At 68.6% G+C, this 114783-nt stretch carries 106 protein-coding genes, 2 pseudogenes and 3 riboswitches (1 of these 111 only partly in view); of the genes and pseudogenes, 78 read left to right on the top strand and 30 right to left on the bottom strand.

Annotated elements, in window-relative coordinates:
- Positions 1-1172 carry the 5' portion of a hypothetical protein gene (locus tag EV644_RS05660; RefSeq protein ID WP_132188222.1) on the bottom strand. The gene continues 640 nt to the left of window position 1, outside the view, so the window shows 1172 of its 1812 coding nt (coding positions 1-1172); it begins with the start codon at positions 1170-1172; the stop codon falls past the left edge of the window.
- Between the two features lie 112 nt (positions 1173-1284).
- Here EV644_RS05660 and pgfA point away from each other — a divergent pair, with 112 nt between their 5' ends.
- A complete protein-coding gene (gene pgfA, locus EV644_RS05655) occupies positions 1285-2394 on the top strand; it encodes a cell envelope lipid trafficking protein PgfA (protein WP_132188223.1) in 1110 nt (369 codons plus the stop codon).
- Positions 2395-2434: 40 nt separating this feature from the next.
- Here pgfA and EV644_RS05650 read toward each other — a convergent pair whose 3' ends face one another.
- The 3 genes from EV644_RS05650 to EV644_RS05640 are packed head-to-tail and all read right to left on the bottom strand — an operon-like array spanning position 2435 to position 4356.
- Positions 2435-3226 carry a class I SAM-dependent methyltransferase gene (locus EV644_RS05650; protein WP_241998035.1) on the bottom strand — a complete coding sequence of 264 codons (792 nt, stop codon included), beginning with the start codon at positions 3224-3226 and terminating at the stop codon, positions 2435-2437.
- A 9-nt stretch (positions 3227-3235) separates the two neighbouring features.
- On the bottom strand, positions 3236-3790 hold the full coding sequence (locus EV644_RS05645) for an SRPBCC domain-containing protein (RefSeq protein ID WP_132188224.1): 555 nt from the start codon (positions 3788-3790) through the stop codon (positions 3236-3238).
- Positions 3790-4356: a TetR/AcrR family transcriptional regulator gene (locus EV644_RS05640; RefSeq protein ID WP_132188225.1), complete on the bottom strand. Its 567-nt coding sequence runs from the start codon at positions 4354-4356 to the stop codon at positions 3790-3792. The genes EV644_RS05645 and EV644_RS05640 overlap by 1 nt, the downstream gene beginning before the upstream one ends.
- 112 nt (positions 4357-4468) lie before the next feature.
- On the opposite strand from EV644_RS05640, the gene EV644_RS05635 reads away from it, so the two are divergent.
- A complete protein-coding gene (locus tag EV644_RS05635; RefSeq protein WP_132188226.1) occupies positions 4469-5377 on the top strand; it encodes a phosphotransferase family protein in 909 nt (302 codons plus the stop codon).
- A 250-nt stretch (positions 5378-5627) separates the two neighbouring features.
- Positions 5628-7106 carry a 30S ribosomal protein S1 gene (rpsA, locus tag EV644_RS05630; RefSeq protein ID WP_132188227.1) on the top strand — a complete coding sequence of 493 codons (1479 nt, stop codon included), beginning with the start codon at positions 5628-5630 and terminating at the stop codon, positions 7104-7106.
- 168 nt (positions 7107-7274) lie between these two features.
- Here the strand turns inward: rpsA and EV644_RS05625 are convergent, their stop codons facing one another.
- On the bottom strand, positions 7275-8219 hold the full coding sequence (locus tag EV644_RS05625) for a phosphotransferase (protein WP_241998036.1): 945 nt from the start codon (positions 8217-8219) through the stop codon (positions 7275-7277).
- A 43-nt stretch (positions 8220-8262) separates the two neighbouring features.
- On the opposite strand from EV644_RS05625, the gene coaE reads away from it, so the two are divergent.
- From coaE to EV644_RS05580, 9 genes are all read left to right on the top strand, one after another.
- The gene (gene coaE / locus EV644_RS05620; RefSeq protein WP_370451423.1) at positions 8263-8982 is read left to right on the top strand and encodes a dephospho-CoA kinase; all 720 of its coding nucleotides are present in this window, start codon (positions 8263-8265) and stop codon (positions 8980-8982) included.
- A gap of 174 nt (positions 8983-9156) precedes the next feature.
- Positions 9157-10332: a PrsW family glutamic-type intramembrane protease gene (locus EV644_RS05615; RefSeq protein ID WP_241998037.1), complete on the top strand. Its 1176-nt coding sequence runs from the start codon at positions 9157-9159 to the stop codon at positions 10330-10332.
- Positions 10329-11381, top strand: a complete 1053-nt coding sequence (locus EV644_RS05610; protein WP_132188230.1) for a hypothetical protein — start codon at positions 10329-10331, stop codon at positions 11379-11381. Before EV644_RS05615 ends, EV644_RS05610 begins: the two co-directional genes overlap by 4 nt.
- Positions 11378-12385: a hypothetical protein gene (locus tag EV644_RS05605; protein ID WP_132188231.1), complete on the top strand. Its 1008-nt coding sequence runs from the start codon at positions 11378-11380 to the stop codon at positions 12383-12385. The genes EV644_RS05610 and EV644_RS05605 overlap by 4 nt, the downstream gene beginning before the upstream one ends.
- A gap of 49 nt (positions 12386-12434) precedes the next feature.
- On the top strand, positions 12435-13202 hold the full coding sequence (locus tag EV644_RS05600) for a hypothetical protein (RefSeq protein ID WP_132188232.1): 768 nt from the start codon (positions 12435-12437) through the stop codon (positions 13200-13202).
- Positions 13203-13272: 70 nt separating this feature from the next.
- Positions 13273-15378, top strand: a complete 2106-nt coding sequence (gene uvrB, locus EV644_RS05595; protein WP_132188233.1) for an excinuclease ABC subunit UvrB — start codon at positions 13273-13275, stop codon at positions 15376-15378.
- A 131-nt stretch (positions 15379-15509) separates the two neighbouring features.
- Entirely contained in the window at positions 15510-15890 is a 381-nt protein-coding gene (locus tag EV644_RS05590) for a VOC family protein (RefSeq protein WP_132188234.1), read from the top strand.
- 3 nt (positions 15891-15893) lie between these two features.
- Positions 15894-16250, top strand: a complete 357-nt coding sequence (locus EV644_RS05585) for an MmcQ/YjbR family DNA-binding protein (RefSeq protein ID WP_199239665.1) — start codon at positions 15894-15896, stop codon at positions 16248-16250.
- A gap of 254 nt (positions 16251-16504) precedes the next feature.
- Entirely contained in the window at positions 16505-17659 is a 1155-nt protein-coding gene (locus EV644_RS05580; protein WP_132188235.1) for a TerC family protein, read from the top strand.
- Positions 17660-17780: 121 nt separating this feature from the next.
- Here the strand turns inward: EV644_RS05580 and EV644_RS05575 are convergent, their stop codons facing one another.
- The 3 genes from EV644_RS05575 to EV644_RS05565 are packed head-to-tail and all read right to left on the bottom strand — an operon-like array spanning position 17781 to position 20520.
- Complete coding sequence (locus EV644_RS05575) at positions 17781-18647, bottom strand: C40 family peptidase (protein WP_132188236.1); 867 nt, start codon at positions 18645-18647, stop codon at positions 17781-17783.
- A complete protein-coding gene (locus EV644_RS05570) occupies positions 18644-19711 on the bottom strand; it encodes a mandelate racemase/muconate lactonizing enzyme family protein (protein WP_132188237.1) in 1068 nt (355 codons plus the stop codon). Before EV644_RS05570 ends, EV644_RS05575 begins: the two co-directional genes overlap by 4 nt.
- Positions 19708-20520, bottom strand: a complete 813-nt coding sequence (locus EV644_RS05565) for a serine hydrolase (RefSeq protein WP_132188238.1) — start codon at positions 20518-20520, stop codon at positions 19708-19710. Before EV644_RS05565 ends, EV644_RS05570 begins: the two co-directional genes overlap by 4 nt.
- Before the next feature lie 100 nt (positions 20521-20620).
- Between EV644_RS05565 and EV644_RS05560 the strand changes: the two genes are divergently transcribed.
- The 4 genes from EV644_RS05560 to EV644_RS05545 all read left to right on the top strand — a co-directional run bounded on the left by EV644_RS05560 (position 20621) and on the right by EV644_RS05545 (position 24362).
- Positions 20621-21592: a cobalamin biosynthesis protein gene (locus EV644_RS05560; protein ID WP_241998038.1), complete on the top strand. Its 972-nt coding sequence runs from the start codon at positions 20621-20623 to the stop codon at positions 21590-21592.
- On the top strand, positions 21583-22263 hold the full coding sequence (locus EV644_RS05555) for a histidine phosphatase family protein (protein ID WP_132188240.1): 681 nt from the start codon (positions 21583-21585) through the stop codon (positions 22261-22263). The genes EV644_RS05560 and EV644_RS05555 overlap by 10 nt, the downstream gene beginning before the upstream one ends.
- On the top strand, positions 22254-23228 hold the full coding sequence (locus EV644_RS05550) for a DUF3500 domain-containing protein (RefSeq protein ID WP_132188241.1): 975 nt from the start codon (positions 22254-22256) through the stop codon (positions 23226-23228). The genes EV644_RS05555 and EV644_RS05550 overlap by 10 nt, the downstream gene beginning before the upstream one ends.
- A 708-nt stretch (positions 23229-23936) precedes the next feature.
- Positions 23937-24362 (top strand): DUF6326 family protein, encoded by a 426-nt coding sequence (locus EV644_RS05545; RefSeq protein ID WP_132188242.1) that lies wholly within the window; start codon positions 23937-23939, stop codon positions 24360-24362.
- Between the two features lie 38 nt (positions 24363-24400).
- On the opposite strand, the gene EV644_RS05540 is transcribed toward EV644_RS05545, so the two are convergent.
- Positions 24401-25684, bottom strand: a complete 1284-nt coding sequence (locus tag EV644_RS05540) for a vanadium-dependent haloperoxidase (RefSeq protein ID WP_132188243.1) — start codon at positions 25682-25684, stop codon at positions 24401-24403.
- Positions 25685-25882: 198 nt separating this feature from the next.
- Positions 25883-25994, top strand: a riboswitch (cobalamin riboswitch).
- 37 nt (positions 25995-26031) lie between these two features.
- Between EV644_RS05540 and cobN the strand changes: the two genes are divergently transcribed.
- Positions 26032-29748, top strand: coding sequence for a cobaltochelatase subunit CobN (gene cobN, locus EV644_RS05535; RefSeq protein WP_241998039.1), 3717 nt, complete (start codon positions 26032-26034; stop codon positions 29746-29748).
- Positions 29749-29792: 44 nt separating this feature from the next.
- Positions 29793-30563, top strand: coding sequence for a 5'/3'-nucleotidase SurE (gene surE, locus EV644_RS05530; RefSeq protein WP_132188244.1), 771 nt, complete (start codon positions 29793-29795; stop codon positions 30561-30563).
- Positions 30564-30586: 23 nt separating this feature from the next.
- Here surE and EV644_RS47465 read toward each other — a convergent pair whose 3' ends face one another.
- Complete coding sequence (locus tag EV644_RS47465; RefSeq protein ID WP_132188245.1) at positions 30587-33535, bottom strand: helix-turn-helix transcriptional regulator; 2949 nt, start codon at positions 33533-33535, stop codon at positions 30587-30589.
- Between the two features lie 248 nt (positions 33536-33783).
- A riboswitch (cobalamin riboswitch) is annotated at positions 33784-33911 on the top strand.
- Positions 33912-33980: 69 nt separating this feature from the next.
- Between EV644_RS47465 and EV644_RS05520 the strand changes: the two genes are divergently transcribed.
- From EV644_RS05520 to EV644_RS05480, 9 genes are all read left to right on the top strand, one after another.
- Positions 33981-36023, top strand: coding sequence for a putative cobaltochelatase (locus tag EV644_RS05520; protein ID WP_132188246.1), 2043 nt, complete (start codon positions 33981-33983; stop codon positions 36021-36023).
- Positions 36023-36637: a cob(I)yrinic acid a,c-diamide adenosyltransferase gene (cobO, locus tag EV644_RS05515; RefSeq protein ID WP_132188247.1), complete on the top strand. Its 615-nt coding sequence runs from the start codon at positions 36023-36025 to the stop codon at positions 36635-36637. Before EV644_RS05520 ends, cobO begins: the two co-directional genes overlap by 1 nt.
- Positions 36634-38055, top strand: a complete 1422-nt coding sequence (locus EV644_RS05510) for a cobyrinic acid a,c-diamide synthase CobB (RefSeq protein WP_241998041.1) — start codon at positions 36634-36636, stop codon at positions 38053-38055. The genes cobO and EV644_RS05510 overlap by 4 nt, the downstream gene beginning before the upstream one ends.
- Positions 38052-39494 carry a 5,6-dimethylbenzimidazole synthase gene (gene bluB / locus EV644_RS05505; protein ID WP_132188248.1) on the top strand — a complete coding sequence of 481 codons (1443 nt, stop codon included), beginning with the start codon at positions 38052-38054 and terminating at the stop codon, positions 39492-39494. Before EV644_RS05510 ends, bluB begins: the two co-directional genes overlap by 4 nt.
- Positions 39491-40105 carry an LURP-one-related family protein gene (locus EV644_RS05500; RefSeq protein WP_241998042.1) on the top strand — a complete coding sequence of 205 codons (615 nt, stop codon included), beginning with the start codon at positions 39491-39493 and terminating at the stop codon, positions 40103-40105. Before bluB ends, EV644_RS05500 begins: the two co-directional genes overlap by 4 nt.
- 194 nt (positions 40106-40299) lie before the next feature.
- Positions 40300-41406 (top strand): LolA family protein, encoded by a 1107-nt coding sequence (locus tag EV644_RS05495; RefSeq protein WP_132188249.1) that lies wholly within the window; start codon positions 40300-40302, stop codon positions 41404-41406.
- A gap of 31 nt (positions 41407-41437) precedes the next feature.
- On the top strand, positions 41438-42451 hold the full coding sequence (locus EV644_RS05490; protein ID WP_241998043.1) for an ABC transporter ATP-binding protein: 1014 nt from the start codon (positions 41438-41440) through the stop codon (positions 42449-42451).
- Entirely contained in the window at positions 42438-43310 is an 873-nt protein-coding gene (locus EV644_RS05485) for an ABC transporter permease (protein WP_199239663.1), read from the top strand. Before EV644_RS05490 ends, EV644_RS05485 begins: the two co-directional genes overlap by 14 nt.
- Positions 43311-43319: 9 nt before the next feature.
- On the top strand, positions 43320-44180 hold the full coding sequence (locus EV644_RS05480; RefSeq protein WP_132188250.1) for a putative RNA methyltransferase: 861 nt from the start codon (positions 43320-43322) through the stop codon (positions 44178-44180).
- Between the two features lie 81 nt (positions 44181-44261).
- Here the strand turns inward: EV644_RS05480 and EV644_RS05475 are convergent, their stop codons facing one another.
- Positions 44262-44930: an FMN-dependent NADH-azoreductase gene (locus EV644_RS05475; protein ID WP_132188251.1), complete on the bottom strand. Its 669-nt coding sequence runs from the start codon at positions 44928-44930 to the stop codon at positions 44262-44264.
- A gap of 126 nt (positions 44931-45056) precedes the next feature.
- On the opposite strand from EV644_RS05475, the gene EV644_RS05470 reads away from it, so the two are divergent.
- The gene (locus EV644_RS05470) at positions 45057-45584 is read left to right on the top strand and encodes a MarR family winged helix-turn-helix transcriptional regulator (protein WP_241998046.1); all 528 of its coding nucleotides are present in this window, start codon (positions 45057-45059) and stop codon (positions 45582-45584) included.
- A 68-nt stretch (positions 45585-45652) separates the two neighbouring features.
- Here the strand turns inward: EV644_RS05470 and EV644_RS05465 are convergent, their stop codons facing one another.
- Both EV644_RS05465 and EV644_RS05460 read right to left on the bottom strand, forming a co-directional pair.
- Positions 45653-46312, bottom strand: a complete 660-nt coding sequence (locus EV644_RS05465) for a response regulator transcription factor (RefSeq protein WP_132188253.1) — start codon at positions 46310-46312, stop codon at positions 45653-45655.
- On the bottom strand, positions 46309-47562 hold the full coding sequence (locus EV644_RS05460) for a sensor histidine kinase (protein WP_132188254.1): 1254 nt from the start codon (positions 47560-47562) through the stop codon (positions 46309-46311). Before EV644_RS05460 ends, EV644_RS05465 begins: the two co-directional genes overlap by 4 nt.
- A gap of 438 nt (positions 47563-48000) precedes the next feature.
- On the opposite strand from EV644_RS05460, the gene EV644_RS05455 reads away from it, so the two are divergent.
- From EV644_RS05455 to EV644_RS05395, 13 genes are all read left to right on the top strand, one after another.
- Complete coding sequence (locus EV644_RS05455; protein WP_132188255.1) at positions 48001-49023, top strand: ABC transporter substrate-binding protein; 1023 nt, start codon at positions 48001-48003, stop codon at positions 49021-49023.
- 2 nt (positions 49024-49025) lie between these two features.
- Positions 49026-49826 carry an ABC transporter ATP-binding protein gene (locus EV644_RS05450; RefSeq protein WP_132188256.1) on the top strand — a complete coding sequence of 267 codons (801 nt, stop codon included), beginning with the start codon at positions 49026-49028 and terminating at the stop codon, positions 49824-49826.
- On the top strand, positions 49823-50605 hold the full coding sequence (locus tag EV644_RS05445) for an ABC transporter permease (protein WP_132188257.1): 783 nt from the start codon (positions 49823-49825) through the stop codon (positions 50603-50605). Before EV644_RS05450 ends, EV644_RS05445 begins: the two co-directional genes overlap by 4 nt.
- Positions 50602-51690, top strand: coding sequence for an Ldh family oxidoreductase (locus EV644_RS05440; protein ID WP_132188258.1), 1089 nt, complete (start codon positions 50602-50604; stop codon positions 51688-51690). Before EV644_RS05445 ends, EV644_RS05440 begins: the two co-directional genes overlap by 4 nt.
- On the top strand, positions 51690-52085 hold the full coding sequence (locus tag EV644_RS05435; RefSeq protein WP_132188259.1) for a RidA family protein: 396 nt from the start codon (positions 51690-51692) through the stop codon (positions 52083-52085). The genes EV644_RS05440 and EV644_RS05435 overlap by 1 nt, the downstream gene beginning before the upstream one ends.
- A 20-nt stretch (positions 52086-52105) precedes the next feature.
- A complete protein-coding gene (locus EV644_RS05430; protein ID WP_241998048.1) occupies positions 52106-52510 on the top strand; it encodes a fumarylacetoacetate hydrolase family protein in 405 nt (134 codons plus the stop codon).
- Entirely contained in the window at positions 52507-53205 is a 699-nt protein-coding gene (locus tag EV644_RS05425) for a GntR family transcriptional regulator (protein WP_132188260.1), read from the top strand. Before EV644_RS05430 ends, EV644_RS05425 begins: the two co-directional genes overlap by 4 nt.
- On the top strand, positions 53202-53936 hold the full coding sequence (locus tag EV644_RS05420) for an SDR family NAD(P)-dependent oxidoreductase (RefSeq protein ID WP_132188261.1): 735 nt from the start codon (positions 53202-53204) through the stop codon (positions 53934-53936). Before EV644_RS05425 ends, EV644_RS05420 begins: the two co-directional genes overlap by 4 nt.
- The gene (locus tag EV644_RS05415; protein WP_132188262.1) at positions 53937-55523 is read left to right on the top strand and encodes an FAD-dependent monooxygenase; all 1587 of its coding nucleotides are present in this window, start codon (positions 53937-53939) and stop codon (positions 55521-55523) included.
- On the top strand, positions 55523-55915 hold the full coding sequence (locus EV644_RS05410; protein WP_132188263.1) for a cupin domain-containing protein: 393 nt from the start codon (positions 55523-55525) through the stop codon (positions 55913-55915). The genes EV644_RS05415 and EV644_RS05410 overlap by 1 nt, the downstream gene beginning before the upstream one ends.
- A gap of 1 nt (position 55916) precedes the next feature.
- The gene (locus tag EV644_RS05405; protein ID WP_132188264.1) at positions 55917-56831 is read left to right on the top strand and encodes an amidohydrolase family protein; all 915 of its coding nucleotides are present in this window, start codon (positions 55917-55919) and stop codon (positions 56829-56831) included.
- Positions 56832-56910: 79 nt separating this feature from the next.
- Positions 56911-57879: a quinone oxidoreductase family protein gene (locus tag EV644_RS05400; RefSeq protein WP_132188265.1), complete on the top strand. Its 969-nt coding sequence runs from the start codon at positions 56911-56913 to the stop codon at positions 57877-57879.
- 165 nt (positions 57880-58044) lie between these two features.
- Positions 58045-58737: a GntR family transcriptional regulator gene (locus EV644_RS05395; protein ID WP_132188266.1), complete on the top strand. Its 693-nt coding sequence runs from the start codon at positions 58045-58047 to the stop codon at positions 58735-58737.
- A gap of 71 nt (positions 58738-58808) precedes the next feature.
- Here the strand turns inward: EV644_RS05395 and EV644_RS05390 are convergent, their stop codons facing one another.
- The 3 genes from EV644_RS05390 to EV644_RS05380 all read right to left on the bottom strand — a co-directional run bounded on the left by EV644_RS05390 (position 58809) and on the right by EV644_RS05380 (position 61528).
- Entirely contained in the window at positions 58809-59174 is a 366-nt protein-coding gene (locus tag EV644_RS05390; protein ID WP_132188267.1) for a hypothetical protein, read from the bottom strand.
- 71 nt (positions 59175-59245) lie between these two features.
- Positions 59246-60625: a S8 family serine peptidase gene (locus EV644_RS05385; RefSeq protein ID WP_132188268.1), complete on the bottom strand. Its 1380-nt coding sequence runs from the start codon at positions 60623-60625 to the stop codon at positions 59246-59248.
- Positions 60626-60898: 273 nt separating this feature from the next.
- A complete protein-coding gene (locus EV644_RS05380) occupies positions 60899-61528 on the bottom strand; it encodes a hypothetical protein (RefSeq protein WP_132188269.1) in 630 nt (209 codons plus the stop codon).
- 880 nt (positions 61529-62408) lie between these two features.
- Here EV644_RS05380 and EV644_RS44395 point away from each other — a divergent pair.
- On the top strand, positions 62409-62852 hold the full coding sequence (locus EV644_RS44395) for an AfsR/SARP family transcriptional regulator (RefSeq protein WP_158292746.1): 444 nt from the start codon (positions 62409-62411) through the stop codon (positions 62850-62852).
- Positions 62853-62857: 5 nt separating this feature from the next.
- Here EV644_RS44395 and EV644_RS05370 read toward each other — a convergent pair whose 3' ends face one another.
- From EV644_RS05370 to EV644_RS05360, 3 genes are all read right to left on the bottom strand, one after another.
- Entirely contained in the window at positions 62858-64858 is a 2001-nt protein-coding gene (locus EV644_RS05370; protein WP_132188271.1) for a fibronectin type III domain-containing protein, read from the bottom strand.
- A 130-nt stretch (positions 64859-64988) separates the two neighbouring features.
- On the bottom strand, positions 64989-65453 hold the full coding sequence (locus EV644_RS05365; protein ID WP_132188272.1) for a PPOX class F420-dependent oxidoreductase: 465 nt from the start codon (positions 65451-65453) through the stop codon (positions 64989-64991).
- Between the two features lie 89 nt (positions 65454-65542).
- Entirely contained in the window at positions 65543-66130 is a 588-nt protein-coding gene (locus EV644_RS05360; protein ID WP_132188273.1) for a TetR/AcrR family transcriptional regulator, read from the bottom strand.
- A gap of 138 nt (positions 66131-66268) precedes the next feature.
- On the opposite strand from EV644_RS05360, the gene EV644_RS05355 reads away from it, so the two are divergent.
- The 10 genes and pseudogenes from EV644_RS05355 to EV644_RS05310 all read left to right on the top strand — a co-directional run bounded on the left by EV644_RS05355 (position 66269) and on the right by EV644_RS05310 (position 78073).
- Positions 66269-67288 carry an aldo/keto reductase gene (locus EV644_RS05355; RefSeq protein WP_132188274.1) on the top strand — a complete coding sequence of 340 codons (1020 nt, stop codon included), beginning with the start codon at positions 66269-66271 and terminating at the stop codon, positions 67286-67288.
- A 63-nt stretch (positions 67289-67351) separates the two neighbouring features.
- Positions 67352-68194: an LLM class flavin-dependent oxidoreductase gene (locus EV644_RS05350; RefSeq protein WP_241998050.1), complete on the top strand. Its 843-nt coding sequence runs from the start codon at positions 67352-67354 to the stop codon at positions 68192-68194.
- A gap of 202 nt (positions 68195-68396) precedes the next feature.
- A complete protein-coding gene (gene imuA', locus EV644_RS05345; RefSeq protein WP_241998053.1) occupies positions 68397-69323 on the top strand; it encodes a DnaE2-dependent mutagenesis accessory factor ImuA' in 927 nt (308 codons plus the stop codon).
- On the top strand, positions 69323-70915 hold the full coding sequence (locus EV644_RS05340) for a DNA polymerase Y family protein (RefSeq protein WP_199239662.1): 1593 nt from the start codon (positions 69323-69325) through the stop codon (positions 70913-70915). Before imuA' ends, EV644_RS05340 begins: the two co-directional genes overlap by 1 nt.
- A gap of 64 nt (positions 70916-70979) precedes the next feature.
- A pseudogene (locus EV644_RS05335) lies at positions 70980-73248 on the top strand (error-prone DNA polymerase); the annotation flags it as partial.
- A 645-nt stretch (positions 73249-73893) separates the two neighbouring features.
- Entirely contained in the window at positions 73894-74937 is a 1044-nt protein-coding gene (locus EV644_RS05330) for an NADP-dependent oxidoreductase (protein WP_132188276.1), read from the top strand.
- Positions 74934-75788, top strand: a complete 855-nt coding sequence (locus tag EV644_RS05325) for an alpha/beta fold hydrolase (RefSeq protein ID WP_132188277.1) — start codon at positions 74934-74936, stop codon at positions 75786-75788. Before EV644_RS05330 ends, EV644_RS05325 begins: the two co-directional genes overlap by 4 nt.
- A gap of 37 nt (positions 75789-75825) precedes the next feature.
- Entirely contained in the window at positions 75826-76629 is an 804-nt protein-coding gene (locus EV644_RS05320; RefSeq protein ID WP_132188278.1) for a strictosidine synthase, read from the top strand.
- A gap of 50 nt (positions 76630-76679) precedes the next feature.
- A complete protein-coding gene (locus tag EV644_RS05315) occupies positions 76680-77414 on the top strand; it encodes an SDR family oxidoreductase (protein WP_132188279.1) in 735 nt (244 codons plus the stop codon).
- A gap of 56 nt (positions 77415-77470) precedes the next feature.
- Positions 77471-78073: a TetR/AcrR family transcriptional regulator gene (locus EV644_RS05310; protein WP_132188280.1), complete on the top strand. Its 603-nt coding sequence runs from the start codon at positions 77471-77473 to the stop codon at positions 78071-78073.
- Between the two features lie 12 nt (positions 78074-78085).
- On the opposite strand, the gene EV644_RS05305 is transcribed toward EV644_RS05310, so the two are convergent.
- Positions 78086-78439: a phosphotransferase gene (locus EV644_RS05305; RefSeq protein WP_132188281.1), complete on the bottom strand. Its 354-nt coding sequence runs from the start codon at positions 78437-78439 to the stop codon at positions 78086-78088.
- A 135-nt stretch (positions 78440-78574) separates the two neighbouring features.
- Here EV644_RS05305 and EV644_RS05300 point away from each other — a divergent pair, with 135 nt between their 5' ends.
- Both EV644_RS05300 and EV644_RS05295 read left to right on the top strand, forming a co-directional pair.
- Positions 78575-78940 (top strand): VOC family protein, encoded by a 366-nt coding sequence (locus EV644_RS05300; protein WP_241998056.1) that lies wholly within the window; start codon positions 78575-78577, stop codon positions 78938-78940.
- Positions 78941-79013: 73 nt separating this feature from the next.
- Positions 79014-79802, top strand: coding sequence for a class I SAM-dependent methyltransferase (locus EV644_RS05295; RefSeq protein WP_132188283.1), 789 nt, complete (start codon positions 79014-79016; stop codon positions 79800-79802).
- 15 nt (positions 79803-79817) lie between these two features.
- Here the strand turns inward: EV644_RS05295 and EV644_RS05290 are convergent, their stop codons facing one another.
- Together EV644_RS05290 and EV644_RS05285 are read right to left on the bottom strand one after the other, a co-directional pair.
- Entirely contained in the window at positions 79818-81134 is a 1317-nt protein-coding gene (locus EV644_RS05290; protein WP_199239661.1) for an RNA polymerase sigma factor, read from the bottom strand.
- Entirely contained in the window at positions 81134-81502 is a 369-nt protein-coding gene (locus EV644_RS05285; protein ID WP_132188284.1) for a YciI family protein, read from the bottom strand. Before EV644_RS05285 ends, EV644_RS05290 begins: the two co-directional genes overlap by 1 nt.
- Positions 81503-81873: 371 nt before the next feature.
- Here EV644_RS05285 and clsA point away from each other — a divergent pair, with 371 nt between their 5' ends.
- From clsA to EV644_RS05225, 12 genes are all read left to right on the top strand, one after another.
- Positions 81874-82470: a cardiolipin synthase ClsA gene (clsA, locus tag EV644_RS05280; protein WP_132188285.1), complete on the top strand. Its 597-nt coding sequence runs from the start codon at positions 81874-81876 to the stop codon at positions 82468-82470.
- 3 nt (positions 82471-82473) lie between these two features.
- Positions 82474-83310: a DUF881 domain-containing protein gene (locus tag EV644_RS05275; protein WP_241998059.1), complete on the top strand. Its 837-nt coding sequence runs from the start codon at positions 82474-82476 to the stop codon at positions 83308-83310.
- Positions 83307-83639 (top strand): small basic family protein, encoded by a 333-nt coding sequence (locus tag EV644_RS05270; protein WP_132188286.1) that lies wholly within the window; start codon positions 83307-83309, stop codon positions 83637-83639. The genes EV644_RS05275 and EV644_RS05270 overlap by 4 nt, the downstream gene beginning before the upstream one ends.
- Position 83640: 1 nt before the next feature.
- Complete coding sequence (locus EV644_RS46050; protein WP_241998061.1) at positions 83641-84981, top strand: DUF881 domain-containing protein; 1341 nt, start codon at positions 83641-83643, stop codon at positions 84979-84981.
- A gap of 33 nt (positions 84982-85014) precedes the next feature.
- A complete protein-coding gene (gene gcvH, locus EV644_RS05260) occupies positions 85015-85395 on the top strand; it encodes a glycine cleavage system protein GcvH (protein ID WP_132188287.1) in 381 nt (126 codons plus the stop codon).
- Positions 85396-85536: 141 nt separating this feature from the next.
- A complete protein-coding gene (locus EV644_RS05255; protein ID WP_132188288.1) occupies positions 85537-86058 on the top strand; it encodes a zinc-ribbon and FHA domain-containing protein in 522 nt (173 codons plus the stop codon).
- Positions 86045-86791 (top strand): transcriptional regulator FtsR, encoded by a 747-nt coding sequence (gene ftsR, locus EV644_RS05250; RefSeq protein WP_370451420.1) that lies wholly within the window; start codon positions 86045-86047, stop codon positions 86789-86791. The genes EV644_RS05255 and ftsR overlap by 14 nt, the downstream gene beginning before the upstream one ends.
- A 171-nt stretch (positions 86792-86962) precedes the next feature.
- Positions 86963-87457, top strand: coding sequence for a bifunctional nuclease family protein (locus tag EV644_RS05245; RefSeq protein ID WP_132188289.1), 495 nt, complete (start codon positions 86963-86965; stop codon positions 87455-87457).
- Positions 87458-87928: 471 nt separating this feature from the next.
- Complete coding sequence (locus tag EV644_RS05240) at positions 87929-88546, top strand: MerR family transcriptional regulator (protein ID WP_132188290.1); 618 nt, start codon at positions 87929-87931, stop codon at positions 88544-88546.
- Positions 88547-88804: 258 nt separating this feature from the next.
- Positions 88805-89488, top strand: coding sequence for a dihydrodipicolinate synthase family protein (locus EV644_RS05235; protein WP_241998063.1), 684 nt, complete (start codon positions 88805-88807; stop codon positions 89486-89488).
- A gap of 15 nt (positions 89489-89503) precedes the next feature.
- Positions 89504-89617: riboswitch (glycine riboswitch) on the top strand.
- A gap of 70 nt (positions 89618-89687) precedes the next feature.
- Positions 89688-92540: an aminomethyl-transferring glycine dehydrogenase gene (gene gcvP, locus EV644_RS05230; protein WP_132188291.1), complete on the top strand. Its 2853-nt coding sequence runs from the start codon at positions 89688-89690 to the stop codon at positions 92538-92540.
- Between the two features lie 168 nt (positions 92541-92708).
- Positions 92709-94001, top strand: coding sequence for a serine hydrolase domain-containing protein (locus EV644_RS05225; protein ID WP_132188292.1), 1293 nt, complete (start codon positions 92709-92711; stop codon positions 93999-94001).
- Here EV644_RS05225 and EV644_RS05220 read toward each other — a convergent pair.
- Positions 93998-94786 (bottom strand): hypothetical protein, encoded by a 789-nt coding sequence (locus EV644_RS05220; protein WP_132188293.1) that lies wholly within the window; start codon positions 94784-94786, stop codon positions 93998-94000. The two genes, EV644_RS05225 and EV644_RS05220, sit on opposite strands and share 4 nt — an antisense overlap.
- Positions 94787-94951: 165 nt before the next feature.
- Between EV644_RS05220 and EV644_RS05215 the strand changes: the two genes are divergently transcribed.
- The 6 genes and pseudogenes from EV644_RS05215 (at position 94952) to EV644_RS46040 (ending at position 99755) form a co-directional block, all read left to right on the top strand.
- A complete protein-coding gene (locus EV644_RS05215; RefSeq protein WP_132188294.1) occupies positions 94952-96514 on the top strand; it encodes a pyridoxal phosphate-dependent decarboxylase family protein in 1563 nt (520 codons plus the stop codon).
- Positions 96515-96546: 32 nt separating this feature from the next.
- Positions 96547-96876 (top strand): hypothetical protein, encoded by a 330-nt coding sequence (locus EV644_RS05210; protein WP_199239705.1) that lies wholly within the window; start codon positions 96547-96549, stop codon positions 96874-96876.
- A pseudogene (locus EV644_RS05205) lies at positions 96873-97324 on the top strand (GNAT family N-acetyltransferase). The gene EV644_RS05210 and the pseudogene EV644_RS05205 overlap by 4 nt, the downstream one beginning before the upstream one ends.
- A 3-nt stretch (positions 97325-97327) precedes the next feature.
- Positions 97328-98623 (top strand): lysine N(6)-hydroxylase/L-ornithine N(5)-oxygenase family protein, encoded by a 1296-nt coding sequence (locus EV644_RS05200; RefSeq protein WP_132188295.1) that lies wholly within the window; start codon positions 97328-97330, stop codon positions 98621-98623.
- Positions 98624-98943: 320 nt separating this feature from the next.
- Positions 98944-99333 (top strand): IucA/IucC family protein, encoded by a 390-nt coding sequence (locus EV644_RS46045; protein WP_255511295.1) that lies wholly within the window; start codon positions 98944-98946, stop codon positions 99331-99333.
- Entirely contained in the window at positions 99315-99755 is a 441-nt protein-coding gene (locus EV644_RS46040; protein ID WP_241998066.1) for a ferric iron reductase, read from the top strand. Before EV644_RS46045 ends, EV644_RS46040 begins: the two co-directional genes overlap by 19 nt.
- Here EV644_RS46040 and EV644_RS05190 read toward each other — a convergent pair.
- Together EV644_RS05190 and EV644_RS44390 are read right to left on the bottom strand one after the other, a co-directional pair.
- Positions 99676-101097, bottom strand: coding sequence for an amidase (locus EV644_RS05190; RefSeq protein ID WP_158292745.1), 1422 nt, complete (start codon positions 101095-101097; stop codon positions 99676-99678). The two genes, EV644_RS46040 and EV644_RS05190, sit on opposite strands and share 80 nt — an antisense overlap.
- A 57-nt stretch (positions 101098-101154) precedes the next feature.
- Positions 101155-101310, bottom strand: coding sequence for a hypothetical protein (locus EV644_RS44390; RefSeq protein WP_158292744.1), 156 nt, complete (start codon positions 101308-101310; stop codon positions 101155-101157).
- Between the two features lie 530 nt (positions 101311-101840).
- Between EV644_RS44390 and EV644_RS05185 the strand changes: the two genes are divergently transcribed.
- A complete protein-coding gene (locus tag EV644_RS05185; protein WP_132188297.1) occupies positions 101841-102731 on the top strand; it encodes a Mom family adenine methylcarbamoylation protein in 891 nt (296 codons plus the stop codon).
- A gap of 284 nt (positions 102732-103015) precedes the next feature.
- Here the strand turns inward: EV644_RS05185 and EV644_RS05175 are convergent, their stop codons facing one another.
- The 3 genes from EV644_RS05175 to EV644_RS05165 form a co-directional block, all read right to left on the bottom strand.
- Complete coding sequence (locus tag EV644_RS05175) at positions 103016-103321, bottom strand: EthD domain-containing protein (protein WP_132188298.1); 306 nt, start codon at positions 103319-103321, stop codon at positions 103016-103018.
- 256 nt (positions 103322-103577) lie between these two features.
- Positions 103578-105146 (bottom strand): PfkB family carbohydrate kinase, encoded by a 1569-nt coding sequence (locus EV644_RS05170; RefSeq protein WP_132188299.1) that lies wholly within the window; start codon positions 105144-105146, stop codon positions 103578-103580.
- A 79-nt stretch (positions 105147-105225) separates the two neighbouring features.
- On the bottom strand, positions 105226-107067 hold the full coding sequence (locus EV644_RS05165) for an SCO7613 C-terminal domain-containing membrane protein (protein ID WP_132188300.1): 1842 nt from the start codon (positions 107065-107067) through the stop codon (positions 105226-105228).
- Between the two features lie 536 nt (positions 107068-107603).
- Between EV644_RS05165 and EV644_RS05160 the strand changes: the two genes are divergently transcribed.
- The gene (locus EV644_RS05160) at positions 107604-108272 is read left to right on the top strand and encodes a class I SAM-dependent methyltransferase (RefSeq protein WP_132188301.1); all 669 of its coding nucleotides are present in this window, start codon (positions 107604-107606) and stop codon (positions 108270-108272) included.
- A 126-nt stretch (positions 108273-108398) separates the two neighbouring features.
- Positions 108399-108821 carry a DUF805 domain-containing protein gene (locus EV644_RS05155; protein WP_132188302.1) on the top strand — a complete coding sequence of 141 codons (423 nt, stop codon included), beginning with the start codon at positions 108399-108401 and terminating at the stop codon, positions 108819-108821.
- Positions 108822-108893: 72 nt separating this feature from the next.
- On the opposite strand, the gene EV644_RS05150 is transcribed toward EV644_RS05155, so the two are convergent.
- Both EV644_RS05150 and EV644_RS05145 read right to left on the bottom strand, forming a co-directional pair.
- Entirely contained in the window at positions 108894-110303 is a 1410-nt protein-coding gene (locus EV644_RS05150) for a metallopeptidase TldD-related protein (RefSeq protein ID WP_132188303.1), read from the bottom strand.
- A complete protein-coding gene (locus tag EV644_RS05145) occupies positions 110300-111817 on the bottom strand; it encodes a TldD/PmbA family protein (protein WP_132188304.1) in 1518 nt (505 codons plus the stop codon). Before EV644_RS05145 ends, EV644_RS05150 begins: the two co-directional genes overlap by 4 nt.
- Before the next feature lie 137 nt (positions 111818-111954).
- Between EV644_RS05145 and EV644_RS05140 the strand changes: the two genes are divergently transcribed.
- From EV644_RS05140 to EV644_RS05130, 3 genes are all read left to right on the top strand, one after another.
- Positions 111955-112464, top strand: coding sequence for an RNA polymerase sigma factor (locus EV644_RS05140; RefSeq protein ID WP_241998068.1), 510 nt, complete (start codon positions 111955-111957; stop codon positions 112462-112464).
- Positions 112461-113168, top strand: a complete 708-nt coding sequence (locus tag EV644_RS05135) for a hypothetical protein (protein ID WP_132188306.1) — start codon at positions 112461-112463, stop codon at positions 113166-113168. Before EV644_RS05140 ends, EV644_RS05135 begins: the two co-directional genes overlap by 4 nt.
- A 68-nt stretch (positions 113169-113236) precedes the next feature.
- Positions 113237-113941: a hypothetical protein gene (locus tag EV644_RS05130; protein ID WP_132188307.1), complete on the top strand. Its 705-nt coding sequence runs from the start codon at positions 113237-113239 to the stop codon at positions 113939-113941.
- Positions 113942-114783: the final 842 nt, after the last annotated feature.

The raw sequence follows: 114783 nt of genomic DNA, 5'->3' as shown, positions 1-114783 counted from the left end.
GCGAACCAGGCGACCAGGCAACACAGCGCTGCCACCGGCACGAAGCGGGCGAAGACGATGCGCGGCCGGATGGAGGTCGCCGTCAGCACCACGGCCAACGTCAGCGGGATCGAGAGGTCCGACCAGTAGTGGTAGTGCGCGGTGAAGATGCCGCCGAACAACCTGAACCGCCCGTAGGACACCAGCAGCAGGGTCACCAGCACGTAGGCGACGACCGATCCCCACAGCAGCAGAGCTCGCCGATCTCGGCGCCAGGCGGTCAGCAGCAGGAAGGCCGCGACAAGCCCACCGAGAACCGAGGCCGCCGCCGGCGGCGTCGCCAGGCCCATCGGGGTGCCGAAAGCGTTCCACTCCCACGGTCCACCGACCAGCGCACCCAGCGGTACGGCGAACGCGCGGCCGGCCAGGTCGAGCAGCTGCCGCGGTTCCGGTAGCCGGCCCGCCGACGGATTGCCGTGCTGCAGATAAACGATGCCAAAGGCAACTACTGGCATCAGTAGCGCGGCCGCGTACGGCAGCGTCCGGCGCAACCACGGCCCGAGCGGCTCAGTCCGCTGATAGAGCGCCAGGGCGACGACAGTGACGAGGATGAGGGCCGACTTCTCCCAGCAGGCCAAGGAGATCAGCAACGAAAGGGGGCCGTAGGCAATCGCCCGGAGCCGGCGGCCGGAGTACCAGTCGAGGGTCGCGTGCAGCAGCAACAGGCCGAAGACGTGGGCGGGCAGGTTGTTCACGCCGCTGGACAACGACATGAACGAGGGCATGCTCAGCGGGGTCAACGCGTAGAGGAGAGTTCCGGTGACGACCCACCAGCTGGAGCCGAGAAGCCTGAGCAGCAGGAGGCCCATCAGCGTGATCGCCAAGGCCTGCATGATCATCCGCCACGCGATGGTCACGTCCCAGTTCAGCGGAGCCAGCTCGGCGAAGCCGGCGTACACGAAGCGCAGACCCGGCGCGATGTGGTCGTTCACCGGGGTCAGCAGCTCGCGCGGCGCGAAGCCACGGCTGCCCTGCACGAGGAAGTCGAGGTCGTCGCTGAGCCAATAACCACGTCGCGCCAGCAGGCCGAGCACCCCAGCCTGCACGACGGCGACGGCGACCACCACGCCTCGCAGTACGGCCTGGTCCGGCGGTCGGCGAAGCAGCGCGACGGTACGCCAGATCCCCCTCATGGAGGCGGACTATATGTCAGTTCGGCCACTGCCGGATTTTGGTAGCCCCGGTCTCTGTTCAAGTGTCACTACTCGCTGGTAGCCTCCCGCGGACAGACCGGGAGGGGTTGTTGTGGGGAATCGCAGTCGTGCACTGGTGATCGCGCTGGGCATCTTCTTCGTCGGCGTTGCCGCGCTGGCGAAGTTCTACGCGTATCCGACGCTCGCCGTCGCACCTGCCGACCAGGTCGCGCACACGGTGTCGGTGGGCAAGGACGCCACCATCTTCAGCGTGGCGGACCTGGCGGAGAAGAAGAACGTCGACCTGTACTCGCGCCGGACCGTCCGGGGCGACGTGGTCGCGGCCGAGAAGATCAGCAAGGCACTGGATCGCAAGGTGGTGGTGTTCGACACCGCCGTCGTGACGGACACGGAGAAGGACTACCAGTTCCCCGAGTCGGCCAGTGAGACCGACAAGGCGCCACTGAGCTTCGTCCAGGAGCGGGTCGTGCTGGACGCCACCACGGGCGAGGCGGTGCGCTGGAACCCGGACGCCTCGAAGGACAACAGCGGGGAGTACATCACCACCACGCTGAAGAAGGAGGACCGGCTGACGCCCAAGCAGGACAGCCCGTTCTTCAAGGGCCACGAGGGCCTGGTGCTGAAGTTCCCGTTCGGCACCGAGAAGAAGCGGTACCAGTTCTGGGACACCACCACGCGCAAGGCGTACCCGATCGACTTCAAGGAGGAGACCAAGCTCAACGGTCTCACCGTGTACCGCTTCGAGCAGGACGTGCCGAAGCAGGACCTGCCGCTCGCCACGCCGCTGAAGGTGCCGGGCAACCTTGTCGGTGAACCCGGGATGGACTCGGTCGAGGTGCAGCGCAGCTACCAGAACACCCGGACGCTGTGGATCGAGCCGGTCACCGGCGCGATCATCAAGGGCCGGGAGCAGCAGCTCGCCTCGCTCAGCTACAACGGCGAGGCGAAGGTCACCGCGACCCAGGTGCAGATCGAGTACGACGCGGACACGGTGAAGAAGAACGTCGAGGGCGCCAAGGAGAACGGTGTCGACGAGGGCGGCTACAAGGCGAAGGCCGCGCAGTTGCACGCGATCGGCTTCTGGGTGCCGCTCGTCTCGCTGATCATCGGACTGCTGCTGCTGGCCGTGGTCGTGTTCTTCCAGGTCCGTCCGCGGCAGACCGCCGAGCCGGACACTTCGGAGCCGGCGGAATCCGTCTGACCTCGTTCAGGGTCTGTGGGCCCTCAGGGTTTGTGACGGTTCAGGGCTTGTGGGCCGACCAGATCGCGGTGCCTGGGACCAGGCGGCCGCGGTCTGGTCCCCAGCCGCCCCAGACCTGGTCGTGGCCGGCCGGCCATTCGGGTTCGAGCAGATCGTCGATGACCAGGCCGGCGCCGGTGAGCGCTCGGACCCAGTCGCCGGTGGTGCGATGGTGTTCGGCGTAGATCGCGGTGCCGTGGTCGTCCACCTCGACGTACGGCGTGCGATCGAAGTACGACTGGGTGATCCGCAGGCCGGCCGGTGTCGGGTCGTCCGGCATGCTCCACCGGATCGGGTGCGTCACCGAGAACACGAGTAGCCCGCCGGGTTTCAGGGTCCGGGCGATCTCCCGGAGTGCCGCTTCCGCGTCCGCGACGAACGGCAGCGCGCCGAACGCCGAGCACACGATGTCGAAGGCGCCGTCCTTGAACGGAACGGCCATCGCATCGGCGGCAACAGTCCGTACTGCGGTGCCCGTGCGGCGGTCGAGCTCGTGCGCGATGCGGAGTTGTTCGACGGAGATGTCGAAGCCAACCGTGTTCGCACCTTGGCCGACGAGCCATCGGGAGCACTGGGCGGCACCACAGCCGACCTCGAGGATGCGCTTGCCGCGGACCGGGCCGAGGAGTTGCGCGGTTGCCTCGTCCACGCCCTCGGGGCACCAGATGAACTTGTCGTCGCCGAGGAACGCGCCGTGCTCCTCGAGGTACTCATCGGCGGCCGAGTCCCAGTAGGTCCGGCTGGCCCTCGAGGTCTCCGGCTCGCTCAACTCCACCCGCCGCGGCTCCACCACCGCATCACCCTAACCGGCGGCGCGTTCCGCGAGGGCGTGGTTCATCGCGTCGAACTGGGGCTTGATCGTGTCGTTCAGCATGCCGACCGTGAACGGGACGGCGACGCCGTTGAACCTCTCCTCCTGGATCAGCTTCGAGCGGCCGCCGTCGAGAGGCTCGATCCGGAACGAGTGCTCGCCGTCGAAGATGCCGCCGAAACCGACCCGGCCGATCCAGCGCAGTTCCTTGCCCGGCTCGACCGCGAGCAACTCCGGCCTGAAGGTCGTCTCCTTGCCGTTCGTGTCCTTGAGCACGTTCGTGATCCTCGCGCCGACCTTCAGCTCACCCGTCGACGACACGAGGAACGGGTTCCACTCGGGATAGGCGTCGCGGTCGGCGAGCACCCGCCAGACCTCGTCAGGCGTCGCGTCGATCTCGATCTCCGTGTGGAGCACGGTGGTGTGGGCGATCGCGTAGACGCAGTACCCGGCGAGCAGGACGGCGAAGGCGCCGACGCCGGCGAGCACCCGACGGCGTACCGGGCTCTTCTTGTTCTTGGTGGCGGTGGCGGTGGCGGTGGTCATCAGGACTCCTCGGGGCCGAGGACGCTGCGGATGAGCTTCCTCGCGTAGTCGGTGGTGAGCGGCTCGCCGGTGACGAGGAGCCGGTAGTACAGCGGGCCGACCAGTTGGTCGACCAGAACCGCGGGGGAGACGTGGTCGAGGACGAGGCCCGCGTCCTGGGCCTTCGCGACGACAGCGGTCACCGCGCGATGGCGTTCGGCCCAGAGGGCTCTGACGCTCTCGCCGACGCGCGGTTCGCGGGCGGCGGCCGCGGCCAGGTCCGCGATCAGGGCGGGCGGAGTGGAGGCGAGGTTGGTCGCGATCGCGGTGACGAGTCCGGTGAGGTCGCGGCGTGGGTCGTCGGTCGGCTCGAACGGGACGTCCTCCCGCAGGCTGATGATCAGCGCGACCACCAGCTCGGCTTTGCTGGGCCACCGGCGGTAGAGCGTCGTCTTCGCGACTCCCGCCTGCTCGGCGACCCGTTCGACCGAGAGTCCGGCGTACCCGCCTTGCCGGATCTCGTTGAGCGCGGCGGCCAGCACCCGCTGCTCGACGCCGGCGTCCCGCGGTCTTCCTCGCCCGACCATCGCTCCTCATTTCCGCTACCTCGGTTTCGTAATGAGCTTAAGACTGCGGTTCGATTTACGCAACTGAGGTAGCGGAAATGGTTGTCGGCGACGTGCGGAAGGATGCGGCGGCATGGATGACTTCGAGGCCCTCGCTGCCAGCGCGGTACCGCTCACCGGCGGCTACGGCGGGGAGACCTACGCCGTGAGCGCGGCCGGGGAGGACGCCGTACTCCGGCTCTACGCCCGGCACCCGGAGCGCGCGGCTGTCGACGTCTCGTTGCTGAGGCTTGGCCGGGGACTTCTCCCGGTGCCGCGAGTGCTGGACGCGATGCCCGACCCGGCCGGCGACGGGGCGCCTCCATATGTACTGACCGAGCGGCTGCCCGGGGTCAACCTGCAGACGTATCTCGACACCGCCGGGGACAAGGAGCGCCAGAAGGTGGGGGAGCAGTTGGGCGAACTGCTCGTCCGGCTCAGCGGGATGCCCTTCCTCACCTTCGGGGAGTTCGTCGGCCGTGACCTGGTGATCGAGTCGTTCGGCGCGGGCGGCCTGACCCAGTGGCTCGACCGATACGTCGAGGACCTGGGACTCACCCGCGACCAGGTGGAAAGCCTGTACTCCGTGCTGGACCGGGCGGAGGACCTCGCCGACACCGGGGTGGACCGGATCTGCCTGGTGCACAGCGACTTCAACCCGAAGAACCTGCTGGTCGACCCGGACTCGGCTGATATCACCGGACTGGTCGACTGGGAGTTCGCGCACGCCGGATCGCCGTACACGGACCTGGGGAACCTGCTCCGCTTCTGTGCGGATCCGGTGCTCGGGAGGGCGGTGCTCAGCGTCGTACGGGAGACCGGTCCGGACCTCGGGGACCGGCTCGAGGAGCGGGGGCGCGGGGCGGATCTGTGGGCCCTGATCGACCTCGCGGCCCGGCGGCCGGCGAACCCGGTGGCGATCGCCGCGCACGCCCTGATCACCCGGATCGCCGACACGGGGGACCTCGCGGGCGGCCGGCCCGACCTGGACGCCGTACATTGAGTGCAGTGATACGTCGGGAGACCTCGGCGGGCGCCCGGTTCGGACCGGGTGCCCCGGGTTGCCGTGCCCGAGTCGGTACACGTATTCTGTGAGATGCGCTATGGGCCCGCGCGACCTCGGACGGAGCAGGCTCGTGCTCGCAAGCAGTCGGTGGTGAATCTGTCCTGTTCAGGCAATCCAGCGGTTGGGTGCGATCCAACGGTCCTTGCGCACCCGTACGACACCATCAGCCCACGGAGCAACCCACCACATGACGGCCAGCATCGAGGCACCTCTCGACCCCGCAGTACGCACCACCCCGCAGGTAGCGGTCAATGACATCGGGTCGGAGGAAGACTTCCTCGCGGCGATCGATCAGACCATCAAGTACTTCAACGACGGCGACATCGTCGAGGGCACCATCGTCAAGGTCGACCGGGACGAGGTTCTCCTCGACATCGGTTACAAGACCGAAGGCGTCATCCCCTCGCGCGAGCTGTCGATCAAGCACGACGTCGACCCGAACGAGGTCGTCAACGTCGGAGATCACGTCGAGGCCCTGGTTCTCCAGAAGGAGGACAAGGAAGGCCGTCTGATCCTGTCCAAGAAGCGCGCTCAGTACGAGAAGGCGTGGGGCACGATCGAGAAGATCAAGGAAGAGGACGGCGTCGTCACCGGCACCGTCATCGAGGTCGTCAAGGGTGGACTCATCCTGGACATCGGCCTCCGTGGCTTCCTGCCGGCCTCGCTGGTCGAGATGCGCCGGGTCCGCGACCTCCAGCCGTACGTCGGCCAGGAGATCGAGGCCAAGATCATCGAGCTCGACAAGAACCGCAACAACGTGGTCCTGTCGCGCCGTGCGTGGCTGGAGCAGACGCAGTCCGAGGTGCGGATGAACTTCCTCACCCAGCTGCAGAAGGGCCAGATCCGCAAGGGTGTCGTCTCCTCGATCGTCAACTTCGGTGCGTTCGTGGACCTGGGTGGCGTCGACGGTCTGGTGCACGTCTCCGAGCTGTCCTGGAAGCACATCGACCACCCGACCGAGGTCGTCGAGGTCGGCCAGGAGGTCACCGTCGAGGTGCTGGACGTCGACATGGACCGCGAGCGCGTCTCGCTGTCGCTGAAGGCGACCCAGGAAGACCCGTGGCAGCAGTTCGCCCGGACCCACCAGATGGGCCAGATCGTGCCCGGCAAGGTCACCAAGCTGGTTCCGTTCGGTGCGTTCGTCCGCGTCGAGGAGGGCATCGAGGGTCTGGTGCACATCTCCGAGCTGGCCGAGCGTCACGTCGAGATCCCGGAGCAGGTCGTCCAGGTCAACGACGACACGATGGTCAAGATCATCGACATCGACCTCGAGCGTCGCCGGATCTCGCTGTCGCTGAAGCAGGCCAACGAGGGGCTGGACCCGGTCTCCGACGACTTCGACCCCACGCTGTACGGCATGGCGGCGACGTACGACGAGCAGGGCAACTACGTCTACCCCGACGGCTTCGACCCGGAGACGGGCGAGTGGCTCGAGGGCTTCGACAAGCAGCGCGAGGAGTGGGAGCGGCAGTACGCCGAGGCCCACGCGCGCTGGGAGGCCCACAAGAAGCAGATCGAAGACGCCAAGACGGCCGACGTCGAGGCAGGCGAGGCGTCCACGTACTCCTCCGCCGCCGCCCCGAAGGACGACGCTCCCGTCGAGGGTGCGCTCGCTTCCGACGAGGCCCTGCAGGCCCTCCGCGAGAAGCTCACCGGCCAGGGCTGATCCACCCGCAGTACCAGCAGGACCCGAGACCCCCGCACCCCCGTACTGGGTGCGGGGGTCTCGCCCGTACTACGCCCGCATCGCCCCTCCTGGGTAGCGGCTCGACTGGGTGCGGGGTGGTCGCGATCCGAAGGGATCTGGCGGGTGCGGAGGACTCTGGTGCGGTTGCTAGAGGGCGTTGCGCCAGCCGGCTGGGTCTTCGCCGGGTGGGATTGCCTGGATGGCGCGGTGGAGGGTCAGGGCTTCGAGCCACTGGTGTTCGGCGTTGGTGAGTGGGCGGATCGACTGGTAGCCGGCGAGGAAGGTTCGGCGTACCGCGGGTGGGGTCGGTTGCCAGTTGGTGAAGTGGGTGCCGAGGACGACCAACGTCTGCGCGAGGTCTTGGACGCAGTAGTTCCACGCGAGCTCGTCGAAGTCCAGGACGGCGAGTACCTCGGTGCCTGACATCACGATGTTGGAGGCGCGGTAGTCGCTGTGGATCAGCTGTGGTTGTACGTCGAGGGGTGGCAGGGCGGCGACCTGTGCTGCGAGGCGGGCCGAGGCTTCTGGTGCTAAGCCCGGGCCTTCTGAATCCAGCCAGTTCAAGAGGCGCTGCTTGGGTTGTGGGTCGTCTCGTGGGCCGGTCTTGTGCTCGGCCAGTGCGGCATGGAGATCGGCCAGAGTGACGCCGGCTTCGTAGACCGCTTGGTTGTCAGAAGTGTCGAGCAAGGTGCCGTCGATGTGCGGTTGGACTGTCATGGACAGCGGGCGAGCCGGGGCGTCGACTACCTCACGGTGCTTGCCGGTGAGGGCGGTGAGCGGGGCCGCGACCGGGATTCCCTGCTGGTGCAGTTCGTGGAGGAGTTCTGCTGTGGTGGCGAACTTCGCGAACTGGGTTGTGGCTCGGGACCACTTCACGACTAGGTGTCCGTGGTCGGTGTGGACCCAGGCGATGGCGTTCTGGTCGCTGATGACGATGCGGTCGCAGGTCTCTACTCCAACTGCCCAGGTCTCGTCCAGCACGGCAGTCAGCCATTCGGCCGCTGCGTCGAAGCTCGGGAAGCCGAACCTCTCCTGGAGTGCCTGGCGGGCGTCAACCGACTCCCAGAGCATTGACAAGCCGTTGGGAAACACCCGATCGACTGTACGACGTGAGGGGTTCTCGGGTGATCCGGTACTGCGGGGTGGTGCTTTTGCCGGGGTTCGCGTGGTGGGGGCTAGGGTTCTGGGCGTGTTGAGAGTTGGGTTGACTGGTGGGATCGGGGCCGGGAAGAGTGCTGTGTCCTCGCGGTTGGCGGCGCGCGGGGCTTTGATGATTGATTCGGATGTGTTGGCGCGGGAAGTGGTTGCGCGGGGCACTGACGGGCTTGCCGAGGTGGTGGCGGTCTTTGGGGATGTGCTGACGCCTGAGGGCGAGATGGATCGGCCGGCGGTGGGGCGGATTGTGTTTGGGGATGAGGTTGCCCGGCGGAAGCTGGAGGCGATTGTGCATCCTCGGGTTCGGGCTCGGGCGGCTGAGATCGAGGCCGGGGCGCCTGACGATGCCGTTGTGGTGCACGACATTCCCTTGCTCGTGGAGACCGGGCAGGCGGACAAGTTCGACCTGGTGCTGGTGGTCGACGTACCGGCGGAGGTGCAGCTCGAGCGGTTGACGGGTGCGCGCGGAATGGCTGACGAGGAGGCGAAAGCGCGGATCGCCAGTCAGGCGTCACGCGAGGAGCGGCTGGCCGTGGCTGACCTGGTGGTGGAGAACTCGGGGAGTCTCGAGGACCTGGATCGGCGCGTCGACGAGGTCTGGCGGGAGCTCTCGGCGCGGGCGGCGGAAGAGGGGTCCGGACGGGCGGGACACGGTCCGGATACGGCGGGTTCAGGGCACGGTCCGGACACGAAAGGGTGACCCCCGGGCGAGAAATGATGGATCCGGGTCGACCTGTACGACAATCTGTGCGGGTTCGTCCGGCTGAGGCCTGGCCGACCTGACCACCCCTCGGCGCGCGCTCGCGTCGGTCCGCAAGTCCAACGTTGGGAGGATGGCGTGGAATGTCCGCGCTGTAGCTCTGACGTTCCCGAGGTGTCGCACTTCTGCCATCGCTGTGGCAACGACATGCAGTCCGGGGATGCTCAGCGCAAGAAGGCGTACGCGGCCAGACCGGATGAACCGGTGGCCTCGTTCAAACTCGTCTCCACGATCATGCCGCAGGGCGCCGGCCGGCAGCCGTACACCTACAAGGTCGCACTGGGCGTCGCCCTGCTGCTGACCGTGGTGACGGCCGCGCTGGGCGCTCTGCCGGTCGCGATCATGGTGGCCGCCTTCGCCATTCCGATCGTCTACATCCTCTACCTGTACGACGTGAACCTGTGGGAGGACGAGCCGGTACCGGTCGTCGCCGCTGCGTTCGTGCTGACCGGCGTCCTGGCCGCGGTGTTCACCTGGATCTGGTCGGACAAGATCGGCCTGAGCACGGACACGATCGGCAGCAACCCGGCCGGTCCGGCCGGACGTGACCTGCTGATCCTGATGCTGCTCGTCCCGGTCGTCTCGGAGCTGATCCGCCAGATCGGCCCGATCTACCTGGCCTCGCGGCCGCGGTACGACGATCTGATGGACGGGTTCACCTTCGGCGTCGTGGCGGGTGTGGGTTACGCCTGCTTCGAGACGCTGGTGCTGCACTGGGGCTGGATCAGCGGCGGATTCGCCGGTCCGGGCAGCAGCGCCGGCACCTGGATCTCCGTGGTCCTGCTGCAGGGCTTCGTGAAGCCGCTGATCTACGGTTCGGCGACGGGCCTCGCGGTCGCGGAGTTCTCCGGGCTCGGTGAGAAGTACGACGGGTTCACCCCGCGCTGGGCGGCCGGCCTGATCCAGGCGATGGTGGTGAACGCGCTCTTCCAGGGCGGCGTCTACCTGCTCGGCTTCGTCGGCGGGCACGGCTCCACGCTCGGCGCGATCCTCGGCGTGGTCTGGGGTCTGCTGCTGCTCGGCGCGTTGATCATTCTGGTCCGCACCGTGCTGCACAAGGGGCTGCTCGAGGCGGCCCTGGAGTCGGCCGCGCGCGGCGGCTCGAACCATGCCTCCGGCGAGCTGGCGTTCTGCTCGCGCTGCGAGATGCCGCTGCTGCCGAACTCGGACTTCTGTTCCGCGTGTGGCAACTCGGTCCGCTCCCTGCCGAAGTCCGAGCGCGGGGTGGCGATGCAAGGGAGTGCGCCGACCGCCGGCTTCGACGCAATCACTGGGGAGACGCAGGCATGAGCAACCAGCAACCGCCGTACGGACAGCCCGGACAGCCCGGACAGCCGCCGTACGGAGGCCAGCCGGGCTACGGCGGGCCGGGCCAGCCGCCATACCAAGGGCAGCCGCAGGGACCGCCGCAGGGTCAGCCAGGTCCTGGGCGGCCGCGACAGGCGCCGCCGGGCTACGGCCAGCCGGGCCAGCCGCCGTACCAGGGGCAGCCGCAGCAACCTCCTTACCAGGGACAGCCGCCGTACCAGCAGGGGCCGCCGCCGCAGCAGTACCCGGGCCAGCAGCAGTACCCCGGCCCGGGCTACCCGCAGCAGCAGGGTTACCCCGGCCAGCAGTACCCGGGGCAGCAGCAGTACGCCGGTCAGCCGCCGTACGGTGGGGGCACCCGCGGCAAGGGCGGCAACAAGATCCTCCTGCTCGCAGGTGGAGGTCTTGCCGCTGTGGCGGTCATCGGTGTCGTACTGGCCCTGGTGTTCGGCGGCGGTGAGGACGACAACGTCCAGCCGAACCCCGAACCGACCACCGCGCCGACGAGTCAGCCGACCGGCGAACCGACCACTGAACCCACCGGCGAACCGACAACGAACGTCGATGAGGGCATCGAGGTCGCCGAGGGCGTCTACGTGAAGCCGCAGCCGGGGTACCTGCGCAAGAGCCTGGACAAGTTCACCGGCGTCTACCTGCTCAAGCAGAGTGAGGCCTATTTCATGGTGAACGCGTTCAAGGCGAACCCGGACGAGACCACCACCACGGTGCTGCCGAAGCTGCTGGAGATCGAGAAGAAGGCCGTCACCTCGAGCACCTTCAAGGCGAACGAGCCGCGCGAGCTCAAGCCGGGTCCCGACGACAAGACCGACGTCAAGATCGTCACCACCCAGAGCTACGAGGCGTTGTCGACCAGCCAGAACGGCAGCATCCCGGTGATCGGGTTCGTCGGCGTGGTCGAGCGTAACGACGGCGTGATGACGATCATCCGGGTGTACGGCCGCAAGGACAAGGCAGCCAGCATCCAGAAGGACTCGACCGCGATGCTGCAGTCGGTCGTCAAGAGCCAGTGAGCGGCAAGCGGGACAAGGGCCCGGGCAACCCCTGGGTCCGCAAGACGGAGTCCGACGACGCGGAGGCGGAGGCAGCGGCTGCCGCCGCCGAGCCCGAGCTGCCGCCGTCCCCGTGGTCCCTGGAGGTTCCGCCGAAGCCCGCCTCGCCATGGTCCGACCCTGGTACTGCGGGCTCGGGTGCCGCCGGTACGACGGGTCCAGGCGCGGGCGGTCCGGTAGCGGGTGGCGCTCCTGGTGGTACCGGACCTGCCGGTGCCATCGCGGGGCTTGGAGGAGCACCCGCGCCCGGCGAGACCGGAGTACACGCTGGTTCGGGGCCTGCGCGGGAGACCAGTTCGCCGTGGGGCGAGAAGGTAGGTCCGCCGTCGTTGCGCCGGCCCGAGCCGGTGAAGAAGAAGCCGGCCGTCCCGACGCTGCTGATCCCGATCGTGGCCGGGATCGCCGTGGTGGCGCTGGTCGCGGTGGCGCTGGTCCTGCTGACCGGGGGAGACGACTCGGCGGATCCCACGCCGACGCCGACCGCCTCGGTGACCACGCCGCAGGCCTCGACGTACACGCCGCCGCCGAACGCGATCGCGGTCCAGTTCGGGGTGTCCGTGGTACCGGCCGACGGCTGGAGCGTGGTCGCGAAGGAGACCGTGGGCAAGCAGTTGGCGACGTACGCGCCGAACGGTGAGGCCCGGGCGTTCCTCTGGGTCCGGCAGAAGCAGAACGTCACGGCGAACGCCTACGTGCTCGGCATCATCGAGGGCGAGACCCAGAAGGACATCACAGCCCTGGGCGCCGTGCGGAGCCTGCCGTGCTCGAAGGACGTCCTGGTGGAGTGCGTCGCGCTCTCCTACACCTCCACGGACAAGGGCATCAAGATCCAGGGCTGGGCGGAGGCCTACCGGCGCAAGGACGGCATCGTCACCGCGCTGGACTTCCGGACCCGCTCCGACTACGCCCAGAAGGCCGAGGCCGATGTCGTCCCGATGAAGCAGTCGGTCGTCGACAGCCTGTGAAGTTGGTTCCACCCCGCCTACATCCCATGACACACCGCGAGGGGCGCTCATGAGTCAGCAGTACGGACCTCCGCAGCAACCGCCTGCCCAGGGTGGTTGGGGTCCCGGCCCGATGGGGCCGCCGCAGTTCCGGCCGGCGAAGTCCAGCCGTACCCAGTGGATCGTGATGGGCGGCGCTGTGATGGCCGTACTGCTGATCGCGGTCGGCGTGGTGCTCCTCGTCACAGGCGGTGGCGACGAGAAGCAGTCTCCGCCTGTCGCCGGGGACTCCGTCACGCCAGACCCGATCGGCACGCTCTACACCCCGCCGACGCCGACCAAGCCGGAGATCACCAAGGGCCGGTACGACACCGGGGTCGAGGTGGGGGGCGGCGTCTGGTTCACCCCGGCGGAGGGCTGGCAGCCTGGTACGGACAAGACCATGTCGGGCAAGTACTACCTGCTGCCGGACCCAGGGCGGCGCGGGTTCATCGACGGGTACTACTGGGTCCGCCAGACGCAGATGTACGACTCCGCCAAATCGTTCGCCGAGCACCTGGTCGACATCGAGTCCAACGCGCTGCAGGACGTCCGGATCAGCAAGGGCAACCCGGTGAAGTGCACGAACCCGGTGCTCAAGGCCTGCTACTGGCTCAGCTACTCCGCGAACGTGAAGAGCACCACCGGCAGGGTCATCCCGTTCCGGGGGTTCGTGTCGGCGTACCAGGACGGGTCCGGCACGATCACCGCGTCGGACGCCGGCCTGGAGGTCAGCGTCTACAAGCGGCGGGTGACGGAGCTGGTCTACATGAACCGGACCCTGGAAAAGAGCTTCTGACCAGCCCGTTCACCGCTAGCGAAGGGGCTGGGACGGGAAACTGTCTGCGGCGGGCCGTACGGTGGAGGGCATGAGACAGGTCACCGATCTCCAGCGTATGGTCGCCCCCCTCGAGGTGGTGTCCGACTTCGACCCGGCCGGCGACCAGCCGGCCGCCATCGCCGAGCTCGAGCGCCGGATCAACGCGGGCGAGCAGGACGTGGTGCTGCTGGGCGCGACCGGTACCGGTAAGACGGCGACGATCGCGTGGCTCGCGGAGAAGATCCAGCGGCCGATGCTGATCCTGCAGCCGAACAAGACGCTCGCCGCCCAGTTCGCGAACGAGCTGCGGCACTTCTTCCCCGAGAACGCGGTCGAGTACTTCGTCTCGTACTACGACTACTACCAGCCCGAGGCGTACGTCCCGCAGACGGACACCTACATCGAGAAGGACTCCTCGATCAACGAGGAGGTCGAGCGGCTCCGGCACTCCGCGACGTGGTCCCTGCTGACCCGGCGCGACGTGGTCGTGGTCGCCACCGTGTCCTGCATCTACGGCCTGGGCTCCGCCGACGAGTACCTGAACCGCATGATCCACGTGAAGGTCGGGGACGAGACCGACCGCGACGGTCTACTCCGCAAGCTGGTCGGCGTGCAGTATGCGCGCAACGACCTGGCCGGCACCCGCGGCACCTTCCGGGTCCGCGGCGACACGCTCGAGGTCTTCCCGGTGTACCAGGAGCTGGCTGTCCGGGTGGAGTTCTTCGGCGACGAGATCGAGCGGCTGATGACGCTGCACCCGCTGACCGGCGAGGTGCTGAGCGAGGAGGACGAGCTCTACATCGGTGCCGCGACGCACTACGTGACCGCGCCCGAGAAGATGGAGCGCGCGATCAACAGCATCGAGGCCGAGCTGGCGGAGCGGCTGGCCGAGCTGGAGCGTGGCGGACAGCTGCTGGAGGCACAGCGGCTGCGGATGCGGACGACGTACGACATCGAGATGATGCGCCAGATCGGCACCTGCTCCGGGATCGAGAACTACTCCCGGCACACCGATGGCCGCGAGGCCGGTACCGCGCCGCACTGTCTGCTCGACTACTTCCCGGAAGACTTCCTGCTGGTGATCGACGAGTCGCACGTCACCGTGCCGCAGATCGGCGGGATGTACGAGGGCGACATGTCCCGCAAGCGGACCCTGGTGGAGCACGGCTTCCGGCTGCCGTCGGCGATGGACAACCGGCCGCTGCGCTGGGAGGAGTTCCTCGAGCGGATCGGCCAGACCGTCTACCTGTCCGCGACCCCGGGGCAGTACGAGCAGGACAAGTCCGACGGGTTCGTCGAGCAGCTCATCCGGCCGACGGGTCTGATCGACCCCGAGGTGATCGTGAAGCCGACCAAGGGCCAGATCGACGACCTGATCCACGAGATCCGGCTCCGGGTCGAGAAGGACGAGCGGGTGCTGGTCACGACGCTGACCAAGAAGATGTCCGAGGACCTGACCGACTACCTGCTCGAGATGGGCATCCGGACCAGGTACCTGCACAGCGAGGTGGACACCCTGCGCCGGGTCGAGCTGCTCCGCGAGCTGCGGATGGGCGAGTACGACGTACTGGTCGGCATCAACCTGCTGCGAGAAGGTCTCGACCTGCCTGAGGTGTCGCTGGTCGCGATCCTCGACGCGGACAAGGAGGGCTTCCTGCGGTCCGGGCGGTCGCTGATCCAGACGATCGGCCGTGCGGCGCGAAACGTCTCGGGTGCCGTGTTCATGTATGCGGACAAGATCACCCCGTCGATGGAGATGGCGATCGACGAGACGAACCGCCGCCGCGCCAAGCAGGTCGCCTACAACACCGAGCACGGGGTGGACCCGCAGCCGCTGCGGAAGCGGATCGCGGACATCACCGACATGCTCGCCCGCGAGGACGCCGACACGGCCGAACTGCTGGGCAGCGGGCGGACCCAGAGCCGCGGCAAGGCTCCGGTGCCCGGTGCTGGCAAGGCGAAGGCGGGGGAGAAGGCCAAGGCGCTGGCCGGCGGTCTGCCATCGTCCGACCTGGCCGACCTGATCCAGCAACTCACCGACCAGATGCACAACGCGGCCGCCGAGCTCCAGTTCGAGGTCGCCGCCCGCTACCGCGACGAGATCTCCGAACTGAAGAAGGAACTCCGCCAAATGGTCAACGCCGGCGCCAAGTAGGTCCTGCACCAACTGACAACCGGTACTCGAGCCCCCACTGACCCATCGTCGGTGGGGGTTCGCTGTTTGACGCGAAGCTCAGCCATTGTCCGCGGTACGTGATAGGCATCGGGGGACGGAAGGGGAGGCTGATGCTGGATCACGTGTCGGTGCAGTGTGACGACCTGGCGGCGAGCAGGGCGTTCTACGAGCGGTTGCTGGCGCCACTGGGAGTCACGGTGGTGATGGACTACGGGGATGTGCTCGGGCTGGCCGGGCCGGACGGGATGCCGAGGTTCTGGCTCGGGAAGGCGCAGGGCGGGGTCCAGCGGGAGATCCACATCGCCTTCTCCGCTCCCGATCGGGCAACCGTCGACCAGGTCTACGCCGTGGCGCGGGAGCTGAACGCCGAGATCCTGCACGAACCACGCGTGTGGCCCGAGTACCACGAGACCTACTACGGCGTCTACGTCCGCGACCCCGACGGCAACAACGTCGAGGCCGTGAACCACAGGGATGCAGGGCAGGGGTAGGGGATGAGGCTGACGGCGGAGGAGTTGCTCGAGCACTGTCTTGGGAAGCCCGGTGCCTGGCAGGACGAGCCGTGGGAGGGGGACATCGTGGCGAAGGTAGGCGACAAGATCTTCGCGTTCCTCGGTGGGGGCGAGTCGGTCGGGATCAAATGCGGCAACAACCGCGAGGAGGCCGACGAGCTCGTCAAGACCTATCCCGAGGACGTCACGAAGAGTGCCTACATCGGGCGCTCGGGGTGGAACAGCGTGCGCCTCGGCGGCGCGGTGCCCGACGACGAGATCCTCGAGCTGGTGGACACGTCGTACCAGACCATCGTGGCGAAACTGCCGAAATCCAGACGCCCACCGGTTACAACCTGACTACGCGGACAGGTTATTCCCGTCGCAGGACGTGATCATCCCGACAGGCGGAATCGCCGTCCCCGATTTGGAGACTCGGACACCAACCAGCCAGAATGGGTCCTGTTGAAGGGGAGTATTCCTTTCGCGGCGGTATCGTCATCACGGTCAAGGGTTCTGTCCCCCGCGCCCGGTGCCGCCGGCCAGGCCCGACTGATCGAGCCAGGCGGAAGAGACCTTCGGAGTCCACTGTCGTCTGAGCTCCGGAGGTTCCTGTGCACGTTGCCGACTATGTCTGGTACATCACCGTCGGGTTGCTGCTGGCCCTGCTGGCCTTCGATGTGTTCATCATCGGACGCCGCCCGCACGAGCCCAGCACCAAGGAATCCGCTACCGCGATCGTCTTCTACGTATCGCTGGCGGTCATCTTCGGTCTCGGCGTGTGGGTGTTCTCCGGCGGGCAGTACGCGGGCGAGTTCTTCGCCGGCTGGCTCACGGAGTACAGCCTGAGTGTCGACAACCTCTTCATCTTCCTGATCATCATGGCCAGGTTCCAGGTGCCGAGGAAGTACCAGCAGACAGCCCTGCTGGTCGGCATCATCCTGGCGCTGTTCTTCCGCGGCATCTTCATCGCCGTCGGCGCGGCCGCGATCAACCAGTTCTCCTGGATCTTCTACCTGTTCGGCGCGTTCCTGGTCTACACCGCCGTCCACCTGGCCCGGCAGGGCGAGAACGACGACGAGGACTACAAGGAGAACGCGGTCATCCGGTTCGCCAAGCGCCGGCTGAAGGCCACCGACGAGTACAACGGCGTGAAGCTGACCGTGGTGCAGAACGGCAAGCGGCTCGTCACCCCGATGGCGATCGTGATCATCGCGCTCGGCACCACCGACCTGCTGTTCGCGCTCGACTCGATCCCGGCGATCTACGGCCTGACCCAGGAGCCCTTCCTGGTCTTCACCGCGAACGTGTTCGCCCTGATGGGTCTGCGCCAGCTGTACTTCCTGCTCGGCGACCTGCTGCGCCGACTGGTCTACCTGTCGCTCGGGCTGTCCGTGGTGCTCGCCTTCATCGGCGTGAAGCTGGTGCTGCACGCGATGCACGAGAACGAGTTGCCGTTCATCAACGGCGGCGAGCACATCAGCTGGGCGCCGGAGATCCCGATCTGGGTCTCGCTCGGCTTCATCATCATCACGCTCGGCATCACCACGATCCTGAGCCTGCGCAAGTCCCGCAGCATGCCGGCCCGGCCCGCCGACGACGAGTCGGACGAGGGTTCTGCGGACCCGAGCCCGGCGACCGAGCAGGTCTCGGCCACCGACTCCCACACGCTGGCCGCGCAGGCCGGCGGCGGCGAGCTCGACGAAGCCACCCGCGCCGAGATCGAAGGCATCCAAGAACCGGAGCAAACAAACTCCAAGAAGTCCTGACCACCTGAACACCATGCGCCCGGCCCCCTTCGGGGGACCGGGCGCTTGCTTTGTTGGAGAGCGGACGCCGCACCACGCCCGCCTGCTCGTGGTCGGCAGCCCGGCTGCGCCGGGTGCCGGTTCAGAGGCGGGCGGCGGTTACCAGGGTTTCTCGGCGCTCGGGGGGCAGGGGTTCGTTCTCCAGGCGTTTGCCGGTTTCGGAGGCGTGCAGCATGCCTTCGGCGGAGACGAAGCCGACGTGGTGGATCTTCTTGCCCGGGCGACCGAAGAAGTACAGGTCTCCCGGCTTGGCCTCGTCGACCGGGATCTGCTCCAGCGCGGCGGCCTGGTCGTGCGCGTCCCGCGGGATCCGCTGACCGAGCACCCGGCTCACCGCGTGGATCAGCCCCGAACAGTCCAGCCCGTACGTCGAGGTCCCACCCCACAGGTACTCGAGCCCCAGGAACAACGACCCCAACCGGATCCGGTCCTCGGCCGTTGCAGGCGACTCCACCGCACGCAGCGCGGAATCCGCCACCCACCCGAGCCCACCGTCCGGCAGCGCCACCCGGGTGAACCCGTCGGCCTGCTCGACAGACGCGAGCACGGTCGCGAACGACAGCTCGGCGACGTATCCCGAGCCGGGCTCGGCGAGCAGTTCGGTGGACGGCACGGTCACGGCGACCGGCGAGGTGGCGCTGCTCGGCAGCTCACCCAGGTGACTCGACGGCACCCAACCGGGATATCCGAGGTCGTCGGCGGAGGACGGCTGCCACGGCGCGAGGATCTCGGACCAGCCGTCGCGTTCGGAGCGGACCAGTACCGGCTCGGCGTACAGGAGTTGGGTCAGGGTTCGGCCGTGCAGGCCCAGGCGGGTCTCGGTGTCCATGGACTTGGCCCAGGCAGCCACATCGGGCTGGGCGGCGGTCGCAGGGGCATCGATGTCACGCGGCGCATCGGGTGAGGTCCACACGGTGCTGACCGGGACTTTGGCAGCAACTAGCTTCATGCGGTCAAGCCTGTCACGCCCAGTCCAGCGCCCGTAGGCAGGTGGATCGTCGAGCCTTCGTAGCGGATGCCGCCGGTCACAGGAGCCTCCTTCAGCCACCACGCCGCGTCCAGGTCGTTGACCGTCGTTGTCGGGTACGCCGAGACCAGGGCGGCGGCCGCTCCGACGCCGACGTGGCTCTCCATCATCGAGCCGACGATCGACCCGAGCCCGTGCTCGCGGGCCAGTTCCAGCAGGGTCCGGGCCGGGCCGAGTCCGCCGCACTTGGCGAGCTTGACGTTCACCAGGTCCGCCGCGCCGTGCCGGATCACCGCCACCAGGTCCCGGACGCCGTACACGGACTCGTCGGCGAGGATCGGCGTACTGACCCGGTCGGTGACCCAGGCCATGCCCTCCAGGTCGGGGGCCGGCAGCGGTTGTTCGACGAGTTCGATGTCGCAACCGGCATCCTCGAGCGCCCGGATCGCGCTGACGGCGTCGCGGCGGTTCCAGCCCTGGTTCGCGTCCAGGCGGAGCCGTGGTTCGGGCCCGATCGCCTCGCGGATCCGGCGGACGCGCTCGAAGTCGGCGGCCGCGTTGCCGGTGCCGACCTTGACCTTGAGTACGTCGAATCCGTCGGCGACCCGGGCCACCCCAGCGGCGGCGAGAGCCTCCGGATCCCCGGCGGACAGCGTCACGTCCGTCCGGACCACGCTGACCGTGGACCCGAGGAAACCGTGCAGGGTCTGACCCCGACGGCGCGCGGCCAGGTCGTGCAGGGCGACGTCCACCGCGGCCTTGGCGCCGAAGTTCGCCTGGACCGCACCCTGGACCCGGCGCAGCGCCTCGGTGAGGTCGTCCGGTCCGAGGTCGCCCAGCGCTGTCGTGAGCGGACCTTCGACGCAGGCCTGAGCGCCGGCGAGTGATTCGCCGGTCACCTTCCAGACCTGTGGGCATTCGCCCCAGCCGCTGACCGAGCCGTCGCTGATCTCGACCAGCAGCGAGTCGGCGTGCGTGGCCGTCCGCAAGGCGGTGACGAAGGGCGTGTGCAGCGGCGCCGAGACCAGGTGGGTGGTGATCTTCACTGCACAGCCTCCAGATCGTGCCGGTGGTCCCAGGCTTCCGCGGCGATGGCGGCGATCAGCTTCTGCGCGTCCTGGTCGGCCAGGTCCGAGGTCGTGCACACGACGAGCACGAAGGGCTCCGCGTCCGGCGGCCGGACAATGCCGCCGTCGTGCCGGATCCGCAGGTCCCACCCGTTCTTGTGTTCGACCCGAGTGCCCTCCGGTACTCCGGCCGGGATCTCGCCGTTCCAGGTGTTGCCGGCCAGCAGGTCGCGCACGTACTCACCCGAGGCGCTCTTGTCATTGCCCACCGCAACCAGTACCGCGGCCAGGTCCGCCGGGCTCATCAAGTTGCTGATCTTGGCCGCCTGGGCGCCGACGTCGTCGATACCGCGGCGGATCACGCTCGCGCCCGATCCGTACTCCGCCAGCACCGCGTTCGCCGCGTCCACGCCGGTGAGTTCGAGCACCAGGTCGGTCGCCAGGTTGCTGGACTTGGTGATCATCTCGGTGGCGAGCCAGCCGAGCGGCACCTGCTCGCCCAGCTTCGCCCAGGTCGCGGGCGCCTCGTCCTCGGCCGAGTTCACCCCGAACCGCCCATCGGCCGCGGACGCGAAGTCGTTGTGCACCGTCACCGGCTGATCGAGCGCGAGCTCAGCCGCCTCGACCTTGCGCATCATCGCCATCGCCACCGGCAACTTCATCGTGCTCGCCGAGTAGTGCGCCCGGTCGGCGTCATGTGTGAACACCGCGTGGCCGTCGAGCCCGCCCAGCCAGACGCCGAAATCGCCCCGCCCGCTGACGCCGGCGAGGAGGTCTGCAATTCCCATGATCGTTACTTTTCCACACCACCCACCCGAGTGCCGCAACGCCTTCACGCCTGTGGACAGTGCGACGCGGATCTTGCCGGGGCCTGGCAGACTTCCCGGCGTGTCCAGAACACTCGGTCTCCTCCTCGGCTTCGCTGCCGACCGGCTGCTGGGCGACCCGCGCCGGCTCCACCCGGTGGCCGGGTTCGGCCAGGTCGCCGCTCGCGCCGAGACCCGCCTGTACGACGACACCCGCGCGGCCGGTACGGCGTACACGGTGCTGCTGGTGGGGTCGGCGACAGCGGCCGGCGTGGTCGCCGAGCGGCTGACGCAGGGCAGGCCCGTCGCGCGGACGCTGCTGACGGCGGCTGCCACCTGGGCTGTGCTCGGCGGACGCAGCCTGGAGCGCGAGGCCGAGGTGATGGCCGGGTTCCTGGAGGAGAAGGATCTTCCTCAGGCGCGGGCGAGACTGGGACACCTCTGCAGCCGCGACGCCACCGACCTGGAAGCGGACGAGCTCGCCCGAGCGACGGTGGAGTCGGTGGCCGAGAACACCTCCGACGCGGCCGTGGCTCCGCTTCTGTGGGGCGGCCTGCTCGGCATCCCCGGGCTGATCGGTTACCGCGCGGCGAACACGCTGGACGCGATGGTTGGGTACAAGTCGGCGAAGTACCGGAACTTCGGCTGGGCCTCGGCTCGGTTCGACGACCTGGTCAACCTGCTGCCGGCTCGTGCGTGTGCGGTGCTCACCGGCGCGGTCTCGGGCCGGCCGCGGGAGGTCTGGCGGATCTGGCAGCGCGACGCCCCGAAACACCCGAGCCCGAACGCCGGACCGGTCGAGGCCGCCTTCGCGGGGGCGCTCGGCCTGCGCCTCGGCGGCACGAACACCTACGGCGACGAGGTGGAGGACCGCGGCACCCTGGGCGACGGAATCCCGCCGGCCGTGGCGGACATCCGGCGTACAGCCACACTTGCTAGGCGCGTCTCGTACGCCGCCGCCGCGACCGCCGCGATCCTGGCGTTGCGTCCGAAGAAGTGGCGACCCGTCTCAGCAGTTCTTCGGACGCAAGGAGAGGAACGGGTGTGCACCTGAGTCAGCGGCCGTTGCGGATCGCGTTGATCCGGCACGGCGAGTCCGAGGCGAACCTGGACAAGTCGATCTTCGAACGGGTGCCGGACCACGCGATCCCGCTCACCGAGCACGGCCGGGAGCAGTCGGCCGAAGCCGGGAAGGGACTCCGCGCGCTCTTCGAGAACGCGCCCCTCCGGGTCTACGTCTCGCCGTACAAGCGGGCCCTGCAGACGCTCGACGCGCTCGGCCTGGACGACCTGATCAGCCAGGTCCGAGAGGAACCGCGGCTGCGCGAGCAGGACTGGGCGAACTTCCAGGACACCAAGGACATCGAGGCGCAGAAAGCGCTGCGGGACCACTTCGGGCACTTCTTCTACCGGTTCACCATGGGGGAGTCCGGCGCGGACGTGTACGACCGGGTGTCGAGCTTTCTCGAGACGATGCACCGCGACTTCGAGACCCCTGACTCGCCGCGCAACGTGCTGCTGGTGTCGCACGGGCTGACCATGCGGCTGTTCTGCATGCGCTGGTTCCACTGGTCGGTGCAGTTCTTCGAGACCCTGCGCAACCCGGACAACGCCGAGACCCGGGTGCTGCTGCGCCAACCCGACTACCGTTACAAGCTGGACCGGCCGTTCGAGCACTGGACCGAGTACGAACCGACCCAACGGGAGCGATCCGCATGGTTGTAGAGCAGTCGCGCGAGGCGGCGCTGAAACTACTGGCGAGCCTCGACCCTGCGCAGCGGTCGAAGATCACCGCGCCTTTTGACACTCCCGACCACCAGGACTGGACGTACCTGCCGGGCGACCGGCCGGGACTGCAGTTGGCGGAGCTGTCAGCGGCGCAGGAGGCGCTTGCGATGCGCCTGCTCGAGCTCGCGTACAGCGAGCGTGCGCTGGTCGACGCGCGAGGTGTGATGGCGGCCGAGATCATCCTGCGTGGGCTCGACGACCCGCTGTCGGTCGCGGAGAGCGGCGGCTGGGCCGGGACCACGGTGGGGGAGCGCTTCTTCCTCCGGATCCTCGGCGACCCGGCGGGGATGGAACCGTGGGCCTGGCGACTCAACGGTCACCACATCGCGCTGCACCTGACATTCGTGGACGGCGCGATCTCGTTCACCCCGCAGTTCTTCGGCTCGAACCCCGCGATGGTGCTGTCCGGACCGCAGACCGGCCGGCGGTTCCTCGCCGCCGAGCAGGACCTCGGGTTCCAGTTGCTGCACGCGCTGGAGCCGGGCCAACTGGAGATCGCCCTCGTCTCGGCCGAGGCACCCCACGACATGCTCACCCGCCACGACCCGATCGCCGATCCGTCGCTGCTGCACCGCGGCCTTCCGTACGGCGAGCTGAACCCGGAGCAGCGGCAGATCTTCAGCCTGCTGCTCGGCCAGTACATCGGACGAGCGGCCGGGCCGATCGGCCTGCAGACCTGGCAAGACATCACCCAGCAGGGCATCGAACGACTCACCTTCGCCTGGGCCGGCGCAACCGAACCAGGAGCCGGTCACTACTACTCGATCGCCGGCCCCACCTTCCTGGCGGAGTACGACAACACCCAGGACGACGCCAACCACATCCACTCCGTCTGGCGAGACTTCCGCAACGACTGGGGAACCGACCTACTAGCAGCCCATTACGCGATGGGCCGCCACTAGCACGCCGACCCCGCGCAGACGGCACGCCTGCTCGCTCCTCCGTCGCTCCTCCCTACCCGCTCTCGCCCACCCGGGCGGTTGCGGTCTCGTTCGTCGCCCGCTCGATGATGGCGGGCTGGCTCGGCGTACGGGCAGCCGGCGCCCGGCCTCGACGACGTGCTGGTCGGGCAGCACTGCAGGTTGCCTTGTGGCGATTAGCCATCGGCGGGTGGCTGCGGGCTGAGGTCATCCGGTGGTCTCTGGCTGATCCGTCGGACCTGCGCAGATGCCCATCCGCTCATCCCGTACCGAGGGACAGGAAGTCCTCGCCGCAAGGTGGACCCAGCACGCGGCACACCCGCTCAGATCCTGGCGAACATTCCAGCACTACCTGTCGCTCCGTACACCAAACCCGGAACTCGCCCCACCCGGCCACCTCTCGCCGCGACAGGTGCGCCCTCGGCGCGTGAGCGCCGGGCTGGGTGTCCAGCGGACGGGCACCACTCAGCAATCTCGCCGGTAGGTCGCGGACTGTGTGTTGCCAGGCGGCGCGTCGGGGGTTCGGGCGTGCTTGGTGAGTGCCGGCGGTCCGGGCTACCCACCCACCAGGCATCACGGCGGGCGAATCAGGGGGTGGTCAGCGGATTCCTGATGGTCCGGGCTGCGGGTGCTCACTAGCGTTGGTGGCGGGTCGCCGACAGGCTGACGCGGACGAGGGGGCAACCGAACATGACGAGTGCCATTACCTACAGCGATTCCGGCCGGATCGATACGAGGTTGCGGATCTCGGCGCTGTGGGTCGCGATGCTGTTCGTCTTCGCGTACGTCGATCTGTTCTCGCTCTATCGACCGGATGTCCGGGCCGACCTCGAGGTGGAGAAGCTCTCGGCCTTCGACATCAACCAGACGTTCCTCTTCTCCACCACGCTCTACATCGTGATCCCGAGCCTGATGGTCTACCTGACGCTGGTCATGCGCCCACGCACGAATCGCGTCGCCAACATGATCGTTGCCGCAGGCTACGGTCTGACCGTCATCGGTAGCGCTGTCGGCGAGTGGAACTACTACATCCTCGGCAGCGCCATCGAGACGATCCTGCTCGCGCTCGTGATCCACCACGCGTGGACCTGGCCCAAGGCAACCACCCGGCCCTGACGTAGGGTCGGGTGGTCACCCCATCCAGTGCGCCAGAGTCAGCGGCGCTGGAGTTCGTGGTTGATCATCCAACTGGCTGCGGCGTGGCCGAGGCCGTTGCCGTCGGTCATGGCGCGGCGGAAGTGCAGGCCGAGCCAGATCCGGGCGTCCATGGTCTCGGCGTCGAGTGCCTTGGTGCTGTTGAAGTGCCGGGTCGTACCGGTCACCGTCGAGCTCACCACGAGATCCAAGGACCGCTTGCCGAACAGCTTCCCGAAGGTTTCGCTGGCCGCGCCGGTGGCACACGCGTGTCCGCTGACGTAGTCGGGATACGGCGGGGTCTGGACCAGCGACGCCCAAGCCGGATCAGGTTTGGTGGCCCGGTTGCCGTCGGTGTCGGCCAACCGGATCGCCGTGATCGGCCGCCAGAAGGCATAGTCGTACTTCGCCCGCCAGCAGGAGATCGCCGCATCGGCCGTACCGCCGCCAAGCAGGCCGAATGCCCGAGCGCTCCTGACGATGCCCCAGCCTCGCTTGGTCACCTGATCCTGTAGAGCCTGCTGGTACTGCAGGATCGCGTTGGCGTTCCAGAACAAGGCGGTCTCGGTCTGTGCGGGCGTCCGGGTGGAGCCGGTCAGCGCACCCTTCGCCTTGACCTCGGCGAAGTCCCGCGCGTAGGCCTTCGACTTCAGGCTGTCAGGTCCGTGCAGCTTGATCTGGGTGGGGGAGCGCAGCGCGAGCGGCTGGACGAACCCGAGCCACGGCACCAGCATCGGAGCGAAGGCGTCAGGTGTCGGTCGCCACACGCCCGGCGCGGGAACCGTGGTCAGGGTGATAGGAGCGTTCCTGCCGTCGCCTTGCCGCGCCCGGATCATCGTGGCGGCCGCCTGCTCGCCGACCTCCTTGCCGCGCTCCTTCGCGCTGCCGTCGGGGATCGCGGCGAGGGACAGCCGGTAGTCGGTCGCGAGGTTCGTCGCGGAGGCTGGGAAGTAGTACTTCAGCACCCGGTACGCCGCTGTCGCGGCCGCCGCTTCGGACGACGCCCGGCCGCGGACCTTGGGTTGGTGCAGATAGGGCTCGTAGCCACCCTCGATCGCGACCACCGCGTCGTACACGGCGAGCGAGACGAACCCGAAGTACAGGGTCGAGGACGGGAGGGGGGTGGCGTTCTCGGTGAAGATCGTCCGTGCGGCGATCGTGTTCCAGTGGGTGATGACCGCCGGACTGGACCGGGCGGTGGCGACCGACTGGCTCGAGGTGGCCGTCGCGGAGGTGGTGAGTGCAGGGGTGGCGAGGCCGGCTGTGACCAGGATGACCAGGAGTTTCCAGGCCTTGGAACGCATGGCTGTCTCCTTCAGTAGTAAGCCGGTGGCCTGTCCTGAAGAGACTTGTTTGCGAAGCCGGAGGGCGTCAGCAGTACAAACCTTCTCCTTCCGCCCTACACCCCCCTCCCGACCAGGTCAACGCCGGAACCCGCTTGAAACGCTGCGGTGGTGCGAGGCCCCCTGGGTCTGCAGTACGGCCGGAACTGGTCGGCTAGAGTCGCCTCTGTCATCGACGGCTGTGCAGGAACCCGGTGTGAGTCCGGGACGGTCCCGCCACTGTGACCACGCTTGCGTGGGAGTCAGGAACTGCCGCCGTCGTACCTGCCACCTGGGGCGTGGACACCCCGAGGAAGGACCGGTCGCGCGTGCCCGCGAACCTTTTGCTGCTCTCCACCGCCGATACCGATCTGCTCGCCGCGTCACAGGCGGCGGCCGGCTGGAAGGTCGCCAACCCGGCCCGGGTCGACCTGGCGGAGATCCCCACCCTGATCGACGGTGTCGAGGTCGTAGTGGTCCGCCTGCTCGGTGGTCGCCGCGCCTGGGAGGAGGGCCTCGACGCTGTCATCTCCTCGGGTCTCCCGGTGGTGGTGCTCAGTGGTGAGGCAGCCCCCGACGCCGAACTGATGTCGCTGTCGACGGTGCCCGCCGGCGCTGTCACGGAGGCGCTCGCCTATCTCCGCGAGGGCGGCTCCGAGAACCTGGCGAACCTCGCCGGCTTCCTGCGGGACACCCTGCTGTTGACCGGTGACGAATTCGACCCGCCGCGCGCGTTGCCGACGTACGGGGTGCGGGCGGGGCGGGCGTTCAGCCGTGACGAGCGGCCGGTGGTCGGGATCGTCTACTACCGGGCGCACGAGATCTCCGGCAATACCGCCTTCGTCGACGCACTGGCCGATGCCGTTGACGCCGCCGGCGCTCAGGCCCTGCCCGTGTACTGCGGGACGCTGCGTGGGCTGGATCCGTCGAGCGCCGAGAACGCCGAGTTGTTCGGCCTGCTCCGCGAGTGCGACGTGCTCGTCACCACCTTGCTCGCGGCGGGTGGCACAGTCGCGGCGGATGCCAGTGCGGGTGGTGACGACTCGTGGGACGCCGGTGCGCTGGCGTCGCTGGATGTCCCGCTGATCCAAGGGCTCGCGTTGACGTCGACGCGGGAGCAGTGGCTGGAGAGCGATGCTGCGATCAGTCCACTGGACGCCGCGACGCAGGTCGCCATCCCGGAGTTCGACGGGCGCCTGATCACGATTCCATTCTCGTTCAAGGCGTACGACGCCGAGGGGATCGCCAGCTACGCGCCGGATCTCGAGCGGTGCATTCGGCTGGCCGGGATCGCGGTCGCTCAGGCGAGACTGCGGCACGTCGAGCCCGCGGACAAGAAGCTCGCGCTGGTGCTGTCGTCGTACCCCACCAAGCACGCGCGGATCGGCAATGCGGTCGGGCTGGACACGCCGGCCTCGGCGGTCGTGCTGCTCGGTCAGTTGAAGGACGCCGGGTACGACCTCGGTGACCTGGACCTGGAATCGCTGCAGGGAGCGGACGGTGCCGACGGGTTGATCCACCGGCTGATCGCGGCCGGCGGGCACGACGTGGACTGGCTGACCGACGAGCAACTCGCGAACGCGGTGGCGAAGATCCCGCTCCCGACGTACGCGCGCTGGTTCCGCCGGACGCCGGAAACGTTGCAGGCGGCAATGATCGAGGCCTGGGGCGAGGCGCCGGGAACCCTGTACGTGGACCAGTCCGGGCCGGAGCCGGCGATCGCGCTGGCCGCCCTGCGGTTCGGCAACGTGGTCTTGATGATCCAGCCGCCCCGGGGCTTCGGTGAGAACCCGGTCGCGATCTACCACGACCCGGACATGGCGCCGTCGCATCACTACCTCGCGGCGTACCGGTGGCTGGAGGCCTCGGAGGCCGACGGCGGGTTCGGGGCGCACGCGGTCGTGCACCTGGGCAAGCACGGGACGCTGGAGTGGCTGCCGGGCAAGGGCATCGGGATGGCGGCGGACTGCGCGCCGGACGCGGTACTGGGGAACCTGCCGCTGGTCTACCCGTTCATCGTCAACGACCCGGGTGAAGGTACCCAGGCCAAGCGCCGCGGGCATGCCGTGATCATCGACCACCTGGTCCCGCCGATGGCCCGGGCCGAGACGTACGGCGACATGGCGAAGCTCGAGTACCTCCTGGACGAGTACGCCACCGTCTCCGCACTCGACCCGGACAAGGTGCCGACGCTGCGGGCGCAGATCTGGACGTTGATCCAGGCGGCCCAGTTGCACCACGACCTGCACACCTCGGAGAAGCCGGAGGACGAGGAGTTCGACGAGTTCGTCCTCCACCTCGACGGATACCTGTGCGAGATCAAGGACGTGCAGATCCGCGACGGGCTGCACATCCTCGGTGGCGGTCCGGTCGGCGAGGCCCGCGTCAACCTCGTGCTCGCGGTACTGCGCGCGCAGCAGATGTGGGGCGGCAGGTCCGGCGCGGTGCAGGGTCTGCGGGCCGCGCTGGGGGAGACCTTCGGCGTGAACGAGGCCGCGATGCTCGCCGATCCCGGCAGGGCCGTTCCGGAGTTGGCCGACCTCGCGACACTGGCGGATCTGCCGGCGGTGAGTGGTGCCGACGGCGTCGACCTGCTGGAGGCCGTGGCGCGCAAGCTCGTCCTCGGTATGGAGACGCTGAGCTGGGACGTCGCGAAGGTCCCGGTCGTCGTCACCGAGGTGCTCGGCCGGTCGTCGGCCGGGGTCGAGGCCTCGCTGACGTTCGCCTGCGACGAGGTCGTGCCGCGACTCGGCCGCACCGGCGACGAGTTGACGAACGTACTGCGGGCTCTGGACGGGCGGTTCGTCGAGGCCGGGCCGTCGGGCTCGCCGACGCGTGGTCTGGTGAACGTCCTGCCGACCGGGCGGAACTTCTACGCCGTCGACCCGAAGGCGATCCCGAGCCGCAACGCGTGGGACGTCGGGGTCGCGCTGGCTGACTCGCTGCTGGCCCGGCACAAGACGGAGACAGGGGAGTGGCCGCGGTCCGTCGGTCTCACCATCTGGGGTACCTCCGCGATGCGAACGCAGGGCGACGACCTGGCCGAGGTGCTCTGGCTGCTCGGTTGCCGACCGGTCTGGGACGAGGCCTCGCGCCGGGTGAAGGGCTTCGAGGTCGTACCGCTGGACGAGCTCGGCCGGCCGCGGGTGGACGTGACGATCCGGATCTCCGGGTTCTTCCGGGACGCCTTCCCGCATGTGGTCTCGCTGCTCGACGAGGCGGTTCGCACGGTGGCCGCGCTGGACGAGGACGAGTCTGCCAACTACCTGCGCGCCCACGTCCAGGCTGACGTTGCTGAGGGCAATGACCTGCGCTCGTCGACGGCCCGGGTCTTCGGCTCGAAGCCCGGCTCGTACGGCGCCGGCCTGCTGCCGCTGGTGGACGCGCGGAACTGGCGCACGGACGCCGAGCTCGCCGAGGTGTACGCCGTCTGGGGCGGTTACGCGTACGGCAAGGACCTCGACGGCGCGGAGGCCCGGCCGTCGATGGAGCGCGCCTACGCCCGGATCCAGGTGGCGGCGAAGAACGCGGACACCCGCGAGCACGACATCATGGACTCCGACGACTACTTCCAGTACCACGGCGGCATGGTCGCGATGGTTCGGCACCTGACCGGGTCCAACCCGAAGGCCTACATCGGCGACTCCGCGGTACCGGCGCAGGTGAAGACCCGGACGCTGGAGGAGGAGACCAAGCGCGTCTTCCGGGCCCGGGTGGTGAACCCGCGCTGGATGTCCGCGATGCAGCGGCACGGCTACAAGGGCGCGTTCGAGATGGCGGCGACGGTCGACTACCTCTTCGGGTACGACGCGACCGCCGGCGTGGTGGACGACTGGATGTACGAGACGCTCACCACGGAGTACGTCGCGAACCCGGAGATCGCGGAGTTCTTCCGCAAGTCCAACCCCTGGGCCCGGCACGGGATCGCCGAGCGCCTGCTGGAGGCAGCGCAACGCGGCTTGTGGGCAGAACCTTCGGAGGAAGCGCTGGAGACCCTGCGGACGGCCGTCCTGGAAACAGAAGGTGACATCGAGGATCGCGGCTGAGACAACCCGGGCAACGGGTTTCCCGGATGTGATTGGGTGTCGGTATGGCGTCCGAGCGGCTGAGAGTCCTGATCACCAACGACGACGGCTACCAGGCGGCGGGGATCCGGGCGCTCGCGCCGGCGATCGCCAGGCTCGGCCATGACGTGGTCGTGGTCGCGCCGCTGGACGACCAGAGCGGGGTCGGTTCGGCCCGCGCCGGGATGGTCGGCCGTCCGATCAAGACCGTGCGCGAGGACGACGACGGGATCACCTACATCGGCATCGCGGGGACTCCCGCGCTGGCGGTGACACTGGCGCGGGTCGGGGCTTTCGGCGCCTCACCGGACGTGGTCGTCTCGGGGATCAACCGCGGCCACAACATCGGCGTACCGATCCTGCACTCGGGCACGGTCGCCGCAGCGCTCACCGGAGCGACGCAGGGGATGTCGGGGGTCGCGGTGAGCATCGAGGGCGAGCGCCCGGAGTACTTCGGTACGGCGGGCACCGTGGCGGCCGAGGCGCTGAGTTGGCTCGTCGAACAGCCTTCAGGGACAGTCATAACCATCAACGTCCCGGACCGCCCGCTGGACGAACTCAAGGGTGTCCAGCAAGCCCGGCTCGCGCCGATCGACCGCTCCAAGATCGCCGGCACAACCGCGGAGACGGGCGAGCCGATGATCATCCTGCAGCCCCCATCCGCTGCCCCGGAACCCGACACCGATGAGGCCCTGCTGGCCGCCGGCTACGTCACGGTCACCCAGATCCTCGGCATCCGCGAAGTCCCCACCGACACCTCCGCCGACTACCTCACAGACCGCCTCACCACCAACTGACCCCGCCGCCACCCACCTCAGGCTCACTGATCCGGCAGTCGCCGCTCGGCGAGAGCGGCGGCTGCCACCCGGCTCGTGGTGCCGGTCTTCCGAAGGATGTGCGTGACATGGACGCTGACCGTCTTGTCACTGATGAAGAGCTCCTTCGCGATCTCGCTGTTGGAACGGCCGGCCACGAGGAAGGCCAGTACTTCGCGCTCGCGGTCGGTGAGTGCCGCCAGCCGAGGGTCGTGGGGTGTCGGCGCGACCGGGGTCGGCGTACTCAGGTCGATCTTCGACCGCCGGGCCAGTGATTCGATCTCGACCTGTAATGGCCCGGCGCCGAGCTCGTCTGCGCACTGATGAGCCTGACGCAACAGGTCGCGCGCCTTCGACGGGGTCCAGCCGCTGGTCAGCCCTGCCTCGGCGCATCGCCACTGGGCGACCGCCTGATGCCAGCGACTCCCCGCGGCACCGCACGCTTCCACGGCCCGGCGCCAACGCTCGGGTTGATCCGGAGCATCCCGGCAGCGGCTTGTCTCAGCCGCCAGGAGCGACTGACTCATCGCCTGGACGTCCACACCACCCATGGCGTCGGCGAAAGGCTCCCGCGACCATTCACCGATGACGCTGTCGACCGCCTCCGCCGCCGCTGCCACGCCGGCAAGATCACCGCTGTCCCGGGCGAAGCGGGCTGCCTCGGCCGCCGCCTGGGCATACACCGGAAGGACTTCGTCGTCCCAGGGATCGGGAGGCTGATCCTGAGCTTTCAGACGTGGGACTGCCCAGATCAGGGCGTCCGCGGCGCTGCCTTCCGCGATCATCAGCTCGATGCCGGCGCTGGTCACGACCGGGCGGAGCGGGTTGAAGTCGTCGGAGATCAGCTCCAATGCCCGATCGAAATGCTGCCGTGCCTCATCGGTCCGCCCTGACCTCACGGCCAGCACGCTTGCAGCCAGCCGGACACCCGCTCCCGGAATCCCAGCCGATCGTCCCGCCAACGCAGACCGCAGCAGTGCCCGGCACTCGTCCCAGCGGCCGAGGCTGATCAACTCCTCGGCGGCCTCGAAGGCGAGGAAGTATGCCCACGCGCCTGCGCCAGCGGCGACGGCGCCGAAGTAGGCCGCGCGGGTGACCTCGGCTGCGTCGACTCCCCGGCCGAGCGCGTGCAGGGCATTGAAACGGTAGATGGCGGCGTCGGTGGCGGTGTCGATGTCTCCACACGACATCGCCAACTGCACCGACAGGTCCGAGTCGGCGAGCGAAGCCAGCGGCGCGGAAGAATCCCTCGCCGCCGCCCGTGAGCAGAGCGCCCGCCCAAGGGCCTGCGCCGAGCCCGACATGCGCGCGATCCGGACGGCTTCCTCCGCGTGGACAGAGTCGTCTGGCATGCCGTGCAGTGTCTCGAGCTCAGCAAGTTCGGCGAACGCGACGGCGCGCTCCGCGCTCTCGGGGAGGTCCGTCGTGAGCTCGATCGCCTCGAGGACCTCTTCCAAGTCTGCCATCCCGGGCGAGGTCGATTGCCAGCGGGAGCCAGCCATGGTGACGAGTAGATCGCAGGCCAGCAATCGCTGCTGCTCCCTGTCCACCAGACTCAACGCGTCCGTGAGGAGCGTCGTCGCCACCTCTGGCCAGCCGGCTCGGAGGCAGACCGAGCTCGTCCGCCGCAACAGGCCTATCCTTTCGTCTCGCGCTCCGTGCATGGTCGGTGACACCGACTCCCAGAGAGCACACGCCCGGCGTAACTGGATCGCCTCCTCGGCCGGCGCCCGCAGACGCGCCGCCTGATCGGCTGCCGTCAGGGACCACCGGTACGTCGCGTCGATGTTCCCGGCTCCTTCGTTGTGGACGGCCAGGTCGGCTGCCAGCGCTGTCGTGACGCCGGCGGGCAACGATTCGAGCACGCGGACATAGCCGGCATGCAACTCGGCGGCGTGGAAGGGTGGCAGGCCGTCGTACAGGACCTCGGCCAGCAGCGGGTGCCGGAACCAGAAGGTTCCGGCGTCCGCGGTCTCCACCACACCCTGGTCCTGAGCTTCCAAGAGACACGGGACGATCAGGTTCGCATCGAGTCCGTGGCCGGCTGCGACCTCGGTCAGCACGGCCGATGAGGTCGGTCGCCCACCGGCCGCAAGGATTCTGGTGACCAATCGGGTCTGGTCCGACAAGCTGTGCCAGGTGGCAAGCAAAGCCTCGCGGAGCACGGCGGGGACAGTCGTGGGAAGGGTGTTCTCAGCGCCGGACAGACCGCTGACCATGAGCTCGACGAGGTAGGGGTTGCCGTCCGACCTGGCCAGGACCCGGGAGGCGAGTTCGATGTCGGGCGCCCGGCCGAGCAGTCCTTCGATCTGGCTGCTGGTGGCGTCCAGATCCAGCGGATCCAACCGAATCTCGCCGAAGAAGGGCATCCGGCGCATGTCGGCCAGCCAGGAATGGAGAGGATGCCCCTCGCCTCGTTCTTCCGTCCTGCAGGTGGCAATGAGTACCAGCCGTTGGGCCCGGAAACCGGCGATCAGGTAGGCCATCACGTCCAGCGAGGCGACGTCGGCCCATTGCAGATCGTCGACGACCACCGCCGTGGGCCGTCGTGCCGCGATCCGGTTGAGAACGAGATCGACGAGCACCGGCAGTCTCGTGGTGTCGATGCCCGCGCTGGTGCCGAGTGAGGGCAGCAGGGTGCTCAGCCCGTCGGTCCCGGCGAGGATTTCGGCCCGTTCGTCCGCATCCGCGCGGCTCAGCCAATCCTGCAAGGCCCCGGTGATCGGTGCGAAGGGAACCGAGGCGCCACCGAAGTGCACACACGATCCCCAGAGCACGTTCAGCTGTGAAGCTCTGCAGATCTCCCGGGCCAGGCGGGTCTTGCCGATGCCGGCTTCGCCATGGATGACGATCGCCCGTGGGACGCCGGCCACGGCATCCAGCAGCGCATCGCCGAGGAGCTGTTGTTCGGCAGCGCGTCCGGCGAACCGATGATCGGGCCGCAGAGGCCTCATGTGTACTCAGTGAACACCCTGACGAATGCGGACGGGAGGCCCCGACCTCACCGGGCCGGCGTGCCGACGGACGGGTAGTGGTCGCGGTCTGCCCCACGGATCCGCGCGTCAAACCCGACCACAGCTCAGTGCGGGCCGGACTGTTACCCGTTCCTTCGGTACGCCGACGTAACGCGGCAGTCTGGGATGGCCAGGTCGAAGTGGTGGTTGCCACGTGACCGGGTGCCTTCTGGCGCGACCCGATGTGCCATGATCGGGCGGACGGTTGTGGAGGAACACCGGTGACCGGCTGAGGCCGGGAGTCCGGGGCGGTCCCGCCACTGTGACCGGGGAACTTCCCGGGAGCCAGGACATCCGCGTCCGTCCGCCGGTCGCTCACCGCATTCCGGCGTACCAGCTGCCGAAGCGGGCGTGGACACCCGCTCGACGAAGGGACCCACCGGCGATGCGGCCTGTCTCACCCGAAGCTCCTCGGTCGACCGGTTTTCCGTTCACCGCGGTCGTCGGCATGGAAGACCTTCAACTGGCGTTGATCCTGGCCGCGATCTCACCGGCCATCGGCGGCGTGCTGATCCGTGGCGAGAAGGGCACCGCCAAGTCGACGGCCGTCCGCGCACTGACCGAGATCCTGCCGCCGGTGGACGTCGTACCCGGGTGCCGGTTCTCGTGCGACCCCGACCATCCGGACCCTGCCTGCCCGGATGGCCCACATCAGGAATCCGCGACAATGACCCGCCCTGCACGCTTGGTAGAGCTGCCGGTCGGTGCCACCGAGGACCGGGTGCTCGGTTCGCTGCACTTGGAGAAGGCGCTCGCCGAGGGCATCACGGCGTACGAACCCGGACTCCTGGCCGCCGCGCACCGCGGGCTCCTGTACGTCGACGAAGTCAACCTGCTGCACGACCACCTCGTCGACGTCCTGCTCGACGCAGCGGCAATGGGGCGCGCGACGGTCGAGCGCGATGGCGTGTCCGTCACGCACCCCGCCCGCTTCGTCCTGGTCGGCACGATGAACCCGGAGGAGGGCGAGCTCCGGCCGCAGCTCCTCGACCGCTTCGGCCTGACCGTCGACGTGGCCGCCAGCCGTGATCCCGCCATCCGCGTGGAAGTGATGCGCGCACGTCTCACCTACGAAGCGGATCCGCTGAGTTTTGTTGTCCGGTACGACGGAGCGCAGCGTGAACTCGCCGAGCGCATCATCAAGGCGCGGGACCTCTTGTCCGAGGTGATCCTCACCGACGCCGCGCTGCGGCAGATCGCCGAGATCTGTGCCTCGTTCGACGTGGACGGTATGCGGGCCGACCTGGTCACAGCCCGTACCGCGGTCGCGCACGCAGCCTGGTCCGGCCGGACTGTGGTCGAGGTGGAGGACGTCCGCGCCGCGGCGAAGCTGGCGCTGCCGCACCGCAAGCGCCGCAACCCCTTCGACGCCCCCGGTCTGGACGACGAGCAGCTCGAGCAGGCGATCACCGACAGCACGCCGCCCGAGCCGGACCCCGACGACGATCCCGACGGTGGCCCTGATGGCGGCGGCCCGGACGGTGGCGGGAGCCCGGACGACGTTCAGAACGACGGCGGCCAGGACGACAGCGGCGAGCGGGCTGAGGATTCCAGAGAGCCGAACGAGAACGTGGAGAGCGCTCCCGGTCCGGCTCCGAGCGGCCAGGTCGCGGGGAGTTCCGAGCCCTACAAGGCGCGCCTGCTGAGCGTTCAGGCCGCGGGTGCCGGTGTAGCCGGTCGGCGATCCCGGGCGCTGACCGAGGTCGGCCGCGTTGTCGGCGACCGTGCTCGCGTCGGCCGGGAATCCGGTCGCCCGCACCTGCTCGCGACGATCCGTTCGGCAGCACCGCACCAGCACGCCCGCGGCCGTTCCGGACCGGGCCTCGCGGTGCGGACCTCCGACGTTCGGCTGGCCGTCCGCGAGGGCCGCGAAGGCAACCTGGTCTTGTTCTGCGTGGACGCGTCCGGCTCGATGGGCACGAAGAAGCGGATGGGTGAGGTCAAGACCGCGATCGTGTCCCTGCTCCTCGACGCCTACCAACGCCGCGACACCGTCGGCCTGGTCACCTTCGCGGGCGCCGACGCCACCGTCGCCCTGCCGCCGACCGGCAGCGTCGAGACCGCAGTACGGCGCTTGGAATCCTTGCCGACAGGTGGTCGCACCCCGCTGGCCGAAGGCCTCCTGCAAGCCTCCGAAGTACTGCGGATCGCCGCGATCCGCGACCCCCGCAGACGGCCCTTGCTGGTGCTCGTCACCGACGGCCGGGCGACCTCGGGCGACAAGGCATTCGCCAGGGCGCGGCAGGCCGCCGGCTGGATCGGGCAGCAGGGGATCGCCTCGGTCGTGGTGGACTGCGAGCCACGCAGGGGAGTCCGGCTGGGCCTCGCGGCAGAGCTGGCTGCCGACCTCGGCGCGGAGTACCTCGATCTCGGAGAAGTTGCCGCGGGCAACCTCGTGCGCGCCGTCACCGATCGGAGGGCCGCCTGATGCCGCAGGGACAGCCGAGCGTCGTACCGCAGGACGGGCTGACCACCCGGCAGCGCCGCAACCGGCCGCTGCTGATGGTGCACACCGGGGAGATGAAGGGGAAGTCGACCGCCGCCTTCGGGATGGCGCTGCGCGGCTGGAACCAGGGCTGGAACATCGGGGTCTTCCAGTTCGTCAAGAGCGCGAAGTGGAAGGTCGGCGAGGAGAGCGCGTTCAAGGCGCTCGGTCAGGTGCATGAGTCGACCGGTCAGGGTGGGCCGGTCGAGTGGCACAAGATGGGCGAGGGCTGGAGCTGGTCGCGCAAGGCCGGCACCGAGGAGGACCACGCCGCGGACGCGCTCGAGGGCTGGCGGGAGATCCAGCGCCGGATCGCGGCCGAGACGCACGATCTCTACGTGCTGGACGAGTTCACCTACCCGATGAAGTGGGGCTGGGTCGACGTCGACGAGGTGGTCGAGACGCTGACCTCCCGCCCGGGCCACCAGTACGTCGTGATCACCGGCCGGAACGCTGACCAACGACTGCTCGACGCCGCCGACCTGGTCACCGAGATGACAAAGGTCAAGCACCCCATGGACGCCGGCCAGAAGGGCCAGAAGGGCATCGAGTGGTGACCGACCCGGCGCGGCTGCTTCCGCGGATCGTGGTTGCCGCTCCTTCTTCTGGTGCGGGGAAGACCACTGTCGCCGTCGGGTTGATGGCGGCGTTGCGGCGCGCTGGTCACACTGTCGCGGGGTTCAAGGTGGGTCCGGACTACATCGACCCCGGATTCCATGCCGTGGCGACCGGTCGGCCCGGGCGGAACCTCGATCCGATGCTGTCCGGTGAGGAGCGGGTCGCACCGCTCTTCGCTCACGGTTCGGCCGGTGCGGACATCGCCGTGGTCGAAGGCGTGATGGGCCTGTACGACGGTGCGCTGGGCACCGAGGGCTACGCGTCCACCGCGCACGTCTCGAAGTTGCTCGAAGCCCCTGTCGTCCTGGTCGTCGACGCATCGGCCGCGGGTCGCAGTGTCGGGGCCGTTGTGCAGGGATTCGTCGCCTTCGACACCGGCGTGCGGATCGTCGGAGTGATCCTGAACAAGGTCGGCTCCGATCGGCACGAAGCCGAGGTCCGGGCCGGTGTCGCGCCGACCGGCGTGCCAGTGCTGGGCGTACTGCGGCGCGACACCCGCCTGACCGTGCCGAGCCGCCACCTCGGGTTGATCCCCGCGGACGAACAGCGGGAGCAGGCCGAAGCAGCAGTCGATGCCGCCGCGGAACTAGTCCGCCAAGGCGTCGACCTGGAGGCATTCGTCGCCGCCGCGCGCGCTGCCGCCCCCATCGAGGTCACCGCCTGGGATCCATCAGCCGAGTTGACCTCCGCCGCCGCGCTGACTTCAGCCGCCGCCGAGCTGACCCCCGCACCCGAGGGCCGACGGCCGGTGATTGCGATGGCCGGCGGGCCGGTGTTCTCGTTCCGGTACACCGAGACGGCCGAGCTGCTCGTTGCCGCGGGCGCCGAAGTGGTGACTTTCGACCCGCTCCACGAGTCTTTGCCCGAGGCAACTTCTGCGCTCTACCTCGGCGGTGGTTTCCCCGAGATGCATGCCGAGGCCCTGTCCGACAACGCAGTACTCCGTGAGCGGGTCGCCAGCGAGGTCGCCGCTGGGCTGCCGGTCATCGCCGAGTGCGCCGGACTCCTCTACCTCTGCCGGGAGCTCGACGGCCACCGGATGACAGGCGTCCTGCCGGCAACCGCACAGATGACAAGCAGCCTGACGCTGGGCTACCGCACTGCTGTCGCCGCGAACACCACGGCCTTCTTCGACGAGGGCCGCCGGGTGCGCGGTCACGAGTTCCACCGCACGGCTGTGCACCTCGACGATGACCACAACTGGAGTTCGGCCTGGTATCTCCCGGGCGGCAACCAGGAAGGACTCAGCCGCGGCCGGGTCCACGCGTCGTACCTGCATCTGCATTGGACGGCGACTCCTGACGTGCCGGCGAGGTTCGTGGCAGCGGCCCGGGTTCATGCGGGGTTGGAGAAGTGAGGCTGGTCGTAGGGATCGGCCTGCGCACCGATACGTCGTACAGAGAGCTCCGAGACCTGCTGGACTCCGCACTGGCCGGGCTCGAGCCACGAGACGTCACGCAGGTGGTCACCGTGGACGGCCGCGAAGCCGAGCCGGGCCTACAGCGGCTGGTCGCGTCCCTAGGCGCCTCCTTGTTCACAGCAACGGCACTGGAGCTGTCGCAACAACCCGTGCCCACTCCCAGCGACCACGTCGACCAACTAGCCGGTACTGCGAGCGTCGCCGAGGCCGCGGTGATCCTGAGCGGCGCGGAGCTCCTCGCACCGAAGCAGAGGTCAGCGAGAGCAACAGTGGCCGTCGGGAGGCTCCCGGAGGAGCAGGTGCCGGCTGCACCGGGCTACGCGGTGGGGGATCGCGATGTCGTACACCGAGTGCTGGCGGAGCGGCGTGACGTGCGGCGGGGCTTCCTTGATCGGCCGATCGCGGACGACCTACTCACGAGAGTGCTGGAGTCGGCACATCGCGCGCCGAGTGTCGGATTGAGCCAGCCCTGGGACTTCGTACTGATCCGCGACCTCGCGACGCGCCGGAAGGTGCATGACCTGGCTACGAGTCAGCGGGACGCCTTTGCTGCGTCGCTGCCTGCTGGGCGGCGGTCCGCCTTCGACGGGCTGAAGATCGAGGCGATCCTCGATACACCGCTGAACATCGCCGTGACCTGCGACGCAGGACGCGGCGGCCGGCACGTGCTCGGCCGGCACGCGGACCCGCGTACCACCTGGTTCTCGGTGGCGATCGCGATCCAGAACCTGTGGCTCGCGGCGCGGGCCGAAGGTCTGGGAGTCGGCTGGGTGTCGTTCTTCGAGCCCGGAGAGGTGGCTGCGGTCCTGGGTCTGCCAGGGCACGTGGAGTTGGTGGGCTACCTGTGTGTCGGGCATGTCGAGGAGTTCGCCGGGACGCCTGAGTTGGTGAGGTCGGGCTGGGCTGCTCGGCGACCACTGTCCTGGGCGGTGCACCAGGAGGCTTGGGGGAGTCGCGGCCTGCCCGGCGAGCAACCAGCAGCCGTGATCGCGAAGGACGCCGCGCGCGCAGGATCCGCAGTACGGGCTGTTGCTGGTGAGCAGTCGGTATACCTGGCAGTGGTCGATGGCGCGGACGGAGCGGAGTACTTGCGGCGGGCGGACGGGCTCGTAGTACGGGTGGGGGCTGAGAAGCCGACTGCTGACTTCGGAGTGTTGTGGCGGCCCGCGCGGACCGTCGACGAGGCTGTGGAGCTTGGTGTCGAGGTGGCGAGGGATCTGGCGCCGCAGGGTGTTTCCGAGATCGTTGTGGAAGTCGTAGAGCCCTCGGACATCACCGAAGGGCTCGCGCGCGGGATATTCCTGGGCGGACTGGCGTGTGGAGTCTCAGTGAAGGGTTCGGATGGAGTCGGAGAGGTGTCACACTCCTCCGCATGACCGTTCCACCGCAAGGCCAAGCACCCATGTACGTGCCCGCGTTCTCGATGCTGCAGCGGATCACGATGATGGCGAACAAGTACGAGCTGATCGCCACCAACCCGGACGGCACCGACGGTCCGCTGCTCGCGTTCGCGCAACAGAAGCGGATGGCGTTCAAGGAAGAGGTCACCTTCTACACCGACGACACCAAGTCGCGGGTGGTGTTCTCGTTCAAGGCGCGCAAGCGGCTCGACCTGAGCTCGGGGTACGACGTGTTCGACGCGAACGGCCAGGCGATCGGCTGGTTCAAGAAGGAGTTCGGCAAGAGCCTGCTGCGGTCCAGCTGGCAGCTCGCCACGGACGGCGTCCAGGCGGACGGCACCGAGCGGAACCCGACCATCGCGGCCGTCCGGCGGATCTGGGAGTTCGTCCCGTTCATCGGGGAGATCCCGATTCCCTTCATCTTCCACTTCGACTTCACCGACCGCAGCTCCGGCCAGCACGTGATGTCGGTCGAGCGGAAGATCTCGCTGCGGGACCGGTACCACGTCCAAGTGTCGGATCCGCGGCTCGATTTCCGGGCCGCGGCGGCGATGACGGTCGCCCTGGACGCCCTCCAGAGCCGCTGACCCCCGCTGCAGAGCCGCGAATCCGCCCTGCAGTGCTGCCGAACCGCCCTGCAGAGCCGCTACGTGGTGTCACGCTATCCGCGGTACTCCGCTGGTCCGGAGTACCGCGGATGTCGTAGTACAGCGTCACTCTTTTGGGTGAACGGACCCTGAGGGCCTTGGTTCGCGGTGTCGGCAGTGCGAGTCTTATAAGCATGGGTGTAGCGCAGCGCAGTCGACGGTGGTTGGTGCCGGTCACGGCAGTCGCGGTGGTCGCAGGCGTGGGGGCGCTCGGACCGGTCGTCGCCGACGCCTCTCCGGATCTGCCCGGGATCACAGCGCAGGACCTGCTCGCAAAGGTGCAGACCGCCAAGGTCGACGGTCTGTCCGGCACGGTGACGTCGTCGACGGACCTCGGTCTGCCTTCGCTGCCCGGGATGGCGCCGGAGGCAGGCCAGTTCCTCGACCTGCTGACCGGTGACCACACTGCGCGAGTCGCCTTCGCCGGACCGGACAAGGCCCGGGTCTCGGTGCTCGACGACATGGCCGAGCGAGTGCTCACCACCGACGGCAAGACCGCCTGGGTCTACGACTCGTCCAGGCGCGAGGCCGCCAAGATCAACCTTCCCGCACGCCCGGCGAAGCCGGAGGTCGCCCCGGAGAAGGAGGCGTACGACCCGCAGGCCGCCGCGAAGAAGTTCCTCGCCGCGATCGACCCGTCCACCAAGGTCGAGGTCAGCGGCACGGAGAGTGTGGCCGGCCGCGACGCGTACAAGCTGCGGCTGATCCCGCGGACGGACAAGTCCACGGTCGGCTCGGTGACGCTCGCGGTCGACTCGAAGACCTGGATCCCGCTGCAGGTGACGGTGATGCCGCGGACCGGCAAGGACCCGGCGGTCCAGCTGGGCTTCTCGTCGGTGTCGTTCGACGTACCGGCCGCGAGCACCTTCGCCTTCACCCCGCCGAAGGGTGTGAAGGTGACGGAGAAGACGGTTCCTGCCGCGCCGGACAAGAAGGTGACGCCGCCGGCGTCGCCGAAGAAGAGCACTCCGACCAAGCCGGAGCGGTCCGGCCGCGACCACCCGACGGTGATCGGGCAGGGCTGGGACAGCGTGGTGATGGTGCGTGGACAGCTGCCGGTCGGGAACGGTCCGCTGGACCAGTTGCTGGCGAAGGCTCCGACGGTCCAGGGCAGTTGGGGTTCGGGCAGGGTACTGACCACCAAGATGGTCAGCGCCCTGATCACCGACGACGGCCGGGTCTTCATCGGCCTGGTCACCCCGGACACCCTCCAGGCAGCCGCCGCCAAGGCCCCCCGCTGACACCGCCGACCCAGCCACGGGCAGCGCAGCCATGACACCCGACCCCACGGGCGCCGGCAACCCTGCCCCGAGCAACCCCGAGCCGATGCCCGACGGCTCAAACGTGGGCGAGGTTGAGATGCCGGTGGTCACTCGGGGGCTGACCAAGCGGTTCCGGGGTGGGCAGGTGGCTGTGGATGCGATTGATCTGGAGGTGCCGGCGGGCAGCATCTTCGGGTTTCTCGGGCCGAACGGGTCGGGGAAGACGACGACGATCCGGATGCTGCTGGGGCTGATCACACCGACCTCGGGATCTGTGCAGTTGCTCGGGCAGCCGATGCCGAAGGCTCAGCTGTCGGTGCTTCCTCGCGTGGGCGCGCTGGTCGAGGGGCCGGCGTTCTACCCGTTCTGGACCGGGCAGGCGAACCTGCTCCGCTTCGATGCCGCCGACCGCACCGCCGACCCGCGCACCCGGAAGGCCCGCGCGGGCGAGGCGCTCGAGCGGGTCGGACTGTCGAACGCCTCCGGCAAGAAGGTCCGGGCGTACTCGCTCGGCATGCGTCAACGCCTGGCGATCGCCGTCGCGTTGATGCAGCGCCGCGAACTGCTGGTGCTCGACGAGCCGACCAACGGCCTGGACCCGCAGGGCACCCGTGAGGTCCGCCACCTGATCCGCGACCTGGCCGGCGACGGGACCACCATCTTCACCTCGACCCACCTGCTGGCCGAGGTCGAACAGCTCTGCACCCACGCCGCGGTGATGAGCCGGGGCCGGATCGTCCGGCAGTCCACCATGGCCGACCTTCGCTCCGAGTTGAGGCCGCGCCTGGTTGTTCGTACTCCGGATCCGCAGCAGGCCGAGAAGACCCTCGCCAGCCTCGGCCTGACCGACGTCCGCAGGCAGGACGACGTCGTCGATGGTGATCCCGGCGAGCTCCCGATCGACAAGCTCGCAGCCGCCCTCGTCGCGGCCGACGTTCGCATCCACGCCTTCGGGCTCCAACACCCGAGCCTCGAAGACGCCTTCGTAGCCCTGACCGGAGAAGGCTTCGATGTCGCCGAGTGAAACCGCCACGACTGTGACCCGCCCTCTTCCGGCGCGGCCGAGTGCTGGGCGGCATGCGGTGGCGTTGTTCGCTTCGGAGTTGCATCTGGTGTTCGGGCGGGCGCGGACCTGGGTGACCTTGGCTGTGCTGGCGGGAGTGCCAGTACTGGTCGGGGTGGCGATCAGGTTGTCCGGCTCCGAAGGCGGTGCCGAGGGCTTCATCGGACAGGTGGCCGGCAACGGGTTCTTCCTGATCGTCGCGAGCCTGGCGCTGTCGTTGCCGTTCTTCCTGCCGACCGCGGTGACGGTCGTGTCGGGGGAGTCGCTCGCCGGCGAGGCCAGCCTCGGCACTCTGCGGAACATGCTGACCGCACCGGCCGGACGCTCCCGCCTGCTGGCGGCGAAGATGGTCGCCCTCGCCGTGTTCTGCCTGACCGCGACGATGGTGATCTGGCTGTCCGGCCTGATCGCCGGCGTGGTGCTGTTCCCGGTGGGCGACGTTGTCCTGCTCTCCGGTACGACGGTGTCGCTGGCCGACGGCCTGTTGCGCGCCTTCGGGATCGCGATCCTGATCGCGCTGTCGCTGCTCGGGCTCGCGGGGATCGGCCTGTTCGTGTCGTCGCTGACCTCGACCCCGCTGGCCGCGATGGCGGCGACCTTCGGCGCGTTCATCGTGCTCGGCATCCTCGGCGCGATCCCGCAGATCGACGTGATCCACCCGTGGCTGCTGATGTACGGCTGGACCTCGTTCGCCGACCTGCTCCGCGACCCGCCGTACTGGGGCGCGATCATGCGGAACCTCTGGATCCAGGCCGCCTACCTGGCCGTCTTCTACGCGGCTGCCTGGGCACGCCTGACCAGCCGCGACATCAACGGATAACCTCGCCGGGTGCACCCCGACCTGGTCTCCGCCCTGCGCTGTCCCGTCTGCGGCGACCCCCTCGGACTGACCGCCCGAACTGCGAGCTGCCCACGCGGGCACTCCTACGACCTGGCGAAACAGGGCTACCTCAACCTGTTGCCCTCAGCATCAACCGGGATCGAGGGCGACTCGGCCGCGATGGTCGAAGCCCGCACCACCTTCCTGTCCACCGGCCACTACACCCCCATCCTGAACGCACTCAGGGCACACACCACCCAACGCCTGTCCGAGCTCGCGGCCGGTACTGCGAGGAACAGGGAACTGATCGTGGAGGTAGGGGCTGGGACCGGGTATTACCTGGCAGGGGTGGTGGGGGACGGCAGCGAGCGCTGGGGCCTGGCGTTGGACGTGTCGCGGTATGCGGCTCGACGGGCGGCGAAGGTTCATCCGCGCGTGGGGTCGGTGATCTGTGACGCGTGGCGAGAGATCCCGCTGCGGGACGGCGCCGCGCAGGTGATTCTCAATGTGTTCGCGCCGCGCAACGCCGAGGAGATGGCGCGGGTCCTGGCGCCCGGCGGCTCCCTGGTCGTGGTGACGCCGAACCAGGGGCACCTGGCGGAGTTGGTCGGAGTACTGGGGATGGTGCGGGTGGATGAGGAGAAGGAACGGCGGTTGACTGAGTCGCTGGCCGGGTCGTTCGAGAGGACCGGCAGCGAGGTCGTCGAAACCTTGATGCGGCTGGATCATCCAGCGGTGGAGCGGCTGGTCGCCATGACGCCGAGTGCGCGGCACACGGAGCCGGGTGAGCTGACGGAGCGGATCGCAGTACTGCCTGATCCGGTGGAAGTGACGCTGTCGGTCACGGTGTCGACCTGGCGAGCTGCCTGAACGGCGCCGGCTCGAGCACGGCACTGTCAGACCTCTCGCAAGCCCAACCGCTGCGACAGACGACTCAGCAGGGGCTGTGGGTCAGGCGGCGGTTTCGGTCAGGGTGCGGGCGACGTCGGCCGCGTGCTCCTTGGCGGAGGAGTGGGCCTCTTCCTCCGACACCTTGGACTGGTCGATCAGCTCGGCCATCGCCGGGGTGACCGGAGCCAGGGTGAGCTCGGCGACGGCCTGGCGGACGTCCATGCCGAACATGTCGCCGAAGACGCGCTCCAGGTACGGCGTGGCGTGATCCCAGCCCTCGCGGGGCGTGCCGGCGCCGTAGCCGCCGCCACGGGCCAACGTGAAGATGATCGGCTTGCCCTGGACCGGGCCGGGGCCGCTGACCAGGTCGGTGTCGGTCAGCAGCAGGTCGATCCAGGTCTTCACGTGCTGGGAGATGCCGTAGTTGTACAGCGGGACCGCGAGCAAGACGGCGTCGGCGTTCTTCAGTTCGCTCGACAGCTCCTTGGCCAGGGCCACTGCCTCGGCGGTTTCCGCGCGGTCCGCGTCCGGGCCGCCGTCGAGACCCATGTTGGCCGAGATGACCGCGGGCCAGACATCGGACGGGATGGGGTGCTTACCCAGGTCGCGACGGACCACGACGCCGTCCGGGTGCTCCGCCTGCCAGGTGGCCTCGGCGCTGTCGGCGAGCGCGCGGCTGACGGATCCGTCGACCCGGATGCTGGCGTCGACGCGAAGGAGGGTGGTCATGTGATTCCTCTCAGGAACAGTTCGGGGCGAGGCTCATGATGAGCTTCATCGAAGATAGTCTGTCTAGCAGAACATATTCAAGTTAGATCGTATTTCCCGTCGCGTAGACCACGTACGATGGGTTTCATGACCAGTTCTGTGCCCGAGTCGCGCGGCGGGGGAGCGACCGCGACTTCTGTCGAGGCCGATCTCGGTTGGGCGCTCGGCGTCGTCTTCCGCCGGTACGCCAAGGCCGCCGCGGCCGCGCTGGACGACGTCCCGGGCGGCCCCCGCGGCTACCAGGTGCTGGCGACGACGAACGCCGAAGGGCCGAAGCGGCAGCTCGACCTGGCCGCGCAGCTGGGCGTCGACCGGACGGTGATGACCTACCTGCTGGACGACCTGGAGAAGACCGGCCTGGTACTGCGCCAGCCGGATCCGGTCGATCGCCGGGCGCGGCTGATCGTGCCGACGGACCAGGGCAAGGAGACTCTGTGCGACCTCGAGCGCAGGCTGTCCGCGGCGGAGCGGGACGTGCTGGGCAGCCTCGACGAGGGTGAACGGCTGATCTTCCGGATGCTGCTCCAGCGGGTGGCGGTGAAGGCCGACGCGGTCGACCCGATCCAGAACGCCTGCGAGCTCGCCGACGAGACCATCGACATCACCGAAACCTGATCAGCCCGGCCAGGCCACAGACCAGCTCAGGTCGCGGCCTGAACTGCTCGAGACGGACTGCTCAGGACTCAGTGCAGGGGGACGAAGCCGGATTCGTAGGCCAGGATGACTGCCTGGGTGCGGTCCCGGGCGCCTAGCTTGGCGAGCAGGTTCGCCACGTGGGTCTTGATCGTCTGCACCCCGAGGATGAGTTCGGCGGCGATCTCCGCGTTCGACAGCCCGCGAGCCATCAATCGCAGTACCTCCTGCTCCCGATCCGTCAACTGGTACTGCTCCAGCCCGCTCGGCTGCTGGTCCGTCGGCGCGTGAGCCAGCGCCAGCGACCTGATCGCCTCCGGGAACAGCAGTGACTCGCTCCCCGCGACAGTGCGGATCGCCGCGATGATGTCGTCCGGGGGAGTCCGCTTCAGCAGGAACCCCGAGGCCCCCGCCCGCAGCGCGTCGTACACGTAGTCGTCGTTCTCGAAGGTGGTGACGACCAGCACCCGCGGCGCCGGGTCGAGCCCGTCGAGCAGCAGCCGGGTGGCCTGGATGCCGTCGACCGCGGGCATCCGGACGTCCATCAGTACGACGTCCGGCCGCGTTCGCCGGACCACCGGGAGCACCTCGGCGCCGTCGCCCGCCTCGCCGACCACGGACAGGTCGGGCTCCGCGTCGATGATGGCGCGCAGGCCGCTCCGGATCAGCGGCTCGTCGTCCACTACGACCACCGAAATCTGCACTGTCATCCTTTCGTCGTGACGGCGACGGGCAGGGTCACCGCGAGTCTCCATCGGTCCGCGACCAGGCCCGCCTCGACGGTGCCGCGCAGTACGGCGACCCTCTCGCGGATGCCGGCCAGCCCTCGTCCGCCGCCCGAGTGGTCCGAGGTGCCGCTGACCGGGTTGGTCAGCTCCAGCAGCAAGCCGGTCTTGTCGAGGTTGATCGACAGGTCGACGGTGAGTTCGTCGGCGGGCCGGCCGGCGTGCCGGATCGCGTTGGTGAGACCTTCCTGGACGATCCGGTACGCCTCGCGGGACACCGCCGCGGGCAACTCGTCGAGGTCGCCGGTGCGTTTGACCTCGACGGTGATCCCACCCGCGCGGGTCGCCTCGACGAGCCGGGTCAGGTTGCCGAGGGTGGCCTGCGGCGCGGTCTGCGATCCCGGTCGGCGGTCATCACGGAGCAGGCCCAGCACGTGGTCGAGGTCCGCGAGCGCGGCGCGGGCCGAGGTCTCTATAGCGGCGAGCGCGGTCTCGGCGAAGGCGGGATCGGTTGCGAGCACCCGCCGCGCGGCGGCCGCCTGGATGGTGACGAGGCTGAGCGCGTGGCCCACGCTGTCGTGCAGCTCGCGGGCGAGACGGTTGCGCTCGGCAAGTGTCGCCGTACGCCGCTCGAGCAGTTCGATCCGCTCGGCCGGTGTCGGGCCGAGCACCCGCGGGGCCGTGTAGGCGAGCAGTGCTCCGATCGCGGCGGACAGGACGAAGACGAGGGCGATCGCGATGATCGAGGCGAGCGGCATCCAGAGATCGGTCCAGCTGCCGCGGACCTGGTAGTCGATGCCGGGGACGACTTCGTGGGAGCCGGGTGAGCGGAAAGGTGCCGCGAGCAACACTGCACCGACGCCGAAGACGAAGGTGCTGATCACGCCGACGAATCCACCCGCGACCAGGTGCAGGCAGAACCAGGTGGTGGTCCGGCGGCGCTGGGCCCAGGTCCGGGCCGGGCCGAGCGGCTGCTCGTCGAACCGGACGCCGAGCAACGACTCGACGGCGATGCCCTCCACCTCGCGGACGGCCGGCAGTCCACCCAGTACGACGGGCGGGGCGACCACCACGACGGCGATCAGGATCCCGGTCAGAACGACAGGCAGGTCCAGCTCCTGCACCAGGGAGACCAGCGCGCTGTCGACCAGGATGAAGGCCAGCACCAGGGCAGCACCCAGCAGCAGGTAGACCCAGCGCAGGTACGTCGACCCGCGCACCAGCACGTTCGCCACCTGTTCATCCTGTCAGCCCGACGGTCCGGACCAACTCCCTCGGCCGGGGGAACCCTCTCCCTCTGCGGCTTGACAAGCCCGAAGTGGTACGGCGTACCGGCGTGGTTCCCGGGAGCCAGTGCGGGGTCCCGGCAGGAGAGAGCGCTTGCATGACGGAGATCACACAACACCGCCGGTTTACACAAATTTGTCCTAAGGCGAACACGTTGTGTCCTCAGGAACGTCGCGATCTGCTGTCCAGGCAGGTACGGTCTGTGGTCGGGGCGGGATGCCCGTCCGGGTGCGGACAGGTATGGGGAAACGGCTCCAGGACGGGCGGCAATCGGGTTCTGAGGGGATCCGTACGGTGGGTAAAGACACTGTGAAGTCCCCGAGGGCCGATTGACCACCCTTCCATATTTGATGTTTGATCAAATATCGGACAGGAGAGGTCCAAGCATGAGGTTCAGACGTTCGGCCGTCGCCCTGGTGGCGGTTATGGCACTCGCTGGGGTCAGCGCGTGCAATGACAGCGACACGGGCAGCCAGAACGGAGACGAATCACTGACGAAGGTCAGCTACCTGACCTCGTTCAACACTTTCGGCCGCGAGGCCTATGCCTATGTCGCGAAGGAAAAGGGCTACTTCAAGGACGCCGGTTTCGACGTCACCATCAACCCGGGCAGCGGTACCGTCGACGTGCTCAAGCTCGTCGCCGGCGGCCAGGCCGACTACGGCATCGGTGACTTCACCGCGACCGTGATCACGCTGGGCAAGCAGAAGCTCCCGGTGACCACGGTCGGGATGGTCCACCAGCGGTCGCTGGCCGCGATCGTCGCGCTCGAGGGTGGCTCCATCAAGACCCCGCAGGACCTGCCGGGCAAGCGGATCGGTGACCAGCCGGGGTCGACCAACACGGTGATGTTCCCGCTGTACGCGAAGGCCGTCGGGATCCCGCCGAAGGACACCAAGTTCGTGCCCTCGCCGCCTCCGGGTCTGCCGGCGCTGCTCGCGTCCGGCCGGGTCGACGGGATCGGTCAGTTCGTCGTCGGTGTGCCGCTGGTCGAGAAGGCCGACAGCAAGAAGCGCAAGGCCGTCGTGCTGCCGTACGGCGAGAAGCTGCCGGACCTGTACGGGAACGCGATCATCACCCGGACGGATATGGCCAAGGAGCACCCGGACCAGGTGAAGAAGTTCACCGCGGCGCTGCTCAAGGGTCTGCAGGACACCATCGACGACCCGGCCGGGGCCGCCGCGATCCTGAAGAAGTACGTGCCGAACACCGATCTCCAGGTGGCGACCGAGGAACTGAAGCTGATGAAGCCGTACGTGAAGCCGGAAGGCTTCGACGGCGCGCTGGGCGAGGTCAACCCGACCCGCGTCCAGAGCATCATCGACTCCCTGGTCGACGCCGAGCAGATCACCAAGGGCTCCGTTACTCCGGCCGACGTGGTGAGCACCGACCTGGCGCCGAAGGGCTGAGCATGATCCGGCTGGACGGTGTGGGGCAGGTCTTCGAGGGACGCGGGGGCCGGGTACAGGCTCTCGACGGGATCGACCTGCACGTCCGGCAGAACGAGTTCGTCACGTTGATCGGCCGGTCCGGTTGCGGCAAGTCCACGCTGCTCCGGCTGATCGCGGGACTGCTGCCACCGACGTACGGCGGGGTCGAGGTGGCGGGGGAACCCGTCACCGGACCTCGCCGGGACGTCTCCTTCATGTTCCAGCGACCGGCGCTGCTGCCCTGGCGGTCGGTCATCTCGAACGTGATGCTGCCGGTGGAGATCTCCGGCGGCGACTCCGAACGCAGCAAGTCGCAGTACCGGGACCGCGCGCACGAGCTCCTCGACCTGGTCGGGTTGAAGGGGTTCGAGCGCCGGCTCCCGCACGAGCTGTCCGGCGGGATGCAGCAGCGGGTGTCGCTGTGCCGGTCGCTGATCCGCAGCCCCAAGGTGATGCTGATGGACGAGCCGTTCTCGGCTCTCGACGCGCTCACCCGGACCGAGCTGTCCGCAGAGCTGCAGCGGATCCAGATGGAACTCGCGACCACCATCGTCTTCGTCACCCACTCGATCGAGGAGGCCGTCGTGCTGGCCGATCGGGTGGCAGTACTGACGCCGCGGCCCGGCCGGTTGCGCGAGATCGTCGAGATCGACATCCCGCGGCCGCGCAGCCTCGGCCAGAACGCCCACCTCGCCGACGTGGCGCAGATCAGCGGCCACCTGCACGGTCTGCTCGCCGAGCGCCCGCACGACCAGGTGGACGTCCCCGAGGCACGGCGATGAGCAGCAGGGGATCCTGGCTCACCACCTCCCGTACGGCGGCCGTTTTGCTGCCCGTCGTCGGGCTGATCGCCGCGATCGGGCTGTGGTGGGCGGCAACGGTCGTCTTCACGATCGAGCCGTTCCTGCTGCCGTCCCCGCTCGACGTCGTCGAGACCTTCCTCGAACAGCCCGGCTACCTGCTGAAGGAGACCGGCGTCTCGCTGCTGGAGACGATGGGGGGTTTCCTGCTCGCGATCGTCGTCGGCGTCCCGATCGCCTTGCTGATCGTCCGGTCGGCGGTCCTCGAGCGGCTCGTCTACCCGCTGCTGCTGGGCGTGAACGCGATCCCGAAGATCGCGATCGCGCCGCTGCTGGTGGTCTGGATGGGCTTCGGGATGTTCCCGAAGGTCGTGATGGTGCTGCTGGTCTGCTTCTTCCCCGTCGTCATCTCGACCGCGACCGGGATGAAGTCCACCCCGGTCGAGCTGGTCGAGCTGCTCCGCTCGCTGAACGCCAGCCGGTCGCAGGAGTACTTCAAGCTGCGGCTGACCTACGCGATGCCGCAGATCTTCACCGGGCTGAAGGTGGCGATCTCGCTCGCGGTGATCGGTTCCGTGATCGCCGAGTTCGTCGGCGCCCAGGCCGGCCTCGGCTATGTGATCTCGAGCTCGGGACAGAGTGCCGACACGGCGCTGGCCTTCGCAGCCATCACGTTGCTCAGCATCATGAGCATCATCTTGTTCTACGGCCTCGTGCTGCTGGAGCAGAGACTGTTGCCGTGGGCACAGGAGACCCGGTGACGGCCCAAGCCTCCGACGCCGACGGCCGCGTCCTGGTCCGGCCCGCCTGGCTGGAGACGACCGTCTCGGCCGTCTTCACCGCGCTCGGGTTCGAGCCGGCCGACGCGGGCCGGATCGCCGCAGCCCTGGTCGAGGCCGACCTGCGCGGCGTCAGCTCGCACGGCGTGATGCTCGTGCCGATGTACGTCGAACGCCTGAACGCGGGTGGGGTGACCCGGGAACACGAGCTGGACATCGTCCACGACGCGGGTGCGGCGCTCGTCGTGGACGCGCGCGGCGGGATGGGTCAGCTGTCCAGTCCGCAGGCGATGGGACACGCGATCGAGCGGGCCGGCCGGTACGGGATCGGCCTGGTCTCGGTCCGCAACGCGCACCACTTCGGCGCCGCCAGCCGGTGGGCCACCCAGGCGGCCCAGGCGGGCTGCCTCGGGATCGCGATGTCGAACACCACCCCGCTGATGCCCGCGCCCGGTGGGGCCGAGCGGCTGGTCGGGAACAACCCGCTGGCGATCGCCGTACCGACCGAGGCCGGCGTGGAGATCGTGCTCGACATGGCCCTGTCGGCTGTTGCCCTGGGCAAGATCCGGATGGCCGCGTCGGCCGGGCGGCCGATCCCGGACACCTGGGCCACCGATCCGTCCGGACTCCCGACCACGGACCCGGAGGCCGCGGTACTGGGGATGTTGCTGCCGGCGGCCGGGCACAAGGGGTTCGGGCTGGCGCTGATGATCGACGTGCTGACCGGGGTGCTCAGCGGTGGTGGCTGGGGTGACCAGGTGCGGCCGCTGTACCGCGAGCCGGACCGGCCGAACGACTGCGCGCACCTGTTCCTCGCCATCGACCCCGAGTTGCTGGGTGGTGCCGAGGGGTTCCGGCAGCGGTCGTCGGCGTTGGCGGACCGGGTGCGGGGGAGTGCCCCCGCGCCGGGGGTGAAGCGGTTGCATCTGCCGGGGGAGATCGAGGCGGAGCGCGCCGAGCACCAGCGGCGGCACGGAGTACTGATCGAGAGGTCGGGGCTGGACGGACTGCTGGAGGCCGCTCGTGCGGTCGGCGCCGTCATCCCGGCGGGAGGGGTGCTGGGCTGATGGCGAAGGAACAACTGACGAGTGAGGCGCTGCGGACCCCGAACGGGGTGTTCTCGCAGGCCACCACGATCGAGGCGACCGGACGGCTGGTGTTCGTGTCGGGGATGACCGCGCGGCGGCCGGACGGCAGCATCGTCGGCGTCGGCGACGTGACGGAGCAGACCCGGCAGGTGTGCGAGAACGTGCAGGCCGCGGTCAAGGCGGCCGGTGGCACGCTCGACGACGTCTGCCGGGTGGACGTGTACGTCCGCAACATGGAGGACTTCGCCAAGATCCACGAGGTCCGCGCGCAGTACTTCCACGAACCGCTGCCGGCCTCGACGATGGTCGAGGTCAGCAAGCTGGCGCACCCGGACTACCTGATCGAGATCAGCGCGATCGCGGTGATCCCGTGAGGGCCCGGGTGGGTGATCCCATGCGCAAGCCCGAGCACTCCACCTTCTTCACCAAGGGCCCGGACGTGGTGATCGGCCCGTACGACGAGATCGCGTACGACCAGACGATGCCGCTCGGCCCGTGGATCGTGACGGCCGACGAGCTCGGCGATCCGCAGGACGTGCGGCTGCAGTGCCTGCTGAACGGCGAGGTCATGCAGGACGCCTCGACCAAGCAGATGGCGTACGACGTGGCGACCCTGATCAGCGAGTTGTCTTTCGGGATGACCCTGCGGCCGGGGGATCTGCTGCTGACCGGGACGCCGGCCGGGATCGGCAACGCCCGCCAGCCGCAGGTGTTCCTGCGCGAGGGCGACGAGGTCGTCACCCGGTCGGACAAGCTCGGCGAGCTGCGGAACGTGCTGGTTCGAAAGGATCTCGCATGAGCGGCCGGCTGGAGTTGCTGCCCGGCGGCGGACGCGGCGGGCGCCGTACGTTGGCCGAGACGGCCGCGGCCGAGCTGCACCAGCTGATTCTGTCGGGGGAGTTGCCGAGCGGCACACCGCTGCGGCTGGTCGAGCTGGCGAACCGGCTGGACATGAGCCAGATGCCGGTCCGGGAGGGACTGCGGCGGCTGGAGGCGCTCGGCCTGGTCGACATCATCCCGCACCGCGGCGCGTGGGTCCGCGAGCTGTCGATCGAGGATCTGCAAGACACGCACGAGACACGGCTGGCGCTGGAGAGCCTGGCGGTCCGGGCGGCTGCCGAGCACTTCGGCGAGACGGACGAGCAGCAGGCGAAGGCGGCGCTGAGCGAGCTCCTCCTGCTCTCCCGGTCCGAGGACTCGGTCGGCGCGCGGCAGGCACACGCCGACTTCCACTTCACCCTCTACCGGGCCGGCGGCTCGCAGTGGCTGGCCCGGGCGATCGAGCCGGTCTGGCAGAACAGCGAGCGGTACCGGTTCGGCAGTCGGCAGACCGCGTTCCAGATCGAGCGGAACCGGCAGGAGCACCAGGCTATCCTCGACGCCTGCGTGGCGCGCGACGCAGACGCCGCCGAGCAGGCGCTGCGGAACCACCTGGCTGGCGCCGTACAGCGGATCACCGAGACGATGACCTCCCGACAGAAGGGGACGTCATGAAGGTGAGCTTCGACGCGACCGGCGAGGTCGTGGTGGTGACCGGCGGCGCGCACGGCATCGGCGCGGCCCTGGCCGCGGCGGTCGCCCGGCGCGGCGGTACGGCGGTCGTGTTCGACATCTCGGTAGGCGCAAGCGTGCCCGGAGTCGAGTACGTCGACGTGGACGTGGCGGACCGGGAGGCGGTGCTCAAGGCCGTCGGCACCGTGATCGAGCGGCATGGACGGATCGACGGGCTGGTCGCAGGCGCGGCCGTGCAACCGCGGGCGTCCGTGGTCGACACCGACCCGGACGAGTGGACCCACACCCTGAAGGTGAACCTGGACGGCGTGGTCTGGGCCTGCCAGGCGGTCGTCCCGCACATGGTGGACCGGCGCAGCGGCTCGGTGATCGTGTTCAGCTCGGGGATGGCCTCGACCGGCTTCCCCGGCGCGGCCGCGTACGCGTCGAGCAAGGCCGCTCTCGGTGCCTTCGCGCGGACCCTCGCGGCCGAGGTGGCCGAGCACCGGGTCCGGGTGAACATCATCGCGCCGGGGGTGATCGACACCGAGCAGTTCCGCTCCGCGAACATCGGCGCGGACCTCGAGCACTGGCGCGACACCCTCGGGATCGGTGATCCCGAGGACGTGGTCGGTCCACTGCTGTTCCTGTTGTCCGACGCGGCTGCGATGACCGGTTCGCAGCTGACCCGCGAACTGGCGTTCGCCCGGCTAGAGACCTTCAAGGAGTGCTGAGTGTCGCCTGATCACCAGCTACCCGTCGCCATCGTGGGCGCCGGGCCGATCGGCCTGACGACGGCCCTCGGCCTGGCGCACTACGGCGTACCGTTCGTGCTGCTCGAGGAGGACGCGACGCTCTCCTCGGACACCAAGGCCGGTACGACGCTGACCCGGACGCTGGAGATCTGGAACCGGTACGGGTGCGTCGAGGAGATCCTGGCGGCGGCGCTGCGGATCGACGAGATCGGCGACATCGACCGGGCCACGAACACGCCGCGCGCCTCGGTGCAGCTGGCCGAGCTCGTGAACGACACGCAGTTTCCCTTCGTCATCAACCTGCCGCAGCAGCACATGGAGCCGATCCTGGCCGCGGCGCTGGAGCGGGCCGGTGGGTCGGTGCTGACCGAGCACCGGCTGGAGTCGTTCGAGCTCGTCGACGACCATGTGGTGCTGACGGTCGAGACCCCCGACGGCGTGCAGCAGCTCGAGGCGTCGCACCTGTTGGCCTGCGACGGCGGCCGGAGCAAGGTCCGCGACGCGCTGGGAGCGACCGTGTCGGGCGAGACTCTGCCCGAGCGGTACATGCTGATCGACGTCGTGGTGGACCTGGACGTGTCCAACGCTCGCGACTACCCGTACCTGGCCTACTTCGCGGACCGGTCCGAGTGGATGGTGCTGATCCGGCAGCCCGACTGCTGGCGGTTCCTCTTCCCGCTGGCGCAGGGGGCCGAGCAGCCCGGTGCCGAGGACATGCTGGTCAAGGTCAAGCAGTTCATCGGCGAGGTGGACCGGATCGAGCTGGTCGGCTCGGTCGTCTACAACGTGCACCACCGGGTGGCCGACCACTGGTCCGCCGATCGCAAGGTGTTCCTGATGGGCGACGCCGCGCACCTGATCACCCCGATGTGGGCGCTCGGCCTCAACACCGGTGCCCTGGACGCGTCGAACCTCCCGTGGCGGATTGCCTGGGTACTGCGGGGCTGGGCCGAGCCCTCGTTGCTCGACGGCTATGAGCAGGAGCAACGCCCCGTCGCCATCAACGGCTCCGGTGAGATGGCAGAGGCGGCCCGCAAGTACATGTCGCACCAGCGGGGTGCGGTGACCGCGGCAGGCAGCGACTGGGCGACCGCCTACACCCGGACGCTGCTCGGAGTACGGCTGGACGTGGACGGTGAGGGGGACTGGTCGATGGTGATGACCAGCGCCGAGCCGCCTGCGGTCCGGGCGGGTGACCGGGCTCCTGACCTGGCGCTGCACGGTCCGCTGGGCCGGGAGACGATCCACGGGCTCTGCCGCGAGTCGTTCGCCGCGCTCTACTTCACCGACGTGCGGCGGCGGCCGGAGATCCCCGTGAACGACTCCCCGGCGCTGAAGCACTACGCGATCTCCCGCTGGGACGCCCCGCTGGACTCGGGCCTGCGTGACCGCTCGCTGTTCGACCCGGGCAGCATCGCGACCAGCCGGTACGGCGTACCGGCCGAGACCGTGGTACTGGTGCGTCCCGACGGGCACATCGCGGCGGTGGCCCCGATGGGTCCCGGGGTGGCGGAAGAGCTCTACACCGGGATCACCGGTCGGCCGGTACCTCGGGAGGTGGACTGATGAGTGCCTTCGACGAGCGCATGCGCGAGGTGCTGCTGCAGACGGACGACCTGGAGTGGGCCGAGAAGTCGCTGGCCGGGTTGTCCCACAAGATGCTCTGGCGGGACGAGGAGACCGAAGCGTCGATCGCGCTGGTTCGCTTCGACAAGGGCTCCGGGATCCCGTCGGCCCACCAGCACGCGTCGAACCAGTTCATGTTCTGCCTGTCCGGGCGGTACGTGTACCTGCCGACCGGGACCACCCTGACCAAGGGCAGCTTCTACTGGAACCCCAAGGGCGTGGAGCACGGACCGACGCTGGCGGAGGAGGCCTCCGTCCTGCTGGAGATCTACGACGGGCCGCACTACCCGGAGCGGCCGTCCTTCTACGACAACGACGAGGACGCTCGCTGATATGGCCGGCTGGGACGTCCACACCCACCTGATACCGCCGACGGTGCTCGCCGCGGCGCATCAGCGTGCCTTCGGACTGGCTGTCGAAGGCGGCGCCCTGGTGGTCGACGGGCGCGAGCGGTTGCCGCTGCAGCGCCTGGCGAATCCGGCCGCGCTGCTGGAGTGGATCGACGAGCAGCAGTTGGAAGGCGCAGTGGTGTCCGTGCCGCCTGCGCTGTTCCGCTACGACCAGGGTGTCGAGTGGGCGTCCCTGGTGAACCAGGGGCTCCGCGAGCTCGCCACTCCGCGGCTGCGCGTGCTCGGCCAGCTCCCGCTACTCGACCCTGCGGCTCCGGAGGTCGCCTCGGCGCTGGCCGACGAGGGTGTCTTCAGCGGCTTCGCCCTCGGTACCGCGGGCTTCGCCGCGCTGGACCACGTCTGGCGCGAACTGGACCGCCTTGAGGCGTTCACCCTGATCCACCCGAGCCACAGCCACGACAGCCGGCTCGAGGCCTTCTACCTGTCGAACCTGCTGGGCAATCCCTACGAGACGGGGCTTGCCGCGGCCGAACTGGTCTTCGCCGACGTCCCCGGGAGGTTCCCGGGCATCCGGTTCTGCCTCTGCCACGGTGGCGGCGTGACGGCGGCTCTGGCCGGGCGCTGGCAGCGGGGGATCGACACCGCACGACCAGGGATCGAACCACCGTCGCTGTCCGTGGCAGAAGCCTTGCGGCAGTTCTACGTGGACGACCTGGTGCACGACACCGCAGTACAGGCGTTGCTGGGGGCGACGTTCGGATCCGACCGGGTGCTGGCCGGAAGTGACTGGCCTTTCCCGATGGGCAGCGAACGAATCGATCAAGGCCGGGCGGCCGCTCGGGCGACGGTGTCCGAACGGATCACCCGGCCGCTGAAGAAGGGGGCCGTTTCAGCGTGAGAAGGCCTTTCAAGCACGACCGAGATGTGATCAGATATCAAATCCAGGCAGAGGATATGCGCACGAGTGGAGTAGGTGGATGAGCGGTCGGAGAGCCACTGCGCTGCGCTGTTACGGCCCCGGCGAGCAGCTGAAGGCCGAAGAGGTCGAACTGCCGGTGGGGGCCGGCGAGACGCTGGTCGAGATGCGGTACGCCTCGGTGACCCAGCTGGACCGCACGGTGCTCGCGGGCAAGCTGGCACAGCAACAGCTGCAGCCGCCGTTCACGCCTGGGTCGGAAGGCTCCGGCGTGGTGCTCAGCTCGGAGCGGTTCCCGGTCGGTACCAGGGTGGTGATCCGGGGCGGGGGCGTCGGGGTCTCCCGGCCTGGCACCTGGGGCGAGCTGGCCGTCGTACCGGACACTTCCGTGCATCCGCTGCCCGACGGCATGGAGCTGGCCGCCGCCGTGGCGATGCTCGCGCCCGCGCTGACCGCCCATACCGCGGTGCGGCGGGTCGGGCAGATCGTCGAGGCCGAGACCGTCGTGGTCACCGGGATCACCGGGTTGGTCGGCCGGCTGTGTGCGGCAGTGGCGCGCTCTGCCGGGGCCATGAAGGTGATCGGCCTGGCGCGCGCCGGGGAGCCGGTGGACTCGATCGAGGGTCTGGTCGACCAGATCGTCCGGGTGGACGAGCTGGGCCAGGTCGGTCGCGAGCTGCCGTGGTGCAACGCGGCGATCGACACCGTGGGCGGTCCCGTCACCAGCGGCGTGATGAGCCACATCACCCCGGGCGGACGGCTCGTTGCCCTCGGCTTCACGGCCGGCGAGTTCGCCACCCTCGACCTGCACCAGCTGATCGGCCGCGACCTGCGGGTGCTGCCGGTGAACATGCAGCGCACCACGATCGAGCCGGGCACCGTCGCGCAGGTACTGGCCGACATCACGCCGGCGCAGATCCGGCCGGAGATGGAGGTGGTGCCGGCCCTGCATGCCGAGGACGCCCTGGATCTGCTCGTCAGCGGTCCGGCCGACCGGCGGGTGCTGCTGGACGTGAGCAGGTTCGCGTGACGCGGCTTGGGGGGTTCGGGTGCTTCGGGTGACGCGGTGTTGGGCAATCTGTTGTCGGAGTGCCGCAGATCGCCAACTCCCCGCTACGGTTACCTCGCAGACACCGGACTGCCGCGGCCGCTCCAGTACGTGCGCACCGTGATGGAGAGAGGTAACCCACACCCCATGACCCGACGACTCGAGCTCACGCCCGGGGGACCGAGCGGCCGGCGCACGCTGGCGGAGGAAGCCGCCGCCGAACTGCACGAGCTCATCCTGTCCGGCGAGCTCCCGAGCGGTACGGCGCTGCGGCTGGAGGAGCTCGCCAAGCGGCTGGACATGAGCCAGATGCCGATCCGCGAGGGACTCCGCCGGATGCAGGCGCTCGGGCTGGTCGAGATCGTGCCGCACAAGGGCGCCTGGGTGCGCGAGCTGTCGATGGAGGACCTGCGCGACACGCACGAAACCCGGCTCGCGCTGGAGACCCTCGCGGTCCGGGCCGCCGCGACCCGCTTCAGCGACGCCGACGCGACCCTGGCCCGGGCCGCCCTGGCCGAGCACGTCCGGCTGTCCAAGGTGGGCGACATCATCGCCTCCCGGCAGGCGCACACCGAGTTCCACTTCGCGATCTACCGGGCCGGCGGGTCCCGCTGGCTCCCGCGCGCGATCGAGCCCGTCTGGCAGAACAGCGAGCGCTACCGCTTCGGCTCCCGCCAGACGAAGGCCCGCATCGAGCAGACCCGCCGCGAACACCAGGCGATCCTCGACGCCTGCCTGGCCCACGACGAACCAGGCGCCGAAGCGGCCCTCCGCGAACACCTGGAAGGCGCCATGCAACGCATCACCGAAACCATGGCCCGCCGCTACACCAAGGACTGACTCGTACTCCGGCCTTCGCGGCAGCCCGCAATGATTGAGCAGCTGGTGCGGGAGTCTGTTCGGTTGGAGTCCTACGTCGTAGGTCGGTCAGGGTTGCCGAGTAGGTCCACGGAGTGAGGCTGCCGATTGGCGGTCCCCGACTCGATCTCGGGTTGTTCGAGCAGCAGACGGATGAGCGAGGGCTCGGCGGCTACCACGAACGAGCCGAGGTTCTTGAACAGGTTGACTTCCTTCACCTCAGACTTACCCTCGCGTTGGATCCGCTGGAGGACCTGGCTGGTGAGCCGCTCGGTCTCGGCTGGAGTGAGTGCGGCGCCCTCCGGGCGCCGCAGGATGAACATCGCCTCGACTGGCTCGGCAGTTGCGGCGACCTTGTCGAGCTGGCGGAGCAGTTCTGGGTCGGCTCGAGCGTCGGATTGATCCTTCTTCTCGGCCATCGGGGGCCTACCTTCACTAGGAACGCCTGCCGCTCCTATGGTACCGACCAGCCATGCTGCGGACGTCTCGCTCAGGGTGCGAGGATCTTGAGCGCGAGCGGTCCGTTCGGTAAGCCGCGCCCGACCCGATCCGGTGATTGTCCTGGCTCGAGGCCGCACGACATGAGCAGTGCGTTCTCCAGCTCGTCAACAGTGGCGGACGGCTTCGCCTCCAACAGGAGAGCGGCGAGGCCGGCCACATGGGGAGTCGCCATCGACGTCCCGTTCATCGATTGGAATCCACCCTTGGGCTTGGCGGAGATGACTCCGACTCCTGGGGCTGCCAGATCTGGCACCGACGCGTCGTCGGCTCGGTCGAATCGTTGACTGGACGAAGACCACGCGACCTCACCGGATCGGTCCACCGCGCCAACCGAGAGCGCTTCCGGGTAGTTCCCGGGAGAGCGGCTCGTGCCGGGCCCCTCGTTGCCTATGGCGAACACCGGAAGGACCCCTTGTAGTCGGAGGATCCTGGTGAGGACCTGGAAGTCGTCCCACCACCCTCTCAGGCCCAGAGACATGCTGAGCACCCGCGCACCCTGACCGATCGCCCAGTCCATGCCGGCGACGATGCGTGCCACCACCTGTCCGCCTTCGATGACGATCGCGCTCGCCAACTTAGCGCCGGGCGCAACACCGAAGTTGCGCCCATCGACTGGCCGGCCGGCGATGGTTCCGGCAGTATGCGTGCCGTGGTCGGCAGTGTCGAACGGTTGCGGATCCGGCACCACCTGCCGCCCGAGGAGATCGAACTGGGCGAAACTGCCGATGGCCGACCGCAGGCCGGGATGTGTTCCGTCGACCCCGGTGTCGAGATGCGCAACCTGCACGCCTTTGCCGGTAAGCCCCTCGGCCCAGAGGTCGGGCACACCCAAGGCCCCCAGACCCCATGTCCGCGTTGATCGGAGGCCGGCGCCCCGCACCTGGGTAGGACGGATCAGTCCGATGCGTGGTGTGCCAACGACGTCGGCGACCTGGTCGTCCGCACGCAGCGCGGCGAGCCCCTCGGTGTTCACTGTGCCGATCGCCACACCGAGGTTGGGGTAGTAACGCACGGGTGGCAAGGGCTCGAGCTCGGGCAGGAACCCCTGGAGAACGGCAGGGCGATGTTCCAGCGATGCTGCCGCTGCAAGTGTGTCTTCCGCGCGTTTGCGTGATCGGCTCGATATCGCCTTGCGGGCGGGCGCTCGGGCGGCCGTTGCACGATCCTGTGCGGCGACCGCGATGGCGCTCTCCTGGCTGAGCTCCGAATGGGTGAAGTACCTGGACAGGTCGTTCGCGCTGGCCGCGGCGGCGGCTGCGCCGGCTGGTGCCTTCAACACGACGATGACCGAGGCCACCCCGCTGGCCTCGAGGTCCTGATCGATGACAGTGGACATGATTCCCCCTTGATGCTCGCGCTCGTCAGACAAGTCGGATCTGTAGCCGATCGCAGCGCGAGCCTTTCCACGATACTGCGAAATACGTGAGATGTCGTCGCGCTGTCGGCTGAACCAATTGAGGCGCCACCGCGTCTGAATAACACCACCTCTTCGGCGAGGCTATTCAAACCTGCTCGGCCCTTGGCAAACGAGTTTGTGCATCTTGCCAACGCCAGATGGTGCATATGTTTGATGAGGCCGATGTACCTTCGAGACGCCGCGCTGTTTCCCCGAGGTGCATTCGGAGTGGTGCAGAGAGTAGCGTCACGTACCTGGGCTGAAGGCCTCTGCCATGGCGCTGGCGGTTGCAGATGCGGCGGCGCCGAGGTTGGCGACCGGAAGGGGTGGAGCAGACACGGCGGCCAGATCGAACGGCGCGTCGCTGGACAGTGCTTCGGTCAGCGCGGCCTCGACCTGCTCGGGCCGGAGGTCGCCCGATTTCACCTTCTCGCAGACTTCCGCCGCGGTCCGCAGACCGGCCACCGCCCCTTCCTCTTTGCCTTCCGCTTTCCCTTCGACCCTGCCCTCTACCTTGCCCTCTACCTTGCCGTCGGCCTTGGCCTGTTGGAGCTGGACCTGCACATCGCCGACCTTGACGCTTGCCGGTACGACGCCCGCCAAAGCGAAGATGAGGGTCACCAGGCCGACGGCGAATGCCGACGCGACAGCGATGCCGTCGGACTGCTCGCGCCAGGCGAGCACGCCGCCGTAGCCGAGGACCAGAACGCCGATAGCGCCCGCGGCAATCCGCCAGCGCGTCTCGAGCTCGGCTCCCAATCTCTGCGTCGGTAGTGCATTCGCCGGCAAGCTCGGAGTGGTCGGGACGAGCGTGCTTGCCGGACCTGGCTGGAGGCCTGTGGCGGCCTTTTGCGCGCCGGCTGTCATTTCACTCATGGCTGTGGCTCATCTGCTTCAGTCCCACGGGGACAACTTCGCGTACCCGTACCCGTACGCGTAGGCGTTGTTGACCCTTACCGTGAAAGTCGCGGACAGACAGTTGCTGAAGACTCGTGCGAGAGAAGTCTCCGCGAATGCCTCTGTGTTCTGCTATTGCTCTGGTGAGAGCCCGGGAGAGGGCCGATCCGCGGCCCGTTTCCGCGGATCGTGTCGTATTTGGTGCGCAGCCCCATTTCAGCACCAGCGCCGTTGTCACGCCGTTATCAGTGCATCGCCGACGCCCGCGCCTCCGCCCCGGCGGCCGACCATTGTCGTGAATCGGGGTGGAACAAGGCGCCCATCGGTGCTCAAGGCGTGGCTCTTGCGGGCGGGCAGCGGTCCCCGCCAATATCGCGCACACGGCTTGACAACCGCTCCGACCTGGTCGAAGGTCCATTTGTGGGGTGGCCGTTCGAGTTGTCATGGTGATGCACGGCAATTAATCGATTGATGTTTACCATCAGACGCTTGGACGGGTCTAACGCCGCACGCGGTGGTCTCCAGGGAGGGGGAGGCTGACTTGCGTAGCTCGGGGCAAGAGGTTCGCCTGCGCCTACTTGGCAGTTGGCTTTTGACGGTGAGCGGGGACGGGGGGACTCCTCCTGTCCGCGCGGAGTTCGAGCTGCCAGTTTGGCCGCGGCGACTGGTCGCATTCGTGGCGCTGCACGGACGTTGCTCGCGAACCTTCGTCGCCGGAAGCCTGTGGCCAGACGGGTCTGATCAAGCGGCCACAGATCGACTTCGGGCCCTGCTGTGGCGAGTCCGGCACCGGCATGGTGCGCTCCCGCCGCTGCTGGAGATCAGCGCCGAGTCTCTCGCACTCGCGCGCAACATCGTCGTGGACGTCGACGAGTTCGTGGTCTGCGCAAATCGACTGATTCGGAATTCAGAGGAACCCGACGACGCCGCAGTGGCGAGAGTTCTCGCCGGCGCGGAACTACTTCCCGGCTGGTACGAGGAGTGGACCCTCATCGACCGGGAGCGACTCAGACAGCTACGGCTCGGTGCGCTGGAGGTGCTCGCGAACCGAAGGCTTGCGCAGGCGCGGCACCACGAAGCTCTCCAGGCTGCGCTGGCCGCGACCGCGACCGAGCCTCTCCACGAGAGTGCGCACCGCGCGGTCGCTCGGATCTACATCGACGATGGCAACCTGGTCGAAGCAGTGAGCCACTTCGAGATGTTCGAGGGGATGCTGCGACGTGAGCTCGACTCGCGTCCCAGCGGCAAGTTCGTCGAGATGATGCAGCCCTACCTGCACCACACGGGGGCAGGGCCTCGATAAACTAGCTAGCGCACCTGGACACGGTGGGTGCTCACCACGGAGGTGCCGGTTCCGGTGGTGGCCAGGATCCGCACGGTCAGCTCGTCGGCCGTCACCTCGTCAGCGGGCAGCCTGACGACGGGTTCAGCCAGGCCGACGGCAACTGTGCGCCAGGTCGTGCCGTCGTCGTCGCTGACCTGCACGATGTAACGCTGGCTCGCGGGTGCGTCGGGGGCCTCCCACCGTATCTCGAAATCTCCGGATGGGTCGCCTGGCCCGCCCGCGGCGAGGCCGGGGGCCGCGAGCGAAGTTTCGGTCGGATCGCCGCCGACCAGCTGGCTGTCGACGACCTGGCCGTCAACCACCAGCTCTATGCTCGCTGCATCTGGGACCGGCGGGACATCAACGTCGACGACCCCGGTGACGTCCTCGTCGGGCTCCTCACATGCGCTGCGCCGGAATGCCGCAGGCAGCTCGCGCAGTACCGACGCGCCGGCGTCCAGAACACGGATCAGGATCTGGTGCTCCCCGGCCTCATCGGCGGGCGCGTTCCCGCCGCCGTCTGCCGGAAGGACCGCCGTGATCGCACCGGAACGGTCGGTGAGGTTGAGTGCCGCAATCACCCGCATCGCCGATAACCCTGCTCCCTGACTTCCCGCCATCGCGCCCGCCATCGCGCCCGCCATCGCGCCGCCGAGCTGTGCCCCGGCAGGCAGCGCATCCTCGGCGACAAGGCGCTTGTAGATTGCACTGTAGGTGAACGAGCTCAGCCATTCATCGTCGCAGTACGTCATGACGTCGTGCGAGTGGACCCCGCCCATCAGACGCATCGGCAGGCCGGCTGCCGGATCGCCGATGTCGATGCCGACAAATTCCTCGTCGGCATTGGAGAGCTGCCCTTTCTGGAAGGGGTACGGGTCGTCGCCGTCGAGGGCGCCGCAGAAGTTCACGTGGGACCTGCCGAAGGTGTGCCCGAGCTCGTGGCCTCCGTACCAGTCACCGTACGAGCCGTCGTTGTCCCAGCCGAAGGTGCTGGGTCCTGTCGGTCCGCTGGCCACGGTGTCCGGCTGTGGTGTTTGGGGGATAGCCGACGCGAGGCCCCGCATGAAGAAGCCGCTGTCTGCGACCATCCCGTAGTAGTGCGTCCGAGGGTCGGTGCCTGTGCTGACGTCGATTGCGCGGAGCGCGATCAGCTGGGCGTTGATCTGGGCCGCGTTGAACGGCGGGGTCGGCCTGGCCGTCACTGTCGTGGTGGTCAGGTCGAGGCGCGCGATCGGGTATGCCCGGCGAAGCCACGACCCGATGGACGCGGCGTCGATGGCGGCCGGCTGGTGCGTGACTCGAGGATTGGCCGTGGTGTACCGGATCCGGACCAGCCTCAACCGCAGCGGTGCCGGTTGCCGGAACGTGACGCTGCGCGACGGCACCCCGGCCACAGACGGCAGCGGCGTACCGGTGGCCCGCCGGATGTCGCCCAAGCGCAGCCACATCTGTCCCTGCGACGCGAGGTCGGGCGGGAGCCGGAAGTTCAGGCTGAAGGCCAGGTTCCCGCGGCGCGAGCGGAGCGCGTCCAGGCTATGTCCAGAGCGGGACGGATCCAGCTTTGCCGTGCCGAGCGATGGGACGGAAACCCAGGGCCCTTGCGGCCTGGAGGCGATTCGCAGCTCGCCGCGCACCTCCACCGGCACGTGGGCATATCTGAGGTATACCCGGACGATGGCGGTCTTCTGGGCGACGAGCGGCACCGCGTGGGCGAGGTTCTGTACTTCCTGAGTCACCTCCAGCCCGTCGAGGATGACAACCGGCAGATTATCGACCCCGTTCGGCGGCGGCTGCGCACCGAGGCCCGCGGCCTCGGCCCCGCCGTCGATTTGGTCCAGCACCTCGCCCAGTGCGGCCGCCTCCTCCTCCTCGGAGAGGTCGGTCCGTGGGGCCACCCGGGCGATCGCCTCGTCGACCGTCCGCGCCAGGGCGACCTCTGCCCGAACGGTTCCTGACGTCCGTGCCTTGGGCAGCGCTCGTCCCATGATTCCTCCCCGCCGCGGGGGAGGGTTCCGCTGACCGGCCGTCAACGTCGTCGCCTTCCCCCGCCCAGTCCACACCGCGCCGCGTTATCACCGCGTTGTCACGCTGGTGTCATCGCCAATGGACTACTGCTCAGTCGGCGAGGCGGGCGGGGAAGCCGCCGGTGGCTACTGGGCCCCAGCGTTCGGGGGTGATGCGGATGAGGCACTTGCCCTGCTTGACCATCGCCTCGCGGTACTCGTCCCAGTCGGGGTGCTCGCCGGAGATCGAGCGGAAGTAGTCGACCAGGGGCTCGACCGCGTCGGGGAGTTCGATCACCTCGCCGGCGCCGTCGACCTGTACCCACGGGCCGTTCCAGTCGTCGGACAGGACGACCACGCTGGTCTGCGCGTCCCGCTTCACGTTGGTGCTCTTGGCCCGCTCCGGGTACGACGAGATGACGATCCGGCCCTGCTCGTCGACACCGCCCGACACCGGGGAGGCCTGCGGCGTACCGTCGGCCCGGCGGGTGATCAGCAGCATGTGGTGGCGCGGCCGGACGAATTCCAGCAGCGCTTCGGTGTCGACCTGGGTGTTGGTGGCAATCGTTCTCGGCATACCCCCACTCTCGCAGGTGCCCCGCGCTCAGAGAACGGGCGTCTCGCGCACACCAGGCCAACGCACGCCGTACCGGCTGAGGCGTCTCCTCAGTGGAGGCGCAGGCCGGAGATCAGGAGGGTGACCATGCGGCGGGCGTCGTAGCGGGTGTTGCTGTCTGCGCCGATGCAGAGGTTGCCGACGCCGCGCATCAGTTCGAAGGCCTCCACGTCGGCGCGGATCTCGCCGGCCTTGGCTGCGGCGTCGAGCAGTTCGGCGCACACGGGGACGAGGCGGTCGAGGAAGTAGGCGTGCAGAGTCTGGAATGCGGCATTGTCGGACTGCAGCGCCTCGGCGAGGCCGTGCTTGGTGACCAGGAAGTCGACGAAGAGGTTGATCCAACTCGCGAGGGCGGCGTGCGGTGTGCTGCTGTTCGCCAGCAGGGCCGGACCGGCCTCGGCGCACGCCTCGACCTGGTGCCGGTAGACGGCGACGATGAGATCGGCTCGCGTCGGGAAGTGGCGGTAGATCGTGCCGACGCCGACCCCGGCCTTGGCGGCGATGTCGCGCACGGGCACATCCACGCCGGAGCTGACGAAAGCCGCGGCGGCCGCGTCCAGCAGCGTCTGCTCGTTACGCCGGGCATCGGCCCGCTTCCGCGGGGCTGACGACCCTGACCCGCTGTCGGCTTCGACCACTGCGCCACTACCTCCATCACCACACTTGGCAAACGGAACAACGTTCCGTATGTTGGTTAACGGAACACCGCTCCGCTTGTTCAGGATGCCAGAACAGGGGAGCCGGGACCAATCCCCACCTTTCCCGGAGGAACAGTCATGCAGTACCGCACCTTGGGCCGCACCGGTGTGCAGGTCAGCACCCTCGTGCTCGGCGCGATGAACTTCGGCAGCATCGGACGCACCACCCAGGACGAGGCCACCGCCATGGTCGACGCCGCCCTGGAAGGCGGGATCAACCTCATCGACACCGCCGACATGTACAGCCAGGGCGAGTCGGAGGAGATGGTCGGCAAGGCCATCGCCGGCCGCCGCGACGACATCGTGCTGGCCACGAAGGCGAACATGCCGATGGGCGACGAGCGCAACCATCAAGGCAGCTCTCGCCGCTGGCTGGTCACCGAACTGGACAACAGCCTGCGCCGCCTGGGTGTCGACCATGTTGACCTCTACCAGATCCATCGGTGGGACCCGACCACCAGCGACGAGGAGACGCTGTCGGCGCTGACCGATCTGCAGCGCGCGGGAAAGATCCGCTACTTCGGCTCGTCGACGTTCCCTGCGTATCGCATCGTGCAGGCCGAGTGGGCCGCCCGGGAGAACCACCTGAGTCGGTATGTCACCGAACAGCCCAGCTACTCGATCCTGCAGCGCGGGATCGAGACCCACGTCCTGCCCGTGACCGAGCAGTACGGGCTCGGCGTGCTGGCGTGGAGCCCGTTGGCCTCGGGCTGGCTGTCGGGGGCGATCCGTGAGGGCCAGGAAATCACCACCAGCCGTTCGAGCGTCCTGCCGGAACGCTTCGACCTCGCCATCCCTGCCAACCGGGCCAGGCTCGATGCCGTCGAGCAGCTGGCCAAGGTCGCCGACCAGGCGGGCCTGAGCATGATCCAGCTCGCGCTCGGATTCGTCACCGCGCACCCGGCCGTGACCAGCGCGATCATCGGTCCCCGCACGCTGGACCACCTGCACTCCCAGCTCGCCGCCGCGGACACCGTGCTCACCGCCGACGTGCTCGACGCGATCGACTCGATCGTCGCTCCCGGCGTCGACCTCGCCGCGGACGAGAAGTTCGACACCCCACCCGCCCTGCTCGACGCGTCCCGGCGCCGTCGCTGAACGCTCCTCACTCTGAAGGGACCACGACTCATGCCGCAAACACCCCGGACTCGTTTCGGGATCATGACCGCCCCGATGCAAGTCGACTACCACGACGTACTGCGGGTCTGGCGCGAGGCGGACGCCATCCCGGATATCGAGCATGCGTGGCTGTTCGATCACCTCATGCCGATCGGCGGCGATCTGGGCGGACCGGCGTACGAGGGCTGGACATTGCTCTCGGCCCTTGCCGCGCAGACCGAACGCCTGCGCCTCGGCGTACTCGTGACGAGCAACCGCTTCCGGCCGCCGGCGATGCTGGCCAAGATCGCCGCGACCGTCGACATCGTCTCCGGCGGTCGGCTCGACTTCGGCATCGGCGCAGGCTCACGACCCAGCCACCCGCTGGCCCGGCGTGAGTACGAAGCACACGGGCTGCCCTTCCACGACTCCGCCCACGCCGTGGGAAGCCTCGCCGAAGCGTGCACGGTGATCCGGCGGTTGTGGACCGAGGCCGAACCGTTCGACTTCGATGGCACCTACCTCCACCTCACCGGAGCGTTCGGCAACCCCAAACCCGTCCAGCGCCCCCACCCGCCGATCCTCATCGGCGGTCGCTCGGCCGCCGTACTGCGCGTGGTCGCCGAGCATGCCGACGCGTGGAACATCCCCGGTGGCGACATCGGCGACGTCATCCGCCGCAGTGCACTGCTGGACCGGTACTGCGCCGAGATCGGTCGCGACCCCGCCTCGATCACCCGGTCGATCCACCTGCCGGTCTCCTACGAGGAGCCCAGCTCGACCCGGGAAGCGATCGGCGAAGCGATCGACGCCGGCTTCCAGCACATCGTCCTGGGACTGCCGGCGCCGTATCCCGCCGACGTCGCACAATGGGTCACCGACGAGCTCATCATCAAGTCGGTCTAGTTCGGCCTGGTTCGGCCCGGAAGAATTGACATGAGTCGAACAGGTGTTCGAACATGGGTGGGTGACGGGGACTTCTGCGACTGAGCTGCCTGCGCGTCCGGCTGAGCGGGACCGGGCGAGCGCGGTGGGCCCTGAGCGCGGTCGAGCGAGCGGGATCGACGCTGGGCAGAGCCGGGGTGCGGGAGGTGCTGGGCGCGGACGGGTGACTGCGCTGGATCAGGCGCGGACGTTGCTGGCCCGGGCCAAGGAGCAGAAGGCGGCCCAGCTCCGGGAGGTCGAGCTCGAGGTGGAGGAGACCTCGACCTCAGCTTCAGGTTCAGGCATCGTTCCAGGCTCAGATGCTGCTTCATTCGTGGCGCGGACCGTGCCGGCGCCGCGCACCACCGAGACGCGGGTGCAGCAGGCGCTGGACACGGCGAGCGTCGATCGTGCGCTGCCCACGCTGCCGGCCGTCTCCGACCTCTTGTCCGGTGCCGTACTGCGTGGCGGTTCGGTGTACTCCGTGCGCGGATCCACGGCGCTGGTGATGGCGATGATGGCCGGGCCGTCCGCCGAAGGGGCGTGGTGCGGGGTGGTCGGGATGCCCTCGTTCGGCGCGGAGGCGGCCCAGGGTCTCGGGGTCGATCTCGAGCGGCTGGTGCTGGTGCCCGACCCGGAGCGGGACTGGCTCAGCGTGGTCGCGGCGCTGGTCGACGCGCTGACCGTGGTGGTGGTCCGGCCGCCGGGCGACGTGACATCGGGGGAGGCATCCCGGCTGTCGGCCCGGCTGCGAACACGTGGCGCGATGCTGATCGCGGTCGGCTCCTGGCCGGGCAGCGAGGCCCGGCTGGAGGTGCAGGGCAACAGCTGGACCGGCCTGGGCTTGGGCGAGGGCTATCTCACCGGCAGGCAGGCGACCGTCGCGGTGACGGGCCGGGGGGCCGCCGTGCGTCCGAAGCAGCACCAGCTCTGGCTGCCGGCCATCGACGGCTCCATCCGCTCGGTGGAACCGGCCGAGTCCGCCCGGCCTGGTGAGTCCGAGTGGTTCGGCCTGGGCCTGGGTGCTTCCGCGCGACCCGGTGGCGCCGGGTTCTCGGATGGCGTCGGGGAGCCGGTCGAGGAGGCCGCGCAGTGGGGGGCGGTGGGCTGATGAGCGGGAGTCTCACCCGGACGATGGTGGTCTGGATCCCCGACTGGCCGGTGACCGCGGCGGCCACGGCGGCCGGGCATCCCCCGGACGCGGCGGTCGCAGTACTGGCGAAGGGGCGGGTGCTGGCCAGTTCGGCGGCGGCTCGGGCGGAAGGGGTGCGTCGCGGTCTGCGGGCTCGGGATGCTCAGTCGCGCTGCCCGGAGCTGGTGGTGCTGAAGTACGACCCGGTGATCGACGCCCGCGCCTTCGACCCGGTGATCGGCTGTCTGGAGGCGCTCACACCGGGCATCCAAGTGATCCGGCCCGGGATGTGTGCGCTGAAGGCGCGGGGGCCGAGCCGGTTCTACGGGAGTGAGCCGGCCGCAGCCGAGAAGTTGCTCGACCGGCTCGAGACGTTCGACGTGCCGGGCGGGCGGGTCGGGATCGCCGACGGGCCGTTCGCCGCCGAACAGGCTGCCCGGGCGAGCTCGGCCGGGACCCGGGTGGCGGTGATTCCTGGCGGCGGCTCGGCGGAGTTCCTGGCGCCGTTGACGGTCGACGCCCTCGAACAACCCACCCTCACCGATCTGCTCCGGCGGCTCGGCCTCCGGTCGCTCGGCGCCTTCGCCGCGCTGCATCCGACCGAGGTGCTGACCAGGTTCGGCCCGGACGGCGCGTTCGCGCACCGGCTGGCCCGCGGGGAGGACGACCGCCCGGTGGTCGCCCGGCAGGCATCACCCGAGCTGGCACGGAAGCTCGACTTCGAGCCGCCGGTGGACCGGGTCGACCAGGTCGCGTTCGCGGTCCGCGCGGTCGCCGACGAACTGGTCGGCCAGCTGACCACGCTCGGCCTGGTCTGCACCACGCTGCGGGTCGAGGTCGGCACCGAGTCCGGCCGGGTGCACGAGCGGGAGTGGTTGCACCCGCGCTGGTTCAGCCCGGCCGATCTGGTTGACCGGGTCCGCTGGCAGTTGCAGGGCAGCGGCACGGCCACCAGCGAGCTGACGTCGCCGGTGGTCCGGATCCGGTTGATCCCGGAGCAGGTCGACCCGGTCGGCGCCCACGTCGACGGACTCTGGGGAGGCGGCCCCGACGAGCGGATCCACCGGGCGCTGTCCCGGGTGCAGAGCATGCTCGGCCACGGCGGCGTCGCCTCGGTGGTGATCGGCGGTGGCCGAGGCTTCCTGGAGCGCCAGACCTTGGTCCCGTGGGGCGACCGGCCGGTCCCAGCCAACCCACCGGACATGCCTTGGCCCGGCGCGATCTCCGGTACTGCGAACCGCTGGCCGACCCCCGCGCCCAGCACGGTCTACCCGACACCCCAACCTGCGATGGTCCTCGCCGCGGACGGCCGCCAGGTCACCGTGAGCGCCCGGGGTGTGCTGTCCGGCGAGCCTGCCGCCTTCCGCTTCGAGCCGGCCCCACAGGTTGCCGACAGCAACAAGCTCCATCCGGTCACCGCCTGGGCCGGTCCCTGGCCGGTGGAGGAGCGCTGGTGGGACGAGGAGGCCGAGAACCGCCTGGCCCGCTTCCAACTGGTCGGCGCCGACGGCCGGGCCTGGCTCTTCGCCGTCCGCAACACCCACTGGTGGGCCGAGGCCAGCTATGACTGAACCCAGCTCCCTGCCAGCCCGGCGGCCGGCGCTCGTCCGCAACGTGCCGGAGATCAAAGAGGTGCCGGTGTTCTACGACCTGCCGTTCGAGCGGTTCCTGTCTGTCCGCGGCCCGGGACGAGGAGCCCGACATCGACGTGGACTTCGACTCCGACCGCCGCGAGGAGGTGATCCAGTGGGTCTACAGCAAGTACGGTCGCCGCAACGCCGCCCAGATGGCGAACGTGATCACCTACCGCCCGAAGCTCGCAGTACGGGACATGGCCAAGGCGCTCGGGTTCAGCACCGGGCAGCAGGACGCGTGGTCCAAGCAGGTGGACGCCTGGGGCGCGGTCCGCAGCAGCGCCGACCATGACATCCCGCCGCCGGTGGTGAAGCTGGCCGAGGAGTTGCTGAAGTTCCCGCGGCACCTCGGCATCCACTCCGGCGGCATGGTGCTCACCGACATCCCGGTCGGGCACGTGGTGCCGATCGAGCACGCCCGGATGGAGAACCGGACCGTGCTGCAGTGGGACAAGGACGACTGCGCCTGGATGGGGCTGGTCAAGTTCGACCTGCTCGGCCTCGGCATGCTCGCGGCGCTGCAGTACGCGATGGACCTGGTCCGCGAACATCTCGGCGAGGACTGGAACCTGGACACGATCCCGAAGGAGGAGCCGGGCGTCTACGACCAGCTCGGCAAGGCGGACTCGGTCGGCGTGTTCCAGGTGGAGAGCCGGGCCCAGATGAGCACGCTGCCACGGTTGCGGCCGCGCAGTTTCTACGACCTGGCGATCGAGGTGGCGCTGATCCGGCCCGGGCCGATCCAGGGCGGCGCGGTGCATCCGTTCATCCGCCGGAAGCTGGGGGAGGAGCCGGTCACCTACCTGCACCCCGCGCTGGAGCCGGTACTGAAGCGGACCCTGGGCGTGCCGTTGTTCCAGGAGCAGCTGATGCAGATCGCGATGAAGGTCGGCGGCTGCACCGGCGAGGACGCGGACCTGCTCCGCCGCGCGATGGGCTCCAAACGCGGCGTCGAGAAGATCTCCTCCCTGAAGACCAAGCTGTACGACGGGATCGCGGCGAACGGGACCGGCGACACGGCGGACCTGATCTACGAGAGGATCGAGGCGTTCGCGAACTTCGGTTTCGCCGAGTCCCACTCGATCAGCTTCGCCCTGCTCGTCTACGCCAGCACCTGGCTCCGCCTGCACTACCCGGCCGCCTTCCTCGCGGCCCTCCTCCGAGCCCAGCCGATGGGCTTCTACTCCCCGCAGTCCCTGGTAGCCGACGCCCGCCGCCACGGCGTCCAGGTCCACCGCCCCGACATCCAGACCTCCGGCATCCACGCCACCCTCGAACCCCTCGACCCCGAGCACCCCCGCACCCTCGAACACCCCGCGGAGCCTGCGAGCGAAGGCGGGCCCGACCCAGCTCCCACCCCCGACCCAGCTCCCACCCCCGACCCAGCTCCCACCGCCGACCCAGCTCCCACCGCCGACCCAGCTCCTGCGCCCATCCCGGGCCCTGGGTCTGCTCTGCGGGTTGTTGCTACTGGCAACGAGGAGTGTTTGCGGGTGGAGCAGCCGGCGGTGGGGGAGTTCGATCCGGAGCAGCCGTTCGACTCGGATCTGCATCGGCGGGACGGGCGATTGGTGGTGCGGCTGGGGCTGGCCGGGGTGAAGTCGATCGGGCTGCCCGCGGCGACCACCATCGTGGAGGAGCGGGAGAAGAACGGCCCGTACGCGGACATGTCCGACCTGGTCCGCCGGACGGGGCTGACCGCAGTACAGGTGGAGGCTCTGGCGACGGCGGGGGCGTTCGACTCGTTCGGTTTGTCCCGGCGGCAGGCGCTGTGGAACGCGGGTCGTGCCGCAGAGGAACGCCCGGGGCACCTGTCAGGCGTGAGCAGTTCGGGACCGCCGCCGATGCTGCCGGGGATGACCGGGATGGAGACGACAATGGCCGACCTGTGGGCCACCGGGATCTCGCCGGACGACCACCCGATCCGGCACGTCCGGGCCGCCTTGGACGAGCGCGGCATCCTCCGCGCGAACCAGTTGTCCACCGCCGACGACGGCACCCGCGTCCTGGTCGGGGGAGTCGTGACGCACCGCCAGCGCCCCGCGACCGCGGCCGGCGTCACCTTCCTCAACCTGGAGGACGAGACCGGCATGATCAACGTCATCTGCTCGTCGGGCGTCTGGAACCGCCACCGCCGCATCGCCCGCGAGTCCAGCGCCATGATCATCCGCGGCCGCCTGGAACGCTCCTCCGGAGTCACCAACCTCGTCGCCGACAAACTCGAACGCCTCCCTCTGGCCGCCAGAACCATCTCCCGAGACTTCCGCTGAACCACAGGGTTCAGCTGAAGGCGGTCCGCGATCCGCGGTGCGCAGCGGCTGAAGCACCCCTTCGTACTGCACACCGCAAGGACGACGGCGTACTCGCCTTGACCGGCGAGCCCGGGCGGTCGAGGGGCTGGCTGGGAGAGATCGATGGTCTCGACGCTGCGATTGTTGCGTGAGAAGCAGGCAGCCGCCGGCAAGCTGTCGCGCGATCGCACCGTGCAACTCGGGAGTCCTCGTATACGGAGCTGACGCCTCTGAAGCGCGGTAATCGCGGGTCCGGGACCCAGTCACTGACCCGCGGGCTTGCCCCGGTGTAGAGCGGCTGTGTCGCCGACGGACGCTCACAAGGGACACAGCGTTCGGCAAACCTGCTGGTCGCGCTAGACGTGCGGCGGGTGGCGGCGCCCTCCACCTGAACCAACCCCGAAGTACCGCAGCGCGAATGCCGTCACTCCACACCCGGGGTGGCGGCATTTGTGTGCCCGGATCGTGGTTGCGGAGCCGCCGCCGGGGACGCGTACCCCGCGCAGCGACCGGCGTCCGGCCGCCTCTCCTGACGGCTCCCTTGACAAGTTGACTGAGTGCACTCATTATTGAGTTAACTCATATTCGTGGAAGCAAGTCATCGGAACGAGAAGGAAAGTCGCCATGCGAGCGTTCGTCGTCAATCAGTACAAGGGGCCGTTACAGCAAGCGGATGTCGCCGAGCCCGTGGTCGGAGATCACGACGTGCTCGTACAGGTCAAGGCTGCCGGGCTCAACATGCTCGACGAGAAGATCCGGGCGGGCGAGTTCAAGCAGATCCTCCCGTACAAGCTGCCGCAGATCCTCGGCAACGACGTCGCCGGAACGGTGATCGGCGTCGGCGCGAAGGTGCAGGGATTCGCGTTCGGCGACGAGGTGTATGCCCGGCCGGACAATGACCGCATCGGAACGTTCGCGGAGCGCATCGCCGTCGCCGAGGCCGACCTGGCACTGAAGCCGGTATCGGTCAGCCTCGAGGAAGCGGCCTCGCTACCGCTGGTGGCCTTGACCGCATGGCAGGCACTCGTCGAGCGGGGCAACCTGAAGCCGGGCCAACGGGTCCTCATCCACGCCGGCGCCGGCGGAGTCGGGACGATCGCGATCCAGCTCGCCAAGCACCTCGGCGCCACGGTCGCCACCACGGTCAGCGCCGACGACGTCGACTTCGTGCGCGAGCTCGGGGCGGACTCCGTCATCGACTACCGCAACCAGGACTTCGAACAGCTCCTCGACGGGTACGACCTGGTGCTGGACAGCCTCGGCGGGAAGAACCTCGAGAAGTCGCTCCGCGTGCTGCGCCCCGGAGGCAAGGCGATCGGGATCGCCGGGCCACCCGACTCGGCGTTCGCCCGCGAGCTCGGCGCGAACCCGGTGCTCCGGCTGGTCATGGCCGCCCTCAGCAGCCGCATCCGCCGCCAGGCCCGGCGCCTCGGCGTGACGTACGAGTTCCTCTTCATGCGCGCCAGCGGTGACCAGCTTCGCCAGATCACGGCGCTCGTCGACAGCGGCGTACTGCCTCCCGTCGTCGGACGGGTCTTCGACTTCGACCAAACCATCCAGGCAGTGCAGTCGCTAGGAAAGGGCGGCATCCGCGGCAAAGCCGTCATCAGCAGGACCTCACAAACCCATCTCATCATGCACGAACCAGGGAACAGGAGAACATCATGAACACGAACGACAACGTCATCACCGCCTACAAGGACGCGCCCGCCCGCACGGTCGACGCCAACGGCGTCACCTTCGCGTACCGCGAGCTGGGGCCGAAGGGCGGGATCCCTGTCGTCTTCTTCGTTCACCTCGCCGCGACCCTCGACAACTGGGACCCCCGGATCATCGACCCCATCGCCGCGGAGCACCACGTCATCGCCTTCGACAACCGGGGCGTCGGAGCCTCGACCGGGCGCGTTCCCGACAGCGTCGAGGCGATGGCCGACGACGCCTACACCTTCATCACGGCGCTCGGGTTCGACAAGATCGACATCTTCTCCTTCTCCCTCGGCGGCATGGTCGCCCAGGCTCTCGTGGTGAAGCACCCCGGCCTGGTCCGCAAGCTCGTGCTCACCGGCACCGGCCCCTCGGGTGGGAAGGACATCGACGAGGTCGCCGGCACGACGTACTACGACATCCTGCGGGCGACTCTGACCCGGTCGGACCCGAAGGAGTTCCTGTTCTTCAACCGCAACGCCACGGGCAAGCCTGCCGCCCGCGCGTTCGTGAAGCGCCTCGAGGAGCGCACCACGGACCGCGACGCGCCGATCGCAGTACGGGCGTTCCAGACCCAGCTCAAGGCGATCAAGAAGTGGGGACGCTCCGCCCCCGCCGACCTGTCGACGATCACTCAGCCCACCCTGATCGCCAACGGCGACAACGACCGGATGGTGCCCTCGGTGCTCTCCGAAGACCTGCACCGCCGCATCAAGGGCTCGGAGCTGATCATCTACCCCGACTCCGGCCACGGCGGCATCTTCCAGTACCACGACAAGTTCGCGCCGGTCGCCGTCGACTTCCTCGCCCACTGACCGTCACCGCAACCGAACCAACAAAGGAATGAGTGACATGAGCAAGTCACTGTCGAAAGCGCAGGTCCAACCGAGGAAGCAGTTCGCGTCCTCCATCCTGCTGTGGGTACGCTCCGATCAGCCTCGTGAAACACCGATGGGCTACTGGAAGGGGCCGCACTCGAAGATCATCTCGGCGACCAAGGGCTTCCAGGAATACCGGCAGATCCACCTCGCCGGGGTCAACCCGGGGCTGTGGCCGACAACCCGCGGCGTCGAGACGGAAATACCCGTCGAACGCAAGATCGACGGAGTCGCGGAGATCACGTTCCAGTCGGCACTGTCGCCGCTGCGGGGCCGGAAGCAGACCCGGCTGGCGTTCAAGGACGAAGTGAACGTCTTCCGGCGGACGCTGCTTTACCTCGGGCCGCCGAACTCGTCGCGCTGGTACGAGGTGGCCGAGCCCGGCGAGCACGTCGGAGCCCGAGCCCTGATCTACCTCAGGCGGCGGGACGGCGTACGTGCCGTCGATTTCCGGAAGCACATCATCGAACTCGCCAGCGCTCTCGCCGGCACGGGCGTGCTGAAGGAACTCAGAACCCAGACTTTCCTGCCGTGGATCGAGAAACTCTGGGACACCCCTAACGTCGCGCACGACAACCCGGCAGACCAGCGGTTCCACGCGTCGCTGATCCTGGGCTTCGCGGATCCGGCGGCGCGAGCGGCCTTCTTCAAAAGCCCTGAGATCGAGAGCTTGTCCGACGCGCTGGCTCCCTTTGCCTCCGCCGTCCACGCCTACGAAGCGTCCGAGGCGCTGACCTTCGTGAAAGACGGCGTGGCCCTCCCGCACTACCAGCAATAGCGGCATCGCTCGCCCGCATGCGGCGACCCCACAACAGAAAGAACGTCAACATGCCTTCCCTCAACGGAGCAGTCGTCCTGGTCACCGGGGCAAACGGCGGCATCGGAAGCCGCTTCGTCCACCAAGCTCTCGCGCGCGGCGCGGCGAAGGTCTACGCCACGGCCCGCACTCCTCGCACGTGGGCCGACGAGCGCATCGTCCCCCTCACCCTCGACATCACCGACGCCGAATCCATCGCCGCGGCCGTGGCCAAAGCGCCAGACGTGACGGCGCTCATCAACAACGCGGGCGCCAACCCACCGAGCGCAAGCCTGCTGGAGGTGACCGAGGCGGACATCCGGGCAAACATGGACACCAACTTCTTCGGGCCTGTCTTCCTCGCCCGCGCGTTCGCGCCGATCCTCGCCGCCAAGCCGCAGCCCGTTCTCGTCGACGTGCACTCAATTGCGAGCTGGTATGGGTTCGGCGGTATCTACAGCGCCGCCAAGGCCGCGCTCTGGTCGGCCACCAACTCTCTGCGGCTTGAGCTCGCACCCCGGGGCGTCCACGTCACGGGTGTGCACATGGGCTACGTCGAGACCCGCATGGCCGCGCACGCGGACGGGCCCAAGATGCAGCCGACGGAGCTCGTGACCAAGGTCTACGACGCCGTCGAGGCCGGTGAGCACGAGGTCATCGCCGACGAGCTGACCGCCCAGGTCAAGGCGGCTCTGAGCGGTCCGGTCGAGGCGCTCTATCCGGAGCTCCGCGACACGAGGGCTCCGCTCGTCGCCGTGGGAGAATGAGCGCCGGCACATTCGAGCCCACACAGCAGGAGCCCACAGCAGAGAAGGATGGCACCATGCCACTCGCCTCCCAACCAGTCGGACGGCGCGAGCGGAACAAGCAGCAGAAGCTAGACCGCATCACCGCCGCCGCCCGAGAGCTCTTCGCCGAGCGCGGCGTCGACGAGGTCACCACCCAGGAGATCGCCGACAAGGCCGACATCGGTGCGGGCACGCTGTTCCTGTACGCCAAGACCAAGGGCGAGCTCCTTCTGCTCGTGCAGAACTCCACCTACGCCGATGCGCTCGCACAAGGCAGGTCGGCGGCCGAGAGCATCCCCGACGTGCTCGACGCGGTGATGGCGATCGTCCGCCCGGTCGTGGAGTGCAACCGCAAACAGATCGACAACGGGCGGACCTACTTGCGGGAGATCGTCTTCGGCGACCCCGAGGAGCCCCACCACCGCGACGCGCTCGTCCTGACCGTGCAGACAGAAAAGGCGATCGCCGACGTGCTACGGCGAGACGAGCGCATCAGCTCCGACGACGCCGCGACGCTCGCGCACATCGTCTCCGCGATCATGTTCGTCAGCATGGCGGCGACAATCAACATCGCCAACCCGGTCCACAACGTCGTGCAGGAGATCAGAGACCAGGTCCGGGTTCTGCTACCGGGGTGATGCCGACGGCGGTCACGCGACCAAGTCGCTCGGGTCAACCTGCTCAACTGGGACTGCGGGGCGTTTCCAGCGGCCTGTCCCAAACCCAGGTCCGAAGTGCCCGGACCGGTGAGTGCGGACCGTCTGGGGAATCGGCCAGCCCAGGCCGCGGAGATACCCACGCACCGCTTGTACTGCGGCCAGCCGGTCGGCCTTGACCCACTCTGGGGAGACCCGGACGACCAAAGCGCCTCGGTCGGTGGAGACCTGGAGATTCAGGTTGTAGTTCCCGCCGAGATCACGCACGAGGGTGACGTCGGCCAGCGGGTACTCCTGACGCACGAACTCCAGCCACTCCGCCGTCCCCGCCGCGCGTAGCTCGCTCACCCGCCTCATACTCACGGTCGGCCTGAAGCCGGACAGCTCGATTTCTCGCCGGCTCGGAGGCCGAACAGGCGGGTAGGAAACGGGTGGTGGGGGTGCTTGGGCGGTGTCTAGATTCGGGGGATGCATCGGAGTCGAGTGAGTACGTTCTTGATTGATACGCCGCAAGACGAGGCTGCGGAGACGGCGGCGTTCTGGTCGGCGGCGCTGGGGGTGGGGGCCGAGAGCCCGCCGGGGGAACCGCAGTACATCACGTTGAAGGATGCGTTGCCGGGGTACGTGCTGGCGGTGCAGGCCGTGGATGACGCGCCGCGCTATCACCTCGACATCGAGACGGATGATGTCGCTGCCGAGGTCGCCAGGCTGGAGGGACTCGGGGCTGTCGAGGTGTCGAGCTGGCAGGGCTGCCACACGTTGCGGGCGCCGGGCGGCCACCTGCTCTGCGTCATTCCGGTCCACAGCGACCCGGATCTCTTCGCCGAACGCGCCCAGACCTGGCCGTGACCCGCCGGGCTGTTTAGTTTCTGATCACGCGGGAGAGGGTGTGGTCTGTTTTCTGATCAGAGAGGGTGGAGGCATGGATCAGCCTGAGCTGGGGGCCACGTTCCGGCACGAGGGCGTCGCGGCGGCGTACCGGTATCGGCCGCCGTACCCGGAGGACGTGTTCGATCGGCTGGAGGAGCTGATCGTCGACGAGCCACGCGCAGTACTCGACATCGGCGCGGGCGAAGGTGCGATCGCCAGACCGCTCGCGGCGAGAGTCGAGCGGGTGGATGCCGTCGACATCTCGGCGGCGATGGTCGACGCGGGCCGACAGCGGCCGGGTGGCGATCAGCCGAACCTGCGCTGGTACGTCGACGCGGTGGAGACGGCCGAGCTGCAAGGTCCGTATGCCCTGGTCACCGCCGGCGCGAGCCTGCACTGGATGCGCGGGGAGGAGACGATCGCCCGGCTGGCCGAGGTGATGACCCCGAACGCGCAGCTCGCCGTGATCACGCACGGACCGCGCGACGTACCGTGGCGCGAGGACCTGGTCACTGTGCTCAAACGCCACTCGAGAAGTCCCGGCTACGACCCGGCCTTCCGCGTCGTCGACGCACTCCGGGAGCAAGGCCTTCTCGAGGTGACGGGATCGGCGACCAGTACTGCGGTGCCGTTCCGTCAGCCGGTCGCCGACTACATCGAGCAGTTCCACTCGACCGCGGCACTGGCTCGCGAGCACATGTCTTCCAAGGAGTCGGCCGCCTTCGACGCTGCCATTGAAGAAGTCGTCCGCCCCTGGGCCTCGGCCGACGGCACCCTGGCCCTCACGATCGTCGCTGATCTGACCTGGGCCCGCCCTTCCGAGAAGGCGCGTCGAGTCTGAGAGCACCAGGACGGCTCAAAGGGTGGCGGCGCGGGATTCGAGGTAGCGCTGTTCAGGGAGGCTGAGCGTCAGGGCCGCGGCTTGGCGGTAGGCCTCGCGGGCGGCATCGAGGTCTCCAGCCAGTTCCAGGAGATGCGCCCGGACGGCGGCGACCCGGTGATGGTCTTTCAGGGCCGGTTCGGCGGCTGCTGATGCCAGGCGGTCGAGGCCGGCTTGGGGGCCGTGGACCATCGCGACGGCGACGATTCGATTCAGCGTCACCATCGGGCCGGGCGCCATCGTCTCGAGCAACTCGTAGAGGACGAGGATCTGGCGCCAGTCGGTGTCCTCGGCCTTGGCGGCCTCATCGTGTACTGCGGCGATCGCGGCCTGCAGCTGGTACGGACCGACCGGGGCCGTGCGCAACGTCTCGGTGACGAGATCGGTGCCCTCGGCAACGGCTTGGGGATCCCAGCGGGTCCGGTCCTGCTCAGGGAGCGGGACGAGCGCGCCGCTGGGCGAAGTACGGGCCGGGCGGCGGGCGTCGGTCAGCAGCATCAGGGCGAGCAGGCCGGCGACCTCGCCTTCGGAGGGCAGGCGGTCGCGGAGCTGCCGGGTCAGGCGGGTCGCCTCCGCGCTCAGCTCGACACGGTGCAGGGATTCGCCGGAGCTGGCGGTGTAGCCCTCGTTGAAGATCAGGTAGAGCACGTGCAGGACCGCGGCCAGCCGGTCGGACAACTCCTCGGGCGGCGGTAGGCGGAACTCCGCGCCGCTCGCCTTGATCTTGGACTTGGCCCGGCTGATCCGTTGGCCGATCGTCGACTCCGGTACGAGGAAGGCGCGCGCGATCTCGCCGGTGGTGAGACCGCCGACGGCACGCAGGGTGAGCGCCACCTGCGACGGGGGAGTGAGGGACGGGTGGCAGCACAGGAACAACAGAGTCAACGTGTCGTCTGCCTGAGCGACCGGCGCGGGCTCGGCCGGTTCGATTGAGGCGACGGTCTCCTCGCGGCGCTGCCGGGCGGCCTCGTTGCGGAGCATCTCGATCCGCCGCCGCGACGCGACGGTGATCAGCCAGCTCCGCGGGTTGTCCGGCAGCCCGTCCACCGGCCATTGCTGCGACGCCGCCAGCAGCGCCTCCTGGACGGCGTCCTCGCAGGTGTCGAACCCGCCGTACCGGCGTACCAACGGACCGAGGATCTGCGGCGCCAACTCCCGCAACAACTGCTCCACCACCTGCAGCTCAGTCCCGGCCCGGTCAGTCCCGGTCTCGGCCTGACCGGCTCCCGCCTGCTCCGCGGACGGCAGGTCGGTGGGAGGCAGGGGTGGGGGAGGCTGGTCGGGAGGTGGCATCAGGTGAGGTGGCCGAGGTCTCGGATCGGGCGGACCTCGACCAGGCTGAACTCGGCCTCGGGGATCTGCGGGACGATCTCGATCGCGCGTTCCATGCTGTCGCACTCGACCAGGTAGAAGCCGGCGAGTTGCTCCTTCACCTCGGCGAACGGGCCGTCGGTGGTCATCACGTTCCCGTCCCGGACCAGCACCTGCTTCGTCCCCGCCGGGTCGTCCAGCGAGTGCGACACGATCAGCTCGCCGCTGGCGGTCAGCGCCTCGCTCAGCCCGGCGTACCCCACCATGGCTTCCTTCTGCTGCTCCTCGGACATTCCGTTCCAGACCTCCCTGGACTCCGGATTCCCATAGATCAAGATCAGGAACTTCACCCGCGCACTCCCCTCAGCGACCTTCCGCCCACCATAGATCCCCACGAGGCCCGCGCGAGCTCTCCAGGAGAGCGCACGACAAGTGGTTGCCGATGTCATCAACGGACAGCTCAGGGACCTGTACGGCGTACCGGTGGGCGGCCGTGAGGCGCTGCCAGATCTCGATGGGGTTACCTTCGGGTCACTGGTGTGCAGCGTGCGTAGCCCGGTTGTCCGGAGTGAGTTCACCTAGTCAGGGACAGACCAGGCCTGATGAGTATGTAGAGGCCCGGAGTGGCCGGGGCGATACCTGCTGGTGGGCCCAAGTACAGTAACGACCGGGACAGGGGCACGGTTCGCGGTGCCCGATTTCGAAGCAGGGGGAGGGTCGCGTGCCGGACTTGGAAGTGTCCGACCGGGTACTGACGATCCCGAACGCACTCAGCTTCATCCGGCTGCTGGGTGTGCCGCTCTTCCTATGGCTGATCCTCGGCCCGGAGGAGGACGGCTGGGCCCTGCTGGTGCTGGCGATCTCCGGGTTCACCGACTGGGCCGACGGCCAGATCGCCCGCCGGATGAACCAGACCACCCGGCTCGGCCAGATGCTCGACCCGGTCGCGGACCGGCTCTACATCTTCGCGACGGTGCTCGGCCTCGCGTTGCGCGACATCATCCCGTGGTGGCTGGCGATCGCGCTGCCGCTGCGGGACCTGCTGCTCACCTTCACCCTGCCGGCCCTGCACCGACGCGGCTTCAACGCGCTGCCGGTGCACTTCCTCGGCAAGTCGGCGACCTTCTGCCTGCTGTACGCGTTCCCGCTGCTCCTGCTGGGCGACGGCGACAGCACCCTGAACACGCTGGCCCGGGTGTTCGGCTGGGCATTCGCGATCTGGGGCACTGCTCTGTACTACTGGGCCGGTGCCCTGTACTTCGCACAACTGCGTCACCTCATCCAGACGGTGAAACCGATCAATGGGCCGGCCGGGTAGATCGTGACTCAGTCCCCGCCGGGGCAGCGCCGCGTCGACGCGTCCATGTCGCTGCTCAACAACCTGATGGCCCACCCCCTGGACGAGGGCTACGCCGTCGCGGCCAGGTCGCGGCCGTCCCAAGGGGGCAAGCCGAACAGGTCGCGCCATCGGGTCCTGCTGGTGATCGCGCTGGCCGTGCTGGGCTTCCTGCTCACCGTGGCCGCGTCGCAGAACTACCGCGGTGCCCCCGAGGCCGAGAAGCAGCGCAACGAACTGATCACCCGGATCGGCCAGGCCGACACCCGGCTGAACGATCTGCGCGGGCAGCAGATCAAGCTGGCCGACGAAGTACGGGGTCTGCAGGCCGGCGGGCTGAGTAACACCAGCGAGGGCGCGGCGCTGCAGCAGAAGCTCGACGACCTAGAACTGCAGACGGGTGCCGTGGCGGCGACCGGCCCGGGGCTGAAGGCCGTGATCGACGACGCGAAGGACTCCTCCGACAAGGAGGGCCGGCTGCTCGATGTCGATCTGCAGCAGTTGGTCAACGGTCTGTGGACGGCCGGCGCCGAGGCGATCTCGGTGAACGGCCACCGGCTCACCTCGCTGACGGCCATCCGCGGCGCGGGCAGTGCCATCACCGTCGACTACAGTTCGCTGACCCCGCCGTACACAGTGCACGCGATCGGGGATGCGGCAACCATGCCGGCCCGGTTCGCGCAGAGCTCGGGCGGCCAGTGGGTGCAGTACCTGGTCAGCAATTTCGGTGTCCGGATGACGATCACGACGGAGGATTCCTTGCTGGTGCCAGCCGATGCGACCATCGCGCTGCGATACGCGAAGGTGGGTGGACCGAGATGATCGCCGTACTCGGGCTGGTGATCGGCGTGGTCCTCGGCCTGCTCGTCGCGCCCGACGTGCCGGAGTGGGCCCAGCCGTACCTGCCGATCGCGGTGGTGGCGGCGCTCGACGCGGTCTTCGGCGCGCTCCGGGCGTTCCTGGACGGGATCTTCGACGACAAGGTGTTCGTCGTGTCCTTCGTGTCGAACGTGCTGATCGCGGCGCTGATCGTCTACCTGGGCGACCAGCTGGGCGTCGGTTCCCAGCTGTCCACCGGAGTGGTCGTCGTCCTCGGCATCCGGATCTTCACCAACATGGCGGCCATCCGGCGCCACATCTTCAGGGCCTGACATGAGTACCGACGACCCCATCCCGCCCTCGGAACCCCCGAAACCCGATCCGCCGACGCCCGATCCGGCGGAGGTCGACCCGGCGGAGGTCGACCCGACGAAGATTGAGCAGACGAAGGTCGACCCGACCGAGGTTGAGCAGACGAAGGTTGACCCGACGAGGGTCGAGCAGCCGGCGCCCGATGTTTCGAAGGCTGAAGCTCCGAGTGCTGACGATCTGAAGCCTGAACCGTTCGAGGGCGCTTCGGGAGCTGCCGCGGGGGCGGAAGCCGGACAGTCGACGGACCCGGACCCGGACCCGGAGCCGAACCCCGAGCCCGAGCCCGAGCCGGGGCCCGAGCCGGAGCCCGCAGTACAGCCCGGTTCGCCAGCCGCGAAGGGCAAGCCGCGCCACGCGGGAGACAGCGCGCGCGCCAGGGACCGCGGGGCCGGCGAGCATCAGCCACATCATGCTGCGGCACCCGGGGCGGGAGAAGCAGCACGGGCGGATGAGACCGCGAAGTCGACCGCGGAGGAGAAGTCTGAGCCTGCGGAGGATAAGCCGCGGCCGCCGGAGCCGGTGTCTCCGGATCATCCGGCGGCTCCTACGCCGATGCCACGGCCGCGGACGCCGAACCTGGCGTTGCGGCGGCTGAAGGCCGGGTTCAAGCCGTCCCGGGGGCAGGCGATCATCGCCGTCGTGCTCGCGCTGGTGGCGTGTGTGGCAGTCGTCCAGGTCCGGGTGAACCGGGCTGACGACGGTTACCAGAATGCCCGCCGCGAAGACCTGATCGCGATCCTGGACGGCCTGGGCCAGAACACCCGCCGGCTGGAGAGCGAGATCACCGAGCTCGAGGCCCGCAAGAACACCCTGAGCTCCAGCGCGGACAAGGCGCAGACCGCCCGCGAGCAGGCCGAGCAGCAGGTCCGGGTGCTCGGCATCCTGGCCGGCACGCTGCCCGCGCAGGGTCCGGGCGTGCGGATCACCCTGAACGACCCGGACGGCAAGATGACCTCGAGCAACCTGCTCGACGCGATCGAGGAACTACGCGACGCGGGCGCCGAGGCGATCCAGATCAACGGCGCGGTCCGGGTGGTCGCGAGCACCGACCTGATCGACGATCCCCCCGGGGTGAAGGTGGACGGCGAGAAGGTCGGCTCGCCGTACGTGATCGAGGCGATCGGGGAGTCCCACAACCTGGCCGAGGCGGCCAACTTCCCCGGCGGTCTGGTCAGTGAGGTGACCGGCCCGCAGATCGGCGGAACGGCCGAGGTGGTCGAGCTGCCACTGGTGCAGATCACCGCCTTGCACGCGCCCGACGAGCATCGTTACGCTCGCCCGGCGCCCAGCCCGACGAAGTAGCCAGCAGTATCCCTTGAGCGAAAGAGGACCGAGGTGTACCCCGAAGACCTGAAGTACACGGCCGAGCACGAATGGGTGAAGGCAGGCGAGGGCCCGGTGCGGGTCGGCATCACCGACTTCGCGCAGGACGCGCTCGGCGACATCGTGTACGTGCAGCTGTCCGAGGTCGGGACCGCGGTGCGGGCCGGTGACTCCTGTGGCGAGCTGGAATCCACGAAGAGCGTGAGCGACCTGTTCGCCCCCATCAACGGCACCGTCACCGCCGTCAACGAGGCCCTGGCCGACCAGCCGGATCTGGTCAACACCGACCCGTACGGCGAGGGCTGGCTGCTCGACATCCAGGTCGAGGACGACGAGGAGGTGGCGGCGCTGATGGATGCCGACACCTACCAGGGCCAGCTGGAGCAGAACTGACAGGCCAGGACTGATAGGTTTTGTCGGACCTCAACCGCTGGTAGAGGGTTGAGGTCCGGGCCTTTGTCCGGGCCAGTCACACTGTCATCACGGGTCAACTGAGAACGTCGCCGGGCCGCCGGCGATCGGGAGGATCACAGCATGCCGTTCTGCAACCAGTGCGGGCACGAGAACTCCGAGGGCAGCAAGTTCTGCTCGCAGTGCGGAACGATGCTCCCTGGCGCGGACCGTCCGGTGACCGCACCCGGCGTGACCGACACCGCGATGCTCACCCCGATCAGCATCGAGCCCGAGACCGAGCGCTTCGACTCCGGTGAGCAACTGTCCGACGAGGACGAGGCCGCCGTCGGCGCACTGCCGGCCGGCTCCGCGCTGCTGATCGTCCAGCGCGGCCCGAACGCGGGCAGCCGGTTCCTGCTGGACGTCGACGTCGTCACCGCGGGCCGCCACCCCGACAGCGACATCTTCCTGGACGACGTGACGGTGTCGCGCCGGCACGCGGAGTTCCGCCGCGACGGGATGGGCGTCAAGGTCCGCGACGTCGGCAGCCTGAACGGCACCTACGTGAACCGGGACCGGATCGACGAGCTCCAGCTGTCGAACGGCGACGAGGTCCAGATCGGCAAGTACCGTCTGGTCTACTACGCCAGTGGCCAAGCCTGACGCAACGCTCGGCGACTCACCGATCGAGGGCTCACCGGTCGGTGGCTCATCGGTCGTGGGCTCATCGGTCGGTGGGTGGAGCATCGGTGAGGTGTTGCAGCTGCTGCAGACCGAGTTCGCCGACGTCACCATCTCCAAGATCCGCTTCCTGGAGGCGGAGGGGCTGGTGACGCCGGCGCGGACCGCGTCCGGCTACCGCAAGTTCAGCGCCGCCGACCTCGAGCGGCTGCGCTATGTCCTGACCTCCCAGCGCGACCAGTACCTTCCGTTGAAGGTGATCAAGGAACACCTGGGCGCGATGGACCGCGGCCTCCGTCCCCCCGCTCCGGGCGGACGGCCCGCTGCGCCCGAGCACCTGCCGCAGCCGGCCGGGCTGCCGGACGCCGAGGACTTCTCCACCTATGGCACCGAGCTGAAGCTCACCCGCGAGGAGTTGCGCGCGGCGGCGGACATCAGCGCCGAACTGCTCGAGCAGCTGGAGAGCCACAACCTGGTGGTGGCCCGGGGCAACCACTACGACGGCGACGCGATCCTGATCGCGAAGGCCGCCGCCGAGTTCGCGCAGTACGGGGTGGAACCGCGGCACCTGCGGCCGTTCCGGGCCGCCGCGGATCGGGAGGTGGGCCTGATCGAGCAGGTGGTCCAGCCGCGCCGCGACGACAAGACCTTGGAGCTGGCAGCGCTGGCCGTCCGTCTGCACGCCGCCCTGGTCCGCTCCCGCCTCACCCGCTGATCCGTAGTCCGTGGCCGCGTTCGAACTCAGTACTCCGGGGTGCGCCGCGCCCGTACTCAGGGGCGTGTCCGCGCGTGCGCCGGGGTGCGGGGGCGGGTGCCTTCGACCGGTGGTGGCGGGGACTTGGCCGGGGGGCCAGCCCGGGGCTGGCCCGCAGAGTAGGCTGAAGGTGTGCGCGAAGTCGACGTGGTCGGAGTCCGGGTTGAGATGCCCTCGAGTCAGCCGATCGTGCTGCTCCGGGAGGTCGGCGGCGAGCGGTACCTGCCGATCTGGATCGGCGCGGCCGAGGCGAGTGCGATCGCCTTCGCCCAGCAGGGCATGGAACCACCCCGCCCACTGACCCACGATCTGTTCGCCGAGACGATCCGGGTGCTCGGCCACACCCTCAGCCAGGTCCGGATCGTGAACCTGACCGACGGCGTCTTCGAGGCGATCCTGGTCTTCGACGACAAGACCGAGATCTCCGCCCGCCCGTCGGACTCGATCGCCCTCGCGCTACGCACCGGTACCCCGGTCTTCTGCACCGAGGAGATCCTGGCCGAGGCCGGCATCCCGGTCCCGGACTCCGAGACCGACGACGACGACGAGGTAGTCGAAGAGGAAGAAGTAGAACGCTTCCGCGAATTCCTCGACCACGTCACCCCCGAGGACTTCGACAAGAGCTGAGCACCAAGAATCAGTACCTGAGTGGTGTCCGTCCGCTGTCGGCCGCGCCACCTGCCCCGCCTGGCACGCGCGCAAGCTCGCGGCCGGACCTGGCTGACGCCGCAGCCACTCCAACCATCCCGGCCGGTCTGCTGAGGGCCGGGCTGTACCGAGCGACGGTGCGGCAGGTACCGCTGGCGGGTTACTTGACGACTGGCGGCTCGTAAGGCGCCAGTCGCCGAACAGCCCGCCACTCGACACCCCGCCGACCGCAGGGGCAGGTGGTGAGGATGCGTGCGGGATAGGCTGAGGTTGAACGTTGCTGGTACAAGGGCGGACAGGTAACGATTCGAGTTGGGGGCGCGACACGCGTCCGGCTCGGGGCGGTTGTCGTTGACCGGGTCTGGTCGGCGGCTTACCTTGAAGGAGTTGTGGGGTCTTGTAACTCCACGGATGTGATCCGTTCCAGTCGGTACCCAGGGAGGCTCAGGCGTGACACGCACCGGCGACACTGATCTGACGGCGCAGTCGACGTCCGAAGCACACGCCGAGGCGGCAGCCACCGCCGGCGTGCAGGGTCTGCTCTTCGACGACGACCTGTCGCCGATGCCCGACGACGTCGGTTTCCGCGGCCCGACCGCGTGTGCCGCGGCCGGCATCACCTACCGTCAGCTCGACTACTGGGCTCGCACCGGACTGGTCTCGCCGTCCGTGCGCCCGGCCACCGGCTCCGGCACCCAGCGGCTGTACGGCTTCCGCGACGTGCTGTTGCTGAAAGTGATCAAGCGGCTGCTCGACGCCGGCATCTCGCTGCAGCAGATCCGCAGCGCGATCGCCCACCTGAGCAAGCGTGGAATCGATGACCTGACCCAGATCACGCTGATGAGCGACGGGGCCTCGGTCTACATGTGCACCTCGCCCGACGAGGTGATCGATCTGCTGGCCGGCGGCCAGGGTGTCTTCGGCATCGCCCTCGGCGGTGTCTGGCGCGAGGTCGAGGGTTCGCTGTCCGAGCTGCCGACCGAGCGGCTCGACGCGCACGCCGACGGCTCCGAGGGCCACGCGGGCGACGAGCTCGCCGCCCGCCGTCGCGCCCGCATGACCGGCTGACCCGGCCAGACTCAGTGCGCCCACTCACCTCGGTAGATCTCCGCGGTGTGTGGGCGTCTTTGTTGCTGCCGCTCAACGCCGACGACAGCATCGTTTCGACCGCTTGGAGCAGCAGCTCGAGACCCTGCTGACTGCGGGCCTGGACGGTGTCTACGCCCACGGCACGGCAGGCGAGTTCCAGACCCTCACCGAGCCCGAGTTCGACGAGATCAATGTGCTCTGGCCGCCGCCTGCGAGGCCGCGAAGCTGCCTTTCCAGTTGGGCGCCAGCCACCCATCCGCCCAGCTGTCCTTGGATCGCGTACGCCGGGCCGCTGCGCTCAGCCCGTCCGGGATCCAGGTCATCCTGCCGGACTGGTTGCCTCTCAACGACCAGGAGACCACGGCTTTCCTGACCGGCGCGGCCGCCGCAGCCGAGGGAGTCTCGCTTGTCCTCTACAACCCACCGCACGCGAAGACGCAAGTCGGGCCTGAGCTGCTCGTCGACCTGGCGCGCGCAGTACCGACACTGGTCGGGCTGAAGTCGGCGGGTGGGGACGAGGAGTGGTTCGATCGCGCGCTGGAGTCAGGGGTGTCGCTCTTCGTGCCCGGGCACTTCCTGGCGAGCATGACCAGGCTGGGAGCGCACGGCAGTTACTCGAATGTCGCTGCTCTGTCGCCTGCTGGTGCTGTCCGTTGGTACGAGCAGATCTTGAAGGATCCAGGGGCTGCGCTCGACGTGGAGCGGCGGATCGGGGAATTCTTCGCGGAGCACATCGCGCCGCTGCAGAGCGCAGGTCTGTCCAGCCCGACGCTGGACAAGTTCCTGGCCACGGTTGGTGGCTGGGCGGACGTCGGCACGCGGGTCCGCTGGCCGATGACGTACGCCACCGAGCAGCAGGCAGACACCGCGCGGCCGGCTGCCGGGCGACTGCTGCCCGAACTCTTCGAAGGTTCCTGGTAACCTCGGACACGCCGTACACAGCACTCGGGAGAGTCCCAGCAGCTCGCGTCCTTCACCGGCACGGCGGCTGGGCGCCGAAGGGGCAATTCCTCCCCGGAACCTCTCAGGCCCATGGACCGGGTGCCTCAGGCGACTCTGGAGCGTGCATGCGTGACAGAGGGGGAGGCCACCGGCAATAGTCAGCAACGGAGCCTCTCAGATGACTGTGCATGAATCCCCGAAGATCTCGGCCGCGTTCTCCGACCGGCACATCGGTCCGCGCCAGGACGAGATCGCGCGGATGGTCCAGACCCTCGGGTACGCCGATGTCGACGCGCTGGTGGATGCCGCGGTGCCCGCGTCGATCCGCTCCACCGAGGCGCTCCGGCTGCCGGAACCCGCCTCCGAGGTGGACGCGCTGACCGAGCTGAGGCAGCTCGCCGCGCGCAACAACGTGGCCACCTCGATGATCGGCCAGGGGTACTACGGCACCTTCACCCCGTCGGTGATCGTCCGCCGGCTGGTGGAGAACCCCGCCTGGTACACGGCCTACACGCCGTACCAGCCGGAGATCTCGCAGGGCCGGCTCGAGGCGCTGCTGAACTTCCAGACCGTGGTGTCCGACCTGACCGGCCTGCCGACCGCGAACGCGTCGCTGCTGGACGAGGGCACCGCCGCCGCCGAGGCGATGACGCTGGCGCACCGGTCCAACCGCAAGAGCAAGAGCAACCGCTTCCTGGTCGACGCCGACTGCTTCGCGCAGACGATCGCGGTCGTTCAGACCCGGGCGGAGGCGCTCGGCATCGAGGTCGTGGTCGCCGACACCACCGACGGCCTGCCCGAGGGCGACTTCTTCGGCTTCCTGGTGCAGTACCCGGGCTCCGGCGGCGTCGTACGGGATCTGAAGCCGCTGGTCGCCGCCGCGCACGAGCGCGAGACGCTGGTCGCCGTCGCGTCCGACCTCCTCGCGCTGACGCTGCTGGAGGCACCGGGGGAGGCCGGGGCGGACATCGTGATCGGCTCGTCCCAGCGCTTCGGCGTGCCGCTGTTCTACGGCGGTCCGCACGCCGGCTTCATGTCGGTCCGCGCGGGCCTCGAGCGCTCGCTGCCGGGCCGCCTGGTCGGCGTCTCGGTCGACGCAGACGGCCACCCGGCGTACCGGTTGGCACTGCAGACGCGCGAGCAGCACATCCGTCGCGAGAAGGCGACCTCGAACATCTGTACCGCGCAGGTCCTGCTCGCCGTGGTCGCCTCGATGTACGCGGTCTACCACGGCCCGGACGGGCTGGAGGCGATCGCGCAGCGTGTGCACAAGCACGCCGACAGCCTCGCCGCGTCGCTGCGCGCAGGTGGGGTCGAGGTCGTCCACGACCAGTTCTTCGACACGGTGCTGGCCCGGGTTCCCGGCCGCGCGGCGGACGTCGTCGACGCGGCTCGGCAGACCGGCATCTGGCTGCGTCAGGTGGACGCGGACCACGTCGGCATCTCCTGCGACGAGAAGACCGACCCCACCGCCCTCGGCCGGGTCTGCCGCGCCTTCGGCGTCCGGTACGACGCATCGCTGAGCGGCGCCGGTCTGGCCGCCGAGGTGGCCCGGACCACGGAGTACCTGACCCACCCGGTGTTCAACACGCACCGGTCCGAGACGGCGATGCTGCGGTACCTGCGCAAGCTGTCCGACTACGACTACGCGCTGGACCGCGGCATGATCCCGCTCGGCTCCTGCACGATGAAGCTGAACGCGACCACCGAGATGGCAGCGGTCACCTGGCCCGAGTTCTCCGACCTGCACCCGTTCGCGCCGATCGAGGACGCCGCCGGGTACGTGAAGCTGATCGGTCAGCTGGAACGCTGGCTGGCCGAGGTGACCGGCTACGCGAAGGTGTCGATCCAGCCGAACGCTGGTTCGCAGGGCGAGCTCGCCGGCCTGCTCGCGATCCGCGGCTACCACCGGGCCCAGGGCAACGAGGACCGCAATGTCTGCCTGATCCCCGCGAGCGCGCACGGCACCAATGCCGCCTCGGCGGTGATGGCCGGCATGAAGGTGGTCGTCGTCAAGGGCAACGACGACGGCACGATCGACCTGGAGGATCTGCGGGCGAAGGCCGCGGAGCACGCCGAGAAGCTCGCGGCGATCATGATCACCTACCCGTCCACACACGGCGTGTACGAGGAGAGCGTGACCGAGGTCTGCCGGATCGTCCACGACAACGGCGGCCAGGTGTACGTCGACGGCGCGAACCTGAACGCGCTGCTCGGCCTCGCGAAGCCGGGCGAGTTCGGCGGCGACGTGAGCCACCTGAACCTGCACAAGACGTTCTGCATCCCGCACGGTGGCGGTGGCCCGGGCGTCGGTCCGGTCGCGGTCGCGGAGCACCTCGCGCCGTACCTGCCGAACCACCCGCTGCTGGACCAGGCCGGTCCGGACTCGGGTGTCGGTCCGATCTCCGCCGCACCGTTCGGCTCGGCCGGCGTCCTGGCCATCTCCTGGGCGTACATCCGGATGATGGGAGCCGAGGGGCTGACCTCGGCCACCAAGGCCGCCGTACTGACCGCCAACTACGTGGCGAAGCGGCTCGAGAACACGTTCCCGGTGCTCTACACGGGCGAGAACGGGCTGGTCGCGCACGAGTGCATCCTCGACCTGCGGCCGATGACGAAGGAGACCGGTGTCACCGTCGACGACGTCGCGAAGCGGCTGATCGACTACGGCTTCCACGCGCCGACGATGTCGTTCCCGGTGCCGGGCACGCTGATGGTCGAGCCGACGGAATCAGAAGATCTAGGGGAACTGGACCGTTTCTGCGACGCGATGATCGCGATCAAGCACGAGATCGACCGGGTCGCGGCGGGGGAGTGGCCGGCCGGCGACAACCCGCTGGTGAACGCGCCGCACACGGCGTCCTCGGTGATCAACGACAAGTGGGAGCACGCCTACACCCGCGAGGAGGCGGCGTTCCCGCAGTCCGTCGACCGGACCACGAAGTACTGGCCGCCGGTCCGCCGCATCGACGGCGCGTACGGCGACCGCAACCTGATCTGCTCCTGCCCTTCCCCGGAGGCCTTTGAGTGACCCTGCGTCCTCAGGACACATCTGCGACCCCCGCACGTGCTGCGCGGCACTCGGCACGGCACCTCGCCGCACTGGAGCAAAGGCCACGATGGAAAAACATCGAGGCCTTCACTCCAGCACGCCGAGCTACCGCGCCGAGCACCGCTCGCGACTGTGCGGGGATCGCAGATGCGTCCTGACACCGCTGCCACCCTGTACGCCGAGGTGGCAGCGGCCCAGAGTGAGTGGAAGTTGCCGTCGATCAGTGCCGGAGTGGTCCGGGACGGCGAGCTGGTCTGGACCGGGTCGCGCGGGCGGTTCGCAGATGCGAGTGGACTCGAGCCGGGGCCGGACGTGCAGTACCGGATCGGGTCGATCACGAAGACGCTGACCGCGGTGCTGGTCATGCAGTGCCGCGACGACGGGCTGCTCGCGCTGAACGATGCCGTGGGCAAGCACCTGCCCGGGATCGCGTTCGGGGATCTCACCCTGCGGCACCTGCTCTCGCACTCGGGCGGCATGAACGCCGAACCCGAGGGCGACTGGTGGGAGCGCAACCCGGGCGTCTCGTTCGACACGTTGGCCGCGACGATGGACGAGTCCCAGGCGGCGGGCCGGCCCGATCGCCGCTACCACTACTCGAACCTCGGCTACGCGCTGCTGGGCGAGATCGCCTCCCGGCTGCGCGGTGCGTCGTGGATGGAACTGGTCACCGAGCGGATCCTGAAGCCGCTGGAGATGCGCCGTACTTCGTACTTCCCGCTGGCGCCGGCCGCTCAGGGGTTCTCGGTGCACCCCTTCAGCGGGCGGCTCTCGGAGGAACCCGCTCACGACGCGGGTGCGATGGCCCCGGCGGGTCAGCTCTGGAGCACGATCGAGGATCTCGCCCGGTATGCGGAGTTCTGGATCGACCCGGGGTACGAGGTGCTCAGCCGCGACACCATCGAGGAGATGGCGTCGCCTACCGCCTCGGATCCCCGCGAGGGCCTCGCCGCGTCGTACGGGCTGGGTCTTCGGCTGCACGCGGACGACCCGAACCTGTTCATCGGCCATACCGGTTCGATGCCCGGGTTCATGGCCGGGCTGTTCGTGGACCGGGTCCGCCGGATCGGCGCTGTCACCCTCGGGAACGGCACCTTCGGGCGTTGTGCCTCGGTACCGCTGGATCTGCTGCGCATCGTCGCGTCGTACGAGCCCGTGCTGCCGGCGGAATGGGTCCCGGAGCCGGAGCTGTCGCAGGGCGAGGAGTTGCTGGGGCATTGGTACTGGGGGAACACCCCGGTGACGATGAGCGTGACCGCCGGCATCCTCCAACTCTCCGGCGCGCTGACCTCCCGCTTCTCGCCGCTCGGCCCCGACCTGTACCGCGGCCGCGACGGGTACTTCGCCGGCGAGAAGCTCCGCGTCGTCCGCGACGGCGACACCATCAGCCACCTCAACCTCGCCACCTTCGTCCTCACCAGGACGCCGTACGGCGCCTAGGAGATGATCTCCACCAGTCGTAGGGATTCCTGTGGTCCGTTCATGGACAGCTCAGCCACCTGGCCGATGCCCTTGACGTAGTACTTCGTGTCCAGCACGTCCGGCTCGAGGGCGGTGGTCTCGAGGGTCCGCAGCGCGTGCCGGAAGCTGCCGAACGGAACCGTGACGGATGCGTTGCGGCCGATGACCCAGAACACGTCCTCGGCGTGCCCCGGGGACCACTCCTGGCGGAACTTCCGGCCGAGTTGTGGATGGGCCTGCATGAACACCCCCGGCTGTGCGCCGTTCACGCCGGCATGGAACGAGCCCTCCCTGCTGACGACCCGGCCTCGGCCGTCGAGCTCGGCGGTGTCCTCGCCGAAGTACCAGACGTTGCCGCAGCGGTCCTGGGCGTAGTAGTCGCTGGTGCGTTCCTGCAGCACGTTGTTCAGGTACAGGCGGTCCTCGACGACGCGGGTCCGGACACCGTCGACCATCCTGGTCCGCGATGTCGTGACGACCAGGTTCAACGCCTTCCGGCCGTCCTTGACACCGGTGGAGACCAGCGTCCGCCCGACCTTCAGCGGGAACCAGGCATTCGTCACGTCCGGGCTGAAGTCCTTCGGCCTGATCCGGGGGTGGTACTGGCTGCCCGGACCGAACACCGGCAACCGGCATCCCCACTCGACCTGTGCGGACGTGTCCGCCGCCGGCAACAAGCTCGCCACGACAGCCATCGCCGTGACCACCGCACCCTTCGCCATCCAGCCGAACATGATCAGCGATCCTTCCGTCGGGGTTGTCACCGCTCACCCTGCGCCCGGTGTACTGAACCTGGCCTGAACGTGGTGTGCCGATGACCACAGTGGTGACAGGCGGTGGGGCGGTTGACACTGGGCGAAGCCGGGGAAGTAAGTTAGGTCTGCCTTAGTAAGGCTTGCCTTACTCAACAACGTTCCCAGGAGAACTGGATGCCGCTGCCAGCGCGTCTTGTTGCGCTTAGCCCGCTGCCTGCCGATGCCCCCCTCAGTCCCTTCGGCCGCGATCAGCGGCTCGTCGAGGAGGACACCTGTCCGCGCTGGCCATTGGCGTCGACGGTGGCGGATCGCGACCGTGGCCCGCTGCCGGCCGGGCTGCCGACCGCGGTGCTGCAGCGGACTACGGAGATACTGGGCGAGGCGCGGGTGCCGTACACCGGCGTCGGCGAGTCCGCGGCGCTCGACCTGATCGCAAGTCTGCTGGACGAGAACGGCATCGACCTGAGCCACCCGCACGCCGCCGCCCACCTGCAGCCGCCGGTCCTCCAGGTCGCGGTCGACGCCGACGCGCTGGCCTCGGCGAGCAACGCCTCGATGGACACCTACGACTCCGGCCCCGCGACCCTGGCGATAGAGCAGTGGGTCGTGCGTTCTTTGGCGAGTCTGGCCGGTTTCGGCCCGGCCGCCGACGGAGTACTGACGCCCGGCGGCTCGATCTCCAACCTGCTGGCCGTGCTGATCGCGCGGGACAGCGCCGCCGCCGCGGTCGGGATCGACGTACGGCGTCACGGGCTGCACGGGCTCCAGAAGCCGGTGGTGTTCTGCTCCGAGTTGGCTCACTTCTCCGTGCAGCGAGCGTGTGCCGCGCTCGGACTGGGGGAGGAGGCGGCCGTCACGATCGCCTCCGACGACGACTACCGGATGCGCCTGGACCTGCTCGCCGACGAGCTCGCCAAGCCCGGCCGTACTCCGATCGCTGTGGTGGCCACCGCCGGTACGACGGACTACGGCTCGATCGACCCGATTGCGGGCATCGCCGACCTCGCACGCCAGTACGGCGCCTGGGTGCACGTGGACGCGGCGTACGGGTTCGGCGCCCTGTTCTCCGACCGGCTGGCTCCGTTGGTCGCCGAGTTGCCGTGCGCGGACTCGGTGACGCTGGACCTGCACAAGATCGGCTGGCAGCCGGCGGCCACCAGCATGCTGCTGGTCGCCGACCGGAACCGGTTCGCCTCCTTCGGGCGCTCGGTGGACTACCTGAACCCCGCCGACGACATCGACTCCGGGCTGGACGGGCTGCTCGGCCGCAGCCTGCAGACCACCCGCCGGCCGGACGCGGTGAAAGTCGCCACCACGCTGACCGCATACGGCCGGGCCGGGCTGGGCAGGATGCTCGACACCTGTCACGAGCTCGCACACGCCGCCGCGGCCCGGGTCGTTGCCGACAGCAACCTCGAGTTGCTGGCGCCGGTGACCCTGACCACGGTGCTGTTCCGGGTCGCGGGGCGGGAGCTGGCGGCGGCCGAGCTGACTGCCGACTGGCTCGACGCTGTCCAGGGTGAGGTCCGGCGCCGGTTGCTGACGTCGGGACGGGTGCTGATCGGCCGGACGAAGGTGCCGGCCCGCGGCGGCCGCCCGGCGGCGGTCGCGTTGAAGTTGACGCTGCTGAACCCGAATGCCACCGCGACGGACATCGAGGAACTGCTCGACCAGGTCGTGGCCACCGGTCACGACGTCCTGTCGGACCGGACGGCAAGCGGAGAAGGAGCAGCGTGACTTCACCAGGCTCAATGGCTGGACCTACCTCAGTGGCTGTCGAGGCACATCTGAACGCGATCCTGCGGTGCTACACCCGGGAGACCTCTGTGCCGGTCTCCGCCGGCCAGTTGTCCCTGACAGCCGGCGGCTCGACGGCGACCGCCGTCGTTCAGCACGCCTCGCGAACCGGTCTGCACTTGTTCAACGACGTACTGGTGGACGGAGTGGCGCCGGCGCCGGAGGAGCCCTGTGTGGTGCGCTGTCTCGGCAGTGTCGAATTCCTTGCCCACCCCACCACCCCCGGTCGTTGCACCTGGACAACGGCTTCGATCTGCGCCCAGCTACTGCAGCGGATGCGGCCGTCATCGCTGGGTGGATGAGGCAGCCGCACATCTGGCGGTGGTGGCAGCAGGACTGGGCGGTCGAGCGTTGGGTCGAGGTGCTCGAGGAGCAGGCCGCGGGGGAGCACTCGATCCCCTGCATGACCGCGCTCGACGGTGAGGACCTCGCGTACGTCGAGCTCTACCGGGTGCGGCACGACCGGCTCGCGGAGTACTACGCCTGCGAGGAGCACGACTGGGGCGTCCACATCGCCATCGGTGACGCCACCCGGGTCGGCCGGGGGATCGGGCGCAGGTTGCTCCGGTCGCTCGCCGACGCGCTGTTGCGGGCCGATCCCCGCTCCACCGGGTGGTCGCCGAACCGGACGCCGCCAACACCCCGTCGGTCCGCGCGTTCGCCGCGGCCGGCTTCGAACCCCATGGGGAGCTACAGCTGCCCGAGAAAACCGCACTACTGATGGTCCGGACCCGGACTGTGGAGGCCTGAGAGATGACTACCGCCCCTTACGACGTGATCGCGATCGGCTGTGGCCCGTTCAACCTGGGACTGGCCGCGCTGGCAGACGGCCTGGACGACGTGAACCTGGCGGTGCTGGACAGCCGGCCGGAGTTCACCTGGCACCGCGGGCTGATGTTCGACGACGCGATGCTGCAGGTTTCCTTCCTGGCGGACCTGGTCAGCCTGGTGGAGCCGGCGCATCCGCTGTCCTTCCTGTCGTACCTGCGGGACAACGACCGGCTGTACCAGTTCTACGTGCGGGAGAAGTTCCACCCGACCCGGCGCGAGTACGAGGCCTATCTGCGGTGGAGCGCGGCGCAGCTGGATTCCCTGCACTTCGGGCATCACGTCGCTGACGTGGTGTGGGACGGGGAGTTCTTCGTTCTGTCCGTGGAGCGTGGCGACGGTGTTGTGCCGTTGAAGGCCCGCCACTTGGTGCTCGGGGTCGGCACGGAGCCCGCAGTACCGGCCGCGCTGGCTGGGCTGCCTCCGGAGCGGTTCCTGCACTCCGCTGACTACCTGTTCCGGCGGGAGGATCTGCTCCGGGCCGGACGAGTCACTGTGGTCGGATCGGGCCAGTCCGGCGCCGAGTGCGCACTGGACTTGTTGCGGGCTAACGCTGCCGGTGGACCCGCCGTGAGCTGGTTGACCCGTACTCCGTCGTTCGCGCCGCTCGACTACTCCAAGTTGGTGCTGGAGATGACGACCCCGTCGTACGTCGACTACTTCCACGCACTGGAGGAGCCGGCACGCGACCGGCTGGTCAAGGAGCAGTGGCGGCATTACAAGGGCATCTCATCGGACACGCTGGAGGAGATCCACGACGTGCTCTACCAGCGCGACCTCAACGCCTCACCGATGGCTCCGGTCGACCTGCTGTGCGGTGTCGCCGTGGAGGCGGCTGTAGCCCGTGCAGACGGCATCGAGCTGACCCTGCGCCATACGGACAGCGGTCGCACTTTCGAGCACGTCTGCGACGCCGTAGTAGCCGCCACTGGCTACAGCAACCGCCCGTTGCCCTTCCTGAAGTCGGTAGACCCGCTTGTACGCCGAGACGCCGCCGGGCGCTGGGTGATCAACAGGGACCATAGTGTCGGCGTCTCCGACGATGCACTGGGCGGCCGGCTCTTCGTGGCGAACGCGGACCTGCACAGTCACGGCGTAGCCGCCCCCGACCTCGGGATCGGGGCGATCCGCAACGCGACGATCCTCAACGCCGTCGCCGGGCGGGAGATCTTCCGGCTGCCCAAGTCGACCGCCTTCACCAGCTTCTCCCTCCCCGGATGAGCTGGACACGTTGCTCGTCGGAGCTGCTCGCCAAGCTCGCCACGGACCCGGTCCAGTTCTTGGTGGACGCAGCTGGCGTACGGGGCTCTCTGGTCAGACGGTGGCGGGCTATGTCGCCGAACTGTCGAGCACGCTGGCTGCTGATGTGCGGATGGCCTCGACTGCGCTGCCGACTGCGGAGCTGCTCATGCTTCACCACAGCGAGCTGGAAGGCCACCTGACTGGTCATCCGTTGCTCGTGGCCAACAAGGGGCGCCTGGGGTCTCGGCGGCTGACAGCCTGCGCTACGCCCCGGAGGCACGGACGCCGCTTCGCCTTGTCTGGCGGTACGGCGGGGGCTCGCCGAGTTCCGCGGTACACCGGACCTGTCGGAGCACGCGGTCGTCGGTCGCGAACTGGGTGCTGCTGCTCTCGAGGAGTTCCGGAGCCGGCTGGTCGACCCCGACTCGTATGTCTGGCTGCCGTGTCACCCGTGGCAGCTCGACCACGTAGTAGGGACGCAGTGGGCTCGCGAGCTGGCCACTGGGGAGATCGTGGTGCTTGGGGAGGGACCGGACGACTACCTGCCGACGCAGTCGATCCGGACGATGGTGAACGTGTCGCAGCCGCTGCGGTACCAGGTGAAGCTGCCACTGAAGATCCTGAACACCTCCGTCTATCGCGGCGCCCGCTCAGGGTCTCCACCACACCTGTGGAAGCCCGCGGCATAGAGCCGGACTCCCACACCCGAGTCCTCCCCCGAAAACCCTGGCACATCCTCCGCCAATACCTGGTCGACGCCCTGCTCCTCGGCGTCTTGAACCCTCTCGCCGACCTGCTATCCGATGCTGGGCTCCTGTCCGCTGACCGCTTCTGGGGCATGACCCGAGGCGAGATCGGGCTCTACGCCGGCGAACATCCGCAGTACGCCGACCGCCTCACCGCCACCGGCCTCCTCGACGAAACCCTTCGCCCGCTATCCGTTGAATGGCTACCGCCTGACCCTCGGCTACGCCGACCTCGACACCCGCCCACCGATCCCAGTCACCGGCCGCCTCCCGAACCCGCTGTCCTCAGTCGCCGCCATCCGCCCAAGCCGCCCGTGGTAACCAGGGCGGCTGCTTGCTCCAGCTCTGGAGCTCTTCGTCGATGACGATGCCGAGGCCGAGCAGTTGGGCCTCGCGTTCGGGGAGGGCGGCGAGGGACAGGCCGACCGGCAGGCCGCGGTCGTCCAGGCCTGCGGGGACGCTGAGTGCCGCGAACCCGGCGACGGACCAGGGAACTGACAGCCGGATGTGCGGGCCATCGGGTTCACGGCCCGCGTCGATCAGCGGAGGTGGTGCGTCGATCGTCGGATGGGCGATCGCGTCCAGCCGGTGGTCCGACATGATCTGCCGCCACTTGCTCTCCCACTGTGCCTGGAGTTGCAGGGCTTCGGCGTACCGCTCGGGGCTGACGGTCTCGCCCATCTGCACCCGGTCGCGCACCTGCGGGGTGTAGAGGCGGCTGTGCGGGAGCAACTTGTCGTGGATCTGCAGCGCCTCGACCTGGGTGATCGTGTCGAAGACGCCGTCGTGCTCCCGCAGCACCTCCTCCGCCAGAGCCGGCGTACCGATCTCGACGAGCTTCGCGCCGCGGGTGACGAGTTCGTGCAGGGCCTCGCGGCACACGTCCGCGAAGCGCTCGTCCACCTCCTTCCACGACATCTCGATCGGCAGCCCGATCCGTACCCCGGTGAGATCCGCCGGGGGAGCGGACGGATAGTCCGGTACGGCGGCATGGTGGCTGCCAGGGTCGCGTACGTCGTACCCGGCGAGCACGCGCATCAGCAGTGACACGTCCAGCATCCGCCGAGCCATCGGCCCGGTGACGTCGAACGACGGGCACAACGGAATCACGCCGTACCGCGACAGCCGGCCGATCGCGCTGCGCAGGGTGGACACGCCGCAGGCCGCGGCGGGAATCCGCAACGAACCACCCGTGTCCGTGCCAGTCGCCACGGGTGCCATCCGCATGGCCAGCGCAGCCGCCGATCCGCCCGAGGATCCGCCTGGCGTGCGCCGGATGTCCCAGGGATTCCTGGTCGGCGATGACCCCGTTCCATAGGCGAACTCATGAGTCGTCGTCTTCCCCAGCAGTCCTGCCCCGGCCGCTGTGAGGCGCTGCCAAACCGCGGCGTCCTCTGTCGGCACATAACTGGCGAGCACCCTGCTGCCCGCGGTGGTGAGCACTCCCCGGGTGAGGAAGAGATCCTTCACCGCCACCGGTATTCCTGCCAGCGGGCCGACCGGTAGGCCCTTCGCGCGGGCGTCGTCGGCGCGGCGGGCGGCTGCCAGGGCGAGGTGCGGGGTCTGGGTGACGAATGCGCGAATGATGGGTTCTGCATCCTCGATCCGGCGCAGGCAATCGTTGACGAGTTCACGGGCCGAGAGTTTGCGGTCGTTCAGTTGGTCGAGAATCTCGACCAGGCTGAGGTCCGCGGCGTCTTCGGTCACCCGAAGAGCGTACGAAAATAACCCGCCCAGGGAATGCCTGGGCGGGTCGTCGCGTGCTCAGTGCTGAACCGCAGCCGCGACGTTGTAGAGGCCGAAGCAGAACACGACGATCACCCCGAACAGAAGGATGAAGAGGATCTGCCTCCAGAACGAGATGAGGATCACGGCGGTGGCCAGTACGACGAGCGACACGATGATTTCATTCTGAGGCATGCCAATCCCTCTTTTCCGTCGTTCACGTCCCATCGATGATTTGCTTTCCACCAGCACTGCGCTAGATTGTGCCGGTGCCCCGTTCCAGTTTTGTTTGTCAGTACTATTAGAAGTCCGGTCAAAAGGCTGTCAATCCGCAGTATTGGTGAGGCTGTGGATGCCAAGTTCCGCCGGCCGGTTGCCTGAATTCGGCAGCGTCCTGGCAATATGCGAGGGCAGGCTGCCAATTGGGTCCGGTCGCTGCCAACTGGCAGTAGGCCCGGCTTCGTTGGCAACCGGCGGACGAATCGTTACCCGAAGTTGACGGGAATGCGGGTTTAGCGGCGGATTGTCCGCTAGTCTTCGAGCCACGCCAGTTATCGGTGGCCACAAGAGACTGATAGCTGCTCGGCCACAAGCCGCGCCGGGGCGAGTCAGTCGATCAAGCACTGGATGAACAGGCGGCTCTCGTGGTCAGCACTCCACCGCAGCAGAAGGCTTCTGTTGCCCGGCCGGCCGGCTCTCCGGCTGCCCCCTTGACGGTCGCGCCGGTGCGTTCGGCAACGGTGTCGCTCGACGAGTGCCGTGGCCATGACTCCGAGTTCGCCGAGCTGGCCCGGAAAGCTGCCGAGCGCAACAATGTCGAGCCGCGGGCGCTGATCGTCCGGACGCTGCTCCATCTGCCCCGCGTGGCCAGGCGGGACGGCCAAATCCGCTGGCGGCAGATCGAGACCGAGCTGGCCAGGTGCTCCACCGAGTTACGCGCGGACCAGGCGAAGGTCGCAGACCTCCTCCCGCATGCCAATTTCAAGCTGCAGGAGCTCCTGTTCGTCAGGTACGACGGGCGCCTGGCGGAGCAGATCTTCGGCCATCTGCACTACCTGCGCAGTGCCCGGCCGGGCTCGCTGAACTACGCCCTGGTCGACCCCAGATACGGCCAACCGGTCAGCTTGTGCAGCGTCTCACCGCTCGAGTGGAAACGCGTCGGCAGCCAGATCACCCGGCAGTTCGACGTACCGATGAGTGCCGTCTGGGATATCTCCCGGGTATATTCTTTCGCGGTCGCCCCGCCGAATGCGATCTCCTATCTGTTATCCAGGGTTCGCACTGCGATCCGGCAGGCGGCGCCCCAGGTGGAATTGTTGTCGACCGCAGTCGATCCTAATCTCGGATTCACCGGGTCGAGCTATCTCGCGGCGAACTGGCATCGCTGGATGACCATCAAGCCGAGGCCGTACCTGTATTTCGACCGCGGCTATATGAGCCCGCGGCAGTTGCGTGCGGCCTTCCAGACCACGAATGTGGCCGAATTGCGCGCCACCTTCGACAACAGATTCGAGCAGAGTCAGGCGACCTTGCTGGATTCGATGATCTTCTGTTGCCGGACCAGGGGCGAGACCGAGAACGTTCCGGAGGGCCTGCAGCGCCGGCTGCACCGCTGATCCACGAACGACCGGCCGGTGGCAGAAGTCACTGGTGGACCGAGTCTGAAGTTGTTTGACGGTTGGCTTTCGTGAGGATCTGGTCGGTGGTTTTGGTCCAGACGAAGGTGCGGCAGCGGTCGTTCCAGCCGGTGATGAAGGCGCGGATCTTGGTGTTGAGGTCGTGGACGGATCTGAAGGTGCCGACGAAGACCTCCGGTCGGATATGAGCGTCAGCAGCTCACGAGTCGCCGGAGGTCTTCTCGTCTCTCAAGCCACCGCGCCGGCAGCAGAGCTCACGATCTCTACGCCTGCTCGATGTCCGAGAACAACCCCTTGAACGGAACCTCGGTCCCCACGAGCGTGCCGAAGAGATCAGCGGCAGCGGGCGTCGCGACTGCGGCGGAGGCGTCCTCGTAGCTGTCGAAGTAGAGGTCGAGCGTGCGGTACGCGGGGGTAGCGGTGCCGTCCTCCTTCGGCCACACCTTGGCGGATTCGAGCCGCAGCAGCTTCGGTAACTTCGCTGCGGCCAGCTGCACGTCCGCGTAGGCGCGCTCGAACTCGTCCGGGTTCGCGGGGTTGTCGATGATCAACGTGATCTTGGTGGGCATGACGCTCTCCTTGCTAAGTCGGCGTACGGACCACCAGGTGGCTCGTGGAACGAACGTTCTATCGCGGACGACGCTAACAATCTCGGCGTTTTGATGTCAAGACCGATCGTTCTATCTGCTTCGTTGCCCGACCGGCGGCTCACTGTCTCCCTCGGCCAGGTCACCGCCCGGTCCCTGGCCTCGCCGGCGGACCGCGCGAGCCGAAATGCACCCATCACCAGCGAAGACGAACAAACCAACGAAACGCTGTGCAGTGCTAGTGCGGCTTGACGGTGAAGCGGGAGCGGCTGAGTAGGGCTTCTACGCGGCGGCGGTCAGGCATCGAGTTCGACAGTGGGAAGTCGGCCGTGGCGCAGGCCATGGCCGCAGTAGCCCAGAGCGCCTGCTCCTCGGAGAACGTGCGCTCGTTGTCGATCAGTTGCGCGGCAAGGGCCGCGCAGAAGGCATCGCGGGCGGCCGACGACTCTTTGTAGATCGACGGGAAGCTCGGCACGCTGAAGGTCTGCAGGTCGGTGCTCGAATAGATGGTGCAGCCGCCGTTCCCCGGGATGCAGAGCGTCTCCACTCCGTAGGCGAGCAAGTGGCGGGCGACCGGGTCGGGATCGAACCGATCCTGACCGGGAGGCGAGTAGCGGCCGAGTTCCCAGGCGTGCGCGACCATGTAGTCGATCTGGGACAGCGAATGGCGAGGGATGTCGTCGTCCGGATAGGGCTGTCCCGGGGTGACGATGACGAGTGGTCTGTCCTCCTCGCCGCGGTGCACGAGCTCCAGCGTGCGTTGCACGGTCTCGCGAGGGATCTCGAAGGTGACCAGGACCGCGTCGCAGTCGGTGAACTCCTGGGAGAGCCCGTCCATGTCGCGGGCGTCGAGCCGGACCTCCATCTGGTTCCGCCAGTTCACCGCGATGCTGTCGCCGAGTTCCATCTCGATGATTCCGGTGAAGGGCGTCCGGGCCTGGCGGACCACTTTGAGCAGTGAGGTGTTGACGCCTTCGTCGCGCAGGTAGTGGATGATCTCCTGCCCGAACCGATCGTCGGCCACAGCCGCGACCAGCGACACGTCCAAGCCGAGCCTGGCCGCGGCAACGGCTTGCGACACTCCCTTGCCGCCAGGTGACAGATCGAATCCGTAGGCCTCGCTCGACGTCTCGCTCTGCGGCAGCTTCTTGGTCCGGAAGGTGGCGTCCATGACGGCACCACCGACGACGATGACGCGCCCCGTCGGACTCACGGCGCCGTTCGGATTCCCCTCGCCCGGTGCCGGTAGGACGACACTCCTCGAGCCCACGGAGGTCACTTCGCGCCGGATCAGTTGCCGCGCCAACTCCCGCAGTACCTCGTGCTCTGTCGTACCGCGCAGGGTTCGGTCGCTCGGTGGCTCGCCTGGAGTCAGGCCCATCGCCTCGTGGAGGCGGCGCCAGTTGCCGAGGAGTGTCTGCCGCCGGAGTCCGAGCGAGTCGGCCCGGAGGGATTGGATGACACGGTCTTCGATGCCGTGCTCTCTGTGCAGGTCGGAGAAGAGGCCGAGGGCCAGGATCGCGTCGGCCACGATCCGATGGGTGCCGTCGATCGTCTCGAGCACACATTGGGAGACGACACCGTGAGCGGCGGAGGGGAGATCGACCTTGTAGACATTGGCGAAACGCTGGGTGGCGTGCAGTTGGAGCAACGGCGCGGCGGCCTGACCCCGATCGTCCTGCAAGCGGGTCAGAGTCAATCCATCGCGCGCCCGCATCTTCTCCAGCACATGCGTCAGTACCAGCGCATTGGGTGCATCCCACTCATCGCCGTGATCCGCCACTCGTCTCCGTCCCGACGTCGTCACCTGTAGTCATTATGCGGGTCCGCGTTACCCCGTGAAAGGGGCGGAAGTGGCGAGGACGGAGAGCGAGGTATTGCGTGGGTCAGTGGAGGGCGGTGACCCAGCGGGCTGCTTGTTTGGCGTTTTGGAGGCGGCGTTCGTAGGTGGCGCCTACGGTGAGGAGGATCAGGCCGGCGGTGGCGAGGGTGATCCAGCGGGGGATCAGGGGGGCCACCTCCAGGAGTTGCCAGAGGGCGATTTTGAGGAGGACCGCGGCGCCGATGATGAAGGGGGCTTGGAGGGTGTAGCGGACGCCGATCAGGATGATCGTGACTGCGGTGGCCACTACGAAGGTGCTGCGGAGGTAGTCCTCATTGCTGTTGGCAACTAGGGCGGAGGGGACCAGGCCGAGGACGAGGCCGGGGCCCAGGTAGATCCAGCTGGGTTGGTCGCGCCAGCCTAGGAGGCCGATGGCCAGGAGGATGAGGGCCGGGGGGACGGTGTACCACTCGATGGTGGTCGAGGCGGCGCCGAGGACGAAGGCGGTGTTCGCGACGATCAGGAGCAGGGCGGCGATCAGTTGAGCGTTGCGACGGGCTGGGCGCATGCCGTAGGCGACCAAGGGGGCCGCTGCGATGGTGAGGACGATGCCAGTGCCGGTGGTCGGAGACTCCAGCAGCATGAGGAGCTCTGCGAGGGTGACGGCTGAGGCGGCCGGGCCGAGGAGGGCCGGCTCCAGCGGTCGGCCGACGTGCAGGCAGGCGAGGGCGATGCTGAATCCGCCGACCACTGAGAGGGTGATCGCGCTCGTCCAGGTGCTGAACAGTCCGTCGGCCAGGACCAGCAGGATTGCCAGTTGGGTCGCGAGGCTTGCGGTGATGGCTGCGGTCGGGGCGGGCAGCCGCTTGCGCCAGACAGCAAGTAGCGACAAGGCAGCGACGATGGCGGAGATCAGACCCAGTTGCCGAAGGTCTTCGAGGGCCAGGCAGGTCAGAAGGTTGACTGAGGCAACAACCAGCGTGGCGATCTCCAGGACAGGGGTGAGAACGCCGGTACGTCGGGGTCGCAGGAGTGCGGCGACTGCCAGCAGTGTCGCGGCGCCGGTGGTCAGCCAACGGCCGGCGGCGGGCAGCTGAGGCAAGCAGGTGGCGACGGTGAACGCGGCGGCCGCGACGCAGAGGCACTCGCCGAAGGCGGGCGGGAGCGAACGGGGGAGCGTGATCTTGCGGAGCAGCCCGACTCCGGTCAGGGCGGCGAGGCAGACCGCTCCAGTCGTGGCGAGAACCGGAGACAGCGCTGTCGCGGATCCGCCGACGATGTCGTCGAAGAAGGGACGGTCGTAGGGGGAGTGGATCGCGATCAGGCTGAGGAGAACCCGGGCCGAGCCGACGGCGAGCAGCGCCGAGTAGACGAGACCGGCGCAGATCGAGCCGGTGATCCGGATGACGCGGGTTCCCTTGGCCGACCAGAGCACCGTGATCACGACCTGCGCGAGCAGGCCGAGCAGGTACGGAGCGAGGTCGACGCGGTCGGCCAGGATCAGCGGCAGCGGGAGTTGACCGATGATCACGGTCGCGACACCGAACGTGATCACGTTGGGCGCGAACCGTGACATCAGGAGGTTGATCGCGGCAACCACCGCGGCGGCGAGACCGGCGTACGTGAGGCCGTCGATCGCGCTGGGCGGGATCAGGCCGAGCTCGCGGACGCCGTACAGGTCGACGGTGAGGAGGCCGCACCCGAGGATGGCGAGGGCTTCGGCCGTGCCGGTGAGCCGGCGGCGGCTGGCAGGAACGGCGCCGGCCAAGGCGATCGCGGCGAGGGTGGCGATGATCGACGCCTGGACCGCGACAGGGAGGCTGTCCCAGGTCACGGCGAGGAAGGTGACGCCGGCGGCCAGCAGGAGGAGTACGCCGAGGCTCAGAAGCGTTGCTTGCGGGCTCAACCGGTGCCGTGGTCTGGGCGCCTTCGGGGGTACAGGCGGTAGGCGATGGGCTTGGGGTAGCGGAGGCATGGCCTGCATCGGGGCGTGCGGGCCTCGCTGTACTCCGCGAGGGGGCGGCGCGGGATAGGCAGCCGGTGTCACCGGGTGGAGCGGCGGAGCGGTGGATCCCGGCGATGCCAAGGGCGGAGCCTGGCTTGGTGGCGGAGGGTAAGGAATGGGCGCCACCGGACGCGGTGTCGCTACCGGGCCCGGGGGTACGACCGGTTGCGGCGTGACCGGAGGTGGGGCAGGTGAAGCCTGCAGGGGAGGTGAAGGGGATGGTGTGGCGTCGAGGTTGACGGCGAGATGGAGCAGCGTTTGGCAGGCGGGGCAGCGGAAGGTGGGTGAGTCGGCGTTCATCCTTCGTCCTCCTCAGGATCCCTTTCACTATCGAAGGAGGAACGAGCTGCCGCCTGAGTACGTCTACTCAAATCGTCGCGTAGGCTGCTGCGGGTCTGCCGGTCGTCCAGACCGGCGAGGCGAACACGGGGAGCAGGATGAAGACTGGATACGTCGAGCTCGGAAGGGCTCAGCAAGAGCGATGGCAGACGGCCTACGAGCAGAATCCGAGCCTGCACGGGGCGGAACCCTCGGCAGCGGCCCGCTGGACTGCCGAGCTGTTCGGTGCCGCGGGCATCGATGACGTGCTGGAACTCGGCGCCGGCCAGGGGCGGGACGCGCTCTACCTTGCCAGGCAGGGATTCAGCGTGCACGCCACGGATTTCAGCGAGGCGGCGCTGCACCAGCTCCGCCTGGACGCGCAGCGTGACGGCCTGGACGACCGGGTGACGGCGGCGCTGCACGACGTCCGGGATCCGTTGCCCCCCGCGGACGCTACTGTCGGCGCGGTGTACGCGAATGTCCTGCTGAACATGGCCTTCTCCCGGGCGGAGCTGCGTTCGCTGGTGAACGAGATCCGCCGGGTACTGCGGCCGGGTGGGCTGTTCGTGTACACAGTCTGGTCCACCGAGGACCGGGGTTACGGGAAATGCAGCGCTATCGGCGACGGGTTGTATGCAAAGGACGGCTTCGTCGGCCGGTTCTTCGATCTCGACCTGGTGCACGAACTCGCCGACCGCTGGGAACTGCGCGGCGCCGACGGCTATACCGAGGACCCGCACGCCTTGTGGCGAGTGACCCAGGCGAAACCGCACCCGGTGAGCTGAAGTCCGCTCTGGCTACGGCGTGCCGTGTTGCGGTGTGGTCACCAAAGCGAAAAGTTGCATTGACTCCTCTGTCCGGTTCCGACAGGCTCGGTCCGCGTCTCACCTTCGACCATCGGAGAAACACCAATGCAGTGGTACATGGACGTCATCAAGAAGTACGCCGAGTTCAGCGGTCGCGCTCGGCGCAAAGAGTTCTGGATGTTCGCGCTGATCAACGCGATCATCGGCATCATCCTGGGCATCATCGACAACCTCATCGGGACGACCTACGGTTCAGCCAACCAAGGTGTGCTGGGCTCGATCTACAGCCTGGCGGTGCTGATCCCGTCGATCGCTGTCGGCGTCCGGCGGATGCACGACACGAACCGTAGCGGCTGGTGGCTGCTGATCAACCTGATCCCCTGTGTGGGGTGGATCGTCTACATCGTCTTCGCCGCCCAGGAGGGCGTTGCCGGGGACAACCAGTACGGCCCGGACCCGAAGGCGGCCGAGCGCTTCGGCGGCCCGGGTGGGTACAACCCGCCGGAGCCGGGTTACCCGACCGTCTGATCCCGACGTCGGAACGTCCCGCGGACCTGGTGAGAGACGCCCGTCCGCGGGACGTTGCACGTCCGGCCAGGGTCAGCTGGCCTGGCTGACGCTGGACATGTTGAAGTCGGGCACCAGCAGCGGCGGCGTCGCAGTACGGGAGAACTCGTCGCCCCACTCGCGCGAGAAGGACGGCACGGTGGCCCCGGCCGCGGTGAAGCGGGCGAGCAGGTCGACCGGGCTCTCGTTGAAGCGGAAGTTGTTCACTGCGCCCGTCACCTCGCCGTTCTCCACCAGGTAGACCCCGTCGCGGGTCAGACCGGTGAGCAGCAGCGTCTGCGGATCCACCACGCGGATGTACCACAGGCAGGTCACCAGCAGGCCGCGGTCGAGCCCGGCCACCAGGTCGTCCACAGACCCGGTCGCGCCGTCGACTGACAGCACATAGTTGCCGATCGGCGGAGTCACCGCAGGCGCACCCGTGAGATCGGCTGTGAACCGGCTCTGCATCAAGTTCTCGAGCTTGCCGCCGCGGATCCAGTCCGTCGCGGTCAGCGTGAGCCCGTTGTCGAAGACGCTCGACGATCCACCAGACGACCGAGCCACCGCGAACGGGAAGCTCTCCAGCCCTGCCAGGTGCGGGTCGGACCGAAGTCCGACCGGGTGTGGCGACAGCACGTCACCGATCCGGGTCCCGCCCGAAGGCTTCGAGAAGACGCTGCGCCCTTCATAGGCGTCGCGTCCTTCGAGGCGCCAGTACACGTACGTCGCCAGGTCCGCCACCGCGGCAGGGGTGAGCACCGTGGGGTGCCGCCCGGCATCCACCGCAACGGTGCGAGTGGCCCAGCCGAGCCGCCGGGTGAGCTCCGCATCGATCGCGAGCGGGTCGATGTCGCTGAAGTCGCGGGTGGCGGCTCCCACCCAGGCCGACTGGCTGAGGTCACTCGACTTGCCGGTGGCCGTCACGAAGCCCCGAGGCAGACTCTGACGTAACCGCAGGCCGGTCGACGATCCGACGTACAGGGTGATGACTTCGTGGTCGGCGAAGCCGTAGAGCCAGCGGTTCTCCTTGCCGGCCCGGGAGAGCGCTTCACCGAGTGCGGGGGCGAATTTCTCGTAGACGTTGACCGAGGTCTCGTCGGGCTCCTCGTCCCAGCCGGAGCCGACGGTGCCGTCGACCAGCGGGCGGGCGTCCTCGGCCGGCCCGGCGGCACGGGCGGCGGCTACCGCTGCCGAGACGAGGTCGCGCAACTCCGCCTCCGTGGCCGACGAGCGCCCTGCGACTCCGGCGGCGGTGCCCTCGCCCGCGCCCACCGTCGCGATCACGGTGACGCTCGAGCCGCGCATCGCGCCGTTCGTGGTGAGGGTGTTGTTGGCCCAGCGCAGGTTCGCGCTCGAGGTCTCGGCGACAAGGACCACGCAGCCGTCGGCCCCCTCGGCGGCGGCCAGGTCGAGAGCCCGCTCGATGGTGTCCTGCGGGGTGAGCTGAATGACGGTCGTCACCGGCCGGCCTCCTGCGTGGTGTTGAGAATGCGGACGCCGCGGAACAGCGCGGACGGGCAACCGTGGGTGACGGCGCCGGACTGGGCGGGCTGGGCCTTGCCGCAGTTGAGCGCGCCGCCGAGGATGTAGGTCTGCGGTCCGCCGACGGCCTCCATCGACCCCCAGAAGTCGGTCGTGGTGGCCTGGTACGCGACGTCGCGCAGTTGCCCGTCGAGCTTGCCGTCGGTGATCTTGTAGAACCGTTGACCGGTGAACTGGAAGTTGTACCGCTGCATGTCGATCGACCACGACTTGTCGCCGACGATGTAGATGCCGTTCTTCACCTTGGCGATCAATTCCTCGGTGGAGGGACCGTCCGGCACCGGCTGCAGGGACACGTTCGCCATCCGCTGGATCGGGATGTGCCCGGCCGAGTCGGCGTACGCGCAGCCGTTGGAGCGGCTGGTGCCGAGGACGCCCTCGTTCACCTTCGCCATCCGGCGGTCCACCTGGTAGCCGACCAGGATGCCGTCCTTGACCAGGTCCCACTGCTGTCCGGCGACACCCTCGTCGTCGTACCCGACGGTCGAGAGGCCGTGCTCGGCGATGCGGTCGCCGGTGACGTGCATGACCGGCGAGCCGTACTTCAGGGTGTTGAGCTTGTCGAGGGTGGCGAAGCTGGTGCCGGCGTAGTTGGCCTCGTAGCCGAGTGCGCGGTCGAGCTCGGTGGCGTGGCCGATCGACTCGTGGATGGTGAGCCAGAGGTTGGTCGGGTCGATCACCAGGTCATAGGCGCCCGCCTCGACGCTCGGCGCGGCCATCTTCTCCGCGAGCCAGCCGGGGATCTGGGCGAGTTCCTCGTCCCAGTTCCAGCCGGTACCGGTCATGTACTCCCAGCCGCGGCCGGCCGGCGGGACGCAACTGGCCATCGAGTCGAACCGGCCGGTCTCGGCGTCCACCGCGATCGCCTGGATGTCAGGGCCGATCCGCACTCGCTGCTGCGTGGTGGAGGTGCCTTCGGAGTTCGCGTAGAACTTGCACTCGTTCACCGACGCGACGTGCGCCGTGACGTGTGAGACGCCCTCTGCCTCGAGCAGGCGGTTGCTGTAGTCGGTGAGCAGGGCGACCTTCTCGGCCCGCGGCAGGCTGAGCGGGTCGATCTCGTACGCCGAGACCCAGCTGACGTCGTCGTACACGGGCTCGTCGGCGAGCTGGATCGGCTCCGAGTTGATCGGCCGGGAGACCTGCGCGAGGTGGACCGCCTGCTCGGCGATCCGGACGGCCTCGTCGGTCGACAGCGCGACCCCGGCGGCGAACCCCCAGGTGCCGTCGTGGATCACCCGGACGGCGAGACCGAGGTCCTCGTCGTCGCCGGCGCTCTCGAGTACGCCGTCGCGCAGTGAGATGGACTCCGACCGGATCCGCTCCAGCCGGAACTCGGCGAACCTGGCGCCGAGATCCTTCGCCCGTTGCAGCGCGGCGGAGGCCAGTTCGTGGCGGGGCAGGGCGAGGAATGACGCATCGACTTCGGGCACGTTGCCGACCTTATGACATCGGCCCAGCGGGCGAGCGACGAGATGGAACCGATCGGTGACCGGCGGTGTAGAGACAATGAGCGGATCGGACAGGAGGCGGAATCAGCGAGGTCGACGAACCGGCGATCCTGGCTCGGGTGCGCGGTGGGGACTCCACCGCGTACGGCGAGCTGGTGCTGCGCCATGCCCCCGTGGCGAAACGTACGGCGGTACTGCTCGGGGCCGGGTCCGAGGCGGACGACGTCGTGCAGGAGTCCTTCGTCAAGGCGTATCGCGCGCTCGGGAGCTTCCGCAGCGGTTCCGCCTTCCGTCCGTGGTTGCTGCGCATCGTCGCGAACGAGACGCGCAACCTGGTGCGGTCGCGGAGTCGCCGATCGCGCCGGGAGGAGCTGGCCGTACTCCCGGAGTTCGTGCTGGACCCGGCTGACCACGCGCTGTCCACCGAGCGCCGGGACGAGCTGTTGGAAGCGCTGAAGGCTCTGCCCGAGCAGTACCGGCTGGTGGTGACGTGCCGCTACCTGCTGGACCTGGACGAGCAGGAGACGGCAACGGTGCTCGGCTGGCCGCGCGGCACGGTGAAGTCGCGGCTCCACCGCGCATTGGGACGCCTGCGGACCCAACTACCCGACAAGGAGGTGCAGCGATGACCGACGAGCAGCTGGCAGACGAACTCCGCGCTCTCGGGCGCACCGCCGCAGTACCTCCTGTTGCTGACGGGCTGGCGACTGCTGTGCTGGAGCGCATCGCCGAGCCTCCTGTACGTCGTACGTTCGCTGAGGTGGTTCGGAGCCGGTGGCGGGCGCTGCTGGCTCTGCTGGCGGTTCTGCTCGCTGGAGCGCTCATTGCGCCGCCGGTGCGTGCTGCTGTGGCCGAGTGGCTCAACATCGGGGGAGTGCAGGCTCAGCCTGTCGGTACAGGGCCTACGAGTGCGCCGGAACCTCCTGTCGCTGCGGGGGAGTTGACCTTGCAGCAGGCGGCTGACCGGGCCGGCTTCGTGCCGATCGTGCCCAAGGCTCTGGGGACTCCGGCGAAGGTCGACGCTTCGAAGGGGATGGTGGCGATGAGCTGGCAGACCGCTGACGGGGTGGTGCGGCTGGAACAGTTCAAGGCGCAGCTGTCGCCGATGTACATCAAGAAGTACTACCGGGAGCTGGAGTTCGTGCAGGTGGTGAACGGCTACTGGTTCAGCACGCCGCACGAGCTGGTGCTGGACGACGAAGCCGGGAACGAGGTCCGCGTGCGGGTGGCCGGGCCCACCTTGGTGTGGGTGTACGAGGGGCTGACCTTCCGGCTGGAGGGGTTGCGGGACAAGACGCGGGCGACGGCGATCGCGGTGTCCGCTGTCAGGTAGTCGTTCTGCTTGTGGAACCCGTGGCGCGTCGGCGGTGTACCAGTGACAGTCGAATGAAGGAGGCTGTCATGCGCTCGTGGGTACGCCGTACCGTCCTGCTTGGCGTCGCCGTACTGGTGACGGCGGCTGCTGGAGTCGCGCCGGCCGAGGCCGGCGGGCCGACGAGCGTGCTGCTGAGCGCGCCGGGCATCGGCAAGGTCGTTGCCACCGGCTACGAGGACCCGAAGTACAACGAGTTGCAGCAGCTGCTGGACGTGGGAGTGCCCGCCAAGTCGGAGACCGGCGGTGACGATCGATCGGTCGGCGGCTTCATCCGGGCGACCTGGCTGATCCATGACATGTCGGTCTGGCGCCTCGACATCATCTACCCGGACGCGCCGGGCGGCCCGTGGATCGCGACCACCGAGGACAAGGGGATGTCGGGCCAGGGTCTGGACGCACAGCCGGTCTGGCACCGCTCGATCAACGGCGCCCGCCTGACCCAGGTCCTCGGATCCCTCGGACTCTTTGACAAGGACCCCAATCACAACGGCTGGGGCGGCGGCCCCACCGGCCCTCCCCAGACCGACCCGTCCGGCCCGGTGGTGGTCGAGCAACCTGCCACCGTCGACCAGCCCGCCACCGCCCCCACCGGCACCGTCAAAGCCGAACAAGGAGCCCTCACCGGCTGGCGCTGGATCATCCCCGGCGCCCTCCTCGGCGCCGCGGCCGCCCTCCTCGCTACCCGCCTCCTCCCCAAACGCCGCCAGTGGGACCTAATCGACGCCGAGTAAGTCCCCACGCCGCTCCTACGTCGCGACTGACAACAGCAGGTGCTCGGCCCCGACCCATCTATCGCCGGGGTGGCACCTGTTCCCACGCCGCTCCTGCGTCGCCACTGACAACAGCAGGTGCTCTGCCACTGGGGTGTTCGCATACCAACCGGCCGTCCCTGAGGCTCACGCCCTCAGCGCCGGCTCCTCCGGCGCCACTCGTCACCCGCCGCTGCGGGTGTCCCAGGGGCGGGTCGCGATCATCCGTATGCGGCTCCACCTGCATCTGTAGCTTCATCGAGGCTTGGATACGCGCTGTCCTCGGCACGGATCCGCCCGAGGCCCTTTCGGGCTGCCCAGTGCTCGAGGCCCTTTCGGGCTGCCCAGTGCTCGAGGCCTTTCGGGCTGCCCAGGGGGTGAGGCAGGGCGACTCCCTCGCTCCGATCACCCGCCCGCAACTCATCTCCACCTCCGATCCGGATCGCCTCCGGCACTCGTGGGCTTGCGCCCTGCTGCCCTGCTGCCTCGGACTGCCGGCCGCGCCGTCCGTCCGCGTCGCCAGCGGCCCACGCCTCGCCTCCTTCCCGCCTTGTCCACCTCGCTTCCGCGTGTGCCTGACATCCGGGTCGTAGGTCCTGCTCCGGCACTCATTCGTCCCATCACCCCGCCAGGTCCACAGCTGGCGTCCGGTTGTGGACAACTCGTCTGTATCCGGAGTGTTGGCACAATTTCGGACGAACATCGGAATCCCTTACAAATAAGGGCCTTCCGGACCGGCAACTGTCGGCGGCGGTGTCTAGGGTCTGGGGTATGGAGATGTTGGGTGAGCGGCCGGTGTGGTCGATGAGCGACAGCGAGCAGCT

The sequence above is a fragment of the Kribbella orskensis genome, from assembly GCF_004342085.1.
GTDB lineage: Bacteria > Actinomycetota > Actinomycetes > Propionibacteriales > Kribbellaceae > Kribbella > Kribbella orskensis.
The sequence above is the reverse complement of the archived record's forward strand: the minus strand, read 5'-3'. Positions and strand labels throughout refer to the sequence as shown.

What these genes read in the sequence shown, in the direction of transcription:
- surE (WP_132188244.1), top strand. Translation starts at nt 29,793, where the DNA reads ATGGCGTCCGAGCGGCTGAGAGTCCTGATCACCAACGACGACGGCTAC.
- EV644_RS05435 (WP_132188259.1), top strand. Translation starts at nt 51,690, where the DNA reads ATGGCGAAGGAACAACTGACGAGTGAGGCGCTGCGGACCCCGAACGGG.
- cobO (WP_132188247.1), top strand. Translation starts at nt 36,023, where the DNA reads ATGCCGCAGGGACAGCCGAGCGTCGTACCGCAGGACGGGCTGACCACC.
- uvrB (WP_132188233.1), top strand. Translation starts at nt 13,273, where the DNA reads ATGAGACAGGTCACCGATCTCCAGCGTATGGTCGCCCCCCTCGAGGTG.
- EV644_RS05420 (WP_132188261.1), top strand. Translation starts at nt 53,202, where the DNA reads ATGAAGGTGAGCTTCGACGCGACCGGCGAGGTCGTGGTGGTGACCGGC.
- EV644_RS05520 (WP_132188246.1), top strand. Translation starts at nt 33,981, where the DNA reads ATGCGGCCTGTCTCACCCGAAGCTCCTCGGTCGACCGGTTTTCCGTTC.
- EV644_RS05365 (WP_132188272.1), bottom strand. Translation starts at nt 65,453, where the DNA reads ATGCCGAGAACGATTGCCACCAACACCCAGGTCGACACCGAAGCGCTG.
- EV644_RS44390 (WP_158292744.1), bottom strand. Translation starts at nt 101,310, where the DNA reads ATGCCTCAGAATGAAATCATCGTGTCGCTCGTCGTACTGGCCACCGCC.
- EV644_RS05330 (WP_132188276.1), top strand. Translation starts at nt 73,894, where the DNA reads ATGCGAGCGTTCGTCGTCAATCAGTACAAGGGGCCGTTACAGCAAGCG.
- EV644_RS05175 (WP_132188298.1), bottom strand. Translation starts at nt 103,321, where the DNA reads ATGCCCACCAAGATCACGTTGATCATCGACAACCCCGCGAACCCGGAC.
- EV644_RS05405 (WP_132188264.1), top strand. Translation starts at nt 55,917, where the DNA reads ATGGCCGGCTGGGACGTCCACACCCACCTGATACCGCCGACGGTGCTC.
- EV644_RS05585 (WP_199239665.1), top strand. Translation starts at nt 15,894, where the DNA reads ATGAGGCTGACGGCGGAGGAGTTGCTCGAGCACTGTCTTGGGAAGCCC.
- EV644_RS05310 (WP_132188280.1), top strand. Translation starts at nt 77,471, where the DNA reads ATGCCACTCGCCTCCCAACCAGTCGGACGGCGCGAGCGGAACAAGCAG.
- gcvP (WP_132188291.1), top strand. Translation starts at nt 89,688, where the DNA reads ATGACTGTGCATGAATCCCCGAAGATCTCGGCCGCGTTCTCCGACCGG.
- EV644_RS05200 (WP_132188295.1), top strand. Translation starts at nt 97,328, where the DNA reads ATGACTACCGCCCCTTACGACGTGATCGCGATCGGCTGTGGCCCGTTC.
- EV644_RS05320 (WP_132188278.1), top strand. Translation starts at nt 75,826, where the DNA reads ATGAGCAAGTCACTGTCGAAAGCGCAGGTCCAACCGAGGAAGCAGTTC.
- EV644_RS05325 (WP_132188277.1), top strand. Translation starts at nt 74,934, where the DNA reads ATGAACACGAACGACAACGTCATCACCGCCTACAAGGACGCGCCCGCC.
- EV644_RS05290 (WP_199239661.1), bottom strand. Translation starts at nt 81,134, where the DNA reads ATGCCACCTCCCGACCAGCCTCCCCCACCCCTGCCTCCCACCGACCTG.
- EV644_RS05610 (WP_132188230.1), top strand. Translation starts at nt 10,329, where the DNA reads ATGAGCAACCAGCAACCGCCGTACGGACAGCCCGGACAGCCCGGACAG.
- EV644_RS05565 (WP_132188238.1), bottom strand. Translation starts at nt 20,520, where the DNA reads ATGGGAATTGCAGACCTCCTCGCCGGCGTCAGCGGGCGGGGCGATTTC.
- EV644_RS47465 (WP_132188245.1), bottom strand. Translation starts at nt 33,535, where the DNA reads ATGAGGCCTCTGCGGCCCGATCATCGGTTCGCCGGACGCGCTGCCGAA.
- EV644_RS05350 (WP_241998050.1), top strand. Translation starts at nt 67,352, where the DNA reads ATGACCGCCCCGATGCAAGTCGACTACCACGACGTACTGCGGGTCTGG.
- EV644_RS05355 (WP_132188274.1), top strand. Translation starts at nt 66,269, where the DNA reads ATGCAGTACCGCACCTTGGGCCGCACCGGTGTGCAGGTCAGCACCCTC.
- EV644_RS05380 (WP_132188269.1), bottom strand. Translation starts at nt 61,528, where the DNA reads ATGAGTGAAATGACAGCCGGCGCGCAAAAGGCCGCCACAGGCCTCCAG.
- EV644_RS05425 (WP_132188260.1), top strand. Translation starts at nt 52,507, where the DNA reads ATGAGCGGCCGGCTGGAGTTGCTGCCCGGCGGCGGACGCGGCGGGCGC.
- EV644_RS05340 (WP_199239662.1), top strand. Translation starts at nt 69,323, where the DNA reads ATGAGCGGGAGTCTCACCCGGACGATGGTGGTCTGGATCCCCGACTGG.
- EV644_RS05545 (WP_132188242.1), top strand. Translation starts at nt 23,937, where the DNA reads ATGACGAGTGCCATTACCTACAGCGATTCCGGCCGGATCGATACGAGG.
- EV644_RS05600 (WP_132188232.1), top strand. Translation starts at nt 12,435, where the DNA reads ATGAGTCAGCAGTACGGACCTCCGCAGCAACCGCCTGCCCAGGGTGGT.
- EV644_RS05490 (WP_241998043.1), top strand. Translation starts at nt 41,438, where the DNA reads ATGACACCCGACCCCACGGGCGCCGGCAACCCTGCCCCGAGCAACCCC.
- EV644_RS05430 (WP_241998048.1), top strand. Translation starts at nt 52,106, where the DNA reads ATGCGCAAGCCCGAGCACTCCACCTTCTTCACCAAGGGCCCGGACGTG.
- EV644_RS05295 (WP_132188283.1), top strand. Translation starts at nt 79,014, where the DNA reads ATGGATCAGCCTGAGCTGGGGGCCACGTTCCGGCACGAGGGCGTCGCG.
- EV644_RS05540 (WP_132188243.1), bottom strand. Translation starts at nt 25,684, where the DNA reads ATGCGTTCCAAGGCCTGGAAACTCCTGGTCATCCTGGTCACAGCCGGC.
- EV644_RS05500 (WP_241998042.1), top strand. Translation starts at nt 39,491, where the DNA reads ATGACCGTTCCACCGCAAGGCCAAGCACCCATGTACGTGCCCGCGTTC.
- EV644_RS05225 (WP_132188292.1), top strand. Translation starts at nt 92,709, where the DNA reads ATGCGTCCTGACACCGCTGCCACCCTGTACGCCGAGGTGGCAGCGGCC.
- EV644_RS05645 (WP_132188224.1), bottom strand. Translation starts at nt 3,790, where the DNA reads ATGACCACCGCCACCGCCACCGCCACCAAGAACAAGAAGAGCCCGGTA.
- EV644_RS05445 (WP_132188257.1), top strand. Translation starts at nt 49,823, where the DNA reads ATGAGCAGCAGGGGATCCTGGCTCACCACCTCCCGTACGGCGGCCGTT.
- EV644_RS05155 (WP_132188302.1), top strand. Translation starts at nt 108,399, where the DNA reads ATGCAGTGGTACATGGACGTCATCAAGAAGTACGCCGAGTTCAGCGGT.
- EV644_RS05640 (WP_132188225.1), bottom strand. Translation starts at nt 4,356, where the DNA reads ATGGTCGGGCGAGGAAGACCGCGGGACGCCGGCGTCGAGCAGCGGGTG.
- EV644_RS05495 (WP_132188249.1), top strand. Translation starts at nt 40,300, where the DNA reads ATGGGTGTAGCGCAGCGCAGTCGACGGTGGTTGGTGCCGGTCACGGCA.
- EV644_RS05475 (WP_132188251.1), bottom strand. Translation starts at nt 44,930, where the DNA reads ATGACCACCCTCCTTCGCGTCGACGCCAGCATCCGGGTCGACGGATCC.
- EV644_RS05160 (WP_132188301.1), top strand. Translation starts at nt 107,604, where the DNA reads ATGAAGACTGGATACGTCGAGCTCGGAAGGGCTCAGCAAGAGCGATGG.
- EV644_RS05135 (WP_132188306.1), top strand. Translation starts at nt 112,461, where the DNA reads ATGACCGACGAGCAGCTGGCAGACGAACTCCGCGCTCTCGGGCGCACC.
- EV644_RS46050 (WP_241998061.1), top strand. Translation starts at nt 83,641, where the DNA reads ATGAGTACCGACGACCCCATCCCGCCCTCGGAACCCCCGAAACCCGAT.
- EV644_RS05395 (WP_132188266.1), top strand. Translation starts at nt 58,045, where the DNA reads ATGACCCGACGACTCGAGCTCACGCCCGGGGGACCGAGCGGCCGGCGC.
- EV644_RS05215 (WP_132188294.1), top strand. Translation starts at nt 94,952, where the DNA reads ATGCCGCTGCCAGCGCGTCTTGTTGCGCTTAGCCCGCTGCCTGCCGAT.
- EV644_RS05390 (WP_132188267.1), bottom strand. Translation starts at nt 59,174, where the DNA reads ATGGCCGAGAAGAAGGATCAATCCGACGCTCGAGCCGACCCAGAACTG.
- EV644_RS05550 (WP_132188241.1), top strand. Translation starts at nt 22,254, where the DNA reads ATGGTTGTAGAGCAGTCGCGCGAGGCGGCGCTGAAACTACTGGCGAGC.
- EV644_RS05470 (WP_241998046.1), top strand. Translation starts at nt 45,057, where the DNA reads ATGACCAGTTCTGTGCCCGAGTCGCGCGGCGGGGGAGCGACCGCGACT.
- EV644_RS05465 (WP_132188253.1), bottom strand. Translation starts at nt 46,312, where the DNA reads ATGACAGTGCAGATTTCGGTGGTCGTAGTGGACGACGAGCCGCTGATC.
- EV644_RS05130 (WP_132188307.1), top strand. Translation starts at nt 113,237, where the DNA reads ATGCGCTCGTGGGTACGCCGTACCGTCCTGCTTGGCGTCGCCGTACTG.
- rpsA (WP_132188227.1), top strand. Translation starts at nt 5,628, where the DNA reads ATGACGGCCAGCATCGAGGCACCTCTCGACCCCGCAGTACGCACCACC.
- EV644_RS05370 (WP_132188271.1), bottom strand. Translation starts at nt 64,858, where the DNA reads ATGGGACGAGCGCTGCCCAAGGCACGGACGTCAGGAACCGTTCGGGCA.
- EV644_RS05400 (WP_132188265.1), top strand. Translation starts at nt 56,911, where the DNA reads ATGAGCGGTCGGAGAGCCACTGCGCTGCGCTGTTACGGCCCCGGCGAG.
- EV644_RS05590 (WP_132188234.1), top strand. Translation starts at nt 15,510, where the DNA reads ATGCTGGATCACGTGTCGGTGCAGTGTGACGACCTGGCGGCGAGCAGG.
- EV644_RS05455 (WP_132188255.1), top strand. Translation starts at nt 48,001, where the DNA reads ATGAGGTTCAGACGTTCGGCCGTCGCCCTGGTGGCGGTTATGGCACTC.
- EV644_RS05255 (WP_132188288.1), top strand. Translation starts at nt 85,537, where the DNA reads ATGCCGTTCTGCAACCAGTGCGGGCACGAGAACTCCGAGGGCAGCAAG.
- EV644_RS05450 (WP_132188256.1), top strand. Translation starts at nt 49,026, where the DNA reads ATGATCCGGCTGGACGGTGTGGGGCAGGTCTTCGAGGGACGCGGGGGC.
- EV644_RS05485 (WP_199239663.1), top strand. Translation starts at nt 42,438, where the DNA reads ATGTCGCCGAGTGAAACCGCCACGACTGTGACCCGCCCTCTTCCGGCG.
- EV644_RS05410 (WP_132188263.1), top strand. Translation starts at nt 55,523, where the DNA reads ATGAGTGCCTTCGACGAGCGCATGCGCGAGGTGCTGCTGCAGACGGAC.
- EV644_RS05635 (WP_132188226.1), top strand. Translation starts at nt 4,469, where the DNA reads ATGGATGACTTCGAGGCCCTCGCTGCCAGCGCGGTACCGCTCACCGGC.
- EV644_RS05575 (WP_132188236.1), bottom strand. Translation starts at nt 18,647, where the DNA reads ATGAAGCTAGTTGCTGCCAAAGTCCCGGTCAGCACCGTGTGGACCTCA.
- EV644_RS05315 (WP_132188279.1), top strand. Translation starts at nt 76,680, where the DNA reads ATGCCTTCCCTCAACGGAGCAGTCGTCCTGGTCACCGGGGCAAACGGC.
- EV644_RS05270 (WP_132188286.1), top strand. Translation starts at nt 83,307, where the DNA reads ATGATCGCCGTACTCGGGCTGGTGATCGGCGTGGTCCTCGGCCTGCTC.